We start from the raw sequence: 113,973 nt of genomic DNA on the forward strand, positions 1-113,973 counted from the left end.
GGGCGCGCGACCCCCCCCCCCCCCCCCGCCGCCCCCCCCCCCACCCCGGGGGCCCCCCGCCGCGCTGTCTACGGGCGGGCGGCCGGGGGCAGCTCGGCGGGCGAGGCGGGATGCCAGGCCAGCGGGTCGGCGCCGAGGTCGGCCAGCAGCGGCACCTGCTCCTGGCACCAGGGCGAGACGGCCAGCAGCCCGTTGCGCACCCCCTCCGCGAACTCCTTCCACGGCATCCACATCGTCTCCCCCACCTCGGCGGGGTTGGGGACGACGGGCGAGGTCACGGTGACGCGGTAGACCGGGCAGAGCTCGTGCTCGACGATCCCGTTGGCCATCTCGGCGCGGTAGGAGAAGGCCGGCAGCATGAGGTCGACGCGGTCCATCGTGAGCCCCAGCTCGTAGGAGAGCCGGCGCTCGACGGCCCGCTCCAGGGGCTCGCCCGGCAGCGGGTGGCCGCAGCAGCTGTTGGTCCAGATCCCCGGCCACGTGAGCTTGCTGTCCGCTCTCCTGGTGAGCAGCACCCGGCTCTCGTGATCGAAGACATAGCTGGAGAACGCCAGGTGAAGGGGTGTCTCGCGACCGTGCACCGCCAGCTTGGGCGCTGTCCCGAGTGCGTGGCCGTCGCGGTCGACCAGCACAACGTGTTCCTCAGTCGTCACGCTATGAAGCGTACGAGACACGGTGACCGTTCGGAACCCACGGCCCACCTGCCGCAGCACGACTCTCGCGCATCCTAGGCGATGGGTGGAGGGCTAGGCTGGCCGCGTGTCATTTGTGGCCGACCTACGCGTGGTCCTGCGAGGCGAAGATTTCCGGCGGTTGTTCGCCACCCGGCTGATCTCCCAGTTCTCCGACGGGATCTTCCAGTTCGGGGTGGCCGGGTTCGCCTTCTTCAGCCCTGAAACCAAGACGACGGCGCTCGCGGTGGCCGCCGGGCTGGCGGTGCTGCTGCTGCCGTACAGCGTGCTCGGGCCCTTCGTGGGCGTGTTCATCGACCGCTGGTCACGACGGCAGATCCTGGTGATCGCGCCGATCGTGCGCGGCGCGCTGCTGGTGGTCGCGGCGGCGCTGGTCGCCGCCGACGTGCCGGACACGGTCTTCTACGGGGCGGCGCTGGCCGTGCTGGGCGTCAACAGGTTCTTCCTGGCCGCGCTCGGCGCCTCGCTGCCGCACGTGGTGCCTGCCGACCGGCTGATGGCCGCCAACGCGGTCGTCCCCACGTCGGGCACCGTGGTCACGTTCGTGGGCGTGGGGCTCGGCTACCTGCTGCGCAAGGTGTTCGGCGCCGAAGACTACGGCGTGGCGCTGCTCCTGGTCGTCTCGGGCGTGGTGTTCGGCCTGAGCGCGCTGGTCGCGCGGACGATGGACCGCGGGCTGCTCGGCCCGGAGTCCGACCCGAGCCGGCCGCAGGCGCGCGACGCCCTGCGCAACGTGGTCGGCGGCCTCACGGACGGCGCCAGGCACCTGGTCAAGCACCGCGTCGCGGCCTCCACCATGGGCGCGATGGCCGCCCACCGCTTCTTCTACGGCATAGCCACCGCGCTCGGCATCATCCTCTACCGCTACTACTTCTACAACGGCGACGCCGACGCCGCGCTGAGCGGCGTCAGCCTGGTCGTGGCGACCTCCGGCGTCGGCTACGCCATCGCCGTCGTCATCACCCCGTACGCCACCGAGCGGTTCACGATCGAGCGCTGGGTGCCGATCGCGCTGACGACGGCCGGGCTGCTGACGGCGGCGCTGGTGCTGCCGTTCCAGGAGTGGGGGCTGCCGGTGGCGGGGTTCGTGCTGGGCGTGGCCGGGCAGAGCGTCAAGATCTGCGCCGACACCACGGTCCAGCGCGACGTCGAGGACATCTACCTGGGCCGGGCGTTCTCGATCTACGACATGCTCTTCAACGGCATGTACGTCCTCGCCGCGGCCCTGTCGGCGGCCATCCTGCCCGCCGACGGCAAGTCCTACACGGCCGTCGTGATCGCCGCCGTCGGCTATCCCGTGGCCGCGCTGGCGTACCGGATGATCACACGCCCGCGTCGTTCGACCTCGCCCACTCCAACAGCGCCTCGGTAGCCGCCTCCTTGCCGATCACGCCCTTGTCGAGCCTGATCTCCAGCAGGAACTTGTACGCCTGCCCCACCACCGGCCCCGGCCCGATGCCGAGGACCCGCTGGATCTCGTTGCCGTCGAGCTCGGGCCGCATCTTGGCCAGCTCCTCCTCGTCGGCGAGCCTGGCGATGCGCTCCTCGAGCTGGTCGTAGGTCCGCGACAGCGCCGTGGCCTTGCGCTTGTTGCGCGTGGTGCAGTCGGCCCTGGTCAGCTTGTGGAGCCGGTCCAGCAAGTGGCCGGCGTCGCGCACGTAGCGGCGTACGGCGCTGTCGGTCCACTCCCCCGTGCCGTAGCCGTGGAAGCGCAGGTGCAGCTCGACCAGCCGCGCCACATCCGCCACCACGTCCTTGGGGAACTTCAGCTCCGTCATGCGCTTCTTGGTCATCTGCGCGCCGACCACCTCGTGGTGGTGGAACGACACCCGCCCGCCCGTCTCGTGGCGGCGCGTCTTCGGCTTGCCGATGTCGTGCAGGAGCGCCGCCCAGCGCAGGATCCGGTCGGGCTTGCCGTCCTCCTCCTGCGCGATGGCCTGGTCGAGCACGGTCAGCGTGTGCTCGTAGACGTCCTTGTGCCGGTGGTGCTCGTCGATCTCCAGCCGCAGCTTGGGCAGCTCGGGCAGCACGTGCGCGGCCAGCCCGGTCTCGACCAGCAGCCGCAGGCCCTCGCGCGGGTTGGCGCCGCAGACGAGCTTGTCGAGCTCCTCGCGGATGCGCTCGGCCGAGACGATCTCGATGCGCCCGGCCATCTCGGTCATCGCCGCCACGGCGCCCTCGTCCACCCCGAACCCGAGCTGCGAGGCGAACCTGGCGGCCCGCAGCATGCGCAGCGGGTCGTCGCCGAAGGACCGCTCGGGGGTGCCCGGCGTGCGCAGCACCTTGGCCTTCAGGTCGTCGAGCCCGCCGTACGGGTCGACGAACTCGTGGCCCGGCAGCCGCACCGCCATCGCGTTGACCGCGAAGTCGCGCCGTTCGAGGTCCTCTTCGAGCGTCTCGCCGTACATGACCTCGGGCTTGCGCGACTTCGGGTCGTACGACTCGTTCCGGTACGTCGTGATCTCGATCAGCCAGCCGCCCTTGCGCAGGCCCACCGTGCCGAAGTCGATGCCGATGGTCCACACGGAGTCGGCCCAGTCCCTGACGAGCTCCAGGACCCGCTCGGGGCGGGCGTCGGTGGTCAGGTCGAGGTCGTTGCCGATGCGGCCGAGCAGCAGATCGCGTACGGGGCCGCCGACGAGGGCCAGCTCGTGGCCCTGCTCGGCGAACAGGCGGCCGAGCTCGTCGGCCACCGGAGCGATCTTGCGGAACAGGTCCGTCATGGCCCGCCGTTGGCTGTCAGTCAGAGTTGAGTCGGACAAGCGGGTAGGTCCTTCTGGGAGCATTCCGGAACATATCCCCCGAGCCACACCAGGTCCGGGTTACCGTCGGTCCAAGGACCGTCGGGGGCCAGGGAACGAGGCAAGGAGGACTATATGAAGGACGCCCTCGCGATCCACCGCTGGCTCCTCGCCCACCAGGTCCATCATGAGATCGTACGCCTTCCGCGTCCCATGACATGCGCGGAAGATCTGCCTGAGGCGGTCTCCGCTGCACCGAGCAGGTGCCTGATGGTCACAGTGCTCGAGGTCGCCACGAGGGTCGGCCGCGAGGTCGTCATCGCGGTCACCACCCCCGTGTCGGCGCCGCCACCGGTGGGAGCCGTCGGCGGAGTGCTGGGCGTGCGCCGGGTTCGACCGGCTCCGGTCCACGTGGTCAACGCGGCCACCGACTACGCGAGCGGGCTGGTGTGCCCGCTGCTCCTGCCCGAGCCGCTGCCCAAGTTCATCGACGACCGGCTGCCGGCCGACTTCCTGGCCGACGGCGGGCCGGTCTACACCGCGACCGGCGAACGGCATACCGCCCTGACCCTGCGCGCACTCGACCTGATCGCACTCCTGCCAGGCAAGATGGTCGACCTCAGGGCGAAAGGAACACGTGAGGCGGTCGCGCGGCGGCACTGAGCCCGTACCATTGCGGGCGTGTGTCGTCGTCCTCCAGCTTGGGCATTCGCGTGATCCGTAAGGCCACGCTGCTCGCCGCGCTGCTCGCCCTCACCGTGGTGGCGACCGCGCCCGGCGCGGCTGCCACCACGTCCGCGACGGCGAGCAGGCAGACCCTGGCCGTGTCGATCTCGTCGATCTCGCCTCAGGTGCCGACCGCGCAGACCGATGTGATCAAGTTCACCGGCACGCTCCGCAACGACAGCGGCGCGCCGCAGAGCGGCCTGCGCGTCCGCCTGCGCTACACGCCGCAGAAGCTCCCCGACCGCGTCACCATGGCCGCCTACCAGACCGACCAGAACCCCGCGACGCTGCCGTTCCGCGCCTCGCTGAGCTCGTTCATGGACATCCCGGCGCTGGCCGCCGGCGCCCAGGCGCGATGGGAGTTCACCGCGACGCCCGTGCAGCTCGGCTACGGCTCGTTCGGGGTCTACCCGGTGGCCGTGGAGGTGGTCCAGAACGGCCTGCAGGTCATGACGCAGCGCACGTACCTGACCTACGCGCCGCCCACGGTGCCGAAGCTGCCGCGCAACAAGCTGGCCATCGCCCTGCCCGTCATCGACCAGCCGCACCGCGGGACCGACGTCGACCCGAAGACCCGCACGCCGCTGTTCGTGAACGACAAGCTGAGCCAGTCGATCACCGGCAAGGGCCGCCTGGCCGACCTGGCGCGCATCGCGCAGGCCGCGCCCAAGGCCGTCACCTGGTTCATGGAGCCCTCGCTGCTCGACGACCTTGACGCCATGAAGAACAAGTACCTGGTCAAGGTCAAGGACGAGACGCAGGAGAAGCCCGCCAACCCCGAGGCCGCGAGCTGGCTGACGACCATGCGCACCGCGCTGGCCGACTCTCCCGTGGTCGCGGTCCCGTACGCCGATCCCGACGTGGCCGCGCTCGCGCACCAGGGGCTGGACACGCAGACCGGCCGGGCGATCGAGCTGGGCAGGCAGAAGGCCGCCGCGCTGCTCCAGCGCGAGGTCAAGACCAATATCAACTGGCCGCCCGGGGGCGTGCTCGACGCCGACGCGCTCGACCTGCTCTCGGTCAGCCTCCCGGCCGGCAAGGAACGGGTCGACACGGTCCTGCTCAACTCCACCAACCTGCCGCCGCAGCCGCCCGTGCCGTTCTCGCCCGACGCCGCCTCCACGCTCGACTCGGTGAACGGGCCCGTCACCGCGCTGGTCGCGGACGCCGAGCTGAGCAAGCTGTTCGAGCCCGCGGCGCCCACGTCCGTGCTGCTCAGCACGCAGCGGTTCGTCGCCGAGACCGCCATGATCGCCGCGGAGGCCGGCCAGACCTCGCCCAGGTCCCTCGTCATCGCCCCGTCGCGCCGGTGGGACCCCAACCCCACGCTCGTCAACGCGCTGATGAAGACCGCGGACAACCTGCCGTGGCTGCGGCTGACCCCGCTGGAGTCGATCAAGCCGACCAAGCTGTCGGTCCCGCGCGCCGGGCTGACCTACAGCGACCAGGACCGCAAGGAAGAGCTGACCGCGAAGTACCTCGACCCGGTCAAGGGCATCGCGTCGAATGCGCAGCTCACTTCCCTGATCACCGAAACGAGGACGCCGTCGAGCTTCGACGCGGCGGTCCTCCGGCTGACCTCCTCGGCCTGGCGCAACAGCACCCGCGCGGGCCGCGCGGTGACCAAGCTGGTCCGCGAGGCGGTGACGGACCAGACCGACAGGATCCAGATCACCGGAGCGGGCCCCAGCTGGACGCGCACGCTGGCGGGCAGCAACGGCGCGGTCCCGATCAGCGTCAAGAACGAGCTGGGCGTGCAGATCGCCCTCTACATCGACGTCACGTCCAACAACCCCGAGCTGTTGCAGGTCAACTTCGACCAGCGCGGGCCGATGAAGATCGGCCCGCGGCAGAGCGGCACGGTCCAGGTGCCGATGAACGCCGCGGCCGGCACGAGCGGCGACGCGACGGTGACCGTGCAGCTCAAGACCTCCGACAACCAGCCGTACGGCAAGCCGCAGCGGCTGACCATCCGCATCACCGGCTACACCGGGATCGCCTCGGTGATCGTGGGCGCCGCCCTGACCGTGATGCTCGCCGCCGTGGTGATGCGAGTGCTGCGGCGCAGGTCGGAGCGGAAGCTCGCGCACGCGGCCAAGACCCGGGAGAATAAGATCGTATGAGTCGCATGCTTCGGGCCAGCGCCATCATGGCCGCGGGCACGATGGTGTCCAGGGTCACGGGGTTCGTGCGGACCATGGTGCTGGCCTACGCCATCGGCACGAAGGCGCTGGGCGACTCCTACAACGCGGCGTACGCGATCCCGTACAGCATCCTCGACCTGCTGCTGCTCGGCGTGTTGAGCAGCGTCGTGGTGCCGATGATCGTCCGGGCCCAGCAGCACGACGCCGACGGCGGCCGGGCGTACGAGCAGCGGCTGCTGACGCTCTCCGGGGTGGCGCTGATCGTGGTCGCGGTGGTGGCGGTGTTCGGCGCGCCGCTGCTGATCGACCTCTACACCGACTGGGCGCCGGGCAGCCCCAAGTTCGAGGTCGCGGTCACGCTGGCCCGCTTCATCCTGCCGCAGCTCGCGTTCTTCGGCGTGGGCGCGGTGGCGGGCGCCATCCTCAACACCCGCGACCGTTACGGCGCGCCCATGTGGGCGCCGGTGGTCAACAACCTGGTCGTCATCTGCGTGTTCCTGGCGTACGCCATGGTCGGCGGCGAGCGCGACAACATCGAGCAGATCAGCACCGGCGACATGGCGCTGCTCGGGCTGGGCACCACGGCCGGCATCGTGGCCCAGGCGGTCATCCTGATCGTGGCGCTCAAGCGGGTCGGGTTCGTCTTCGTGCCCCGCTTCGACGTGCGCAACGCGCGGCTGGGCGAGATGGCCAGGGCAGGCGTCTGGACGATCGGCTACGTGATCGTCACCCAGCTCGGCTTCATGCTGACCACCAACCTGGCCAGCGCGGCCGGCGACGTGGTCGAGGGGCACGGCATCAGCCCCTACACGCTGGCGTTCCAGCTCTTCCAGCTCCCGTACGGCGTCATCGGCGTCTCGGTGATCACCGCGATGCTGCCCAGGATGAGCCGGGCCGTCGGCGAGGGGCGCTTCCACGACGTGCGGAGCGAGTTCGGGTCGAGCGTGCGGCTGATCTGCTCGCTGATGGTGCCGGTGTCGCTGCTGCTCATGGTGCTCGGGCCGGCGATCACCGTGCCCATCTACGGCCACGGCGCCAACAGCGTCGCGGACGCCGTCTACATCGGCAACGTGCTGCAGGTCTACGGGCTCGCGCTGGTGCCGTTCGCGCTGTTCCAGTTGTTGCTGCGGGTCTTCTACAGCTTCGGCGACACCCGTACGCCGGTGTTCATCGGCGCGGCCACCACGGCGGCCAACGCGGCGCTCATGCTGGTGTTCAACGCGTTGCTGCCGGCCCGGTACCTGGTGATGGGGCTGGCGCTCGCGTACGCCATCGCGTACGCGCTGGGCGCGGTCGGGGCTTGGTTGCTGGCCAGCCGCCGTGTCAGAGGGCTGGGTGGCTGGACCATCGGCATGGCGTTGACCAGGATGTATCTGGCGGCTCTGCCCACCGCTGTGGTGGCGCTCGCGGCGGTTTGGGTAGTCACGGGGGTGTTCGCCGGGCTAGGGTTCGTCAATTCGCTGATCGTTCTCGCGGTCGGCGGGGGCCTCGGGTTGCTGCTCTATCTAGGCGTCGCGCACAGAATGCGCATCCCCGAGGTCAATTCCATCGTTGGGATGGTCGCTGGGCGGGTAGGCCGGTAAAGAACGCGGGCCGAATCCACTCGGCACTAACATGGAGCCGACACGCGCGAATGGAAGCAGGAGGGGCGTGGGCGGATCCACCCGGCATAGCGTGCCTTCGTGGGACACCACCACGCAGGTGAGTCGAGTCATGAACACGCCCGATCGGCCAAGCGGAGTGAACCTGTGAGCACGTCGGCCGTCGAACCCGGCACCCGTCTGGCCGAGCGCTTCCGGCTCGAGGACCGCGTCAGCGAGTCCGACGGAGCCACGCTCTGGAAAGCAATCGATGAGATCCTCGCGCGTCCCGTGGCCGTCCACACCTTCGCGCCCGACTTCCCCCGCGTCCACGAGGTGGTCACGGCCGCCCGCGCCGCGAGCAGGCTGACCGACCCGCGCCTGACGCAGGTTTTCGACGCCGCGGAGGACGACAAGGCCGCCTACGTCGTCAGCGAGTGGGTCACCGGCGAGTCGCTGACCGACCTGCTCGCCTCCGGCCCGCTGGATCCCGAGCGCGCGGCGGGGCTGGTGGCCGAGGCCGCCGAAGCGCTCGCGCACGCCCACGAGGCCCAGCTCTACCACCTGTGCCTGCGCCCCTCCCACCTGGTGTGGACGACGGGCAACACGGTCAAGGTGCTCGGCGTGGCCGTCGATGCGACCCTGTACGGGCTCACCACCGACCAGCCGGCGCTCGACGACGCCGAAGGGCTGGGCCGGCTGCTGTACGCCGGGCTGACCGGTCACTGGCCGGGCGACGAGGAAGAGGGCGGCCTGCCCGCGGCCCCCATGACCGACGGCCACTTCTGCACGCCCCGGCAGGTCACCGCCGGCGTGCCGAGCTACCTCGACACGGTGACCGTGCGCGCGTGCCTGCCCGAGTCCCGCAGGGGCACGGGCGCGCTGGCCAGCCCGTCCGACGTGGCCGAGGCGCTGTCCGGCGTGGCCAGGCCCATGCCGATCCCGATCTCCTACCCCTCGACCCCCGCGGTGGCCTCCGCCTCCCACACCGAGGGCCTGGACCTCGTCCACCGGCAGCAGCTCACCGTCCCGCAGAGCCCGCCCCCGCCGCCGCGCCGTCCCGCGGGCGGCGGCAGCACGCTCAACCGCGTGCTGATGACGCTGGTCGTGCTGCTCGTCATCGCGGCCGTCGGCGTCGGCGCCTGGACGATCGGCCGCAGTCTGGGCAGCCCGACCAAGCCCGAGGCGTCGGGCTCCAGCCCCAGCACCTCCACGTCGGCCTCGGCCGAGGCCCAGACCGTCAAGCCGAAGAAGGCCCAGGGCTTCGACCCGCTCGGCGACAACAACGAGAAGCCCGAGATGGCCGACCTGGCCATCGACGGCAAGCCCGGCACGCTGTGGAAGACGGAGCGCTACACCAGCGCCGACCTGGGCAATCTCAAGAAGGGCGTCGGCCTGCTGCTCGACATGGGCAAGTCCATGCAGATCAGCGACGTGGTCGCTACGCTGTCCGATGCCTCGGGCGCGTCCGTCGAGCTCAAGGTGGGCGACTCACCCGATCTGTCTGCACTGAAGACGGTGGCGACCGCGAAGAACGCCGCAGGTAAAACCACTCTTACCCCTGATCAACCGGCAACTGGACAGTACGTTTTGATCTGGTTTACCCGGGTTCCGATGGATGGCGGCGAGTTTCATGGCACCATCTATGAAGTAGTGGTGCACTCTCCCGGATCGGCATAACCAGGAATCTCTCTTGTGAACTCCCCACCCGAGACACCCTCAGCAGCGGAGCGGCCGGCGATCACAGACGCCGAGCTGCTGACCGCGCACATCAACGGGGACCCTCACGCCTTCAGCGAAATCGTCAAACGGCACCGCGACCGCATGTGGGCGGTCGCCCTGCGTACGCTCGGTGACCCCGACGAGGCCGCCGACGCCGTGCAGGATGCCTTCGTCTCCGCATATCGCAAGGCCGCCACGTTTCGCGGCGAGGCAGCCGTCACGACCTGGCTCCACCGGATCGTGGTCAACGCCTGCCTCGACAGGATGCGCCGTAAATCGGTCAGGCCCGTCGCCGACGACGAGCTGATCGAGGCCGCTGAGCGCGAGACTCCCCTACCCGACCAGACCGTCGAACGCGAAGTCTCCATGGAGGTTTCGGCCGCATTGAAACTCCTGCCCAGCGACCAGCGGGCGGCTCTCGTCCTCGTCGACATGATGGGTTATTCGGTCGAAGACGCAGCTCAGGTGCTCCAAGTGCCGAGCGGCACGGTCAAGAGCCGGTGCGCTCGAGGGCGCGCGAAACTTGCCCCAATTCTTTCCCATCTGCGGAACCGATCGGACCTCAATCGCGTCTCATCCGCGAAGGGAGCAGAACTTCGTGACGGGTGATACGCACTACGATCTGGACATCCTGGCCGAGCTGGCCGAGGGTCTCCTAGACGTCGACACGGCGCGCCGGGTCCGCGAGCATCTCGCGGTCTGTGACCCATGCGGGGAGCTACTGGCAGACCTGGCGGCGGTTCGCGAGGTGCTCGCGGCGACCCCCACACCGGCCATGCCGATGGGTGTCGCACTGCGCATCGACAAGGCTTTGGCCGCCGAGGCGGAGTTCCGGCGGGGAGGTGTCGGCCTCGTTGAGGCGCCCGACTGGGACGAGCTCATGCGGGACGCCCCATGGGAACGACCGGTCGAGGTGGCCGCTGAGGCGGCTCCCGAGCCGGTGCGGCTGGGCGTCGTCTCCGACGACGGCACGATCGTCCCGGCCAAGCCCTCTCGCAGACGCAGATGGGCGATGCCCGCGATCGCGGCCGCGGCGGCGGTCGCCGTGGTGGGCACGGCGGTGGCCTCCACCGGCCTGCTCGCGAGCGGCGGCGGCGGGGGCGGCGGCCGCGACGTGATGGCCGGCGGCGTGACCGAGACCTCCGTGGTCCCCTCGACCCCGGCCAAGGTCCCCACGATGGCCAGGTCCTACGGGTTGACCGACAGCGGCCACAACTACAGCGACCAGGACCTGCGCCAGCCGCTCGAAGGCATGTTCGGCTTCCAGCGCATGGTGCAGGGCGGCTCCGACGACGACGGCAAGGTCGACAAGTGCGTGAAGCGGGTCTCGAGCCGCTCCAGGCTGCCGGCGTACGCGGTCGACCAGGGCCAGTACAACGGCCAGGAGGCCCTCGTCGTGGCCTCGTGGAAGGACAAGGCCAGCCAGAGGCTGCGCATCGACATCGTCGACCCGTTCAACTGCAAGAACCTGCGTAAGCCCACACTGGGCCGCTGGTAAAGGACATACACGTCAGAGCCCGCCTCGGCGGGCTCTTTCGCTTTGTGCGAGCGTTGTGTGTAGGGCAGGGAATCAGGGCGGCCTAGGATCTGTTGACGCCGGTGCAACAGCAGACGAGGAAGGCGTGGGAGCGTTGAGCGACGTTCGTAACGTGATCATTATTGGATCCGGCCCAGCTGGCTACACCGCGGCCGTCTACTCCGCGCGCGCCGAGCTCAAGCCGCTGGTCTTCGAGGGCTCCGTGACAGCCGGCGGCGCCCTCATGAACACCACCGATGTGGAGAACTTCCCGGGTTTCCCCGACGGCATCATGGGCCCCGACCTCATGGACAACCTGCGCAAGCAGGCCGAGCGGTTCGGCGCCGAGCTGGTCACCGACGACGTGGTCGAGGTGGACCTGGAGGCGAACCCCAAGGTCGTCAAGACCCACAGCGACACCTACTACGCCAAGTCGGTCATCCTGACGATGGGCTCCGGCTACCGCGAGCTCGGTCTGGTGAACGAGAAGCGCCTGTCCGGGCATGGCGTGTCCTGGTGTGCGACGTGTGACGGCTTCTTCTTCCGCAACAAGGACATCGTGGTCGTCGGCGGCGGCGACACGGCGATGGAGGAGGCCACGTTCCTCACCAGGTTCGGCCGCATGGTGACGGTGGTGCACCGCCGCGGCGAGCTGCGCGCCAGCAAGATCATGCAGGAGCGGGCGCTCGCGAACGACAAGATCCGTTTCGTCTGGGACTCCGAGGTCGTCGACGTGCTCGGCGACAGCCGCGTCGAGGCCGTGCGGCTGCGTAACGTCAAGACCGGCGAGGAATGCGAGCTGGCCACCGACGCGTTGTTCATCGCGATCGGGCACGACCCGCGCACCGATCTGGTCAAGGGGCAGATCGACCTCGACGAGGACGGCTACATCAAGGTGGCCTCGCCGTCCACGGCGACCAACATCGACGGTGTGTTCGCCGCGGGAGACGTTGTCGACCACACCTACCGTCAGGCCATCACCGCTGCCGGCACCGGCTGCTCGGCCTCGCTCGACTCCGAGCGCTGGCTGGCGAACAACGAGAAGTGAGTAAGGAGCGCACCGTGAAGGCTGTCACCGACGCCTCTTTCGAAGCCGACGTCCTCAAGAGCGACAAGGCCGTGCTGGTCGATTTCTGGGCCGAGTGGTGCGGGCCGTGCCGTCAGGTCGCCCCCATCCTGGAGGAGATCGCCAAGGAGCACGGCGACAAGCTGGAGATCGTCAAGCTCAACATCGACGAGAACCCCGACGTTCCGCGCCAGTACGGTGTGCTCCAGATCCCCACGATGAACGTCTACCAGAACGGCGAGGTCGTGAAGCAGATCATCGGCGCCAAGCCGAAGGCCATGCTGCTGCGCGAGCTCGACGGCATCATCTAGCCCGCCCTCCCGCGGCGCGCGCCCGGCCCCCCGCCTCTGGCGGGGGGCTTTCGCGTTCTCCCGGTCTTGTACGGCGGCCCCGCTTGTACGGCCCCGCTTGTACGGCCCCGCTTGTAGTACGGCACGGCCCTGTGCGGCCGCTTGCGCGGCCCTGTGCGGTCGTCAGACGGGACGAAGCGCCCGTTCTGGACTCATGGAGCCCAGGAGTCGCTCCAAAGCCACCTCGACGTCCTCACGCCACGAGACGGCGGTCTTGAGCTCCAGCCGGAGCCGCGGAAAACGCAAATGCGGACGAACCGTCTTAAAACCAACAGAAAGGAAGTATTCCGCCGGAACTACGCAACTAGGCTCTTCCCACTTGAGGTCGCCAAAAGCTTCAATGGCTTTCACGCCACGCCTGGTCAGGTCTTTGGCCACGCCCTGGATCAGCATCCGACCCAGCCCGCCACCCGAGAACTCCGGAATGATGTGCGCGGTCATCAGCAGCACGGCGTCGGCGCTGACCGGCGAGGTGGGGAAGGCCACGGACCGGGGACTGTAGAGCGGCGGGCTGTAGAGCACGAACCCGGCAGGCACCCCGTCGACATAGGCGATTTTCCCGCAACTGCCCCACTCGAGCAGCGTGCCGGAGAGCCACGCCTCCTTCTCCAGCCCAGGATCCCCCGACCGAACCGCCCGCTCCCCGCTCATGGGGTCAAGCTCCCAGAACACGCACCGCCTGCAGCGATGGGGCAGATCTTCAAGATTGTCCAGGGTTATGTTGACCAGCCGACGCGACAACTACGGCCCCCTGTCGTTGACCCGGAAAAGCGCGCGAAAACCGCGTCCACAGGTGGCATCGTAGCCCAGTGAAGATACCGCCAGCGGACACCACGACGGTCGAGCCCGTCACGGGCGACATGTCCGGTTAGCGTAATCTGGTATTTCAGTCCGATATGACACCTAGGAGGTGGGCCGTGACAGGAGAGCTGGATCACGGTCAGGCACCCGCGACCCAAGGGTCGCGCATCGACGCTTACGTCGATCGGTACGCCGCGCGAGCTACCGGGATGGTCGCCTCCGAGATCCGAGCTCTTTTCGCCGTCGCGTCGAGGCCCGAGGTGGTCTCGCTCGCGGGCGGCATGCCGTACGTCACGGCTCTTCCCCTCGACATGGTCGGCGAGCTGGTCTCCGACCTCGTCACCAAGCGCGGCCCCGTCGCGCTCCAGTACGGTTCCGGCCAGGGTGACCCGCACCTGCGCGAGCAGATCTGCGAGGTCATGCGGCTGGAGGGGATCAACGCCGGGGCGGACGACGTGGTCGTCACCGTCGGTTCGCAACAGGCCCTCGACCTGATCACCCGGATCTTCATCGACCCGGGCGACGTGGTGCTCGCCGAGGGGCCCTCGTACGTGGGGGCGCTGGGTACATTCGCCGCCTATCAGGCCAAGGTCGTTCATATCGCCATGGACGATCAGGGCATCGTGCCCGAATCCCTCGCCCAGACCATCTACGCGCTGGAGACGGCCGGGGCTCCCATCAAGTTCCTCTACACGATCCCGACCTTCCACAACCCGGGCGGCGTCACCCTGAACATCGCCCGGCGGCAGCAGGTGCTCGACATCTGCCAGCGGGCCGGGGTGCTGATCATCGAGGACAATCCGTACGGACTGCTCGGCTTCGACGGGGAGCCCATGCGCGCCCTGCGCGCCGACAACCCGGACGGCGTGGTCTACCTGGGGTCGTTCTCCAAGACGCTCGCCCCCGGCTTCCGCGTCGGCTGGGCGCTGGCCCCGCACGCCATCCGCGACAAGCTTGTGCTGGCCATGGAGTCGGCCGTGCTGTCGCACTCCTCGTTCACCCAGCTCGCCGTGGGCCAGTACCTCGCCACGCAGCCCTGGCGGGAGCAGATCAAAACGTTCAAGGAGCTCTACCGAGAGCGCCGCGACGCGCTCCTGGACGCGCTCGAATCCCTGATGCCGCCCGAGGTCACCTGGACGCGACCCGCGGGCGGCTTCTTCGTGTGGGCGACCCTTCCCGAAGGGCTCGACTCGAAGGCCATCCTGCCGCGGGCGGTGGCCGAGCGGGTGGCGTTCGTACCGGGGACCGGGTTCTTCTCGGACGGGAGCGGGGCGCGGCACATGCGGCTCTCGTACTGCTTCCCCGAGCCGGACCGGATCCGGGAGGGAGTGCGGCGGCTGGCCGGCGTGATCGACCAGGAGATGCAGCTGAGGGACACGTTCGGCACCAGCTCGGCCCGCGACCACCAGGGCGTCGACACCCCTGGCCCCGACCTGGCCTGACCACCGTCTCCAAGGGGGCCGGCGCCGCCTCACCGCTCCGCCGGCCCCACCAAGCCCGGTCCTCCGGACTCGGCCACCCCCTGCACTGATCACCCTCTTCAGGACCAGCCAGGCTTCACCCACCCCTCTTCAAACCTGGCCACCCCTGCTCCACCTACTCCCCCGGGCCAGCCACCCCCTGCCCGATCTCACACCCGCCTTGATAACCGCCACCCGCCTGGCCTCACGCCCGCTCGCGCACACCGCCACCTACGCGCCTCACGCCCGCTCGCGCACACCACCACCAGCGCGCCTCACGCCCGCTCGTGAACAGCCACCACCGTGGCCTCGCACCCTCACGGACACCGCCGCAGCCTGAGCACCGTTCCCTCCCTGACCACCGTCTCCCGCCCTCCCCCACGCGCGCCATCCCGAAGTCCACCCGCCACCACCCTGGCGCACCCTCGGCCCCGCCCCTTCCAGGCACTCACACCATCGCCGCCTGCCCCTTCCCGGCATCACCATCGCCCTGCCGCCCCATAAGCGGGCCCCCTGCCGCCCTATAGGCGGGCCCCCTGAGCGCTGTCCTTCCCCAAGCCCCGCCACCGCCCAGTTCACTGCAGCTTGGCGGTACGGTTGGACAGCGGCGCGTGCGATCAGCGGAGGAGATGTGATGAGCGATCTGGGCCACGTGCTCGTGCTGGCCGGAGGTCTCTCCTACGAGCGAGAGGTGTCCCTGCGCTCCGGTCGCCGAGTCAGCGAGGTGCTGCGTGCGGCCGGCGTCGACGTGGAGGCCCGCGACACCGACGCGTCCCTCGTGCCCTCCATCCTCGCGGACCCGCCGGACGCGGTCTTCGTGACCCTCCATGGTGGCGCGGGCGAGGACGGCGCGATCCGTTCCGTCCTCGAGCTTCTCAACGTCCCGTATGTAGGCGCCGACCCGGACGCCTGCCGAGTGGCCTTCGACAAGCCCACGGCCAAGGCTGTCGTACGCTCGGTCGGCCTGCGGACGCCGCAGTCCGTCACGCTGCCGAAGGAGACGTTCCACGACCTCGGCGCCACGGTGGTGCTGGGGCGCATCATCGAGCGCCTCGGCCTGCCCCTCTTCGTCAAGCCCGCCCGGGGCGGCTCGGCGCTGGGCGCCTCGATCGTCCGCACGGCAGAAGAACTCCCCGCCGCCATGGTCGGCTGCTTCGCGTATGGCGACACGGCGCTGATCGAACAGTACGTGGATGGCGTAGAGGTGGCGGTCTCCGTCGTGGACCTCGGCAACGGCCCGGAGGCCCTGCCGGCCGTGGAGATCGTCCCGGACGAGGGCGTCTACGACTACGCGGCGCGCTACACGGCCGGACACACCGAGTTCTTCGCCCCCGCCCGTCTCTCCGCCCAGGCGGCCGCGGCGTGCGCCGAAACGGCGGTGACCGCCCACACGGCGCTCGGCCTCCGCGACATCTCCCGTACGGACCTGATCGTCGACGCCAACGGCATCCCGCACTTCTTGGAAGTCAACGTGGCCCCGGGAATGACGGAGACCTCACTCCTCCCGATGGCCGCCGAAGCCGCCGGCCAGGACCTGGGCGACCTCTGCCGCACCCTCCTCCAAAACGCCGCCACCCGCGCCCACACCTGACCACCACTCCCTGCCGCCTCTTCTACGGCCGCCCAGTCAGCGCGCGCCTGCCCCTGACTCCCAGGCGCGCCCTCCCACCCGTGACTGCACCTCACAGGCAACCCGCTCTATTCACCCGAGCGCGGCCAGCTCAAAAATCAGCTCGAGTCCGCGCGCCCGCCAGCACACCCCTCCCGAAAGCCGACGTCGAAGACCGACCCGGAAGCAAGCGCCCAACGGCCAGCCAACCCGAGGCCGAGCAGCCGCCAGCACGACCACCCCAAAAGCGAACGACCGACACCACCGCCGACTCGGCGACGAACGCCCACTGCACGGCCAACCACCCGACGCACGCCGCCCCAGAGCGAACGGCCAACACCGCAGCCGACGCACAGGCGGACATCCAGCACGACGGCCAACCCGAACGAGGGCAACCGCCACCACGAGCATCCCGCAGCGAACACTCGGCACCACGGCCGACACACAGGTAGACGTCCGGCAGCAGGGCAACCACCACCGAGGCGAACGGTCAACACCACAGCGGACGCAAAGACAGACGTCCGCCAGCGCAGCCAATCCGGAGGCGAGCGACCGCCAACACCACCTCCCCCGGCATGAACGGTCAACACCACCGCTGACCCAAAGGTGGGCATCCGACAGCACGGCCAACCCAGAGGCGAGCGACCACCGACACCACGACCCCCGGCACGAACGGTCACACCACCGCCGACGCAAAGACAGACGTCCGACAGCACGGCCAACCCAGAGGCGAGCGACCATCAACACCACCACCCCGGAAGACGAACGACCGGCACCATCGCCGACCCAAAGGTGGGCATCCGAGAGCCCGGTCGGTTCGGGGCCGCTTCCGGCGGAGTGGCTGAGTCCTTGAGACAGCACACGACTCAGAGCGAGTTTCCTCCCGGCAGAGGTCGCAGCGGCACAACGCTTGCCGGAGCGGCGCGCCACGCACGCTTGGCCAGGGCAACCCCGCCCCCTGGCCGCCTCTACACGGGCGAGGCCCTGACCCCCATCGGCGGGGAGACCTGGCGCTTCTCCGCCGCCATCCTCGCCTTCCCACGTTGAGCCCACCACGGACGCCAGCCACCATGCAGAGGAAGAGCACACGCGTGCGTGCCAGCGCCGGCCGCATCTAGGTCGCACGCCTCCCGTTCATCACCAGCCCATCCACAGAACGCGGGGAAGAGTGACCCCCACCGGATCCACAGCCTCGTGGGACGGGGATCGATCGACGGATGCCCGGGCGCCGGGCTGAGGGCAGATAAGTAGCCTTACCGTGTGCCGATCGATTCGATGTACCCCAAGAGCTTCGCCAGCGACAACCACGCCGGCGTTCACCCGACCATCCTCGAAGCCATCGCCTCAGCCAACCACGGAGACGCGCCCGCCTACGGCGACGACAACTGGACCTCGGCGTTCGAGGACAAGGCCAAGGAAGTGTTCGGCGCGGGCGCCGAGGGCTTCGCGGTGCTCAACGGCGCGGGCGCCAACATGGTCGGGCTGGCCCTCATGCTCGGCCGCTACGACGCGATCCTCTGCGCCGACAGCGCCCACATCGCCACGCATGAAGCAGGAGCCTCAGAACGCCTGCTCGGCGTCAAGCTGATGACGATCCCCACCGAGGATGGCAAGCTCCGCCCGGAGGACATCAAGTCCCGCCTGGGCGGGATCGGCAACCCCCACGAGTCCCAACCCACGGTGGTCTCCATCTCCCAAGTCACAGAGCTCGGCACCTGCTACTCCCCCGCCGAGATCGCCGCCATGGCGGAGGCGGCACACGAGTCGGGTCTACGGCTCCACATGGACGGCGCCAGACTCGCGAACGCCGCCGCCTTCCTCGACTGCGATCTGAAGGCCATCACGACAGACGCCGGGGTGGACGTCTTCAGCTTCGGCGGCACCAAGAACGGCGCTCTGGCGGCCGAGGCGGTCGTCGTCCTCGACTCCTCGCTCGCGCCCGGTGTCCCGTTCCTCCGCCGCCAGTCACTGCAACTCGCCTCGAAGATGCGCTTCATCTCAGCTCAGCTTTCGGCGCTTCTGACGGACGATCTATGGCGCGAGAACGCTTCTCACGCCAACAAGATGGCGGCCCGCCTGGCGGACGGTCTGGCCGATGTGCCCGGCGTTTCCTTGGCGCACCCGGTCCAGTCCAACGCCGTCTTCGCCGTCCTCCCACCCGCCGTCGCGGAGACCCTCAGAGCACGCTATCTGTTCCACTACTGGGACGAGCGCGCTGGCATCGTCCGCTGGATGACCGCCTTCGACACGACGCCGGAGAACGTGGACGACTTCCTCGACGACCTCCACAAGGCCGCCGCCGCGTAGCCTCGCGCCAACGCCGCCCGCCGTTTCACGTGAAACACATCGCCCTCGCAGCAGCGCGCCACGGCTCCATGTTTCACGTGAAACGCCCCCCAAGAACCGCTCACCCCGAAGAACCGCCGCCCGTAAGGCGATCTGCCAACCCGGCCCCTCGACCAACCCAAGCACCTCGTTTCACGTGAAACATCGGCTACCCGAAGCGAGACTTGGCGTTGGTTTCACGTGAAACAGCCCCCCGACGAACTGTCCGCGGCGGTCTCACGTGAGATAGCAATCCAAACCGAGCACCCTCAACCGTTCGTCGGCCGTCACCGCCGCAGCGCCCGCACACGAGGATGGCAGCGGCCGGGAGCGATCGGCCGGCAATGACGGTTTCACGTGAAACAGCGAATCCGAACCGGGCACGTCAATCGCTCGTCCGCCAGCACCGTCGCGACGTCCATCGCGAGGCCGCTAGGGGTCGGGGGGCGATCGGTAGGCAGCGACGGTTTCACGTGAAACAGCGGCCCCGGCGAACCGTCCGCGGCGGTCTCACGTGAAACAGCAACCCGAACCGAGCACCCTCAACCGTTCGTCGGCGCGTCACCGCCGCAGCGCCCGCACACGAGGATGGCGGCGAGCAGGAGCCGATCGGCTAGCAATGGCGGTTTCACGTGAAACAGCGTCAGTCTTCGGACTCCCGCATCGCGCGGACAGCTTCCGGCGCCATCGTGCCGATGATCCGCTCAAGGTCGTCGATCGTGGCGAACTCAACGACGATGCGTCCCTTGCGGCGGCCCAGATCCACCTTCACCTTGGTCTCGAAGTGGTCCGAGAGGCGATCGGCGAGGTGAGTAAGACCGGGAGCGGTGGGCTTGGGCGCCTGGCGCTCACGCGCGGGCTTCGTGGCGGCCTTGGCGCTCCCCATCGCGACGATCTCCTCAACCGCCCGGACCGAGAGGAGCTCTGCCACGATTCGCTTGGCCAGATCGATCTGCTCGTCAGCGCTGCCGAGGCCGAGAAGGGCTCGAGCGTGACCGGCGCTGATAACGCCTGCGGCCACCTTCTGTTGAACCTCGGGCGGGAGGTTCAGGAGTCGGAGGGTGTTGGTGATGTGGGAGCGGGAGCGGCCGACCTTCTGCGCCAACTGATCGTGCGTCGCCTGGAAGTCGTCGAGGAGTTGCTGATAGGCCGCGGCCTCTTCAAGGGCGTTCAGCTGCTCACGCTGAAGGTTCTCGATGAGGGCGTCCCGAAGGAGATCATCGTCCTGAGTGTTGCGGACGATTGCCGGGACCGGGTCCAAGCCGACCTGCTGACACGCCCGCCAGCGCCGCTCCCCCATGATCAGCTCGTACTGGCCACCACCGACCGATCGGACCACGATCGGCTGCAGCAGACCGACCTCGCGGATGGACGCCGCCAACTCCTCGAGGCGTTCCCCGTCAAAGATCTCACGCGGCTGCCGCGGGTTGGGGACGATCGCGTCCAGCGCGACCTCCTTGAAGTACGCGCCAGCGATCGGCCTCGGGCCGGTCTCCGCCGTTGAACCGTTCGACGGGGTCGACACCGTTCCCGTTCCGTCAACGATGGGACCGGTCGGGATGAGCGCCCCGAGCCCCTTGCCCAATCCCCGCCGCTGCTGACTCACTGCGTCTCCTCATCCACCCGGCCGATTCCGGTCACTCCAGGAGAGGTTACCGTCGTGCGCGCAACGGGGCGCCCCCTCGCCACACACCACCCGGTTCTATTTACACCGACACGATCACAAACCAACCGAACGACTGACTTGAGCCCATCTCACGCTCGAGACAATCGCCACCACCACACGACCCGCCGCCGCGGTCAAGGGCCCCACACCGCGCCTGAACGCACTTCCCCCGCAGCGCTATCCCAACGCCCTCACCACCTTTCTCCTCCATCTCACTGCTCCGCATCCGTGCGATCGCATCATGTCGCCGGCCCGCCTCATCACTCCCCCGTCCCGCCGCCTCGCTGCCGCGCCCCCTCGCAACCTCTCGCCTCGCCACCCCACCGCTTCGCCGCCGCATCGTCCCGGTTCCCTGTTCCACTACCTCGCTGCCGCGCCACCCGACCGTTTTGCCGTCCCGCTGTCCCACCGCTTCACCGCCTCACCGTCCCACAGCTTCGCTGCCGCGCCGCTTCGTCACCCCGATATCCCGCTGTCCCACCGCTTCGCCGCCGTGCCGCCTCGCCGTCCCGCCTTCCTGTCCCACCGCCTCGCCACTCCCCCCGTCCTGGCTGCCTCGCCGTCCCACGCCTCACCGCCTTGGCGCAGCGCGGCGTAGGCCCAGGGGGCAGTTCCGCTCGGCGTAAGGGTTCTTCAGCATCCCCCCATCGCCATAACCCGGGATGCCGAGGCAGCCGCAGAACGGCGGGATCGCGAGTGCTTACGCCCATCGGACAGTGCGCTTAGACGTCACGCTCGACGCCAGCGGCGCCTGGGGAGCCATCGTCCAGCCGACGCTGCGCTTAGACGCCGCGGCTTGACAGCCGCGTTGCTCGGGGACACCTTTAGGCACCGCACGGCGCGCTTCAACGCCGAGGCGGTGCTGGCGAGTGAGACGCCACCGCGTGATCACGCCCGCGGTGGTTCCCGAGGCGACCCTGCGCTGGTGGTTGGCAGCACGAGCCTGCTGGGGAGGCGGAGCCGCGAGACGCCCATGTGGCAAGACGGGGATGCGGTTGTAAGACGTTCGAATGTCACTCCGCATGGCCAGCCCGCAACCGCACTCGCTGTGCCTCACTCGCATGCCACGATACCGACGCCTCACGATCCTGCCGAAGCGTCCGACCCGCAACGGCGGCGACTGTGCCCCCGGTCGCGAGCCGCGGTGGCTGGCTTCTCACGATCTTGCTGGCGTGTCGGTCCCTTCGCCCTGCCCGTCCGGCTACCCTGCTGCGGGGCTTACCTGATCGCTCTGCTGCCGCACTTACCTGGCTGCTTTACCCCGCTGGTCCGGCTTGCTTGGCTGCCCTGTCGGCCCCGTCGGCCCCGTCGGCTCTGTCGGCTCTGTCGGCTCTGTCGGCCCCGTCGGGCCCGGCTGGCCTGGCCGTCCTGTCGCCTCTATCGGCCCTACCGGCTCGGCCGGAGCGGCTGGCGTGGCTGACTAGGTTGCCTAGCTCGTCCGGCTGTCCAGCGGCGCTGGCGGCCCGGACGCCTCGATCGTGGTGCTCGATTCCGGGCCGCTTTGCAGAATCTCGCCAATCCTTCCTGCAGTCACCCAGCCTTCGTCACCCTTTGTCCCGGCAGGCCCGCCTTTACCGCCCGTCGCATCGCCGTCTCGCGGTCTCGCCATCTCGCTGTGCCGCTCGCACTCGGGGGTCGGTGTCCCCTGTCTCGTTGTGCCAACGGGACGTCGTGATGCTGGCCCGCGCTTGCCCCTATGGCGGCAGCTTGTCGTTTGCGCGTGCTGTCGTCCCCGTGCGCCTGGGGCAGGAGCTCGTGCCTCTACGGCGGTTGTGTGATCGGTGGGGAGGCATGCTCGTGGGCCCTGGCTCGCTGCTGCTCGTGTCGAAGCAGGAGGAGGTAGGGCGGGGGCCGGTGAGTCGAGGCCGCGGTGGGCGGGGTGGCTGCGTACGGCGGGGTTGTGGGTGCTGTGGCGGGAGGCTGGGTGTGGAGGGGCCCGGGTTTGGGCGTGGGTGGGTGAGGGCTTGGCGGCCGACCTGGTGGGCGGGGCGCGGGAGTTGTGGTGCTGGGGTGGGGTTAGGCGACGGGGGCGCGGTGGGCGATCTCGCGGGCGGCGTCCATGTAGGCCATCGCGCCGCTGGAGCCCGGGTCGTACGTCATCACCGACTGCCCATAGCTGGGCGCCTCCGACAGGCGGACGCTGCGGGGGATGACCGTGTTGAGCACCGTGTCGCCGAAATGCGACCGGACCTCGTCCGCCACCTGAGAGGCCAGCCGGGTCCGCCCGTCGTACATCGTCAGGACGATGGTCGAGAGCTTCAGCGTCGGGTTGAGGTGTGCGCGGATCAGGTCGACGTTCCTGAGGAGCTGTCCGAGGCCCTCCAGGGCGTAGTACTCGCACTGGATCGGGATCATGACCTCTTCGGCCGCCACCAATGCGTTCACCGTCAGCAGGCCCAGGGAGGGCGGGCAGTCGATCACGATGTAGTCGAGGTCGATCGCGTCGTACGCCGCCAGCGCGCGCCGCAGGCGGGCCTCACGGGCCACCAGCGAGACCAATTCGATCTCCGCGCCGGCCAGGTCGATGGTGGCCGGGGCGCAGTAGAGGTTCGGCATGTCGGGGACCTGCTTGACGATGTCCGCCATCGGGAGGTCGTCGACGAGGACCTGATAAACGTCCGGCACGTCGCCGCGGTGCTCGGTGGCCAAGGCTGTGGAGGCGTTGCCCTGAGGGTCGAGGTCCACCACGAGGACGCGCTGCCCATGCATGGAGAGGGCGGCGGCGATGTTCACCGATGTGGTGGTCTTGCCCACTCCGCCCTTCTGGTTGGCCACCGCGATCACCCTGGTCTTGGATGGACGCGGCCACGTGCCGTCCCCGCCGTCGGGAGTCTGAGCGGCCGTCGGGGTTGCGGATGTTTCACGTGAAACCACTGAGCTGAGCGCCTCTCGTACCAACGGCGAATCACCGGGATTCAGGGGGGTCTGGGTCACGATGTCCATCCTTTCAACCAGTGGTGTGCCGGTGCCAGGAGTTGACTGTCGCGACACGCCCATTTCGGGCCAGCCAACCCCGCTTGGACTCTCGGACGGACGGCTGTCCGGCCAACCAAGACCGCTTGACGCGACTGGCACGACCGTCACCTCCTTCGTCGACGCCTGGCTCGCTCCGGCGTGCGACCCGCTACCACCCGAACCAGTGTTGCAGGCGGCTCGACCTTACCGTGCCCGACGGTCACAAGCTCGGCCGTTCGTGCCCCGATGGCCCGCAATTGGGACTCTGCCTCGGCGAGCTCCTCGGCGGCGCGCTCCCCCTTCATGGCGATCAGCTCGCCACCCTCGTGGAGCAGCGGCATGGCCCATTTCAGCAGGCGATCGAGCGGCGCCACGGCACGAGCGCTGGCGACGTCGAACTCGCGCTTGCCCACCAGCTCCTCCGCCCGGCCGCGCAGCACCTCGACGTTGTCGAGCTTGAGCGCCTCGACGCACTCCTCCAAGAAGACGGTACGGCGAAGCAGCGGCTCCAGAAGCGTGACCGTGATGTCCTGCCGGACAATCGCCAGCACGAGCCCGGGCAGCCCGGCGCCGGAGCCGATGTCCACCAGGTGCACGTCCGGAGGCACGGCCTCAGCCACGACCGCGCAGTTGAGCAGATGGCGATCCCAGATCCTGGGCACCTCACGCGGACCCAGCAGCCCGCGGACCACGCCGGGCCCCGCCAGCAGCTGGGCGAACGCGTTCGCGCGTTCCCAAGCCTCCCCGGCGAAGACGTCCCGCGCTATGTCCGGCGGCGCCGGAAGCTCATCGCTCACTGGTCGGTGGCCCTTTCTGGGGCTGGTGGCCCTTGTTCGGTGGGAAGCCGGGTGGTCTCTACCCAAGGCTAAAGGTGAGATCACAGTGGAAGACTAGCGGGCCGGTCTGAAGGCGACCTTTCAGCACGCCGCCGTCCGTGTGACCCGGTCCGGATGGGGAACGTTAACAAGGGGCATGCGCGCATAAATGCGCGCTACGACATACGTACAGGGATAAAAGGAGCATAAATGCGAAACGGCCGTCCACCACGCGTACGTGCGGGCAGACGGCCGGATCGGATGGCGTAACACCCCTCAGGCGGGCAGGACCACCACGTAGCGGTGTGGCTCCTCGCCCTCGGACTCGCTGCGGAGCCCGGCGGCCGCCACCGCGTCGTGCACGATCTTGCGCTCGAAGGGCGTCATCGCGTGCAGCGACCTGGGCTCGCCGCCGTCCTTGACCTCGTTGGCGACCTCGGTGCCCAGCTTGGTCAGCTCGGCCCTGCGCCGCTCGCGGTAGCCCCCGACGTCGAGCATCAGGCGCGAGCGCTCACCGGTCTGCCGGTGCACGGCGAGGCGGGTCAGCTCCTGGAGCGCCTCCAGGACCTCTCCCCCGGGACCGACGAGCTCGTTGCCCTTGAGCCCCACGACGGAGACCATGGCGCGGTCGCCCTCGACGTCCATGTCGATGTCGCCGTCGATGTCGGCGATGTCGAGAAGGCCCTCGACGTAGTCGGCAGCGATCTCGCCTTCCTGCTCCAGCGCGTTGAGATCAGGAGCCTTCTCCTGCTCGGCCTCAGTCATGGCCGGCCTCTCCTTCATGTTCAAGACTTCTTGCTGCCGGTGCGCTTGCTGCGGGACTGGCGGCTTGGCTGCTGCCTGACGATCTTAGGCTCCGGCGGGGGCGGAGGCGCCTGCTCTTCGGGCGTGGTCTTGCGAAGCTTGGCGAACAGGCCGGGCTTGACCTCGATGGGGACCGCGTTGCCCTTGGCGTCGAACTGCGGCATCGGGTGCCGGCTGTAGAACCAGTGCTGCTGGCCCAGGGTCCAGAGGTTGGTGGTGACCCAGTAGAGGATCAGGCCCAGGGGGAAGTTCAGGCTGAAGAAGGCGAACAGCGGCGAGATGTACATCAGGATCTTCTGCTGCTGCGCCATGGGGTTGTCCGGCATCTGGGCCATCGAGCGGGTGACGCTCTGCCGGACGGTGAGGAAGGTGGTGAGCGAGCTGATCGCGACGAAGCAACCGATGATGATCTTCTCGCTGACCTGGGCGGCCTCGAAGAACGTGGCAGGAAGCGGGGCGCCCAGGATGAGGGCATGCTTGGCGCTGTCGACCAACTCCTGCGTCATCCCGAACTTCGGCTGGTCCGCCGCGATCGCCCGCAGCACGGTGAACATCGAGATGAAGATCGGGAATTGGGCCACGACAGGGAGACAGCCGCCGAGGGGGTTGGCGCCCGCACCTTGGTACAGCGCCATGACCTCCTGGTTCATGCGCTGCTTGTCGTTCTTGTAGCGCTTGCGGAGGTCCTGGACCTTCGGCGCCAGCTCCTGCATCTTTCGCGACGAGCGCATCTGCTTGAGGAAGAGCGGGAAGATCAGGATCCGCATGCAGATGGTCAGCGTGATGATGGTGAGCGCCCAGGTCAAGCCGCTGTTCGGGTCGAGCACCGTGCTGTATGCCTGGTGGATCCAGGTAATGACTTGGGCGACGGCTGTGTACAGCCAGTTGAGCCAGGACAGCTCCACCGAGCTATCTCCCTTGCGTTTCGTGGGACCGGACCGGGCGTGGGGGCACCGGGTCTATACCTCCGGGATGGAATGGGTGGCACCGCCCGATGCGCCGGACAGTCAGCCAAATGCCGCGCAACGCTCCGTGCGTGGCGATCGCCTCGAGTCCATACGCGCTGCAGGACGGGTAGAAACGGCAGCGTGGACCCAGCATCGGGCTGATGAACGCCCGGTAGAACCGGATCGGGATGATCAGCGCCCGAGCGGCGAGGCTCGGCGTCACCCCTTGCGGCTGCTCCGTCATTTTTGTCCACCCGTCGAGGACTCGCGCCGCCTGAGCAAACGTTCCAGTGCGGAGTCGAGCTCGGCGGCCAGAAGCTCGAATCGCGCGGACGCGGCCGGTGGATTGGCGCGTACCACCAGCAGGCTACCTCGCGGCAGCCGGTCGAGACGGTCCCGCATCAGGTGTCGGAGCCGTCGCTTGACCTTGTTCCGGGTCACGGCGCCGCCTACGGCCTTGCTCACCACGAAACCCACTCGAGGGGACTCTTCCCCCGAAGTGGCGAAATGCACCACCAGAGTCGGACGACCAGCGCGCCTACCGCGCCTGACCGCCGCCTCGAACTCTTCCCCGCGCCGCATGCGGGAGTGACGGGACAGCACCGTATACGCCTAACGCCCGCCGGCAGGACGCACCGACGGGCCATATACGCGCGGAACGATCAGGCCGACAGCTTCTCGCGGCCCTTGCGGCGGCGAGCGGCGAGGATGGCGCGACCGGCCCGGGTGCGCATCCGCAGCCGGAAGCCGTGGGTCTTCGCGCGGCGACGGTTGTTCGGCTGGAAAGTACGCTTGCTCACGGGTGGGCTCCAGGCTTGAAGGTGCGCCACAAGGACGCTGTACACACATGGATGGCCTGCCAGGGAAGCGAGGGCACGCGAAATAGCCGTCGCGTGACAAGCCGACCGTCGTACGTTACGGGGGAAGCACCCCTCAGGTCAAACTGGACGGGTTATCCACCTTTCCACAGGCGACTTTTCCACCGCCGCCCCGGCGTCCACAGTATGTGCACCCAGGTGCCACTAGGCTGTGGACAATGCCTTGAACACAGCTGTGCACATAGATACTGTCGGCCCTTTCGAACCTGCTAAAGGGCTGTGCACAACCTGTGGATCTCCTGTGGAGGGCCTGGGCACGAAGCCCGGCCGCCACGTTGTGGACGAACGGGCCGCCGATCACCGCGGGCGGCCGCGCATGTGGATAAACGATCGCGGGGGGCCGCGAGAGGAAGGAGGGGGAGCCGCACCATGAACGGTGTCGACCTCGGCACGGTATGGGCGAGGGCCCTGAGCAACTTCCTCAACGAGAACGTGCCGATCCAGCAGCGTACGTGGCTTGGGATGGTGCGCCCGATCGCGCTGGCGAACGACACGATCGTGCTCGGCGTCCCCAACGACTTCATCAAGGACCTCATCGAGGGCAACAAGCTGCGCCCGCTCGTGGCGCACGCGCTGTCACAGGAGCTCGGCCGGACCATGCGGGTGGCCGTGATGATCGACACCACGGCGCCGGAGCAGCTGTCGGTCGACCCTCATCAACAGCCTGTGACTCAGAGTTATCCCCAGAATGTGGAGAGCCAGCCGCTCTACGCACAGCCCGCGCCATCGCAGCACCAGCAGGCTTCGGAGCCTCCGCAGTTCTATTCTCCACAGCCTGAGCCGCCCCAGATATCCACCGAATATCCACAGCCGGGCTTCTCTTTTGAACAGGCGCAGCCGTACACACCGCCTGTGGAAAAGGAGCCGGAGCCGGCTCCGAACCGGTGGGAAGCGAAGAGCAACAAGCCCAGCGAACCGGCCAGGCTCAATCAGAAGTACACATTCGAGACATTCGTCATCGGGGCCAGCAACCGGTTCGCCCACGCGGCGGCCGTGGCGGTCGCCGAATCCCCCGCGAAGGCGTACAACCCGCTCTTCATCTACGGAGACTCGGGGCTGGGGAAGACGCACCTGCTGCACGCGATCGGGCACTATGCACAGAGCCTGTACGACGGCGCGCGGGTCAGGTACGTGAGCTCCGAGGAGTTCACCAACGACTTCATCAACAGCATCCGCGACCACAAGGCCGACGGCTTTCGCGGACGCTACCGGGCGATCGACATCCTGCTTGTGGACGACATCCAGTTCCTGGAGGGCAAGGAGCAGACCCAGGAGGAGTTCTTCCACACCTTCAACACCCTCCACAACGCCAACAAGCAGATCGTCATCTCCAGCGACCGGGCGCCGAAGCAGCTGACCACGCTGGAGGACCGGCTGCGCAACCGGTTCGAGTGGGGCCTGATCACCGACGTCCAGCCGCCGGAGCTGGAGACCCGGATCGCGATCCTCAGGAAGAAGGCCATCCAGGAGGGCCTGGCCGCGCCGCCCGAGGTGCTGGAGTACATCGCCAGCCGCATCTCCACCAACATCCGCGAACTCGAGGGCGCCCTGATCAGGGTCACCGCGTTCGCCAGCCTCAACCGGCAGGGTGTGGACCTGCAGCTCGCCGAGGTCGTGCTCAAGGATCTGATCACCTCGGAGTCCGACACCGAGATCACCATCGCGGCGATCATGACCGAGACCGCCAACTACTTCGGCATCAGCATCGACGACCTGTGCGGCACCTCACGCAGCCGGGCGCTCGTCAACGCCCGGCAGATCGCCATGTATCTGGCCCGCGAGCTGACCGAGCTGTCGCTGCCCAAAATCGGCCAGCAGTTCGGCCGCGACCACACCACGGTCATGCACGCCGAGCGGAAGATCCGCTCGCTCATCGCCGAGCGCCGGTCGATGTACAACCAGGTCAACGAGCTGACTTTGCGTATCAAGCGGACATCCCGCGGAGCCTGAACTTCATGCACAGCCTGTGGAAAACACTGTGGATCTGCGGAAACGCCGAAACCCGCCGGCTCTTCGCCACACAATGCCCGAAAAAATCCCCCACAGGGCCTGGGGACAAGGTTGGGGACACCCTGGGGAGAACCTGGGGACTACTCGTGGATAACGTGTGGACGTCCTGTGAACAGGCGATCTGGGACTCCAGCCGCGTCCCTTTTACCCCGTGGACAACTTGTGGAAACCTCGTGGATAACCCGTGGATGAAGGCACCAAGATCTGGGGACAGCCTGTGTGCACAGACTCGTCATCCCCAGGCGCGCGAGTTCTCCCCAGGCGTCACCCACACCCCCAGTGGATGAAAACAGGGCTGCTGAGCAGCTAGAACGCCGGTTGTCCACAGTTTCCACAGCCCCTAGTGTGATGACCTCTTATCTCTCTAACAAAGAAACTCAAGACCCATAGAGGGGTTCTCCCGGAGCTCAGGTGCGGGAGAGTGAACACTTGAATCAACGACGAACCCAGGAGGCCGATCACCGTGATGTTCCGAATCGAGCGAGACGTTCTCGCTGAGGCGGTGGCATGGACGGCACGCAGCCTCCCGGCGCGCCCGTCGGTGCCCGTGCTCGCAGGCATGCGTCTGGAGGTCACCGAGGGACAGCAGCTGAAGCTGTCCGGCTTCGACTACGAGGTCTCCGCCGAGGTGACGCTCGAACTCCAGACCGGTGAGGCCGGCGTCGTGCTGGTCTCGGGCAAGCTGCTCGCCGAGATCACCCGCGCACTTCCTGCACAGCCTGTGGACTTCGTGGTGGACGGCGCCAAGGCGGTCGTCACCTGCGGCAGCGCTCGATTCACACTGCTGACCATGCCTGTGGAGGACTACCCGTCCCTCCCTGCCATGCCGCCGGCCGCCGGCCGGGTGGGCAGCGACGTGTTCGCCTCCGCCGTCGGCCAGGTCGCCGTCGCCGCCGGCCGGGACGACACCCTGCCGATGCTCACCGGCGTGCGGATGGAGATCGAGGGCGACACGGTGACCCTGGCCGCGACCGACCGCTACCGGCTCGCCGTACGCGAGCTGAAGTGGCAGCCGGGCCAGCCCGACTTCGCCGCCATCGCCATGATCCCGGGCAAGACCCTCGCCGACACGGCCAAGGCGCTCGGCACGACCGGCGCGGAGGTGGAGATCGCGCTCAGCTCCGCCGGCGGCACCGGCGAAGGCATGATCGGCTTCTCCAGCGCCGGACGGCGGACCACCACGCGGCTGCTCGACCCCGAGTTCCCCAAGTACCGGTCGCTGCTGCCCACGGAGTTCTCCGCCCGCGCGGACTTGTCCACAGGGCCGTTCGTGGAGGCGGTCAAGCGCGTCGCCCTGGTCGCCGAGCGCAACACCCCGGTACGGCTGGCGTTCAAGAGCGGCGAGGTCGTGCTCGAGGCGGGCAGCGGCGACGAGGCGCAGGCCGTCGAGGCCCTGCCTGTGGATTACGAGGGCGAGGAGATGAACATCGCCTTCAACCACCAGTTCCTGCTCGAGGGACTGGGGGCCATCGACTCGGATGTTGCGCGACTTCAGATGACCACGTCGACGAAGCCAGCTATCCTCACCGGTGGCAAGCCTGTGGATGACGGAGCCGCTACGGACTACCGTTACCTGATCATGCCCATCCGCCTGTCAGGCTGATCCTGTCATCGGGGATGATGGAAGTCTGACAAGGGGGTAGGACAACATGCAGATCGGCATGGTCGGACTGGGCAAGATGGGCGGCAACATGGCCGAACGCCTGCGCCGCGGAGGTCACGACGTCGTCGGCTACGACCGCGATCCCGCGATCAGCGACGTGGGCAGCCTCAAGGAGCTGGTCGAACGCCTGCAGAAGCCGCGGGCGATCTGGGTCATGGTCCCCGCCGGCAAGCCCACCCAGGCGACGATCGACGATCTCGGCGAGCTGCTCGACCCCGGTGACATCGTCGTCGACGGCGGAAACTCCCACTATGTGGACGACCAGAAGCACGCCGCCGAGCTGGCCGAGAAGGGCATCGGCTTCGTCGACTGCGGCGTGAGCGGCGGCGTCTGGGGCCTCAAGAACGGCTACGCGCTCATGTGCGGCGGCGACCAGGCCAACGTCGACCGGCTCATGCCGATCTTCGAGACGCTCAAGCCCGAGGGCGAGGACGGCTTCGTGCACGCGGGCGAGGTCGGCGCCGGGCACTTCGCGAAGATGGTCCACAACGGCATCGAGTACGGCATGATGCAGGCGTTCGCGGAGGGCTGGGAGCTGCTCGAGGCCTCCGACGTCGTCAAGGACGTCAAGGGCTCGTTCAAGAGCTGGCGCACCGGCACCGTGATCCGCTCCTGGCTGCTCGACCTGATGGTCCGGGCGCTGGACGACGACGAGCACCTCGAGCAGCTCCGAGGTTATGCACAGGACTCCGGGGAGGGCCGGTGGACGGTGCAGGCGGCTGTGGACCACGCGGTGCCGCTGCCGGTCATCACCGCCTCGCTGTACGCCAGGTTCGCCTCGCGGCAGGACGACTCCCCCGCGATGAAGGTGGTCGCGGCGCTGCGCAACCAGTTCGGCGGCCACGCGACCACCTCCGCGGAGGGCAGCACCGAAAAGGGGGCCGACTCCCCCGGCGCCGATGTGATCCCGCCGCGCGAGACCGAGCGTCGGTGACCACAGGCATCCCCGAGGCGCACTAACCTCGTGGGGTGCATGTCGCCCACCTCTCGCTGACCGACTTCAGGTCGTACGCGTCCGTGGAGCTCGGCCTGGAGCCGGGCGTCACGGCGTTCGTGGGGCCCAACGGCCAGGGCAAGACCAACCTGGTCGAGGCCCTGGGCTACGTCGCGACGCACTCCAGTCACCGGGTGTCGAGCGACGCGCCGCTGGTGCGCAAGGGCGCCACGCGGGCGATCGTGCGCTGCGCTGTCCACAGGGATGACCGCCGGGCGCTGGTCGAGCTGGAGCTCAACCCGGGGCGGGCCAACCGCGCCAGGCTCAACCGCTCCCCCGTGTCCAGGGCCCGCGACGTCGTCGGCCTGCTGCGTACGGTGCTGTTCGCCCCCGAGGACCTGTCGCTGTCCAAGGGCGATCCGGCCGAGCGGCGCCGATTCCTCGACGACCTCCTGGTGGCCAGGACGCCCAGGTTCGCCGGCGTCCGGGCCGACTACGACCGGGTGCTCAAGCAGCGCGGCGCGCTCCTGCGTACGGCCGCGCAGGCCCGCAGGGGCAGCAGGAGCGCCAGACGGGCCGAGAGCGACAGCGGGTTCACCGCGGCCGGCGCGGGCGACGTGCTGAGCACCCTGGAGGTGTGGGACGCCCACCTCGCCAGGCACGGCGCGGAGCTCCTTCGGGCCCGGCTGGAGCTCGTCGAGGCGCTGCGCCCGCTGGTGGCCGGCGCCTACTCCGCGCTCGCTCCCGGGAGCGACCCCGCGACGCTGGCCTACCGCAGCACGTTGTCCACAGGTGGGGATACCGATGAGGGTGTCTCGGAGGACGAAGCCGCCGGTGAGCGGGGATCTTTCGATACACAGACGTTATCCACAGACTTGGGGAAAACCCTTGAAGAACGGCTGCGGGAGCGGCTATTGGAGGTCCGCTCAGCGGAGCTCGAGCGCGGCGTCACGCTCGTCGGCCCCCACCGCGACGACCTGATCCTCGGCCTGGGCGACCTGCCCGCCCGGGGCTACGCCAGCCATGGCGAGTCCTGGTCGTTCGCGCTGGCCCTGCGGCTGGCGGCGTACGACCTGCTGCGGGCCGACGGCGGCGATCCCGTGCTGATCCTCGACGACGTGTTCGCCGAGCTCGACAGCCAGCGCAGGCGGCGGCTGGCCGAGATCGTCGCGCCGGCCGAGCAGGTGCTCATCACCGCCGCTGTGCCGGACGACGTGCCCGCGGAGCTGGTGGGAGGCCGGTTCGACGTCGCAGAAGGGAGCGTGACCCGTGTCCGCTGACGACAACCCCGCGGCCAGGGGAGCCGCGATGGCCAGGGAGAAGCTCGCCCAGGCCAAGGCCGACGCGGCCAAGCGCGGCCAGCTCCCCCGGCGCGAACCCAGGCGCAAGGCGGCGGGGCCGCGCAGGGAGGGCGGCGATCCACAGCTTTTCGGACGTGCCATTGCCGACCTCCTGGCCGACCGCGGCTGGGAGCGCTCGGCGGCGGTCGGCGGGGTGTTCGGGCGCTGGATCGACATCGTGGGTCCTGACCTGGCCGCCCACACCAAGCCCGAGTCGTTCGAGGACGGCGAGGTGCTGATCGCGGCCGACTCCACGGCCTGGGCGACGCAGGTGCGGCTGCTCGCGCGCACCCTCGTCCGCCGGCTCAACGAGGAGCTCGGCGACGGCACCGTCACAAAGGTCAAGGTCAGAGGCCCGCAGAACGCTCCCCGGCCGTCCGGAGGGTTGCGGGTGACCGGAAGCCGGGGCCCTGGCGACACCTACGGATAGCCTCGATCAGCGGTTTTCCGCAGCAGGCACTTTTGCTGCTCCGGTTGGGCCCCAGGGGCGATCAGAAAGCCACAGACGCGATAAGCCCCCTTTCCGAAGGGGGGATGCTTACCGGGGGGCAAAACGAGCTAGGAGCCATCACAGGCGCGTTCCTTGCCACCTTCGGCCGCCGGACCCGGTAGACTGAAGACGGATTCCGGACACGTCCGCTTGCGTGTCACCCCGGCGCTAAGCCGACTTCCCTTGGGTGACCGCGCATCGGGGCACTCACGACGGTGACGGGCACGGTAGGGGCAGCTTTCGCAGGTTGATGGCCTCCCCCGCCGCGTGTCCGCGGCAGGAGGATTTCGCAGTTGTCCTACGACGCTAGCTCTATCACCGTACTCGAGGGGCTTGAGGCGGTTCGCAAGCGCCCGGGTATGTATATCGGCTCCACCGGGGAGCGCGGCCTGCACCACCTCGTCTACGAGATTGTGGACAACTCGGTGGACGAGGCCCTCGCCGGTTACTGCTCCCGGATCGACGTCACGCTCTTGGCCGACAACGGCGTACGCGTGGTCGACAACGGCCGTGGCATCCCCACAGGCTTCATGGAGAAGGAGAACCGCTCGGCGGTCGAGGTCGTGCTGACCACGCTCCACGCGGGCGGCAAGTTCGACAGCCAGTCCTACGCGGTCTCCGGCGGCCTCCACGGCGTCGGCTCGGCCGTCGTCAACGCGCTGTCCACCGCCATGGACGTCGAGGTCAAGCAGAACGGCCACTACTGGCGCCAGCGCTACGAGATGTCCAAGCCCCTCGCGCCGCTGGCCAAGGGCGAGGGCACCGACGAGACCGGCACCACGATCACGTTCTGGCCCGACCCCGAGATCTTCGAGACCACCGCCTGGAACTACGAGACGTTCTCGCGCCGTTTCCAGGAGACGGCCTTCCTCAACAAGGGCCTGACGATCACGCTCACCGACGAGCGTCCCGACCACATCAACGGCGAGGTTCACACCGTCACCTACTGCTACGAGGGCGGTCTGACCGACTTCGTCCAGCACCTCAACACCAAGAAGGAGGCGGCGCACGCGTCGATCATCTCCTTCGAGGAGGAGGGTGACGGCATCGCGGTCGAGATCGCCATGCAGTGGAACAACTCCTACTCCGAGTCGGTCTACACCTTCGCCAACATGATCAACACCGCGGAGGGCGGCACCCACGAGGAGGGCTTTCGCGCGGCGCTGACGACGATCGTCAACCGCTACGCCCGCGAGCAGAAGTTCCTCAAGGAGGGCAAGGACGACAACCTCTCCGGCGAGGACGTCCGCGAGGGCTTGACCGCGATCATCTCGGTCAAGCTGGCCGAGCCGCAGTTCGAGGGCCAGACCAAGGCCAAGCTGGGCAACACCGAGGCCAAGTCGTTCGTGCAGAAGGCCTGCAACGACCACCTGCGCGACTGGTTCGAGCGCAACCCCGGCGAGGCCAAGGACATCATCAACAAGTCGCTGCAGGCCTCGCGCGCCCGCATGGCCGCCCGCCAGGCCCGCGACCTGACTAGGCGCAAGTCACTGCTCGAATCGGGCAGCGGCCTGCCGGGCAAGCTGGCCGACTGCCAGTGGAACGACCCGGAGAAGTGCGAGCTGTTCATCGTCGAGGGAGACTCGGCCGGCGGCTCGGCCAAGGGCGGCCGCGACTCGCGCTTCCAGGCGATCCTGCCCATCCGCGGCAAGATCCTCAACGTCGAGAAGGCGCGGATCGACAAGGTCCTCAAGAACAACGAGGTCCAGGCGCTGATCACCGCCCTGGGCACCGGCGTACACGACGAGTTCGACATCGCCAAGCTGCGCTACCACAAGGTCATCCTCATGGCCGACGCCGACGTCGACGGCCAGCACATCAACACGCTGCTGCTGACGCTGCTGTTCCGGTTCATGAGGCCGCTGATCGAGGCCGGCCACGTCTACCTGTCGTGCCCGCCGCTCTACAAGATCAAGTGGGACCGCAAGGGTGAGGACGCCTCCTACGCGTACTCCGACACCGAGCGCGACGCGGTCATCGCCGAAGGGATCGCCAACGGCAAGGCCGACCCGCGGCCGCGGGACAACGTACAGCGCTTCAAGGGTCTCGGCGAGATGAACGCGGGCCAGCTCTGGGAGACCACGATGAACCCGGAGACCCGGCTGCTGCGCCTGGTCACGCTCGACGACGCGGCGCAGGCCGACGACCTGTTCAGCGTGCTCATGGGCGAGGACGTGGAAGCCCGGCGCGACTTCATCATCCGTAACGCGCGCGACGTCCGCTTCCTCGACGTTTAGTTAGAAAAGGGATCATCACCTGTGACGGACGTGAACACCACTCCCCCGGCTGAGCGCATCGAGCCTGTGGACATCCAGTCCGAGATGCAGCGCAGTTACATGGACTACGCGATGTCGGTCATCGTGTCCAGGGCGCTGCCGGACGTCCGCGACGGTCTCAAGCCCGTGCACCGGCGAGTGCTCTACGCGATGTACGACGGTGGCTACCGTCCCGACCGCGGCTACTTCAAGTGCGCCCGCGTCGTCGGTGACGTGATGGGCACCTACCATCCCCACGGCGACACCTCGATCTACGACGCGCTGGTACGACTGGCGCAGCCGTGGTCGCTGCGATACCCGCTGGTCGACGGGCAGGGCAACTTCGGCTCGCCGGGCAACGACCCGGCGGCGGCGATGCGCTACACCGAGTGCAAGCTCGCGCCCATCGCCATGGAGATGCTGCGCGACATCGACAAGGACACCGTCGACTTCCGCCCCAACTACGACGGCAAGTCGCAGGAGCCCGACGTCCTGCCGGCGCGCTTCCCGCAGCTGCTGGTCAACGGCTCGGGCGGCATCGCCGTCGGCATGGCCACCAACATCCCGCCGCACAACCTGCGCGAGGTCGCCTCGGCGGTCAAGTGGGCCCTGGAGAATCCCGAGGCCGGCGACGAGGAGCTGCTCGAAGCGTCGATCAGGCTGGTCAAGGGGCCCGACTTCCCCACCAAGGCGCTGATCGTCGGGCGGCGGGGCATCGAGGACGCCTACCGCACCGGGCGCGGCTCGATCACCATGCGGGCCGTGGTCGAGGTCGAGGAGGACAAGGGGCGGCAGGCGCTCGTCGTCACGGAGCTGCCGTACCAGGTCAACCCCGACAACCTCGCCCTCAAGATCGCCGAGCTGGTGCGCGAGGGCAAGCTGACCGGCATCGCCGACGTACGCGACGAGAGCTCTTCTCGGGTCGGGCAGCGCCTGGTGATCGTGCTCAAGCGCGACGCGGTCGCCAAGGTCGTGCTCAACAACCTGTACAAGCACACCCAGCTCCAGGACACCTTCGGCGCCAACATGCTGGCCCTGGTCGACGGGGTGCCGCGCACGCTGCGGCTCGACCAGTTCATCCGGCACTACGTCGCGCACCAGATCGAGGTCATCGTCCGCCGGACGCGCTACCTCCTGCGCAAGGCCGAGGAGCGCGCCCACATCCTGCGCGGCCTCCTGAAGGCCCTTGAGCGGCTCGACGACGTCATCGCCCTCATCCGGGCCTCGGAGTCCGCCTCGCACGCCCAGCAGGGCCTCATGGCGCTGCTGGAGATCGACGAGGTGCAGGCGCAGGCCATCCTCGACATGCAGCTGCGCAAGCTGGCCGCCCTGGAGCGGCAGGCCATCCAGGACGAGTACGACTCCCTGATGACGCAGATCGCCGAGTACAACGCGATCCTGGCCAGCGAGGCCCGTCAGCGGGAGATCATCAACGAGGAGCTCGCCGAGATCGTCGGCCGCTACGGCGACGACCGGCAGACCGAGATCATCGCCTACGACGGCGACATGTCGATCGAGGACCTCATCGCCGAGGACGAGATCGTCGTCACGATCACCCGGGGCGGCTACGCCAAGCGCACGCGTACCGACCTCTACCGGGCGCAGAAGCGCGGCGGCAAGGGCGTGCGCGGCGCCCAGCTGCGCCAGGACGACATCGTCGACCACTTCTTCGTCACCACGACGCATCACTGGTTGCTGTTCTTCACGAACAAGGGGCGGGTGTACCGGGTCAAGGCGTACGAGCTGCCCGACGCCGGACGTGACGCGCGTGGCATGCATCTCGCGAACCTTTTGGCGATGCAGCCCGACGAAACAGTTATGGAGGTTCTCGACCTACGCGACTACGACGTCGCCCCCTACCTCGTGCTCGCCACCCGCAGCGGGCTGGTCAAGAAGACCCGCCTGTCCGAGTACGACTCCCCCAGGTCCGGTGGCCTGATCGCGATCAACCTGCGGGATGACGACGAGGTCATCGGAGCCCGCCTGGTCTCCGAGGAGGACGACCTGCTGCTGGTCTCCAAGGGAGCCCAGTCGATCAGGTTCACGGCTTCCGACGAGGCGCTGCGGCCCATGGGCCGCGCGACCAGCGGTGTGATCGGCATGAGGTTCCTCGACGGTGACGAACTTCTCGCCATGAATCGACTCGCCGACGGTCAAGATGTGCTTATCGCCACGGAGGGTGGGTACGCAAAACGGACGCCAGTGGAGCAGTATCCAGTTCAAGGACGTGGCGGTAGGGGCGTGCTTACTGCGAAAATCGTGTCTTCCCGTGGCAAGCTGGTCGGTGCCGTCATGGTCAACCCAGAGGACGAGGTCTTCGCGATCACGTTCGCCGGCGGGGTGATCCGGACGAGTGCCGGTGAGATCAAGCAGTCCGGCCGCCAGACCATGGGAGTGCGATTGATGAATCTCGCCGAAGGAGACAGCGTGGTGGCCCTCGCCCGGAACGCGGAGTCGATGGAGACTTCGGTGGAAACTGAGGAAGACGGGGGAGGAGAGTAGTTCATGAGCGCCCAGGGTGGCTCCGCCAGGACAAAGGCGGCTTCGGGTAACGGACAACAGCCGAAGAAGCCCAACGAAACCGAGATCTTCGGCGCGGTCGACGACGGCAAGGACACGTCGCCCGCGCAGGGCAAGCCAGGTCCGCCCAAGGAGGAGTCGCGGTCGACGGCCCCCGCGCCGTCACCCATGCCCACCCCGTCCGCCCCCGGCCCCGGTCCCGGTCCCGGTCCCGGCGGTCCTGGCCCCGGTCCGGGTTCCGGTCCTGGTTCCGGCCCGCAGCCTCCGGAGGGCAACGACACGGTCCGCGTCCGTCCGTCGCTCGCCACCGAGGCCCCGCCCGCTCTCGAGCTGCCCAACAAGAAGAAGTCGTCGAACTCCTCGGGGTCCCGGCTCCCCCGCAAGGCCCACCTGGTCCTGCGCCGTGTCGAGCCGTGGTCCGCCATGAAGTTCAGCTTCGTGGTGTCCCTGGTCTGCTTCGTGGTGCTGTTCGTGGCGGTGGCCGTCCTGTACGGCGTGCTGTCGGCCCTGGGTGTGTTCGACTCGCTGGTCGACCTGGTCAACCAGCTCGGCCAGGGGGAGCAGGGGCAGAGCTCCATCCCCATCAACATCGCCTCCTGGTTCGAGCCGGTGCGCATCCTCGGCTACACGGCACTGATCGGCGCCGTGAACGTCGTACTGATCACCGCACTCTCCACGTTGGGGGCGGTCATCTACAACATCGCCTCTGACCTGGTCGGAGGCGTCGAGGTGACCTTCAGCGAGGCTGAGTAGTCGTGGCGCTCGCGCCGGCCCCGTGGGCGGGGACGGCGCGAGCAGCACGCTGGAGGCGGTAAGCTTTTCCTCGTCCGAACAACCGGTTCGCCTCCGTCCTGCGGATGCGATAACGTTCGATGTGCGCGGGGCTATAGCTCAGACGGTTAGAGCGCTTCCCTGATAAGGAAGAGGTCCCAGGTTCAAGTCCTGGTAGCCCCACAGAGTTTCACCAGCTCAGAGGCTAGATTCCAATATTGTGGATCTAGCCTCTTGATCATTTGCCATCAATTTGCCACCAAGATCGTCTGTCATCAGGTGACAGAGATCAGTCCACATCGACAGCAGGCAGACCTTCGAACGGTGCCGACTGAGATCGAGTTGAACGTCGAGATGCACCTTGCTCGTGCTGTGCACCCGGATTTGACCAGCCCGTGGGCCGGCGTACCGTTTCGCGTGCGTAGCCGAGTACGCCTCACGAATGCCGTCACTGATCTTGTGTGTCGTGGCAACCCAACATACGGGCCGCGTAGGAAGAAGGATGGTCCGAGGTACCCCAATAGCACCTCTTCGACTGAGGACCGCTCTGCGGACGGCTGATGAGGAGTGCTGTGGTCAGGGTGCTCGGACTGTGAGTAGGAAGACCTTGGTCGCGACTGCCGCCAAGCGGTGGGGCCTGCGGTGAGGCTGCGCGTTTCTCGGTGAGCCGCTGACGGTCTCAGGTCGAGAGTTCTCCTACCTGATCCTCATTAAGAGTCCGGCCCGCCCGGGATGTGCCGAGGCGGGCCGTACTCCGTTGTGCGGTTACCTATTCGGCAAGCTCAACCAACCCTCTGACGGACAGCTTTAGCGGCCTCGGAGGGGTAGATCGTCTCAAGCGGTGCGCTGGAGAACTCGCCTATGGAGTTCTCGCTGCTCGCAGAATCGCTGGACGTGCACCAGACGTCCTCGCTCCACTCGTCATAAAAGAGCCCGCAGATAGCACAGGCCGACGTGGCCGCAAGCTCAGGCGGCCAGTCGTGCTGGTTCCGGACCATGGTCATCCTGTTGGGGGAATTATCCGCGCCGGGACCTCAGGCAATAGCTGAGAACCTGGAGATAGGACCGGCTGGCGCCGCTGTCGGCGTCAGCCGGACAGGCGTCGCGAGACGGCGATCACAAGGGGCCCGTTCTGGGTGATGCGCACTCTCACGACGGATAATTTGATCAGGAACACCATCGGTGACGCGTCGACCGTCCTGGGCGTTGACAGCCCACAACAAGTCCATATCGACGTCTAGCTTGTCACCGATCCGCTGGACGAGTGGCTATGGCCCGCAGATATAGTTCACCCTGGATCCCTTCTCCGAGTCGCATCGAAACCGACCCCGCAGATATGCGGGCGTGGAGGGGGACATCGGCCTGGCTGGGTCCGAGAGGTTGCAGCTCTCGCGCGACCCGCTGGGCCGTCCCCCTTTTGGGGCACATCTCGCCTCATGACCAAAGTTCATCTCTTGGCCATTTGGTAGATCTCGGGCTAGCTTACACCGCTTGGCGACCCTCGGGTGCAGGCCAACTTCCGCGCACGCAACCAATGCTGGGTATCGAGTTGCGCCGAATAATCCTCTAGGTGGTATCCAGGCGCTCGCCCGTATGCACACATCCTCGCATGTAAACATGCATATCTAATGGTTCTCGTCAAGGACTTTGGTCGGTGTGTCGCCTCAGCAGTCGGAGGAGGGCCCCTGGTTCGGTGTCCACCTGCCGAACACCTGCGGAATGAGCCGTATGTTGATCAATTGCGTATGCACATGTGCGATGACTATGGTGCAGTTGCGTACGACGATAGAGATGTGGGAGTCGATCAGTGAGTTCCAGTAGCACTAGCGAAGAGACTTCCTTCTCCTCATGGCTAACGCAGATGGCACGAGCCATGGGCTATCCAACTGACGCGTCCCTGGCGGAAGCTCTTGAGATCAGTCCTTCCACGATCCTGAGGTGGAGGCGAGGCAGTCGGCCCTCGGTCGAACATCTTGCGAGGCTGAGCAATACCCTCGGTGTACGCCTGGAAGGGCTCTTGGCGTTGGCGGGACACGTTAGCCCCAGTGTGTTTGACGCCAAGGCGGACCTACCGGAACCACCGTCTCCCATCACTGAGACAGTCCGTCGCATCACAGACTCACCTCTGAGCGACGCGTCCAAAGATGCGCTCATCAAGTACTGGAATGAGCGCCTCACCGAAGAGCGGGCTCTGGTCTACGAGTTGATCCGGATCCTGGCTGGCGCCGAGCGAGGCGAAGTTGACGTGGTTGATGATCTAGCGGCGGTCCTCCGCCTGGCCGCCCAACCAGAGCTGTCCTCTCATCTGGTGGAGTTGCTCAGACGCGTTACAGGAGTCCTCCACAGGCCCAAGCCTAGGAGTCGTCCGCGCCGCGCAGCCGAGAACGAGGTGCGATTCGCCCTCCGGCCTACGTCGGCAGGCCGCGTTCGGTTTGAAGTCATCAACCCTGATGGGAGCGTCGCCGCATCCGGCGACGAGTTCGATACCTCAGAGGATGCCGCCCGACAACTTGAACGCCATCTCGGCGTCGAACTCGACGACATTCAGCTGCTCGGGGAGGCGTAGAGCACAGATGCTTCACGTGGGGCAGTGACCATGATGACCACGATCAGCTCCGATACGAACGCTTCAGCGACAAGAAGGCACAATCTACGCCTTGATGGGCTCTGGCGATCTGCAGGCCGCCAGGGCCCATCCGAGGTGATCAACGAGTGGGCGTCTCTTCGGAGGACGAACCCCTGAGCAACTGGAGTAGATCCCCTGTAGATACCCGGTAGAGGTCTCCGATCCGAATGACGTGAACCGGGAACTCGCCCCTCTTGGCGAGGCTATAGGCGGTTGTGCGGCCGATGCCGAGTACCTGGGCCGCAGTCATTAGGTCCAAGGTAGGTGGCAGGTCCGGTAGATCGCGGAGCGTGATCCTCTTCATGAGGCCCTATCTCCCTTGGCCCTTCCCCGCGTTCCTGCGCTGATCTCCCACATGATGCGCACAATGTCGTCGGCACCGGGGGAGGCCAGGGGGCGGCCGAGGGTGTTCCACCCCCTGCAGGCGGATGGGGCGACGCGGCGGAGGCCGGCCGCCTGCAAGCTGGTGCCGGGTTCCCCAGCGCGGGTGTAGATGATCAGACGGCGGTAACCCATCGCCTTGGCGGCTCTCCAGGCCGCGGCCAGGAGGGCTGAGCAGGCGTTGGGGGTACCGTCCGTCGCCAGACGAGTGATCTCGATCGTGAAACCGTCATTGAAGACATGTGCTGTTGGCCGTCCGGCGGTGACGACGCCCACAGGCGTGCCGTCTTCGGTGTTGACGCCGAGGACGAACTTGGCGCTTCTGGGGGGCAAGAGATAGCGGTGTGACCAGGCGATGAATGCGCGGGCAGTGCGCAGGGCTACCGGCACGATGATCAGGCGGCTTGGGGCGTCGGCGCTGCTGCTTGCAGCAGAGTGCGGCAGCCATGGTCCGCCGGCGCCGAGGTCCTTGTGCTGCGGGGCTTGTTTGGGAGCTGCGGGTGAATTCAGTTGCTTTGTCGGGCTGTCGCCATCGTTGAGCGCGGATCTTGCCGAGCTCGGAAAAGTCGCTGCGACAGCGGTGGGTGTGTCGGTGATGAACTTGGTCATCGCCAGTTGGGGCGGGCCTCAGATCCGCAGCGTTGCCCTGAAGGGGTAACGCTCCCCTCACTCCAACAACTGCCTCTGGCGACATGCCTGCGGAGCTCTGGCAGGCCTTCGTTCGGCAATGTGACCTTGGGCGTCATGCTCAGAGGCCGGGCCGCCAAGATCACTTCTACGGCGTGGCGTGCTCTGTGCCCTCGTACAGCCTTTGGCGGCTCTCTGGCGACTCATACCCGGAAGCTAACCCGTGCCTCGGCGGCCAACGTTCCGTAGTTGTGGCGTAAATCCCCCACCTCTGGCCGCCCGAGCCTGGCCAGAGGTGCCCCATACACCGGGTTGCGAGACCGAAATTCCTCTCGCAGTGGAGCAACCCGATGAGTACCGATCTTCGTGAGACGCCCCTCAAGGACCGCTCACCGCTCGATGTCGTCGAGCACGTCTTTCAACTTTTCGCAAGCGTTCCCGGCGGCCTGACGCTCGAAGGTGCGAAGCTCTCGCACGAGCTTCCTCGACGCCAGATCCCGCTGACGGAGCTTCGTGACCTTCTGGCCTCGCGCATGCTGTGCAACGCCACCCGCGACGTCGTCTGGCGAGAGCTCGTCATCCGGGCTCGCAGGGACGGCCCGAAGTGGCTGGCGGGTGCCGTGGGAACGGCTGTGCCCGCACTGCGGCGTATCTGCGGGCGGCTGTGCCTCTACCCCATCGCCGGCGGTCCCGCGAATATCGACACCGAGGTCCTAGCGGCTTTCATCGCCGCCGTGAGGGACATCGACCTCGATCAGCCCAACATCCTGCCTCGTATGTGCGCGGCTGCTCAGCGAGCCGGTGAGCGAGCCCGGCGAAACGCTGAAACTGAGGCCGCCCAACACATCTCAGAGCACGCACCCAAGGTGCCGGCCGCACCGTGGCAGCATCCGGATCTTGTCCTTGCCGATGCGGTCGGCAAGTGCGTGGTCCATGAGCTGGACGCCGAGCTGCTCGGGCTGACGCCCGAGGCGGTCGAGGAGCGGCGGCAGTGGCGTGAGCAGGTCCTCGCCGATGCCGTTCTGTCCGGAAACGTGGAGCCGACGCCGTCCCTATCGATCACTCCCACCGCTCCCAGAGGGGTGGAGGACACCCCCAAGACTCCCGCGCGGAGCCGGATCACCTCAGATCCGGAATCCATCACCAATGAGCAGAAGGGAGGCCGGGGCAGCCTCATCGGCTCCGCGCGGAACCCCCTTTCCACCCGGCAACGCCGCAGTCGGCGCCGTCTCATTCAGAGCGTGCTGGTCGTGGCAGCGGTTGCCGTCGTCCTTGCCGCTGCGGCATCGGTCGCGCTGGCCGACGCGCCGATAGCCCGACGGGCGGCCGCGGTACCGCAGGATCTCAACACGGTCTTCGACAACCTGCGGAACTGGCTCATCGGCCTACTTGCCGCGCTGGCAACGCTCATGCTCACCATTGGCGGGCTTCGCTACCTGGTGGCAGGCGGAGACCCAGGCGAGGTCCAGAAGGCCAAGGCGGCACTCAAGGCGGCCGCGTTCGGCTACGGGCTGGCCGTCCTGGCGCCGCTGTTCGTCAGCGTACTCAAGCGCATCGTGGGTGGCGGGTGAGCGCCATGACCTCACCCCGAGCAACCAGGACAACGGCTCGCGTCCTGCTCGTTGCCGCTATTGCCGCTATTGCGGCAGCGGCGCTAGCCAGTACCGCCAGCACCGCCTGGGCCACTCCGACGCCCTCGCCCAGCCCGGAGGTTCTGCCATCGCCTCCGCAGGTGAGCATCGGCTTCGGCGACTGGATCATCAAGCAGATCAACGGCTGGTTCGCCAATTTGGTCGCATCGGCTATCAAGCCGCTGCTCGACGCGCTGGCCGAAACCCTGCTGATCACGCCCGACGTCTCCGCCTCCGGCAGGGTCCTCGACCTGTGGAAGGTCACCGCGGCTATGGCGGACTCGGCGTTCGTCCTGCTCGCCACGATCGGCGCGATGACCGCGATGGGGCATCAGAGCGTCCAGACGCGGTACGCGGTCAAGGAGGTACTGCCGCGCCTGGCAATGGCCATCCTGGCGTCCAACACGAGCTTCCTGATCTGCGGAAAGATCATCGAAGTCGGCAATGCCCTGTCCAAGGCACTCCTCGGGCAGGACTTCGACGACAAGCGGGCGGCAGCGCAGATCCGGATGCTCATCTTGCCGCCGAGCGACTTCCAGATCTTCTACACCCTCCTCGCACTCGTCGCGATCATCTTGGTGATCCTGCTGCTGATCAGCTTCGTGATGCGATCCGCACTGGTGCTGCTCCTGGTGGTGGCCGCGCCATTGGCCCTTGCCTGCCACGCGCTGCCCCATACCGACGGGCTGGCCCGGTTCTGGTGGCGAGCCTTCATCGGCCTCCTGGTCATCCAGGTCGCTCAGTCGCTCACGCTGGTCCTCGCCGTCCGGATCTTCTTCAACCAGGACGGACGGTTCCTGCTCGGCCTCGCCCCCACCGGGCAATTGGTCAACCTCGTCCTGGCCCTCTGCCTGCTGATCATCCTGGTCCGGATCCCGTCCTGGATCTCACGACGGATCTTCATCCAGAACTCCAGCTCAACGATCACGCGGATCATCAAGTACGCCGTGCTGTCCAAGCTCACCATGCCGATCCGGAAAGCCATGCATCTCGGCAAGGGAGGCAGCGGCGGTAAGCGCCGGATCGGCAAGGCGGCAACGCGGGCACTGGCAGGGAAGGTCATTGCCGGTACGGTCGGCGGGCCCGCCGGCGCTGCCGCGGCAACCGCGCTCACTGCCGTTTCCGCCGCCCGCGGTTGGCCGGGGCCGGCCAAGCACGCCCCGACCTGGGCGCGGCGTCCCGTACGGGCCTCGAACTGGCAACCCGCACCGATCAAACATGCCCCGGCCGGGCCGGCCATCCAGGGCAGGTATCAGCCCACGCCGAGCCCTAAGCCACCAGTGCCCCCGAACACCCCTGTCTACGGATATCCGCGCACGACCTACTACGCCAACGGCCCGGCAGGACTCGGCCAGATGATGGCGCTGAGGAACCGGAACGTATCCAACCCCAACCAAGCGATCGAGCCGCCGAAGGGGCAGCGCCCCGTTCGGCCGATCGTCCCGCCCAACGCGCCGATGCCCGGCCAGGTGGAATGGCCGGAAAACCGCGGCCGCACCACTCCCACCCCGCCGCTCCGTCGCCCGCGCAAGCCGCGGGGAGGTGGCAGCCAATGAGCTGGGACGAGTCGATCGCCCGGATTCCCGCCGATGTGGAACAGCCGGACAAGATCCTCGGATCGTTCACCGCCCGGCAACTGGCCATCCTGCTCGGCGCCGGTGCCGCGCTCTACGGCGCCTACACGGCAGTCGGGGATCGCGTGCCACTCGTCGTCTGTGCCGCGGTGGCACTGCCCGTGGCAATTGCCGCGATCCTCCTTACCGTCGGGCACCGCGACGGCATCTCCCTCGACCGCTACGTGCTGGCTGCCATCCGGCACCAGCGCTCACCCAAGCACCTGGTCGCATCCCCCAAGGACATCCCCATGCCACCCAACTGGATAGCGGCCAGGCCGCAACGCCTGCCCGCTCCCCTCAAGCTCCCCGCCCGCGGCGTAGCCGGTGATGGCCTGGTCGATCTCGGGCCGGACGGCGTCGCCGCGGTGGCCGAGGTCTCCACCGTCAGCTTCGCCCTACGCACCCCTGATGAGCAGGATGCCCTGGTCGCGGTCTTCGGCCGCTGGCTCAACTCCCTTTCAGGACCCGCTCAGATCCTGGTCCGAGCCGAACGCGTCGACCTGACCGAGACCATCGCGACGCTCCAGGACAACGCCCAGCAACTGCCCCATCCTGCACTCGCCTCCGCCGCGCTCGAACACTCCGCCTTCCTCCATGAGTTGGCCGCTCGCCATGACTTGCTACGCCGCCAGGTCCTACTGATCATTCGCGAGCCCGCCGCCGGCACCAACGGCCGCGACGTAGCCGCCGCGCGAGCTCTACGCCGCTTGGACGAGGCATCCCGAGTGCTCGGCTCCTGCGGGCTCACCGCCAAGCTCCTGAACTCCCGCGCGGTCGCAGCGCTGCTGGCCTCCTGCTTCGACCCCTCAGCCCCTCCTCTGCCCGACGACGACATGGCCCTGCCCGGAGAGGTCATCACGACAGGAGGCACCTGGTGAAGAACCGACGCCCATCGAACGGCTTCGGTCCACAGGCTGTGGAAATCGAAGCGCGACACGTGATGATCGGCGAAGGCCTGTGCGCGACGCTGGCGATCACCGGCTATCCACGCGAGGTCTCCCCCGGCTGGCTGGAGCCGCTGCTCACCTACCCAGGCCGACTCGACGTCTCCCTGCACGTCGAACCCGTCCCATCCCTCGTCGCCGCCGATCGCCTCCGCAAGCAGCTGGCCCGGCTGGAGTCCGGCCTCCGCTCCGACCACGAGCATGGCCGGCTCCTGGACCCGAGCACCGAGGCCGCCGCCGAAGACGCCCAGGAGCTGGCTTCCCGCATCGCCCGCGGCCAGGCCAAGCTCTTCCGCGCCTCGATCTACCTCACCGTGCACGCCACCTCCGCCGACGAGCTGGACGACGCCTGCGCCCAGGTGCGCGCACTGGCCGCCTCCCTGCTTTTGGACGCCCGCCAAGTGACCTTCCGCCAACTGCAGGGCTGGGTCTCCTCACTCCCCCTCGCCTACGACAACCTCGCCATGCGCCGTACGTTCGACACCCCGGCTCTGGCGGCAGCGTTCCCCTTCACCAGCCCCGACCTCACCACAGAGCTCGGCTCTACAGCCGTGCTGTACGGCGCCAACACGGCAAGCGCCTCCCTGGTCGCCTGGGATCGGTTCGCCCAGGACAACCACAACTCCGTCACCCTGGCCCGTTCCGGCAGCGGCAAGAGCTACCTGACCAAGCTCGAGGCGCTCCGCTCGCTGTACGCGGGCATCGAGGTGGCCGTCATCGATCCCGAGGACGAGTACGCCCGCCTCGCCCACGCGGTGGGCGGCGCGTACGTCCACCTCGGCGCGCCCAAGGTTCGCCTCAACCCGTTCGACCTGCCGCCGAAGAACCAACGCGGCGAAGACCCCCTCACCCAGCGGGCGCTGTTCCTACACACACTGATCGCGATCATGCTCGGCGAGCCGCTCGGCAACGCCGGAAAAGCGGCATTGGACCGGGCAATCCTTGCCGCCTACCGGCAAGCAGGCATTACCACTTCCTCTCAGACCTGGAGTCGCCGGCCACCGCTCCTGCGTGACCTTGCCGCGAACCTCACAGAAGACCCAGATCCAAAGGCCAAGGAACTGGCCGCCGGGCTCGCGCCGTACGTCTCCGGCAGCCACCGCCAGCTCTTCGACGGCCCCACGACGACCCGTCCCGACTCCCACCTGATCGTCTTCTCCCTGCGTGACCTGCCCGAGGAGCTCAAAGCGGTCGGCACCCTGCTGACGTTGGACGCGATCTGGCGCCGCATCTCCGACCCCTACAACCGGCGCCCGCGGCTGGTCGTGGTCGACGAGGCCTGGCTGCTGATGAAGATCCCCGAGGGCGCGCAGTTCCTGCTCCGCATGGCCAAGTCCGCTCGCAAGCACTGGGCCGGCCTCTCGGTCGTGACCCAGGACGCCGCCGACCTGCTCGGCTCCGAGCTCGGCCAAGCCATCGTCGCCAACTCCACGACCCAGATCCTGCTCCGCCAGGCACCACAGGCGATCGACAAGGTCGCCGAGGCGTTCCGGCTGTCGGATGGCGAACGGCAGCTCCTCCTGTCTGCGGATAGGGGAACCGGCCTGCTCACAGCCGGGACGGGTGGTCAGCGCTGTCCGCTCCAAGTGATCTCCAGTCCACGAGAGCACGAGCTCGTCACCTCGTCGCCACAGGAGCTGGCCGAACTCGACGACGAGGAGGCCGACCTGTGATCTACGACCTCCTCAAGGACCCTGACGCCGTCCTGGACCAGGCGCTCGGCTGGCTAGCCACCTATGGCTGGCGAATCGTCGCCAGCCTGTTCGCCGTCGAGCTGGTCGCTGTCCTGCTACGCGCCTGTGGCGTCTACCTGCGCCATCACCGCCTCGTACGAGGCGCGCGGTGCATCGAGATCCTCGCACCGCCAGTGGCGAACATGCCAGGCGCCGAAGCGCTCTGGGGCAACCTCGTCGGCTTGCTCCGGCCCTCGTGGAAGCGGCTGCTGTTCGGCCAGCCGCATCTCGCCTTCGAATACACGTTCAGCACGGCGGGCGTGAAGATCGGCCTGTGGGTGCCCGGCTCGATTCCGCAGCACCTTGTCGAGCACGCGATCGAAGCTGCCTGGCCCTCCTCACGTACGGTCATCCACAAGACGGCCCCGCCCGTACCCACCGATGGGTACGCGACCGGCGGCCAGCTCGTCCTGGCCCGAGCCGAGCGACTACCGATCCGGTACGACCACAGCACTGATCCACTGCGCGCGCTCGTCGGCGCAGCGGTTGGGATGCCGGGCTGGCAGCACGCCTGCGTGCAGGTCCTCGCCCGCCCAGCCACCGGCCATCGGCTCGTCAGTGCCTGGGGCGGCGTCTCAGCCCGACTGCTGAGGGCCCTCCTCGACCTCGTCAACCCAGGACCGCGCCACCTGCCTCAGCCTGCCGGCGACCGGGCCAGCCGCCTGGAGGAGGCAGCCGAAGCCCGAGCCATCAGGGAAAAGGCTCACCACTCCCGCTACGAAGTCGCCATCCGCTACGCCGTCCAGGCAGACGAGCCGAAATCTACCGACCCGGCCTCGGCGAAAGTCACCCGTAAGAACGCCATTCACGGGCGCGCCCACGCACTCGCCTCAGCATTCGCCCTCTTCAGCGGACACAACAGGCTGGAACGCCGACGGCTGTTCCTACCCGCGAGCCGTCTCGCCTCGCGCCGGATGAGGCGCGGCTACCTCCTGTCAGTGCCTGAGCTGGCCGCGGTCGCCCACCTCCCCCTCGACGTCTCGGTGCCAGGACTCCAACGAGCAGGCGCGAACACCGTCCCGCCCTCCCCGAAGATCGCCCGCGGCGGAGCGTACGCCAAGATGCTCGGCTTCTCCGACGCCGGCCACGACCGCCCCGTCGCGTTGCGGGTCACCGACTCCTTCCACCACGTCCATGTGATGGGCCCGAACGGCACCGGCAAGTCCACCCTCCTCGCTCAGATGATCCTCTCCGACATCGAGGTAGGCCGCGGCGTAGCGGTCATCGAGGCCAAGGGAGACCTCGTACGGGACCTGCTCGGACTGATCCCGGAGGAGAAAGCCGACAAGGTCGTCCTGATCGACCCGGACGACCGGCACCCGCGACCCTCCCTGAACGTCCTGGGTGGCCCCGACCTGGCCATGGGCGTCGACAACCTGGTCGGCATCTTCCACCAGATCTACGCCGACTACTGGGGACCTCGTACTGACGACATCCTGCGCGGTTGCGCCCTCACCCTCGCCCGCAACAACGGCACCCTCGCCGACATCCCCACCCTGCTGTCGGACCCGGCCTTCCGCCGCCAGCAGACCGCCACGATCGGCGACCCTCTCCTGCGCGGCTTCTGGAGCTGGTACTCCGCCCTGTCAGAGCCAGCTCAGGCCAACGTCACTGCTCCCATCATGAACAAGCTACGGGCTTTCCTCCTACGGCCATTCGTCCGCGACGTGCTCGGCTCCGCCAGCTCAACGTTCGACCTGGGAGAAGTGCTCGATGGCGGGATCCTGCTTGTCCGGCTCCCCAAAGGCGTCCTCGGCGACGACTCCGCCCGTCTGCTCGGCTCGATGCTCCTCGCTCAGGTCTGGCAGGCCGCTTCTCATCGCGCCAAGGTCGGCCACCCACGCAACCCCGCCGCGCTCTACGTCGACGAGTGCCACAACTTCCTCACGCTGCCGCACGCGCTGGCCGACATGCTCGCCGAAGCACGCGCGTACCGGATATCCCTCACCCTCGCTCATCAGCACCTGGCCCAGCTCCCCCGCCAGCTCCGCCAGGCCATCTCATCCGACGCCCGTAACAAGATCTACTTTTCCCTCTCGCCCCAGGACGCCGGCGAGGTGGAGCACCACTTCACGCCTTACCTGAAGGCCCACGACCTGGCCAACCTCGACGCCTTCCAAGCCGCCGCCCGCCTGGTCGCCCAATCGGCCGAAGTGCCGCCGTTCACCCTGCGCACCAGACCCCTCCCCGAACCCTCCCACGACGTCGCCAAGCGCATCCGCGCCGCAGCGGCACAGGCACACGGCTGTACAGCAGCCACCGCCACTCCCAAGCCGGACGCCCGGCGCACCTTCTGAAAGGAGAACCACCCTGTCCACAATCCGCTACACCCCACGCATGCTCGGTGAGCTGGCAATCCGCCTCACCCAGCGCGACCGCACCCTGATCCGCCTGCTCCACGACTTCCGGGTCCTGACCTCGCCCCAGGTCAGTGAGATGTTCTTCGACACCGACGACGCCGCCCGCCGCCGGTTGCTGGCGCTGACCCGCATGGGCATCCTGGAACGCTTCCGCCCCAACCTCCCGCCGGCCATGGGCACAGCGCCCTACCACTACGTCATCGGCGAAACCGCGGCCGCGGTACTAGCCTCCGAGGACGGCGTCGAACTGTCCGACTTCGGCTACCGCCGCGACCGAGTCCTCAGCATCGTCTACAGCCAGAGGCTCGCCCACACTGTCGGCACCAACGGCATCGCCGCCGGCCTGTACGGCTTCGCCCGCCGCCACGCCGACACCAAGCTGAACACCTGGTGGCCAGAACGCCGCTGCGCAGCCGAATGGGGATCCATGGCGCGGCCGGACTCCTACGGCCGCTGGACCGAAGGACCCCACAACATCGAGTTCTTCCTCGAATACGACACCGGCACCGAACCACTGGACCGCGTGGCCCACAAGCTGGACGGCTACGCCAAGCTCACCGAGTCCAGCCGGATCGTCACCCCCGTCCTCTTCTGGGTCCAGGGCGAGCGCCGGGAAGCCAATCTCCGCAAGAAGCTCAAGCACCACCCCGGCAACATGTTCGTCCCCGTTGCCACGGGCCATGCCGCCACGGTCGACGGCTCGGTGGACGACGGGCCCGCGGGCGCTCGCTGGTTGCCCACCGACGTGGACGGTCCGCGCTGCAGGCTGGCGGAGCTCGCCGAACGCTGGCCGGGGATCGGAGCCCAGGCGTCTCTCGAGCCGTCCGAGGAGGCAGCCGAATGATCCTCGAAGCCGGGCTTGCCAAAGCCATCGCCGCAGGAGGCGGGCTGGTCTCCGGCGCCGCCATCATTGCCGGAATGACCGGCGGAGGCCAGTACGCAGCCACCCAAGCCGACCCCGCACAACTCGCCTCAGCTGTCTGCGCCTACACCGGCAAATCCCCAACTCGCAAGACCAGCGCCACCTCCAAGCGGCTCGACCTGACACCGCACCAGGCAGCCAACGCCCGCATCATCGTCAAGACCGCCAACGAACTCGGGCTACCGCGCCGCGCCGCCGTCATAGGCATCGCCACCGCCCTCCAGGAGTCCTCCCTCGACAACAGCACTGTGGGCGATCACGGCCGTGCCTTCGGGATCTTCCAGCAGCACCTGGAGCACGGCTGGGGCACTCGAGCTCAGGTCTCCACCCCTCGCCACGCCACACGGACCTTCTTCGACCGCCTGGCCAAGATCAAGAACTGGCCGGCCAAGCCCCTCACCGCCGTGGCCCAGGCGATCCAACGATCAGCTTTCCCGAACGCCTACGCCAAGCATGAAGCCCGAGCAGAACGCCTCGTCACCGGGCTGACAGGGTCCCCCACCGACCGGAAGACCCGTGCCACGCTGGAGCTGTCTCCCGCGGACACGAAGGCTGTACGCGACAGCATCGAACTGGCGACGTCACTCGGGGTCACCCGAGCCACCGTCGTGGCGGACGTAGAGATGGCCCTCCAAGCCGGTGCCCTCCGTAGTGCACGCAAGTACGTCAAGCCGGGCGCCAGCACTGCCCAACTGGCTGAGAAGATCGTTCGCACCGTTGCCGGCCGACGCTGCAAGGAACTGTCCCGGAAGATCAGTCAAGTCCTGGACCCCCCGACGCTCGCCGCGATCCGCACCTCTGATCGTGGCGCGGTAGCGCTCGCCGCGGCGCTCAAGATGATCGGCGTCCCGTACTCCTGGGGCGGCGGCGGTCCGACGGGACCCAGCTTCGGCATCGACCACGGAGCCGGAACCAAAGGCTTCGACTGCTCGGGGCTGGCCGAGTACGCCTGGGCCAAGGCCGGCGTGAGGATCGGCGGACACACCTCCGTGCAATGGCGCTCGGGCGTCCGAGTACCGCGCTCTGAACTCAAGCCGGGAGACCTGGTCTTTTTCGCCACCAACCCGAGGGACCCGTCCACAATCCACCACGTGGTCATGAACATCGACGGCAAGCGCTACGTGCACGCTCCCACCACTGGCAGCAAGGTTCAGGTGGGGCAATGGACGGCGAGCCGCGAAGCTGAGTTCGCCGGAGCCGTACGCCCGGGATGACCTCGGCGTACGCTAGAGGCGACCGCTCTCACCTTTTGACCAATCGGTATGAGTAGGTCAGCGGAAGGGCTCGCGCCAAGCGCGGGCCCTTCCGCCGTAGGAGTTGGTCCGTCTTCGGCATGGCGGCCATGTCTCGTCCTGCGCGTCCGCGTCGTCCTCCGCGACGGGTTGCTATGTCACCGACTGTCAGCGAGATCGTCAACCGCGGATAGCGACGTACTGACGTATGAGATCACGAGCAGCACTCCACGAAGGGCTTCGGCTTCCCTCATCTTTCAGTCGTCCTCAATCTCTTCCGTGATCCAGTCATGCGGCACAAGCGCCTGACCATTGCTGCGCCTCCATCGCGCTTCGACGGCACTTCGGAAGGGCTCATCGTCCAAGTCGGCATGTTCCATCACGATCACTTGGAGATCCCCTTCAAGCGAGTCGACCGTCCGCTGGATCGTCTTGTAGAGATTAAGCAGGGCGATTCGGTCAGGCCCGGCAAGCACACCGCCATCTGGCGCGTCTTCAGGAAAGTAGACCTGGGATGGCTGATCGAGGATGAGGAGACGGGGCACAGGACCGTTCTGTTCGGAGAACCATTCATGCATGCTGAGCAGAGTGGCGACGTGATATCCAAGCCAATTCTCACCGCCGCCCATATCGGACAGGCGGATCGGTCCCCGGGGTGTGTCTGCAACAACCGTCAGGCCTCGTGGGTCCAAGCGGATCGGAGATTCCTTGTGCTCCAGGTCCAGCGCTACTGCCTTATCTTTGATCTTGGCGTTGATCAGTGAGACGAAGCTGTTCAGTCGGTCGTCGCGCGCGCCGGTGCTGATCTGCTCCTCCAACTCGGCGATCCGCGCATTGATCTCGTCGCGCCGGTCGACGACCTGAGGGACCTGGACTTGGCGTGCGGCAGTCTCCAGGAAAAGGCTGATGCGACCTTGGACCATCGCGGCGCGGCTAAAGGGGTCCGATTGATCTCGAACTGCGCGTTGACCTGCTGTGAGTGTGTCTAGCTGCTCTTGGTTCCGCGCCAGAGCGGCACGCAGTTCCTGCAAGGTGCGCTCTTCAGCAGCGATCTGCTCATTGACGTCGGGAGTGTTGCCGCGAATGACGCTGATGTCAGCCTGAAGACGAGCAAGGTCTTGCGCGATCGCGTCCGCGACCCGTCCCGACTGTGGTGTCTCGCTGTCACAGATAGGGCAGCGTGACGTCTGCTCGTGAACACTTTGGTTCGTGAACATCCCTAAGGTCGCGAGGCGGGTGTGCTGTTCCGTAGCCTGTCCGAGAAAGTCGTTGCTCTCCCGGATCGCCTGCTTGAGATTTGCGATTCGCGCCCGAGTGCGTCCGTACCGCGCCCGGAGATCTCGTCGTTCCTCAACGAGAACGGAGACGGGATCATCTCCATCAGGCGAGACGTTAGTAGGAGGGGTATTCCTCTGAGCGCGGCGAAGGCGGTCAAGAGCTATTTCGTCCGTTATCTCTCCGCTTGCCAAAGGCTCCAATAGGCCAGCTTCCACCGCCTCAGTCAGAAGGGCACGAGCCTGGCCGGATGCAGGTGAGAGGCTGCGGGCTGCTGCCAGTGCAGCCTCCATCGCGGCGAGGTCCTGACGCATCAAGCGTAGGCGGCTCTCGAGCAGCATCTGTTGGGGATCTATGGCACCAAGGAAGTACGGAATCATCGCGCGAATAGTCGCTGGGCGGAACTCCTCGCCCTGTGAGTGGAACAGTAGGTCTTGATTCGCCACTTCATTCTGTTTCTGCAAGCAGAAGAACAGTGCATGTCGTATCGACGGCGGAATGGGCTTATTCACGCGTACAGCCGGAATCCGAACAGTCCGGTCAATGCCTGCGAACTCCGAGAGGACGTCCTTCGCAACATCTAGGGGGGTAGAGAACGTTATCTCGGTGCGCGACAGGGGCGCGGCGCCGACAGCTTGGGAAACGATGCACATCGTGGTCGCTGTGGCGGCTTTGCCCGTCGGCGCCGGACGGGCAACGAAGAGCTGCTGCTGACCTTTCACCAGAGTGATGGCGAAAACTCTCACAAAGTTGCGCAGCGCGGCACCTTTGATGACGTAGTCGTCACTAGCCAGGCAGTAGTCGACGATATTGAGAAGTGCGCTTTTCCCGCGTCTCGAGTCACCGGTTATGATATTGATCACGCCAGGCTTGAAGGGCACGGTACGAATACGACCGTCTCTGTTATATATCGAGATAGCGCTGATCTGGAAGGTCACGGCCGAACCCCTAGCAATGTCATGACGGTACTCAGACTGCCGATGCTGGGAAGCCAGCGTCCGAGCATGTACGACGCTTTCTGGATGGCAACGAACTCGTCGGTGCCTGGACTGATCGCCCTTGGGAGCGTTCCAGGTCTCACGCCAAGGTGCCCATCGTCGGTACAGTGGAGGACTGCTGTCTGCAGGGCCAGAAGAAGTCCAGGCCGGACCACAGCGGCCAAGGATGTGGCGTTTTGGGTCATGGAGATCTTAATATTTTTGTTTTCTTCAAGCCACCGCATCAGACCGCTAGCAATCGTTTTGGGCAGCGTCTGACGTATGGTCGGCTGCAAAGCCATGACAGCAGAGACCACGGCGACGCTGATCGGGCACGGCTGCTCGTACTGGATCTGATGACCTTGCACAGCACGGCCGACGACGAGTGCAGTGAATGCTGGGTTATAAAGCGCACGTTCCTCTCGGCTAAGTTCAATAAAGTCGATCATCAGGATAGGGCTCCCGCTGGGTCCAGGACGTTCATCAGCCGCGCAAGGAAGTCGATGTGCCAGCCGACACGCAGGTCATCAGCAAGGATGTGAAACGATCCCTTGGAGACGAAAGGCTCGTCACAGTCTGGACGAATACGACGTCGCGCCTCCATAGTTGCCCAACGATAGATTGCTTTTGCTGCCTTTACTTTCTCAGCTTCTGTCGCCTCATGGCCGACATCGTCTTGCATCTCAGCGAAGAGTTCCTGCCACTCTTCAATGAGCCTGCGTTCATATTGACCAATCTCTCCAGGGAGGAGAAGGTTATCGTCTGACCAACGGGAGCGCTGCGTGAAGGCACGCATATAGTCGCGAACCGCGATGCCAATGCGAGTGCCACCTAGGTCTATTAATTGCAACTGACGGACGAAAATCATATGCGCATAGTCAGATGGATCAGCTTCGAGTAGTGCAATATCCTCGTCGATCGGCAGGTTCTCTGGGCGAAACTGATTGCGCAAATCCGTAAACACTTGATCGAATTCTGCTCCGGTCACTGCGTCCATCTCGTCCGTGCGCAACTGTCGAATCGTGCGTTGCAAGAACCATCCCTCGAGGCGTTGCAGGAAGGGGCGCGCATACTGGTGTCCGACAGCGAGGACCGCATTCTGTAGTAGAAGGCTTTCCACGGCATCAACGTCGGGCGAGTTTCCAACGATCTGGATGCGGGCGAGCATGCGTCGGCGCTCGTCTTCCGAGAGCTTACCAAAAGCCTCATAGGCCTTTTGGTTGTCCTTGTTCTTGGATTTCGCCATCGCGGCTTCCAGGGCTGTGCGTGCACGCATTTCGTCGCGGACTCCAGAAGCGGCAGATTGAAGGAGAAAACCGGCCGAATCGGTCGGCAGGTCAGCCGTCGTCAAGAGGAAGAGATCCGTCTCTTCGAGGTTGATATGCTGGTTCGTTACAGCATGCGCCCAGATGCGCAGGGTCTTCCAGAGGTCAGTACTGGAGTCCGTCATCTTAACGGCGTCGGCACGGTGCTTGAGCTGATATAGAATTCTGCCGTCTTCGACGACCTTTTCTATGTCGTCCCCAGCCTCAATCGCGATAGACCAGTCAAGCCCTCGTCCATGGCTCTCAACGCATGAATGCAGCGCCTTCCGGAGTTGGTACACGTAGCCGATCGCAGATGCTGATGCTTCGAACAGATCTGCTGGCGCCATGTGTTCTCCAGTGCGACACCGCTCATCGGACTGGCATCGATCCTCGCACGATAGCCGTGTCCCTCATATACCATCTCGGGAACGATCGCGCCATGGGGCCAGACAGACGGCTCTTCAGGGCGGACGCAGCGGCGTCACGCTAACGCGGCCTGCGGGGAGACGTGGCAGGAAGCCCGAAAAGTCGCCCTCACCCCGCGAAGGTCGCGCTGCGACACATGCGGAACAAGCTCAGCCCTAGGCGTGCTGCGATCTGGCTTCGGCGGTGCCTGTCAGTTCACATATCTAGTTTTCGGGGGAAGAATCCCTGAAGGAGCGTGTAGCCCGGCATATGTTCGGCCGGACGCACGCCCACGGTGAACATCTCCGGTTCGTCGAACACTGGCTCTCCGTTCGGGCGGCGTGTGTACGGGACACGTCCGTAGTCGACGCCGTCGCTCTGATCGAAGCTCATCCAGGTGATTGCTTCCTGCTCTCCTTCGCGCAGAGGATGGTTCGAGACAGCTCGGCTGAAGACCGTGTCCGGTGTGATCACCCATACTTGAGGGACGGCGAAGATCCATCGCGTCGCGGCGATCTCTTGAGCTTTGGTGGCCGCGCGATTTTCGAAGTCCGTGGCCGATTGCTGGTCGCGGAGGTAGTCGTAGTCGCTGAGCACGAGTTGGCGTTCGCCCTGGAGCGCGACGATGGCGGGGCAGTCGCGTGCGAGGATGCTCTTCTCCAGCCGGCCGACCACGTCGAAGAGCAACTCAGCCGTCTCGTCGTTCATCGCGTCCTCCGAACCCCGCAGTCCCCCACAGATCCTGTCATGACGCGATGCAGTGCATGGCGCCGGTTGCGGCGCCATGCACTTTGGTGAGGTCAGGCCACGGTGCTCAGGACGGAGCGGTTGAGCACCTTCTCCAAGGTTTTCACGGTGGTCAGGTCAAGCTCGTCGACGTCGCCGGTAACCATACGGTGCATGTTGCGTTCGGCGCGTACGGCTCCGCGGACGATCTGGCCGTGGTGGGTGTAGGTGTTGACGGCCTGTAGGACGCCGAACGCGGTGCCGCTCCAGGGCGCGACGCGTTCGTCCTGCGTCCACAGACGGGACAGGGCGAGGCGCTTGGTTTCGGCCAGTGTGCGGCCTCTCCCACGCTCTTGCGGGAGCGGGACGTGCTGGTCCAGGAAGGCGCGCCAGTGGGCGTTGGACACTTCGACCCGGCAGAGCTGCTGTACTTCCGCGGCGAAGTTGTCGGCGGCCTGGTGGATGATCCCGAGGGCGTCGCGGACGTCGACGATGCGGTCCAGGCTCTTCCGGGAGTGCCGGATCTTCACGCGTTTGGCGTTGTTCGAGGCCAGAGCCGCGGACAGGGTGTTGTCACAGACGATCAGTTGAGCGCCGGTCTGGTAAGTGGAGGACAGCGAGCCGTCCAGGGAGGTGGCCGCGGACAGGAACGGGCGGAAGGCGACGCCCTCGGGGGTGGTGCAGGTGTCGGGCAGTTCGACCTGAACCCAAGCCAGGGCCCCACCGCGCAGCAGGCCGGCCGAGCCGATGGCCAGATCGGCGTCCAGGATCGTTTCGATGTGATCGACGAGCCAGCGGTTGTATTCGTGGATCTGGAAGCCCTGTTTGAAGATGCCCAGGATGTGTCCGGTGTCGGGGCGGATGATCGTCTTGCGGGTGGGGTCGGTCAGTCGCGTGACACCGTCGCCGGTCAGGTAGCTGGTCTCTACAGTGCCCTCAACGGGCTGCCAGTGAAATAGGCGGCGTTTGACGTCGGCGACGGGGATGGGTCCGGGGTAGTGGTTGGGCTCGTCGCCCTGGTGGCTGGCGCGGTAGTGCCAGGCGCTACCGCGTTTGGTGGTGAAGCCGATCAGTGTGTTCTGGTTCAGCCAGGTCAGGCTCTCGCGGGACATGAAGATCCTCCGATCGTGTTTCGGGCATGCCGAAGGCGCCCCGGGCACGCGGCCCGGGGCGCGCTGGGCGTGGTTAGGCGGGTTTGCCCTGCCAGAGGCGGAGGGCGTGCTGGGTGTCGTCGCGGGTGGGGCGGTGGGCGGCGCGCAGGTCGGCCAGGGTCCAGGCCAGGCGCAGCATCCGCGTCAGGGTGCAAGGGGTCAGTGCACCCGCGCGTAGCCGGCTTTTGAGCGGGTCGAGGGCGTCGGGGTCGAGGCGGTAACGGGTACGCAGTTCTGAGGCTGGAATCTGGGCGTTGGCCCGCCAGGGCGTGCCTGCCAACCGGTGGGCGGTGCGGGCGCGGGCGGCGGCCACCCGATCGGTGACTGCGCTGCTCGGCTCGCCGGGCCCGGCATTGCGGTCGATGGGATCGATGGGCGCGGTGACCTCGATCCCATCGCGCAGGCTGGAGAGGCGTTGGAGGTAACGGCGTCGCTCCACCGGACGGCATTGACATGCGTTGCCGCCGCTACAGGGACAGGGCGAAGTCGCCAGCAGCAGTTGGAAACGAGCAGGCAAGATAAACGTGCCCTGCCAGCTGGCCAGGACGATCTCGCCGGTCTCGAGCGGCATGCGGAGACCGTCCAACACGCTGCGGGCGTATTCCGGCGCCTGGTCCAGAAACAGCACCCCAGCGTGCGCGAGCGACACGGCGCCAGGACGGAACTGCCCGGCAGTATGGCGGCCGAAGATCGCGGCGGCGGTGTTGGTGTAGTGGGGCTCGCACAACGGAGGACGTCGGCCCCGCCATGGGGTTTCGGTCTGAGCGTAGATCTTGGTGACCTCAGCGAGGCTGGCGTCATCGAGCGCGGGCAGGATGCCGGGCAGGCGTTCGGTCAGCATCGTGGCGGGTCCGTCCCCGATCAGGAGGAGATGATGCCCGCCGGCCGCGCACACCTCCAGAGCATGACGCGCGGCGTGGTTGCCCGGCAGGTCAGTCAGGTCGAGCGGCGCCCCCTGCGCCGGGTCCAACGCGGTCGGCACGGTAGCGGGTGCGTCACTGTTGAGCTGCTCGACCAACTCGGTCAACGACGTGGCCCCGATGACAGCACAACGGATGTCCTGACCGACGTTGCCGAGCGGGATGGCGACTCTCCGGATACCGGAGGTGATCAGTGACCGGACGGCACAGGACAGGCCACGGACCTGCCGAATGGAACCGTCCAGGCCGAGTTCCCCGAGGAACGCGGTGTGCGTCAGCCGTTCGAGGGGGATCGCGCCGTGGGCAGCCAGGATGGCCACCGCGATCGCGACATCCAGAGTGGAGCCGTACACGGGCATGCCGGAGGGGAGCACGGTAACCGTGACCTCCTCCTGCGGCCAGTCATAGCCACTGTTGAGGATCGCGGCGCGGACCCGGTCTCGGACCCCCGCCGTCGTGGTGTCCGGCAGGCCGGTCAGATGCAAGCCGCGGAGGCTGGGGGACAGGCGAACTTCGACGCGAACGGGATGCCCGGACAAGCCGATCACGACGGCAGAGGAGACGGCGGCGAAGGTCATCGTCGCTCGCCGTCCTCAATCGGCTCCGGCAGGAGCGGCAGCACCGAATGCGGGTAGCGCTCGATCTGAGCCTCGATCTCCTCGCCCATGTCGGCGACGTTCATTTTGTGGATCAGTGACGGGGGAGCGCCATGGTTGAGCCCGCACTCCAGCAGGGCGGCCATGCTGTAGCGGGGGTCATCGGACAGGGCGCGGTCGAGGGCGACACGGGCCAAGGTACCCGCGCCGCTGCTGTAGGCGGCGAAGGCGAGCAGCGTGGCCGGAGCGGCGACGTAACCCGGTTCGGCCCGGCGGGTGATCTCGCCCCACAGTTTGATGTGGGCCGGTTCGGTGTAGATGCCCAGCAACGTCATCGCGGCGTCGCGGATCACCTTGGAGGTGAGCAGCACGCCCAGCCAGGCCACCTGCTCGGGGGTGATCGGCTGATCGGCGACGCTGTGCGCGAACGCTTCGTGCACTTGCCGGAGGCCTTCGTTGTACCAGTACCGGGGCGTGGCGGTGGGCAGCAGAGCGGCAGCACGCTCCCGGGCGGTGCGGGTGGCCTGTTGGACGGCCTCGCGGTCCGGTCCGTCCATCGGGGCCAAGGTGGCGCCGAAGGCGGCGCGATCCGGCAACGCGGACAGGCCTGCCATGACGGCGCCGGCAGCGGCAGTGCTGGTGGTGAGGTCGTACGGGGTGCCGTCCTCGGGTCCCATGTCCAGATGGGACCAGTAGCGCTCTTGCGTGCAGCTCAGCAGTTGCCTGATCTGGACGCCGGTGGGGGAGAGCACCTCTTGCAGGCTGTTCAGCAGAGGGGCGGTCTGGTCGGGCGGGCCGTAGCCGATCACGGCGATTTCGTCGGCTTGGTGGCGGGACAGGATGTTCAGGCTGGTCGCGATGACGTCGCGGGTCTCGTCCGGACCGTAGGGGAGGTCGTGGCGCATGGCATTGACCAGTGCCTGGTCGTGGAAGGCGAGGATGACCAGGCTGAGCGTCGGGTGGTAGCCGAGGAGGTAGGGGACGATGGCGAGGTAGTCGACGGGGTGCGACAGGCGCACGGTTACGGTCACGACAGGACACCTCCAGGGATCGGAGACAGCGGGTGGGAAAGGCAAAGCGCGCCGCACAGCCCGGGTACTGGGGCTGTACGGCGCGCTGACACGGCGGCGTGGTGGATCGATGGCTTATGGCATGCGAACCGAGAGGGCGGCGCTAGCGGGGCGCTATAGCCAGGTGCGGCAGAGCTGCTGGTGGCGTGTGGTGATCAAGGAGTAGCAGCACGCGGGAATGACGACCTCGCTGTGATCGCAGACCCAGGCGATCGGGGTGGCATACGACAGGACCACGTACACGATGCGCGTTTCGTCGGCCCGGTAGCGCTCCACCCATTCGGTCGGAAGCCGACCGGTCTCAAGTGGGGGCGTGCACACCGCGGACAGTCCGCCGCGGGTGGTGAAAGCGGCGTGCTGGGCTAGGCGCAGGCCAGGGAAGCGGGACCGACCGGAGGCAGGCGACATGGGGCTCACCTGATCCCGCAGCTGGGGGAGGGGTGATCGGCACCGCAGTAACCACACAGATCCTCCATCGCGTACAGCGACAGTTCCTCTGCGTAGCAGTCACGCCAGGCGAGCTGCTCAGGCGTGTAGGCGTCGAAGTAGTCGGCGGCGGTGTCTCCTGGGCACAGCGTCAGAAAGCTGAGTACGGTGGTGGCGGAGTTGATCAGTGCGCGAGTGGACAGCACGACGCCGACGGGTGAGCTGATGTCGGTGGCGGTGAAGATCGTCGTGTTGCGGCGCGAGAGCCGATATAGCCACCGGATCCGCCCATCGTTGGCGCGGCTGTGCGGCCACAGTTCGAGCAGGTGGCCGGCGTCGATCGACCATCCGGCCAGCAGGCGAGAAGTGATCTGCCAGCGTGCGGGCAGAGTGATGCCGTCAAGCACGGCCATAGGGGTGGCCTCCTCGCGATCGACGCTCGCCCTCGCTTGGAGGGACAGGTGGCGAAGGTGAGGGCGGCGGTTCCAGGCCTGCCGCGATGGCGTTGGCCTGACGGATGCCGTACTGCAGCGCGTCTCGCAGGCACGTGTGAAACAGCACGCCGGGGAAACGCACGCGAATCTGATCGAGGTCGGTAACGGTGCCACTCCAATCCCCCTCCTGGTCAGGTCTCGGCGGCAGAAACAGGTGCCGGAACGAACACCCCGACCCGTGCGCCATCGGCGCGAGCCGCGGGCACAGCACCACCACGAACAATTCCTCAGCAGGGATAAGTTCCATGTACGGACCTCCTCACGGCGCATGCGGAACTGTCCGGACGGGCCTGCCTTACCGTCCGGAACGTAGATCAACTGAGAGAAGACAAAAGCGCAACGAAAACGGGGGTCATCGGTCAGGCGTGAGCGAATAACCGACCCTCGGATTGGAGGGCACGGACGCCCGTCTTCTGGATGCGCTTATCGGCGATTACGCGCGAAATACCTGTCCGTCTGTCGGATATCCCAACTTGTGTCCAGGTGAGAACTATCCGCGCGCTAGAAATCGTCAACGCGAAGCATGTGGGTTTCTGATCCCCAGTCGGCGGCTTACATCGATCAATCCACGAGCAGCCGTTGCGATCGATGTCTCTCAGAGGCTCACTTAAATACGTTGACAGCATCGGCTCAACCGTCCGTACTCCAGCAACATTTTTGCTCGTCGAAGTAGGCGGGAAACTCCTTTCTGTAAGGGTTGAGCTCGACCTTCACTTAAATACGGTGCGGAGAGCGCCTCAAGCGTCCGCTCTCGGGACGTTAATTTGGCAAATGAAAAGGCTCCGGAGTAGAAACTCCGGAGCCCTTCTACACTGCTGCGTCAGTCCTCCACGGCTGGCCGGCTCCCCGTGTAGACCATGGCGTCTCGCGCATCGTCAAGCCGCTCTGAGAGCTCGCTGAGCTCCGCGCGTGCGGCGTCTCGGACGCGGATAACGGCACGGCGAGAGCCGTAAGCCCCACCCTCCCGCTCCTGGGCGACAGCGGCCAGGATGCCCGCTCGGCCGAGGTCCTCCGCCTGCTCTGCCTGGGCGATGATCTTCCGCAGTACAGGGAACTCTTGCCCGTCCCCGAATGCCTGCCGGAAGATCGCTGCACTGTGCTGGGCCGTGGAGAACGCGACCGCGGCACGCGTCACATTCTCGGCGTGCGGTAGCCCGCGCATGAGCTGAGCGCCCGGGGTCGCGTCTACCTCCGTTGGAGGTACGTCCACGCGATAGCCGTTGCGGGCGGCAGCGTCCCGGACAGCCCAACGTTGGAGCGTGGTCCGGGTGATGGTCATTTCCGTACCGTCGCGGCGTACGTAAATCCACGACTGAGTCTCGGTGGTCGTGCCGCTCTCGGGCGCCCTCCGGCACTTGGCGAGTACGTCGCGGAGCCGTTGCGCGAACAGCAGAACGGCGTCCTGATTGACGTCGTCGGAGACGTCATCCGTGCCGTAGGGAGCGTGGCCGCCCTTGACGATTGTGGCGCTTCCGTCCATACGCTTGCGGGACCGCGTGGCGTCGACCGTACGACAGTAGCCCCGTGCCAGCTTGCGGATTTCCGCCCAGTCTTCCGGCGTGACGCGCGCCATGTCCTCTGGTGCGAGGCTCCCGCCGGGAATGTTCTTTGGAACGCACTTTCCGATTGCGCTGCTCTGCATGACCGCTCTCCGATCGTTTCGCGCCCGGCCTGTCGTGGGCACCTCACCTTTTGACCACTTCTATTTAATCTCAAAATGGAGATCAAATCAATTAGTCTGTCTGATTATATTTGACAGCCATGAGATCGCGAATGCGAAATAAAATGGAGAGCCGTGGGGTTTGAAATTGCCGCTAAGATATTGACTTGTTTTGAAACATAAATATTTGTTGATTATGTGGACTTTCGAACTATTTGGCCCCTTGGTTGGCGCTTCTGTGGTGGCGCTACGCCTCCATGAGTCGGGGTGTGCTACGGGAGTTAGGCCCCTCATTGGGCCTCGAGTTCCCTCTGATTGCACCCCCCTAGTTAGTTCGTAGGGGTATTTGCATGGTTATCCGAACACCTAATGGGATGCCTAGCGGGCGCACCGGAATGGCCTATGGTGAGGCGGTGTGACGTGTGCGGGAGTCGTCATTGGAGTGGCCAGCGGTCCCATGCGGCGAACCCGTGATCGCTTACTTCGCAGCGAAGGCCGCGCGGCTGGCAACTGTCCGAAATAGGCGTAATTGCAAAAGCCTTTATTGGCTCGCACGCCGCGGCGGCCTGCATCCAGCGTGGCGGCGACGTGATCGGCGTGGCCGGCCAGCACGGCCAGCGCGTGCGCCGCGCCCCAGTTTTCGGCGGCCGGGTCATCTCTGGCGTGCAGGCACCAGGCCGCCGTCCACAACCGCTCCAGTCCCACGCGGAAGGCGCCACGAGCATCCCCTACCTCCTGGTCGCCGCCCGCCAGCAGGCGGATCGCTACATCTGAAAAGCGAAGGTCGGCAGTTCGACCCTGCCCCTGACCGCCGCACTTCATTCAGTAATGATGCCCCCGGACGGATCACCGTTCGGAGCGCGGGAGTCGGTGTTCGGAGTGATTGCCCGCTCTGTCGCGCTCGTGCCCACATCGGTGCGCTGGCCAGCGGGCGGCGTCCGCCCCGCCCAGCAGAACTTGCCTCCAAGTAACAGTTGTAATCCCAACGAAACTCTCAGTGACAAAGGCTCGTCACTCGTATACCGAGCACGATGCCCTGTGCCGCAGGAGGACACCCATGACGCGCAACGGCCTGCTACGCCTGCTGTTCGCACTTTTACTCATCCCCACCGGCATGGTTCTCCTGCTTCTGGCCGGGGAAGCGCCCAAGGGGTTTCTGACCCTGGTCAGCGGTCTGGGCGGCGCCTTCATTGTCGCCGGCACCGTGGCGGCCTTCCGTGAGATCGCTCTCGTGCGCTCGGAGAGCGCCGACACCGCCAAAGACATCGCCAATCTGCTGCAGGCCCAGCTCCAGCAGCCCATTGGTATCCAACTGAAGTCGCCCGTCAGGCGGGGTTACGACGGCTACTACCAGTGGGCCATCTCCACCGAGCCGGGGCAGCTCTTCTTCGCTGGGCGTTCGGTCCTGCACCGCATCGACGCCGACTTCAAGCAGCGCAGGCTCCCCTCCGTGGAGGAAGTGCTTCTCCGCAAGCTGCAGGAGGGGTCAGTGATCCGCATTCTGTTTCTCGACCCGCGCTCCGACCTGATCCCCCGACTGGCAAAGGAGGAAGGTCAGCAGGATCGCCAGATGCTCTCGGACATCGGGGTGTCGCTGGATGTCTGTGAGCGCCTGTTCCACTTGCTGCAGAGCAAGCCAGCACCGCCGAGGGCTCAGTTGCACATCAGGGTGTACGACGAGGTTCCGCACTTCGCCTATCACCGCGACAACGACCAGGTGATCGTAGGCTTCTACTTCGCCACGGCGCTTGGTTCTGCTTCAGCGGCATTCGAGGTCATCGACGCCCAGAGCCAGGGGTTCTTCGAAGGTCACTTCACATCGATCTTCGAGCGCGCCTCGCAGGGTCGCATACTCGAGGTATCACCTCACGGCCCGAATCCGCACTTCAACGCCGCTTTGGTGAACGATCTCCGCAAGGCGATCGGCCGTCCGTAGGGATCTGAGCACCGTCCGGGCGGGTGGCCTGGGATCGACGGCGGCACTGCCCAAGTGCGGTGGGTTTAGCTCTTTTGCAGGGAGCGACTGGCCTGGGATGTTGAGGGTCTGGTCGTGGTGGGCGGGTCGTCTTACCGTGCGTGGTGGAGGCGATCGCGATGGGCTCGTTGCAGGAGGAGTTGGCGCGGCGGGAAGCGGCTGCTCGGGAGCGGGTCGCGCGGTTACGTCAGGAGCTGGCGGCCGCGGAGGAGATGTTGTCGCGGTTGGTGATCACCCGGGAGACCGTGGAGGAGATCCTGGGTGAGTCTGCCGATCCGGTGGAGCCATAGCCGGTTGCGGACGAGTTCGGCGAGGCCGGCGGTCGTGAGCAGTTCGGTGGTGCGGACGAGGTGGCCTCGGGTTCGGCTGGGTCACCGATCGGGGTGATCACGGTGCCCCGGTGGCGGCCGGGCATGAAGGTTTTGGTGTTGCCTCGTGCCTACCAGGATGTGCTGGAAGTGCTGGCCGATGCCGGTGGTGCGATGCGGGCCGGGTGGCCGTGGTCGCCGGGGCCCCAGTTCAGACCGGGGCGGATGACCATGGAACGCACTCCGTCACCGGCGGCGGCCAGGGCGGTGTCCTCGGCGGCCTTGCGGAACTCGGCCAGCGGCTCCGGCGTGAAAGCGTCGTGCTCGGCGAAGACGTCCGGGCTCCAGCCTGCGGTGCGCTGCATCAGGACGCCGCTGCCGGACAGGAAGATGAGCGTCTTGCCTGTTCCGGCCAACGCGCCGGCCAGTTCCCGAGCGGTTGCACTCTCCTGGTCCGGGTCGGCCTGGGCGGCGTAGATAACCGCATCCGCGCGCAGGGCCGCCTCGATGGCGGCGGGGCGGCGCGTATCCGGGTCGGCGGCGACGGGAGCGATGCCTCGGGTTTCGAGGGCGGTGGCGGCAGCTTCGGTGCGGGCGAGGCCGGCGATCGTGTGGCCTTGGGCGGCCAGGTGACGGGCGAGGTTGCCGCCGACGAATCTCTTCTCGAGGGACACTACTGGACGCGAGCGCTCGGCCCACCTCTTCCTCGTTGAAGTACGCCTGGGCGGTGTCGATGGAGCGATAGCCCACTTCGAGTGCTTTGCGCACAGCGCGTTCGCAGTCGCCGCCTTGGACTTGGAAGACGCCGAAGCCGATGACTGGCATCTCGACGCCGTTGTTGAGCGTGACCGTCCTCATGGGAGGTCCCTTTCTCTGGTAGGGCAGCGGGGATGGCCGGTCAGCGTTCGATCATCTCCATCTGCGCTTCGTTGTGGTGCCCGCCGGCGGCCGGGGGCAGGCTGTCGAGCTTGGCGAGCTGCTCAGCGGTCAGGACGAGGCCGTCGGCGGCGGCGTTCTCCTCCAGGCGCGAGACCCGCTTGGTGCCCGGGATGGGAGCGATGTCGTCGCCCTTGCTGAGCAGCCAGGCGATCGCGACCTGTGCGGGCGTGGCGCCGGCCCCGGCGGCGATGGCCTGCACCTCGTCGGCGAGGGCGAGGTTACGCTGGAAGTTCTCGCCGGTGAAGCGGGGGTTGGTGGCTCGGAAGTCGTCGGGGCCGAAGTCGCTCTCCGAGCGGATCTTCCCGGTCAGAAAACCCTTGCCGAGCGGGGAGTAGGCGACGAGGCCGATGCCCAGCTCGCGCAGCAGCGGCAGCACCTGCTCCTGGTCGCGGGTCCACAGCGAGTACTCCGACTGCAGCGCGGTGATCGGGTGGACGGCGTGGGCGCGGCGGATGGTGTCCAGCCACGCCTCCGACAGGCCGATGTGGCGGACCTTGCCCTGCTGCACGAGTTCGGCCACCGCGCCGATGGTGTCCTCGATCGGCACCTGCGGGTCGACGCGGTGCTGGTAGTACAGGTCGATGTGGTCGGTGCCCAGGCGCTTGAGCGAGCCCTCCACCGCAGTGCGGATGTTGGCCGGGCTGCTGTCGAGGTTCCACGGCCCGTCGCCGGCGTGGGAGACCAGGCCGTATTTGGTGGCGAGCACCGCCTGGTCGCGGCGGCCCTTGAGCGCCTTGCCGAGGAGTTCCTCGTTGACGTACGGACCGTAGATCTCCGCTGTGTCCAGGAAGGTGACGCCCAGGTCGAGTGCGCGGTGGATGGTGCGGATGGACTCGGCGTCGTCGCTGCCGGCGCCGGTGAAGCCGTGGGACATGCCCATGCAGCCCAGCCCGATGCGGGAGACGTCCAGATCGCCCAGCTTGATGTGCTTCATGATGACCTTTCGGGGGTGAGTTCGATGGTGGTGGCGCGGGCGGCGGGGTTGGCGATGCCGCTGATCAGCCAGGTGTGCGTCATCACAGGGTCACTTCGTCGAGCACGCGCAGGCCGTTGAGCGTGCGTGGGTAGCCGATGAAGGGGATGAGCTGGGTCAGTACCCCGATCAGGCGGGCGCGGTCGTTGCCGACGTTGAGGTTGGCGGCGACGTGTCCCTTGACCTGGGCCTCGCAGCCGCCGAGCGAGACCAGCATGGCGAAGGTCAGCAGCTCGCGCGTCGGCACGTCCAGGCCGGTGCGGGTGAGGTGGTCGCCGAAGCAGTTGGCCGACAGGTAGCGCTGGATGTGCTGCTCGTCCTGCGGCGCGGAGGCGTGGAGCCCTTCCACCCTCTCGGCGCCGACGATCTGCTTCTGCACCGCCAGGCCCTGCTCCAAGCGAGTCTCGGGGGCGGTGGTGGACTGGCCGGGCAAGGGCAGCTCGACGCCCCGCTCCGTCAGTACGTCGTTGGTGGCGTGCAGGAAGTCGAAGACCTTCGCCATGCCCACGTACGGCACCGTCTGATAGACGATCTCCTTCGCCTCGACCGGGGTGACGCCTGCCGTCAGCGCCGCGCCCAGCATGACCCGGTACTCGCTCACCGCCTGGCAGGCGATCATGGAGGCGAGCTGGACCATGAGCCTGGTCCGGGTGTGGAGGTTCCCATGGCGCAGGACTTCGTCGAAGGCGAAGTTGTCGAAGATCTCGATGAGTTCGGGGTCGGTACGCGCGAGCATCGAGATGTGGCCGGGGAACAGCTCCTGGTGATTACGCCGCGCGACGTCGCTGATGGCCATGTGTGCTCCTCCGGGTGTGGCCAGGGTTTTCGTCTCGTATTCGTCGGACCTGCCTGCGGCCAGCTGATCGGTGCGCCTGGTCTCGCGCTGCTGTCGCAGGGCCTTGAGGTCTGCCCAGGGAAGGTGCCATGACCACCTCACAAACCGGCCACCGAGTCGGTGGCTGAGCCGGCTTTTCCCTGGTCATCCCCATCCAACCGGCAGGCCCGGACGCGCGGCAGGGTCTGCTGTTCCAGGTAACGGCAGTACCCCCCAGAGGGTTTTCCGGCCCGCTGCGCGGCTCCGTACCCCGGTGGCAGCAGGGGTATGGGCACGCTGTAGGCGCCTCCGTTGGGACGTCCTTCTAGGACGTTCTTTTGGAGGCGGAGTCAGGATGTCGGTGGAGCGGGCCTCGGCCAGGGCGGTGTTGGTAGCGCGGGTCAGCTCTGGTCCGGGGCCGTCTGCTGCGCCTCGGCGCGGTCTTGGGTGGCGGCCCAGCTGGCGAGCATCTTGAGTGCGTCGGCGGCGGGGGGTGCCGGGGCCGGCGGTGTAGACGTTGAGGGTCAGGCCGGGCTCCGAGGGCAGCTCCATCGATTCGAAGTTCAGGTCGAGCCGGCCGACAACCGGGTGGCGCAGCCGTTTCCGACCGCTGCGGTGGAACTGCACGTCGTGAGAGGCCCAGCGCTGCCGGAAGACCTCGCTTCGTGTCGAGAGCTCACCGACCAGCTCGATCAGCCTTCGGTCGTGCGGGTGGCGGCCCGCCTCCAGGCGGAGCATGGCGGCGGCGTCGCCTGCGACCCGGTCCCAGTCGACGAAGAACTCGCGCGCGGCCGGGTCGAGGTAAATGAACCGGGTGGTGTTGGCCGGGCGGCGCGGGTCGGCCAGGACGGGGGCGTACAGGGCGCGGGCGAGGCGGTTCATGGCGAGGATGTCGTGGCGGCCGTTGCGCACCCAGGCCGGTGCGTCGGTGATGGCATCCAGCACCTGCTGGATCGCCGGCTGCACACTGGTTGCCGGCGTGCGATGGCGGCGGGGGCCCGGGCCGGCGGCTCGGGCCAGAGCGAACAGGTGGTCGCGCTCGGCCTCGTCCAGCTGCAGGGCGCGGGCCAGGGCGTCCAGCACGCTGTCGGAGGCGCCGGACAGGTTCCCCCGCTCCATACGGACGTAGTAGTCGATGGAGACACCGGCGAGCATCGCGACCTCCTCCCGCCGCAGTCCCTTGACACGGCGGTTGCCGCCGTAGGCGGGTAGTCCTGCCTGCTGGGGAGTGATGCGCGCCCGCCGCGAGCTGAGGAACTCGCGGACTTCGGCGCGGTGGTCGATCTGGCCCATAACCCCAGGGTAAGCAACGTGTCAGGCGTTAAGGAGGTAACGCCAGTACCCCGAACAAGGGTCACTCCCTGGCCCGCCGGGATCATCGTTGACTGAGAGCCTCCGACCCACGAAGCGGGGGCAGCATGTTTCTCGTCGCCGCCTCAGCGCACACCGGGGCTCTCGACGCCGCGCACGTGAGCGCCACGCTCACCGGCTCCTCCATCCTGCTCACGACGGCGTTCCTCACCGTCGTGATCGTCATCGTCCCGGCCAGGCGGACCCCGCTCTGCGTGCCCGCCAACTCCACCACCGACACCGCCGTTTAGGAGGCGCTTGCGTGAGCATGACCGATCCACGCCACACTCTGGCCGGCCCGCGGTGACCGGCCCTCTACCTCGACGTGGGTTCCTGCGCACAACCGGCGCGACCGCTCTGGCGGTCATGGGAAGTACCTGGTTGATGGGCTGCAGCACCCAGACCACGAACAGCGCCCACGACGCAGCCCCGACTCCGGCGACGCCCGCCACGCCGACCGGAACCGGATCACGTGTCCTGCTGGCCTACTTCTCGCGCGCCGGGGAGAACTACCACTACGGGGGCCGCAAGTACCTGAAGGTCGGCAACACCGAAGTGCTGGCGGGCATGATCAGCGAGCGTATCGCCTGCGACGTCCACCGCATCGAGGCCGCCGACCCGTACTCCGACGACTACGACGACACCAGGACGCGCAATGTGCGTGAGCAGGAGGCCGACGCCCGGCCTGCCCTCGTCAGCCCGCCGCCGGCCATTGACGGCTACGACATCGTGCTGCTGGGCAGCGGAGTCTGGAACGTCCGCCCGCCCATGATCATGCGTACCTTCGCCGAAAGCCTCGATTTCACCGGAAAGACCGTCCTGCCCGTCGTCACCTACGCCGTGAGCGGGCTGGGCACCACATCCGAGGAGTACGCGGCAGCCTGCCCCGGCGCCACCGTCGGGGACGGGCTCGCTGTACGTGGCGAAGAGGTCCGCCAGGCGGGCGCCGCCGTCCTGTCTTGGCTGCGGCGGGTCGGCCTGCGCTGACCACACGACCGTCCGATGATCCCGCCACCGGCCACTCTGCGGTGGGCGGCCGTTACCGGGGCACTGAGGCGTCCTCCCTAACCTCCGCGGGACGGAAATAGCGTGACGCAGGACGCCACCACCATGAAGAAAGAGGGAAGCATGCAGTACACGAGGTTTGGACAGTCCGGGCTGCGCGTCTCGCGCATCGCCCTGGGATGCATGAGCTTCGGCCGGGACGAGTGGAACCCGTGGGCGATGACCGAAGAACAGGCCGGCTCGATCTTCCGGCAGGCCGTCGAGCTCGGCATCACGCTCTGGGACACCGCCAACGCCTACGGCGCCGGCCTGAGCGAGGAGATCGTCGGCCGTGCGATCACGAAATACGCGCGCCGCGAAGACATCGTCCTGGCCACCAAGGTGTTCTTCCCCATGCACGAGGGACCGGGCGGTTCAGGCCTGTCACGCAAGGCGATCATGGAACAGGTCGACGCCTCCCTCACCCGGCTCGGCACCGACTACATCGACCTGTACCAGATCCACCGCATCGACCCCGAGACGCCGGTTGAGGAGACGATGGAGGCGCTGCACGACGTCGTCAAGGCCGGCAAGGTCCGCTACATCGGCGCCTCGTCCATGTGGGCGTGGCAGCTGTCGAAGATGCAGTACACCGCCCAATTGCGCGACCAGACGACGTTCGTGTCGATGCAGCACCAGTACTCGCTCATGCAGCGCGAGGAAGAGCGGGAGATGTTCCCGCTGATCCAGGACCAGGGACTCGGCTCCCTGATCTGGAGCCCCCTGGCCCGCGGGCGCCTGACGCGCCCGTGGGGGCAGGTCACCGACCGGGCCCGCCAGGACCCGATCTCCGCGATGATGCTCGACCAGCCGGAGAACGAGCCGATCGCTCGCGCCGTCGAGCGCGTGGCCGACACGCGCGGGGTGCCGATGGCGCAGGTCGCGCTGGCATGGCTGCTGCGCAACCCCCTTGTGACCGCGCCGCTGATCGGCGCGACCAAGCCGCACCACCTCGCCGACGCCGTGGCCGCGCTCGAGATCGAGCTCACCGACGAGGAGACCGCCGAGCTCGAGTCTGGTTACACCGCCAGGAAGCCGACGGGCTACTGACAATGACGCTGAACACACTGGGCAACTCGGGTATGTTCGTCTCCAAGGCGTGCCTGGGGACGATGAACTTCGGGATTACCCACCCGATGGCCTCCGTCAGGCAGGAAGACGCGACCCGCATCATCGGCACGTTCCTGGACGCCGGGCACAACCTCATCGACTCCGCCGACATCTACTCCGCCGGCGAAGCCGAGGAAGTCGTCGGCCGCGCAATCGCCAGGCGCCGCGACGACGTCGTGATCTCCACGAAAGCCGCCGCTCCCTCCGGGCCCGGCCCGAACGACAAGGGCGCGTCCCGCCGCTACCTCACCCGCGCGCTGGAGGCCAGCCTCAGGCGGCTGGGCACCGACTACATCGACCTGTACCAGGTCCACCACTGGGACCCGCACACCCCCATCGAGGAGACCATCGCCACCCTCGACGGGTTCGTCCGCGTCGGCAAGGTCCGCTACATCGGCGTGTCCAACTTCACCGCTGCGCAGATCGTCAAAGCGCAGTGGGCCGCACAACGGCTGAACGCCGCCCCGATCATCAGCATCCAGCCGCAGTACTCGCTCGTCGCCCGCTACATCGAGGCCGAGGTACTACCGACCGCGCAGGAGCTCGGCATGGGCGCCCTCGTCTGGTCGCCCTTGGGCGGGGGCCTGCTCACCGGCCGCTACCAGCGGCAGAGCGCACCCGACGACGACAGCCGTATCGCGAGGCTGCGCCGGGCCGGCAGTCCCACCGGCGACGCGCTGGCAGACGACCTCATGCGCGAGGAGAACTTCACCGTCGCCGAGACCGTGGTCCGGATCGCCGGAGAACTCGGGCAGACCCCTGCGGCGGTCGCTCTCGCCTGGATCGCGCACCGTCCGGGCGTGACCTCGATCATCATCGGCCCGCGCACCGTCGAGCAGCTCACCGCGAACACCGCGGCGCTCGAGCTGCCCCTGCCCGAGGCGGCTGTCGCGGAGTTGGAGCAAGTCAGTCGGCACACCCTGCTGCTCCCGGTCAACGGTGCCCAGGACCCCCACGCCCCCGTACAGCTCCTGTAGATCTCGGAGCAGGGCATCGGCGGCAGGCCTGCTCATGCAGGTTCCGCCACCGACTGGCTACTTCGCCGGGGCCGCATGCAGGCCGATCGTGGACGCGAGGAGCCGGAGCCCGTCGTCGCTCGGCGAGCCGGCAGGCGCGGAGTGGGTGATCAAGGTCAGGCCCGGGTCAGCCGGCAGCGGGATCACCTCGGAATCCAGCGTCAGGTCGCCGACCTGGGAGTGGTGGAAGTGCTTGACGCCCGAGTAGCGATTGCCCACGTCGTGCCGGGCCCACAGGACACCGAAGGCATCGCTCCGCATGGACAGCTCACCGATGAGGGCGGCCAGGGTAACGTCGTGGGGGTCGCGGCCGGCGTGCGCGCGCAGGATCGCGACGATCCCCTCGGCGCTGGTATCCCATTCGGTGAACAGTTCGCGGGCGGCAGGCTCGAGAAACAGGAACCGGGCCTGGTTGGGGACCTGACCGGGCGCGGTGCGCCAGTTGCTGAACAGGGCCGCGCCGAGGGTGTTGTACGCGACGACGTCCATGCTCGCGTTGCACACGAACGCGGCCACGGTGCCATCCATCGCGTCCAGCAACCGCTGGATGCTCGGGCGGATCGCCGCGGCCTTGGGCCGCCGGCTTCGCGAGCGGGCCGGGCCGAGAGCGCGCACCAGGTCGCCCAGGTGCTCGCGCTCGACGTCGGTCAGCCGCAGCGCCCGGGCGACGGCGTCGAGGATGCTGTCGGAGACGCCGGGGACCTGCCCGCGTTCGAACCGCGCGTAATAGTCAACGCTGACGCCGGCGAGCCGGGCGACCTCGTCGCGGCGCAACCCGGGCACGCGCCGGGCGCGCTGACCATAGGACAAGACGTTCACGTCCTCGGGGGTCAGCTTCGCGCGGCGTGACATCAGGAAGTCCCGAAGGTCGTCGCGTCCGTTCATGCCCTTCATCATCCCCAGCCTGCTGCCGGTTATGGAGGCTCTGCGGAGTCCTGCCTAACCTCGCACTCCCTACCGGCCGGCGGATCGGGTTGCCTGAATCGTGACAGGCCACGCCGGGCGGCCACCCGGCGGTGACAACGAGAGGCGTCTGATGAACGCAGAACGCGAGATCGCGCTGGTGACCGGCGCGAACAAGGGCATCGGCTTCGCCACCGTGCGTAAACTCGCCGAGCTGGGGATGACCGTCTACCTCGGCGCCCGCGACGAGACCCGCGGCACCCACGCCGCCGAGCAACTACGCGCCGGCGGCCTGGACGTCACCTACATCCAGATCGACGTCACCGACGACAAGTCGATCGCCGCCGCGGCCGAGCGCGTGAAGACCGAGCGGGGCAAGCTAGACGTGCTGGTGAACAACGCCGGCATTGGCTCCCCGGACGCCATCCCGAGCGAGGTCACCCGAACCCAGTTGCGCAACATGTTCGAGATCAATGTGTTCGGCCCGGTTGTGGTGACCAACGCGTTCCTGCCGCTGCTGCGTCAAGCGCCCGCCGCGCGGATCGTGAACATCTCCAGCGAGGTCGGGTCACTGTCGGCGATGCTCGACGACCCCGAGTCGATGATGTACCAGTATCTGCGCGACCTGGTCTACCCGACCACGAAGGCGGCGGTGAACATGATCACCGGGCAGTACGCCAAGGAGCTGCGCGACACCCCGATCAAGGTCAGCGCGGCCATCCCCGGCTACGTCGCTACTGACTTCAACGGTCACACCGGGCACCGCACCCCCGAGCAGGCCGCCGAGATCGTGACCACCCTCGCCACCCTCCCGGCCGACGCGCCCACCGGTCAGTACTGGGGATCCCTCACCGGCGCCGAGGACGGCGTCCACCAGCACGGCCGCTGGTAAAAGCAGCCAGGGGCGTCACGCCCCAACCCCTGCGTGCCGGCCGCTCCACTCAGCCCCTCGGGCAGGAGCGCCCGGCCCTCGCTCACCATCGCGAGCCGGGCGTCACCGACCACGCGCCGCACCACAGCCCCTGGCTGAGGGGTAACAGCAGTCACTCCCTCCCACACACGCATCGACGTTGACTGGATGACATGGACTACACACGACTGGGAACCTCCGGACTGAAGATCAGCCGGATCGCGCTGGGCTGCATGAGCTTCGCCTCCGGCGGCCGCCAGGGCGCCTGGACCCTCGACGCCGAGGCCGCGGAGCCGATCTTCCGGCAGGCCGTCGAGCTCAGCATCACCTTCTGGGACACCGCGAACATCTACGGCAACGGCACCAGCGAGGAGATCACCGGCGAGGCGATCCGCAAATACACCAGGCGGGAAGACGTCGTGCTGGCGACCAAGCTGTTCTCGCCGATGGGCACCGGCCCCGGCGGGTCCGGTCTCTCCCGGCGGGCCGTTTTCGAGCAGGTCGACGCCTCCCTGAAGCGGCTGGGCACCGACTACATCGACCTCTACCAGATCCACCGCTTCGACCCGAACACCACGGTCGAGGAGACGATGGAAGCACTCCACGACGTCGTCAAGGCCGGCAAGGCCCGCTACATCGGCGCCTCGTCGATGTGGGCGTGGCAGTTTTCCAAAATGCAGTACACCGCCGAGCTGCACGGATGGACCCGCTTCGTCTCCATGCAGGACCAGTACAACCTCGTCGCCCGCGAGGAGGAGCGCGAGATGTACCCGCTGCTGGCCGACCATGGCGTCGGCGCGATCCCGTGGTCCCCGCTGGCCGCAGGCCTGGTGACCCGACCCTGGGGCCAGGCGTCCACGACGCGCGGGAAGGCCAACCCGTCGACCGATTCCTCGGGCACCCCGCTGTGGCTGAAGACCGACCAGGGCACCGTCGACGCCGTCCAGGCGATCGCGGAGGCCCGCGGTATCCCGATGGCGCAGGTCGCCCTCGCCTGGGTGCTGCGCAACCCGGTCGTCTCCGCCCCGATCGTCGGGGCGACCAAGCCCCACCATTTCACCGACGCTGTCGCCGCCCTGGACGTCACGCTCACCGATGACGAGGTGACCGCGCTGGAGGAGCACTACACGCCGCGTAAGCCGACCTACTTCGGCTCGAAGTCCGGCTACTGAGTATCAATCACCCGAACGCGATCCCCGGCCTGATCGGGCTGATCGCGGACGACGAGCGGCGTGCGCTGTCGAAGCCGCTGCGACCGCTTTTGTCGAAGTTGGAGGAGAACACGTGACCGCCACCGCCCCTACAACTCCGTCGCAGCGTCTTGACGGCCCAGTGATCGGTGCCACGGTCGCGGTGATCTTCGGTAGCTTCACGTAGATCCTCGACTCCACGATCTTCAACGTCGCCATCGACATCCTCAGCCGCCAGTTCGCCTCGCCGTCGTCGACCATCCAGTGGGTGACGACCGGCTACATGTTCGCGCTCGGAGCGGTGATCCCACTGACCGGAGGGCCGCCGACCGGTTCGGCACCGAGCGCCTTTGCCTGACCTCGATCGCCGTGTTCACCCTCACGTCCTCGCCGGGGCGGCGTGGTCGGTCGAGTTTCTGATGGCCTTCCGGGACGGCGGAACGACACCGCAGTGCTGCGCTTGAGCTGGTCAGTGGCGACGGTTGGGTAGGGCAAGGATGGCCGCAAAGTTGCTCTGGGACTGCTTGCAGACCCGGACGAGCAGGAGTAGTGGTGCTCTAGCACGAAGCCCTTGGCGGATCCCTCGTCCACCAGCTCCACCGCGTACCGGTGAGCATCGAAGCAGCCTTCGCTGAGGTGCCGCCAGGAATGCCCCACCGTTGGTACCACGCCGACGATGCCGGGATCTTCGCGAAGTTCTCGAACGGCAACGACTCCGGCATGCTGATCGCCAGGAGACCTCCGATCTAATACGTCCGGCGGCAACACGAGGGAACCGTCCGCAGAATCAGACTTGAGCCCCCTAAGCGGATTGAGCAGGGAGGGGGATGCTCGCCTTGGTGGTCCAGCGATAGAGACGCTCATCGCGGTCCAGGACGATGAGCTGGATGCGCCCAATGGTAATGGTCACGGGATCGGCGAGCACGCTGTCGATGGCCTTGGCGTACGGCTCAATAGGACCGTCGGAGTTGCTGTAGCTGATGCTCACGTGGGGCGTCCACTGTTCGGAGTCCGGCACTCGTTCGGGGCCCCAGACGTCGGCGATTGCCTGCCGTACGGTTCGTCGTATCAACCGGATCTGCTCAGCGGGCTGGACGTGGAACTGCAGGGCTTCAGGGTCGGTGACAGGCCGCGTGAAGGTGAGCTCGACTGGAGCTGTCGAGGCAAGCCGTGCAGTGGCAGCGTCGATGATGGCGCTGATGTCGGTATCGGTGACCTCGTCGGTGAATCCGACGCCCTGCATGGTCAGATGCAGCCATTGGTGCGGGATCAGGTCGAGTCCGTCCAGGGCGGACAGCGGGGTCTGGTATGCAGCAACCAGGCGGTGGAGAGCGGGTTGGTCCTGGAAGGTGGTGTGAAAGGTGTACATGCGGCGGCCGACTCGCCAGCCGGGTCGCCACCACCAGTGGTCACGCGTCCGGGACTCTGCCACGTATCTCGCCTTTCCGTGCCTGGGTCGTTGGGCGGTAATCGTCGATCTGCTCTCGCAGGCTTTGCGCGTACGGATCGTCTCGGTAACGACTTTGCGCGAGGAACTGTCCGATCTCAAGAACCCGGGTGACGACAGGGGCCAGATGGCGTTCGACGGGTTCCTTGAGGACCGGGACGAGGAAGCTCTGGGCCGCTTCGAGTTGCCGGGTGATGAGGTAGGCGTGAGCCAGGCCGATGTGAATCTGTGCCCAGGTACCGTACGCCTGCTCTTCTCCCTGCCGATAGGCGTTGAGGGCCAGTTCCGCGGATGTGATGGCCTTGCCGGGATCCGCGGCGCGCAGGTGGACCGTCATGGTGTAGTTGCATTGGCGCGCGATGCCGCAGGAGAACAAGCCGCCCAACTCGTCGGGGCGAGCGACATCTGCACGGGCAATCTCGGCGTCACGCAGCGCCTGCAGAGCACGTGGGATATTGCCTAGTTCCTGCCAGGCATCGGCTTCTTGCAGGGCGAGGAACACCTTCATGGAGTCGTTAAGCGAGCATTCGAACCCTTGCCGCGCCAGTACGGCGGCCTCACGGTGATGATGATCCCAGAAGGCGGTCTTCGACTGGGCGGACAATGCCAGCGCCCGGGCCGCCGGGATATCTGCCTGCTCCGCGAGGACGACGGCGGTGCGGGCGTAGGCCTCCGCATCGACAACCCGGCCGAGGTCGCCGGCCGCCCAAGCCATGAAGGCGCACAATTTGGCGGCCGTGGCATACAGTTCGCGGCGCTGATCCAGGCGCTGATGCCCGCTTTGGAGTACGGAGAACAGATCTTTGGCCAGTTCGGCTGCCATGCTCAGAAGCGGGGCGGGCGGCTGGTGGAGATAGTCGTGCGCGAGCCGCGTCACGGTGCTGGCGTAGTAGTCGAGGGTGGCGGGTCCCAGGTTTGTCGCCTCCACCCAAGCACCGAAGCGCGCGACCTCGCTGGCCGGCAGCGTGATCGTTTGGTTGAGGACCTGCGACGGCGGTGACGGTAGGGCGAAGAGGCGGTCGCGAGGAATACCCAGTGCTCGGACGTAGAGGAGCTGATAGCGCTCACCCGGAAGGTGCTGTCCCGCCTCCCACTTCCTGATCATCCTCGCTAGGGTGGTGATGTCTGGCAGATCCGGGGCGAGTTGCCGTAGCTCGCGAGCCATATCAGGCGCATCCCAGAGCCGGGCCTCTCGCTCGGTGCGCAGCCGCACGGCCCATAGCGGGATGTCGAGGGGTGACATCACGTTGTCTCTCCTTGGACATCCACGCGGACAAGCGCGTCCGCGTTTGCCTCTCATTGTCATCATGACGACACTCCGCTGCAGGTCATCTACTGAGGGTCATCGAACTTTCTGGTGTGCCCGCTAGGCCTGATCCGGCCTCGCCTTGGAAGGAAGCGCAGATGACGATGCCCCCGACGGTGTCTGTCGCTGAAGCGATAGAGATTCGTCCCAATGAGCCGCTGGTCGGCTCCGTGCGTGTCGACGGGTCGAAGAATGCCACGCTGCCGTTGGCGGCGGCGGCCGCGACGCTGGGTCGGCCGGTGCACCTGGGCAATGCGTCGCAGTGCGAGGACGTGCGGACCATGTTGAGCCTGCTCCAGCAGTGCGGATACGGCGTTGCGAGGGCCGTCACCAATCCGGAGGAGGTCGTGATTCAGCCGATCTCCGTGGCCGGACCGCTGCCCAAGCTCTCTCATGCGGGGAGTATCCGTGCCTCGTACTACCTAGTGCCAGCGCTACTGGCCTCCTTCGGGCAAGCTCGCCTGCCGTGGCCAGGGGGATGCCCTGTGGGCGAACGGGGCATGGACCTGCATTTCCGTATCTATGAATCGTTCGGGGATCAAGTACATCTGGACGGCACGGGATACCAGGTGCGCCGGGCAGCGAGCCGGATGAGTGCGGTGGAGATCGGGCTACCGTTCCGCTCGCGAGGTGCGACGGTGGTGGCAATGCTGCGCGCAGTGATCGACCGTTGTTCGCTGACTCTGTTCCAGCCGAACCTGTCCCCGGAGGTGACGGAGATCCTCGCGTTCTTGCGTGAAGCCGGCTGGGATACGTGCGGGGATGAGGACGTCGTCAACCTGGCGCCTCCGTACGACAGCGATAACGGGTCGCTCGCTTGGGAGGTGCCGGGAGACAAGGTCGAGGCCGTCACCCTGGCTTGTGCGGTGGCGATGACCCGGGGCTGCGCGCTGATCAAGGGTGTGCGGCCGGCGGACGTGCAGCCGGCGATGGAAGCGTTCGCCTGGCTCGGGATTCCCGCGCACACCACCGCCGACGCGTTGATGGTGCAGGCCATCGACACCCAGCTGACCGGGCAACCGTTGCGGGCGATCGCGTCGCTGACACCCGGCGGGTTGGACGCCGACTTCGAGCCACCACTGATGGCCCTGGCGCTCGGGACCCCCGGGACGCATCTGTTCGCCGATGCCATCAATCCGGGCCAGCACGGCAACCTGATCCCCCAGCTGGCCCGACTCGGAGCGGTCATCGAGCAGTTGTCCGCGACACACTGCCGGTTCTCGGGGCCGCAGCGACTCGTCGGGGCCAGCGTGACGGCCAACGACATCCGCAACGGCTCCACCCTCATCCTCGCCGGACTGACCGCCGACGGCGTCACCACCGTCAAAGGCATGGCCCAGCTGCGCCGCGGGCACGCGGATCTACCGCACAAGCTCCGGCAACTCGGCGCGAACATCACCGAGGGCGCGGCATGAGTACACAACGCGTGCTGGAACGCATCGTGGCCACCGCCAACGTCCACTCAAACTTCGACCGCCCTCTCCAATGCTCACGCACACCGCAGGCGTCCCTCTGCGGGCCAATCTCCGAGCCCTCGTCGAGGTATCGGTCCCATTCCTGCCTGTCGAGCGAGCGGCCCGCTGAGAAGATGGGGCACCGGCCCCTGATGAGATGGCGGCCGTTCAGGCGCGCATCACCGAGGAGTTGGCACGCTTGGTCGCTCCGGCTCGGTTGCCGGTCGGACCGCCTGCGGCCTATGTGCGGCGTCATCTCCTGGAGCACGCCGCTGCCGACAACGTGCTCGATGAGCGGGTGGTTACGCCGGAGTTCCTGCCGTTTGCCGATATCGGGCGACTGCGTGAGGTCTCGGGGCGAGCGTCCCTGCGCACCTCGCATGTCTCCGGCCTGCTCACCGCATGCCGCAGAGTCGGGTACGCCTGAGACTGCTTCCCCTTCTTCTGGGTGAGCCTTATCCCGCCCGTGGCATGCTTGTACCGCGCCCAGGCATGACGATTCCGCTCGTCGGCGGGCGCATACTGTCCTCGTCTGGGTGTCATCGGGTGTGATCGGCGCGGTTCCACCAGATCGCGGTCGTAACGGCGCCGGTCGCGCCGGTGACAGTCACCAGCAGCAGGCCGAGCGGGCCGGGCGGGTGCTGATCAGGGCCTGCGATGCCAGCGAACAGGCCGGGCACTGACCACGGAAAGTAGGCGCCGTAGCCGAGCGCAGCGATCACCTGGGCGCAGAACACGAGGCCGAACAGGGCGCCGACGGCGGCCAGGTAGCCGCGACCGATGCTGGCAGCCAAGGCCAGGGGCGTAGTGGTCAGGGCGGCCAGCCCGGCCGCGGCCAGGATGCGCCCGAGACCGGTGGCCGCAGCCGGAGCCGACCAGGTGGGTAGGCCGAGAAGGGCGCCGATGAGCAGGCCGAGCCCGGCCAGCAGAACGGCCAGCAGCAGCGCCCAGACGGCGGCGACGGCGAACTTGGCGGCCACGATGGCGGTGCGGGAGGTGGGCAGGGCGAGCAGGTCGGTAGCGGTGCGGTCGCTGAACTCGCGGCCGAACAGCCAGATGGCGATCAGCCCGTAGACGCCGCCGCCGCCCACCGCGCCGGCCTGGGCGAGCAGGGCGAGGTAGCCGGGCCAGTCGGCGCTGGCGCCCGACAGCTGGGCTTTGTCGCCGAGTAGCCCCAGCGCTCGGGCACGGGCGGGGTCGGCCAGGATGAACATGAACATGCCGCACACCAGCGCGGCGAGGGTGAAGGCCAGCGCGGTGATCCAGGGCAGGCGGCTACGCCGCACCTTGAGCAGTTCGGCCCACAGCGCCTCACGCATCCCGGGTCCCCTCCTCGGCGAACTGGCCGGGCTGTTCGGCGGATGCGTTCTGTCCGATCGTGCGCAGGAAGTAGGTCTCCAGGTCTTCTTCCTCCAGCCGCAGCTCCGTAGGCGGCACCCCGCCGTACACCAGCACGGCGGCGACCTGATCCGGGCGTGAGAGGACGCGCTCGTCGGTGAGCAGGAGCCCGCCCGAGCCGGCGGCCGCGGGGTGGTAGCCATGCGCGCGCAGCACCGCCTGGGCGGTGGCGTCGTCGCGGGTGGCCAGGCGCAGGTGGCGGTGCCGGTGCTGGTCCAGTTGGTCGGCGTCGTGTTCGCTGATGAGGCGGCCGTGGTGGAGGATCCCGATGCGGGTGGCCAGGCGGGCGACCTCGGCCAGCAGGTGACTGGACAGGAACACGGTGGTGCCGTGCTGGTGAGCCAGGTCGGCGAGCAGGGCCCGGATCTCGGCGACGCCGGCGGGGTCCAGGCCGTTGACGGGTTCGTCGAGGATGAGCAGGCCGGGGGCATGGAGGAGGGCCCTGGCCAGGGCCAGGCGCTGCAGGTTGCCGAGCGACAGGGTACGGGCGCGGCGCTCGGCGTAGGGGGCCAGCGCCAGGCGTTCGATGATGTCGTCGGCAGTGCTAGGCAGGCGGCGCAGCCGGCGGACCACCTCCAGGTTCTCGCGCACGGTCAACTCCGGATAGGCGGCGGCCGCCTCCACCAGGTAGCCCACCTTCGCCCAGGCTGTGCACTCGCCCGCGGAGACGTCGGTGCCCAGGACGCGCACGGTCCCGGCGGTGGGGGCGATCATGCCGAGCAGCATGCGGATGAGGGTCGTCTTGCCGGCGCCGTTGAGGCCGAGCAGGGCGTAGATCTGTCCCGCCTGCACGTGCAGGGTGACGTCGTCGACGGCCGTCACGTCGCGATAGCGCTTGCTCAGGTGGGCGATGTCGATGACCGGCGCGGCCGCGCGGGTCGTGGGCGGGGGTGCGGGCTCAGATGCGGCGCCATCAGATGGTGGGGTTCGGGGGCGCACGGGCACATCCTTGTCTCGATGCGGACTGGACATGCCGACCAGGCTTCCCGGCTCACCTGGCGCCCAGCCTATCCCCGTCGGCCTGTGCCAGATAGTGGCGCTCCGGTCTGTTTCGGGGTATCGCCGGCCTGGCGGGCTTGAGGGAGTGTGATCGATCCCGGGGGTGCCGGTGGGGTGCGCGGCATGCTCAGCGCGGTGCGTGTTTCTCTTCCCAGCGGCGCAGCAGGCCGGGCAGTTCACCCAGCAGGAACTCATAGAAGTCGCGCATCCGCGTCAGCCGTGCGTGGGCCAGGTCGCCGGAGGCGGTGGCGGCGATGCCGGTCTCGGCGGCCTGCAGCATGACATTGATGACGGTGTTCTGGGTGGAGAACAGGGTGGCCCAGGCGTCGTCACGCAGCCGGTAGTGCTCGCGGCGGCTGCCGGGCGCGGGCAGGCGTTCGATGAGACCGACCGACAGCAGGGCCTTGACCGCGCCGGACACTGATCCTGCGCTGACGCCGAGCCGGTCGGCGATGTCGCCCATGGTGACGGTCTCGGTGTCGGTGAACAGGAAGACCGCCAGGGCCCGCGCTGACATGCGTTGCAGGCCGCCCTCGGTCAGCACCAGTGCCAGCCGTTCGGCTGCCTGCCATCGTTCCTGCTCACTCACCTGGCCACCTCCATGGGCAGGATAGCTGATGTATTGAGGCTTCAGAAATTTCAGAACTTTGGCTATATTGCTGATATTCGACCCGTCGCAGGGTCGACGGTGTGCCGGGAAGCCTGGTCGGCGAGCGCAGCAATCCTCCGAACAGGGAGCGCCGATGAAGGTTCTCATCCTCACCCATGGCACCCGTGGTGACGTGCAGCCGTACGCCGCCCTCGCCTTGGCCCTGAAAAGTGCCGGTCACGAAGCCGCGCTGGCGGCCCCGGCGGCGATGGCGGGCCTGGTCGAGCCGCACGGCATCGCCTTCGCACCGGTGGACGACGGGCCGAACACGCTCATCGACGACCCGGACATCCGTCAGGCCATCGAGAGCAACTACCGCGGCCTGCGCGGCAAGCAGGTCGCCCTGCAGGTGATGCGCCGCAGCAAGCCGCTCATGGCCAAGGTCTTCGCCGACATGGCCGACGTAGCAGTAGACGGGGCGGGCCAGGGTGCCGACCTGGTCGTGCACGCGCCCGGCATCCCGGCCCAGCATGTGTCCGAACGGCTTGGCGTGCCCGCGGTGCCCGCCGCGCTGCAACCGGTGTGGGTGCCCACTGCCGCCTTCCGCAACCCGATGCTGCCGCTGCCGCTGCCCAAGGCGCTGAATCGGGCCTCCTACCTACCGATCAAACTGATGTTGCGCTCGTTCGGCGGCATTGCCGACGACCTGCGCAAACACCGGCTGGACCTGCCCCGCCGGCGCGGGCGGCACGACATCCTGCGCCGCCCCGACGGACGTCCGGCGACCGTTCTGCACGGCTTCAGCCGCCATCTGCTGCCGCACGATCCGGCAGGCGGCCTGGACTATCCGGCGTGGGTGCACACCACCGGCTTCTGGTTCCTGCCCACCCCACCTGGCTGGACGCCGTCGGCGGACCTGGCCGCCTTCCTCGACGCGGGTCCGGCGCCGGTGTACATCGGATTCGGCAGCATGGCGGGCACCGACCCCGAGCGTCTGGGCCGAATCATCACCGAAGCCATCCGATTGGCGGGGGTGCGGGCGGTGCTGGCCTCCGGCTGGGGCGGCATCCAGGCCACCGACCTGCCCGATACCGTGCACCTGCTCAATGAGGCCCCGCATGACTGGCTGCTGCCGCGGATGGCCGCGATCGTGCATCACGGCGGCAGCGGCACCACCGGTGCGGCGCTGGCCGCCGGACGGCCTCAGGTCATCTGCCCCTTCGCCGCCGATCAGCCGTTCTGGGCGGCCCGCGCGTACGCGGCCGGCGTGGCCGTGCCGCCCCAGCCCCAGCGGCGTCTCACCCCGGACACTCTCGCCGCCGCCATCCGCCTGGCCGCCACCGACGCCCGGATGGCGGCGACCGCCGCCGAGTTCGGGCAGCGCGTGCGGGCCGAAGACGGGACTACTCGCGCCGTCACCATTCTGGAGTCGCTGATATGACCATGAACCACCTCCGCGACCTGGCCAGCGCCACCGACCGGGACACTTTCTTGGCCAAGCTGGCGGCCGAGGGGCCGGTCAGCCGAGGCGTTTACCTGGACGGCACACCACTGTGGCTGGTCACCGGCCATGCCGAGAGCCTCATCGTGCTGACCGACCCGCGCTTCAGCAGCGACCCGACCAAACAGACCACCTTCGACCTGGCCGCAACCGCCGGTCTGCCCGACGACGTGGCCCCGTACCTGCTGCACACGCTCGGCGCCTACGACCCGCCGGACCACACCCGGCTGCGGCGGCTGGTGTCGCGGGCGTTCACCGCCCGCCGCATCGAGCGGCTGCGCCCGCGCATCCAGCAGATCGCCGAAGAACTGCTGGACGGCCTGCCGGAGCAATTCGACCTCATCGAGTGCTTCGCCTACCCACTGCCGATCCAGGTCATCTGCGAACTGCTCGGCGTGCCTGCGGAAGATCGCGACACCTGGCGGGCGTGGGCCGGCGACCTCACCGCCCCGGACCCGGCCCGGATCGCGGCCGGGGCACGCGGGCTTGTGGCGTACATGGCCCAGCTCATCGCCCACAAGGCCGGTCAGGGCGGCGATGACCTGCTGTCGGCGCTCATCACCGTGCGGGACGAGGACGGCGACCGGCTCAGCGAGCACGAGCTGATCGCGTTGTCCGTCAGCATCCTGATCGCCGGCCACGAGACCACGGTCGGCCTCATCAGCCAGAGCGTCCACCTGATCCTCACCCGGTCGCTGAAACTCGGCGACGATGACATCGCCCGCGCGGTGGAGGAGTTCCTGCGCTACAGCGGACCCGCCGAGATCGCCATCCTGCGCTACGCACTCGAACCGGTCGAACTCGGCGGCGCCACCATCGGCGCGGGTGAGGCCGTGCAGGTGGTGTACGCGGCAGCCAACCGCGACCCGGGCCGCTTCGACCGTCCGCACCAGCTCGACCCGCATCGCGCGGACAACGCCCATCTCGGTTTCGGCCACGGTATCCATTACTGTCTGGGCGCCGCACTGGCCCGCGCCGAAACCGAGATCGCCCTCAGCACCCTCCTGCGCCGCTTGCCGGGGCTGGAATTGGCCGTGCCCGCTGACCAGATCGGCTGGCGGCCCGGCCTGCAACGGGCGCTGGCCGCCCTGCCGGTGCGCGTCCGGCCGAGCTGAGCATCGTCGATCGACGGGCCGCAGGCCAGGAGTTACAGGTCGGCCTGGAGGTAGACGGCGGTGAGGTAGCGCAGCATCTCGGCGGATCCGGCCGCAGCACGGTAGGCCGACCCGACCGCTGGGATGCGACCGCCGACGCACTCGCCATGACGCAGTGCTCAGATGAGTAGTTCGGTCGGCGGAGTCCGGCGGTGGGCTTCGCGTGCCGCCTCATGGGAGCGGGTCCGGTGGAGCCGAATCCGTTATGTGGCAGTTTACGCTTCCTGATACGTTATTGACAGGTGTGTCGGGAAGTCTGGTCGGCAAGTGAGCGACCCGACCCCTGCTGAAGGAGCGGAGTTCCATGTCCGGCACCACCGCTACGCGCGTACCCCGCCTGTTCAACCGGAGCACCTGGCCCGAAGCGCGCCGCATCGCCGACATCCTGCGCAAGGAAACCATCGGCGGGGCGCTGCTGCTCGCCGCCGCGCTTGCCGCGCTGATCTGGGCCAACTCGCCGTGGGCGCAGACCTACCAGGACCTGCGGGCCATCGAGGCCGGCCCTGCCGCGCTGCACCTGAACCTCGACCTGGCCACCTGGGCCGCGGACGGGCTGCTGGCCGTCTTCTTCTTCGTGGCCGGTCTGGAGCTGAAACGGGAGTTCGTCGCCGGCGATCTGCGTGATCTGCGCCGGGCCGTGGTGCCGGTGGCCGCGGCGGTCGGCGGCGTGGTGGTGCCCGCACTGGTGTATCTGGCGGTCGTCGGCGGAACGGCGGCCAGGGGGTGGGCGATCCCGACGGCCACCGACATCGCCCAGGAACAGCAGTTATCGCTGAGATTGATCTTGTGCGGGGTCTAGTCGCTGGCAGGCGCACGAGAGGGCTCGCGTCGTCGTCGTCGCCGCTGGCTGGCCTTCGAGGAGGCTGAGTGCTGAAATTTAGCGTCAGGGAGTTGATCTTCGTACCGGTTCGGTGACGGCCCCCGTTTGGGCTGGTTGTGGGCCCTACGTTCCTGGGTCATGCCCTTCGAATTTCTCTCTGATGTGCAGATCGCCCGCTATGGCCGCTTCCCGAAGGAGTCCTCGGCTGCGGAGCTGCAGCAGTTCTTCCAGCCATAAGGCGGCCCGGACGATGGCATCGGCGATGAAGGTGCTGGCGGCCGTGCCGAAGCAGGAACGGCTGCACCGTGCGCTGGGTGATGTCGTGCCGTCCGTTAGCGCTTGTCAGGGCACCTGTAGATCTGTCCTCATGAGGAAACGGCGCTATCTGCGGCCCGAGAGCGGCTTCAAGGCTCCCCGCTTCCTCCCGGCAGGCCGCCGGCCCCGCACGTCCACCGCATGGCGTAGCAGGCGGACGGCCCCCGCGCCGAGGCGACGCGGGGACCCCGGTTTCGAAGACGTCTAGGCGACCTTGTTGATGTGCCAGCTCTGGTTCTCGCCGCCCCAGCAGCGGGCCTGGACTACCCTGGCGCCGTTGGCGGGGTCCACGTTGGCCACGTCCAGGCACATACCACTGTGCTTGGCGATGACGCGCCTGGTGCCGTCGGCGTTCTTCTTGAGCCGCCACCGCTGGTTGGCTTTGAAGCTGCAGGTCGCCTGGATCACGGCCGCCGCGTTCGCGGTGCTCGCGAAGGCGACGTCCAGGCACTTGCCGCTGTGCCTGGCGACGAACACGTACGACCCGTCGTCGAACTTGCGGGCCTCCCATTGCTGGCTGAGCACTCGGTCCAGGCACTGCCACTGGTGCGTCGGGGTGGCGTGCAGGGTGCTCCCGTGCAGTACGTCCAGGCACTTGCCGCTGTGCTCGGCGACGAACTTGTAGTAGGTGGTTTCGGCGTGGGCGACCCCGGTTCCGGTGAGGGCGAGGCCGGCGGCCGCGGTCAAGGCCACGGTGAGAGCACGGCGGACTGTTGCGAAAGACATGATCGTTCTTCCTTTCATGTGATCCAGAGTGGGTGTGACGAGCGGATTCCTCACGAGTAGGGCCTACTCGTTTCTGGACTGATTCCGGGATCCCGGGTTCTTGGCGAGCCACGCCAGGGCCAGGCCGCCGAGGAGAGCCGTGGGCTGGTGGGAGGGGAGCAGCACCGCGACCAGGGCGGCGAGGACGAGCAGGACGCACGCTCCGCGAGAGACGCTGCGGCGGCGCCAACCGGCCACGGCCAGCGTGACGAAACCCACCGCGCACAGCAGCATCTTGGGCACCACGCCGAGGAAGCCGGCCAGACCTGGGCCCTCCCACTGGGCGTCGGTGACCCTCCCTGCGAAGTCCACGCCCACGGTCGCCATGGCCCACGCGGTCGCGGCGAGAAAGGCACAGCCCAGGCCGGCGGTGACGGCGCCCCAGCGGGGCAGCCGAAGCGGGCCTCCGAGCGCGGGCAGGGCGAGAGCGATCGCGAGGAAGCCGAAGGCGATCAGCACGTTGGCGGTGACGCAGAGCGGGCTGCGCACGGCCTCGCGACCGCTGAGGTCGGACAGCAGGAAGAAGCTGGAGATGTACGCGGCCGCGCCGGTCGCGCCGACCAGGCCGCCGGCGACGACGGCGAACTGCGGAGTGAGGACCCGGCTCACCGGAGCCTGGGAACCGTACGAGGTCGTGGACATGGCGTTTCCTTTGCGAGCGATCGGCGGTGGTGGCCGTCGGCGGAGGAGCGGGCCGACGTCAGCAAGAGTGCGGCGCGGGCGGCGTCGTGGTCAGCGGCCGTGCGGCCGATTTCGCCGTTCCGCCCCCCGGGTGGAATCGCCCGATGGGTTCCCCCTCACGGGGGAATGAGCGTTCCGCCGGACGGCGGTATCGCGGCCCGGGCGCGGAGCCGTACGCTCCGATCATGGGTGTGACGGCGCCGCCGGACGGACGGCGGGAGCAACTGCTGGACCTACTGTTCGCGCTGGCCCTCGCCGCCGTGACCGTCGCCGACGTCCTCACCCACGATCCGGCCTCCGCGCTCCCGCAGCCCGAGCCGGACGCCGGGCTCGCGGCCTTGGCGCTGATCGCTGCGCTGTCGCTCGCCGTGCGCAGGCGGTGGCCGCTCGCCGCCCTCGGGGTCACGCTGGCCGCGAACACCGCGTTCGAGTGGCTGAGGTGGGATCCGGGGCTGGTCGGGGTCTGTGTGCTGTTCGCGCTGTACGCGGTGGCCGCCTGGCGGCCGGTCCCGCTCTCGCTGGCCTGCCTGGCGGGCACGTACGCGATCACGTTCGCTGTCCTGGTGCTGCGCTCACTGGACACCTTCTCGCTGGCCACTTTGCCCGAGTCGGGGTTCTTCGCTGTGGCCTGGGCGCTGGGGTTCTACGTCCGCCGGTGGCGGCTGGGCAGGGAGGAGGCGATGGCGCGGGCGCTGGAAGCCGAGCGGAGCCGGGCCGCCGTGGTGGAGCAGGCCGTGTTCGCCGAACGGCTGCGCATCGTCCGCGACCTGCACGACATCGTCTCTCACACGCTGTCGGTGATCACCGTGCAGTCAGGTGTCGCCCGGCACCTGGTCGACCAGCGACCCGAGCAGGCTGGGCCCGCACTGTCGGCCATCGAGGAGGCCGCCCGCGCCGCGCTGGAAGATCTGCGCCGCATGCTCGGCCTGCTGCGCGCACCGTCTCCACTGCCCGACGCTCCACCCCGCCATGACGATGAACTCGGCACGGTCGTCCCCGCTGGGCGGGAGCGGCTGCTCGACCTACTGACCGGCCTGGCGGTGACCGCAGTGGCGGTGAGCAGCGTGCTGATCACCGACCCGACCGACGCCTACACCTATCACAACCCCGACGCGTGGCTGGAGCTGCTCGCCCTCGGCGCGAGCCTGCCACTGACCCTCCGGCGCCGCTTCCCCATGAGCGTGCTGACCGCGGTCGCGGCCGCGACGTACACGATCGCCGGGCTCGGCCACAACGCCGGGCTGACCCCTCTGTGCATGGTGATCGCGCTCTACACGGTCGCAACGGAGCGTCCGCAACGGTTCGCGGTGGCGGGCCTCGCCCTCGTCTACGCCGGGATGAGCGGCCTCGCCCTGCTCGGCGCGCCGTACTTCGATCACCCACTCGCCCTGGTCACCGTGTCGGCGATCACCGTGGTCTGGGCGCTCGGCCGCTACGCCAGGCACCGGCGGCTGACCATGCACCGGGCGGTCGAGCAAGCACTGGACGCGGAATGGCGCCGCGCGCGGGAGGCCGAGCGGGCCATCGTCGAAGAACGCCTGCGCATCGCACGTGAGCTGCACGACGTGGTCTCACACACGCTGTCGGTCATCGCCGTCCAGTCGGGCGTAGCTGCTCACCTCATCGGCATCCAGCCGCACAAGGCCGCGCCCGCGCTCGCCGCAGTCGAGGAAGCCGGCCGCACCGCCATGGAAGATCTGCGCCGCATGCTCGAGCTGCTCCAACCGGAAACCGGATCGGCCGGTCTGGCGCCTGCGCCCGGTCTGGACGAGTTGCGCCTGCTGGCCTCCGTACACCGAGCCGCCCACGGCCCGATCGAGCTGGAGATCGACCCGGCGGTCGCCGACGCACCGGAAAGCCTGCGGCTGACCGTCTACCGGGTGGTGCAGGAAGCGCTGACGAACGCCCGCAAGCACGCCCCCGGCAGCCCGGTGCGAGTCGGCGTGCAGGCCGCCCACGAACACATCGACATCCGCATCGACGACGACGGCCCGGGCTCGCCCACCACCAGCGGCGGATTCGGCCTGGTCGGAATGGGCGAGCGCGTGGCACTCTTCGACGGGACGCTGGAGGCCGGCCCACGCCCGGACGGCGGCTTCCGCGTCCACGCCACACTGCCGGCCGCAACGGAACGGGTGAGCCCATGACAACACCCCTGCGCGTCGTGGTCGTCGACGACCAGGAGCTGGTCAGGGCCGGATTCGTCGCCCTGCTGTCGGCCACCCCCGACCTCGAGGTCGCCGGCGAGGCCGGGCAGGGCGAGGAGGCCGTACGGGTGGTCCGCGCCACCGGCCCGGACGTGGTGCTGATGGACGTCCGCATGCCGGTGCTCGACGGCATCGAGGCCACCCGCCGCATCACCGCCGACCCGGCGTGCGCGCAAACGAAGATCGTCGTACTGACCACGTTCGGCCTGGACGAGTACGTCTTCGGGGCGCTGCGCGCCGGCGCAGTGGGATTCCTGCTCAAGGACACCCCTCCGGCCGAGCTGCTACGCGCGGTGCGGGTGGCCGCCGACGGCGACGCGCTGTTGTCTCCGTCGATCGCGCGCCGCCTCATCGAGGCGTTCGCGGTCACCCCGCCGCCCGCCGTGGACACCAGTGATCTGCCCGAGCTGACCGAACGGGAGGCCGACGTGCTGCGTCTGGTCGCCCAGGGCCTGTCCAACGCCGACATCGCCGAACGGCTGTACATCGGCGCGGCGACGGTCAAGACGTACGTCAGCAGGCTCCTCACCAAGCTGGACGCCGCCACCCGGGTCCATCTGGTGATCCACGCCTACGAGAGCGGGCTGGTCACGCCGGGCGGCGAACGCCGGCCCGCGTGACCGTCCGGTCATCTGGTCGCCCGCCCGCTGTCATGAGCCCCCTCGAACCGCGGCACCGCTACCGTCACCTCGCCGAAGATCACGCCACTGCCATCCGCATCGCCATTGCCCCGCCCACGCTCAAGGCCATCTCGACCCCCGCGGCCTCCTCCTTCTGCCGGTGGGCCGTCCGCCAGGACCGCCTCGACACTCACCCCATGGGCAAGATCGACGCCATCAAGGTACCGAAGACCCTGCCCCGGCCCGCGGTGGCCGACGACGTTGCCAAGGTCCTGGGGATGATCTGCAGCAGAAGACCCCGCAAGGATGTCCCCCTGGACCGGCTCCGCGACCGGGTCCTGTTCGAGATGATCTATGTCTGCGGAGCACGCGCCGGCGAAGGCTGCGGCCTCGCCCTCGAAGACTCCGGCCTCCGCCAGGACGACGAACACGTCCGCATCCACGGCAAGGGCGGCACCGTTCGCACCGTCCGCCTCGACGACCGCGGTTACGTCGCCCTCCTCAAGCTCTACCTCGCCCGCGTCGGCTACCGGTTCGGCCCCGCCTTCCGCGCCACATCAACGGCAACGGAGGACCACTGTCCTACGACGCCGCGCACCACGGCTGGGAGCTGGGAGGGCGACTGCGAAGCGGCCGGAGTCGAGATCGACGTCCCCCAGCTCCGCCACGCCCATGCCACCGAACTCATCAACGCCGGCGCCTCCATCGAAGTCGTCCGCCGCCGCCTCGCCCACGCCTCCACCGAGGCCACCCAGCTCTACACCCTGCTTGCCGACGAGGTCGCCGACGCCGAGATCCGCGCCGCCGCGACCTCCGCTGACCTGCCCACAAACCCTCTGCACTTCACCAGACACGACCGAGATCAATCTCAGCGATAAGTGCTGTCGCAGGTTCCTCAACCCCGATGATGACCGAGGTTGCGTCCCCACGATGCCGGCCGGCTGTCGTGATCCCGGCGGTCGCTGTCATGGGTGCGTCTGCTAGGCGGGCGGATACAGGCCGGCCTGGCGGTAGACGGCGGTGAGGTAGCGCAGCATCTCGGCGGCGTCCGGCGGATCCGGCTGCAGCACGCGATAGGTCACGGCCCCGGCCATCATGTCGATCAGCACGTCCAGGTCGGCGTCAGGTGCCACCATGCCGTCCTGCTGGGCACGCCGAAGCATCGCGGCGGCCAGCTCGCGGCGGGGCAGGATGTAGTGCCTCCAGTAGACGGCCATCAGCGAAGGATGGCTCACGGCGGAGCCCATGATGCGGGCCACCAGCGCGCGGAAGTCGGGGCTCGCGGCCATCTCAGCCGCTGCGGGAAGGACGTGTTCGATGATGACCTGTGGCGGTAGGGCGGAGACGTCGGCGGCCGACGGCGTCACCTCGTCGCTGACCCACCGTTCGATGGCCTGGGCGAGCAGGTCCTCTTTGGTGCTCCAGCGGCGGTAGACGGTCAGCTTGCCCACCCCGGCGCGCTTGGCGATCTGCTCGATGCTGGTGCCCTCGACGCCGCGCTCGACGAACAGCTCCAGCGCGGCGTTCAGGATCGCGGTGTCGGTCTCGGGGTCGCGCGGGCGTCCGCGCCCTCGGGTGGCGGTCATCCGAGGGCTCCGTCCAGCCAGCGGGCGAGCTCAGTGGGGCCGCCCTTGCAGGCCAGGTGGGCGTCCGGGCGTACGAGCATGGCGAGCCCGCTCGCGGGCCCTGCGGCGCGGAGGCTGACCACCTGGTCGCCGAGCCGCTGCCGGGCTGCCTCGAAGGCGGCCTGATCGCCGAGCACGGCCCACTTCCCGCGCAGCTCGGCGTGCAATCGTGTGCGGCTGCCGTCGGGGCGTTCGCAGGCCAGGTCGCCGATGCGGTCGCCGGGGCGGGGCTTGCGACCGCGCCCACCGAGCGGGCCGCGACGGTAGCTCACCCAGAGCTGGGAGGTCGTGTACGTGGTCCAGCGCTGGATCCATGCCTGGTTGAACACCCGCATCAGCACCTGGTCGCGCAGGAGGCGGCCGAGCGGGCTGCCGGCGATGTTGACCTTGGTGGCGGCGGTGCTCCCGCGCAAGACCTGGGTGGCCAGCGGGCGGCGTTCGGCCTGGTAGGTGTCGAGCAGCCGCTCTGCGGCCAGCCCCTGCACGACGAGGGCCAGCTTCCAGGCGAGGTTCTCGGCGTCGCCGAGCCCGGTCAGCATGCCCTGCCCGCCGAACGGAGCATGCACGTGGGCGGCATCCCCGGCCAGCAGGATGCGCCCGTCGCGGTAGGTGTCGGCCAGCCGCCGGTGGACGCTGAACAACGACGCCCAGGTGACGTCGTGCAGACGCAGGCCGGTCAGGCCGGTGCGTTCGGGCAGGATGCGCTGCATGCGTTCGGCGATCTGTTCCTCGCCGGGTTTGTCGTCGCGGAAGGTGGCGTCGTAGGCGAGCAGCCGCCACTGATCGCCTGGCATCGGCATGGCGCCCAGCACGCCGTCGGGGTGCGCCCAGCCGCTGGTGCCCGACCGGTCAAGGCCAGTATCGGTGCCGACGTCGAGGCGTCCGTCGACCAGCAGGAACCGCTCGCTGACCTTCACGCCGGGAAAGCGAATCCCCGCCAGTTTTCGAACCGCGCTGGCGCTCCCGTCGCAGCCCACCAGCCAGCCCGCCCGGACGGTACTCCCATCGGCCAGCACCGCGGTGACCCCGGCCGTGTCCTGCCGCAAGCTGGTCAGTCTCTTGTCCCATTCCGGCCACCCGCCCAGCTCGGCAAACCGCTCACGCAGCCGCGCCTCGACCCTGGCCTGAGAGATCACCATCGGTGGAGCCGCGGTGCCCAGCCCTGGGTCGCCGAACCGGATCTTCATCATCGGGCGATCCCCCGCGTACGTGGTGATGGTCATCGCCCGCACCGACTCCTCCGGCAGGTCGCCGAGAGCATCCAGCCGGTCCAGCACCTCCGAGCCGCGAGCGTGCACGAAGTTCGCCCGGGACGTGGTGGCCGGGACCGCTGCCTTGTCGATCACGCGGACCGTGACGCCGTACTGCCGCAATGCGCACGCCAGCGCCAGGCCCACCGGCCCGGCGCCGACCACCAGAACATCGGTCTCCATGATCAGCCTTCAATTTATTAACGAAACGGGATCGTAAACATAATCGCGCAACTCCTCCGGTGTGTCCAGAGGAGGGCGCCTTGCTTCAGACGGCAACTCGTCGAGGGTGGGATATAAGAGGTCGCCTCTGTTGCCCTTGCGGGTGCGGCGCCTGATCCAGGCGTGCAGGGCCGGGCCGACGGCGACCGAGATGATGGCGGGCCACAGCAGCGTCGCGGACCCGCCCGTGGCCAGCCAGACGACGGTGAAGGCGACGAACACGGTTGCCCGGATGAGAATGCCGTGGCCCACCCTGTCCACCTGCCTGTATATCGGTTGTGGGTGCTGACGCTGGTCAGAGGAGGTAGCGCAGCCACAGGTACGGGGCGACCAGGGTGACGGTGACCGCCGTGACAATCAGGCCGTACTTGGTGAACTGCCAGAAGCTGATCGGCGTGCCGTTGCGGGCGGCGATGCCGAGCACGACGACGTTGGCCGCGGCACCGACCGCGGTGGCGTTGCCGCCGAGGTCGGCACCGAAGGCCAGCGCCCACCACAGCACGTCGTGCCCACCGTTGGCCTGGACGAGTTGCTCCACGATGGGGCTCATCGTGGCGACGTAGGGGATGTTGTCCACGATGGCCGACAGCGCGGCTGAGACGCCCAGCAGTCCCAGGGCGGTGGCCTCCGGTTGCCCGCTGGTGGCCGCGACGGCGGCCCGTGACAGTTCCTTGATGACGCCGGTCTCGACCAGGGCGCCGACCATGACGAACAGACCGGCGAAGAACACCAGCGTGGGCCACTCGACCTCGGCGATGGCCTCTTCGGTGGTCACCTTGGTCGCGGCCACCAGCACGCCCGCGCCCAGCAGCGCGACCACCGAGGGCTCGTAGTGCAGCACCGGGTGCAGCACGAACGCGGCCATCACCAGGGCGAGCACGGCCAGCGACTGCCGCAGCAGTCGCCGGTCGGCGATCGCCTCCCTCTCGTCCAGCGCCATGATGGACTCGGCGCGTTCGGGGTCGTAGCGGAACGACCGGCCGAACATCAGCCAGCACAACCCCACGAACACCGCCGTCAGAACGATGACCATCGGGGCCATGTGGGCAAGGAAGTCGTTGAAAGTCAGGCCCCCACGGCTGGCGATGATGATGTTCGGCGGGTCGCCGACCAGGGTGGCCGCGCCGCCAATGTTGGAGGCCATCGCCTCGGCGATCAGGAAGGGCGCCGGGTTGACGGCGAGCCGTTCGCATACCAGGAACGTCACCGGCGCGATCAGCAGCACGGTGGTCACGTTGTCCAGCAGCGCCGAGGCCACCGCGGTGATCAGCACCAGCAGCACCATCAGCCGGAACGGCCGGCCCCTGGCACGCTTGGCGGCCCAGATGGCGAGGTATTCGAAGACGCCGGTCTGCTTCAGGACACCGACGATGATCATCATGCCCAGCAGGAGGAAGATGACGTTCCAGTCGATCCCTGCGTGCCGGGAGAAGAACGCCGCCTCGCCCTTGGTGGCATGGATCAGCAGCATGATCCCCGCGCCGCCGAGCGCGGCCGCAACCCGGTGGACCTTTTCGGTAGCGATCAGTGCGTACGCGACCAGGAAGACCGCCACGCTCACCCACGCGAGCACGCTCATATCGGGAGCACCCGGTCCAGCAGTGCCTGCAGCGTCACCGCCCCGATCAGCCGCCGGTGCTTGTCGACGACGGCGACCAGCGGGCTGTGGGTGCGGGCCATCAGCGCGGCCAGTTCCAACACGGTCGCCTCAGGGTCGGTGACCGGGAGTTCGCGCGGCTGCCGTGGCAGGGCGTCGCGCACGGTGCGGCCGTGCAACTCGCGCAGGAAGGCGTCGGCGTGTGCCTCGTCCACCACCCGCGCCAGCGCCGGATCGTCTTGGCAGTAGCCCGGCACGGCCAGACGCAGCACCTGCGTGCCGGGCAGGATCGTGACTGGCGAGTCTCCGCCGTCGACCACGATGAGACCCGGCAGATCCTGCTCGGCCAGCAACCTGGCCGCGTCGATCACGGGAGAATCCAGTCGGACCGTAGGGAAGTCGGTAAGCAACTCTCGGGCGCGCACCGGCACATCCTTCGCTCAACGGGGACAGAACGTGCCGACCAGACTTCCCGGCTCACCTGTAGACAACGTATCAAGGCCTGTCAAGATCGCCGAGAGCGGGATCGGCAGCTCTCCGTCGGCTCTCGATGATGTGCGTGTTGGGGTCGGTGTCAAGAATCCGTCTATCCGGTTGACATCGTCGCTGCTAGGGTGAGCGGCGGTGCGCCGGGAAGTCTGGTCGGCAAGATCGTCTAGTGGATCCCGACCGGAGGCGTACGCACAGTGACTTCTTCTTCGCGGTGCCACTGATGGGCACTCTGTTGACCGCGTTCGCGGGCGTACTGCTGCTGGCCGTGCTGCTGTCCAGTCTGGCCCACCGCACCATCCTGTCCACGGCCGCGCTCTTCCTGGTCTCAGGGTTCGTGTTGGGCGATGGCGTCCTGGGCGTGGTCTCGCTCGAACCGGGTGACGAGCTGGTGGCCACGCTGGCCGAGCTGGCGCTGTTCACCGTGCTGTTCACCGACGGTATGCGGGTGGGCTGGCCGGAACTGCGCAGCGCCTGGAGGCTACCGGGCCGGGCACTGGGCTGGGGCCTGCCGCTCACCCTGGCCATCACCGCCGTGGGCGCGCACTACCTGATCGGGCTGGGCTGGGTTGAATCCCTGCTGATCGGCGCGATCCTGGCACCCACCGACCCCGTCTTCGCCGCCGCGCTGGTCGGCAACGAGAAGGTGCCACCCCGGCTGCGGCAGCTGCTCAACGTCGAGTCCGGCGTCAACGACGGCCTGGCGCTGCCGTTCGTCATTCTCTTTCTGGCCATCGCCTCCGGTTCTGACGACCTGCACCTGGGCGAACTCGCCCTGGAGCTTGGTCTGGGCGTGCTCATCGGGGTCGCCGTCCCCTGGGCGGCGATCAAGCTGGAGCAGACGCGCTGGTTCTCCGCCTCCACCCAGTATGAGCCGCTCAACGCCCTGGCCATCGGCTTGCTCGTGCTCGCCGTCGGCAAAGCCACTCACGGCAACCTGTTCCTGGCAGCCTTCTCTGCCGGCATCACCGTGGCCACCTTCGGACAGCGGCAGCGCGAGTCGTTCGAGCACTTCGGCGAGCTCATCGCCGAAGTTTTCAAGCTGGCCGCGCTGCTGGTGTTCGGCGCGCTCATCACCCCCGCGCTTCTCGGCTCGGTCGGCTGGCAGGGCTGGCTGTTCGCGATCGGTGCGCTGGTGCTGGCCCGCCCCATCGCCATCTGGCTGTCTTTTCTGCGCTCCGGGCTGTCGGTGCGCGAACAGGCGGCGGTGGCCTGGTTCGGGCCCAAGGGTTTCGCCTCCGTCGTTTACGGCCTGCTCGTACTCGCCTCCGGCATCACTGCCGCACAAGGCGTTTTCCAAATTGTGGCCGTCACCATCGTCCTGTCGATCCTGCTGCACTCCTCCACCGACATCGTGGTCGCCCGCACCTTTGACGATGAGCGCGAGGTCCCGGCCTGGTACGGCGGCGTCACTCGCCGCCTGCGCAGACCGGCAGGCGGCCCGGATTGAAGCACGCCTTCCTCGTGGGCGGGTTCCGCCCTCCAGCGCAGCTCATCGTGCTTACCTTCCCCATGATCATCCCGCTCCGCGGCGTTCATCCCCGTCGAGACGCCGACCGGCCAGGCAACCACCCCCTGCGGAAGAAGCACTCCGTCTGATGCATGGACGCACTTCCGCCTCTGCCGTCCGACGCCTGTGGACCCGGCGCCACGTCGTAGCGGCCATCTCCCTCGTAACCGGGTGTTCCGCCGGCGCGCTGGCCGCCGGAGCGTTAGTCACGGTCCTGAACGACTACCGGGCTACTCACCGGTACGTCGCCGCAGAAGTGATCGAGGAAGCATCCATCGTCGCCAACGTGACGTGGCAAGGTGAGAGCGGGGTACGGCACAGCGCGTGGGTGCGCCAACCGCTGGACCACATCTCCAGCGATCGCGCCCGAATCTGGGTCGACCGCGAAGGACGCCCGGCCCCGCGCCCGCCCGGCCCCACGGAGATCACTTTCGGGTTTCTGCTGTCTGGGCTTCTCGCGGGATGGTCGGCATGGCTGACGCTGTCGAGACTTCGCCTGCTGCGGCACTGGTGGGTGGCCAAGAAAGCGGTCAGGAAGTTGGACGAGCAATGGCGCGACCTGATCGATGAACATCGATCACCGCCCGATGCGCCTCTGTAAGTCCAGCCAGGAACCCGCCGCACTTGATCCAGTCCGGCCAGGACGCGCCCAGTTCACCGACCGAGCGCTGGAACGCCTTCGAGCAGGGCCGGTTAGCACATCGGTGCCGACGGTCGCTCGGGCATGGCCCAGACCAAGCGGGATGCCACCGGATAGGCGTCAGACACTCGGTCCGCCCGTAAGCCGCTCATGTGAGCAGCGGCAACGCCAGAAAATACGCCACCACCAGCAGGGCTGACGGGCCTCGGCTGAGCGGCATGCCACGGGCGAGCAGGGCCCAGATGAACCCGATGATGCCCACCATCGCCACGATGACGGTCGAGGCCACGGTGGGCGCGCCAGCGGTGACAAGCGCGACGATGGCGCCGCCCGCGAGACTGTTGCACAAGTTGCCGCCGAGCAAGGCGCCAACAAGGAGATCACCGTAACCGTGACGTTGAGCCCGGATCGCGGTGATCAAGATGGGAAGCGCAGCAGCGAACGCCACCAGCGTGAACCCGACCAGATCCGGCGAGGCGCCCGCCCGTGCGGTCACTTCGGAGGTGTTGATCACCAGGAGCTGCGCACCCACCAGCACCCCAGCCAGGCCGACAAGCGTCCGCGGCACCTCTGTTCTCAGGCGCGGCAGCTCGGCCGTCTTCAGGTAACCCGCGCTCTGCGCCGCCACCATGTCGTGCGGAGCCGCCCGGGCCAAGAGCACCAGCAGCACCACCGCGCTGATTAGCGCCACGGCCAGCGTGACGGCTGCCCCCCAGCTGAGCCCCTCCAGCAACGTGATCGCGAATATCGTGACCGCAGCCACCGACAGCAGCGCTTCACGCTGCAGCAGCAAGGACCGGATCATCAGCGGCGCCGTGAGCCCGCCGACGCCGAGGACCGCGGTCAGGTTGAGGATGTTCCAACCAACCAAACTGGCCGTCGCCAGCTCTTCATGTCCTCCGAGGCCGGCTGTAGCGGCCACGACAATCTCTGGGACGCTGGCGACCAACCCCATGACCACCACGCCCACCATGACCGGCTGCAGTCCGAGCCGACCGGCCAACCGGCCCAACCCCACCATCAGGTGATCCCCCGCGAAGGCGAGGATGACCAGCCCGAGCACGATAAGGGCGATAGGCAACAGCATCGACGTCCTCTCGGCAGGTCACCTCACTCCAATGGGCCACGCTGACCGGCGCGGCAACACCTCGACGCTATAACAGCAAGAGATCAATCGCACACTCAAAGTGACTGTCGTTTGCTGGATGAGAGCTTCCGCTCTGATGGGCTCATCGTGGGAGGATCACTCCATCGTTCTCTCAACGCCATCGGGTCGCAGGCACCAACGGTCGCTGCCACACGTTCCTCGCCACCAGGCCCGTACGGCGCCGGGCGAGAAGCGACCGCTGCGTGCCGGTCCAATCCGGCTCAGTGGCGCGTGGTCGGCGACGGCAGGCGTGGTGGTTGCCATCGCCAGGTGGCGTTGCCGTCGGCTGTGATGCCCTTGCGCCATAGCGATGCGGGCATCAGCCGGATCATCGTGACCATCGCCCGGTACGCGGTCGTGGAGGTCGTGCGGCCCCCGTCGGCGCGGGCGCCCCGGGCGGTGGCCTGGGTGCGCGGGCGGTGCTCGGCGTCGTAGCGGTGCAGCGCCGCCTCGATCGCGGGCTCGCCGGCGAGGGCGGCGGCGAGCACGACGGCGTCTTCGAGGGATTGCCCGGCGCCCTGGCCGCGATCTGGGCTCATCGCGTGCGCGGCGTCGCCGAGCAGCGCCGCCCGGCCATGGACGTAGGTAGGCAGCGGGTCCAAGTCGCAGATGTCGATATGGATCACTGCCTCGTCCGGGGTGGCCGCGATCAGCGCCGGGATCGGCTGATGCCAGGTGGCGACTCGGCGGGCCGCCTCGGTCTTCTCCGCCTCGTAGTGGATGCCCGGCTGATCGGCGGTGGTGACGTAGGCCCAGTAGACGCGGCCGCGGCTGAGCGGGTGGATCAGGAAGTAGCCACCGGGGCCCATGGTGACGCTGCCGGACAGCCCTTCAGCATCGGCATCGGCGTCCGCGACGCCCAGCCACGCGGTTCGGCCCAGGAAGCGCGGCGGTGGCGCGTCCGGCCACAGCAGCCGGCGTACCGTGCTGCGGATGCCGTCCGCGCCGATCGCCAGGTCAGCGGTGGCCTCGCCGCCGCTCCAGGCGACCGTCACCGTCTGTTGGTCGTGCCGGATGCCGGTGACCTCCGCACTGGTGCGCACCCATCCGGCGGGTACTGCCTCCAGCAGCACTCGGTGCAGGTCCGCGCGGTGGAAGGCGATTAATGGCGTCGGGTCGCCGGGGCGGGCGCGTTGCAGGTAGCGGCCGTCCGGCAGACGCAGGTTGCCTGCGGAATAGGTGGGCACGCCGGCCGCCCGGGCCTGCTCACCGACGCCGAGCTCATCGAGGGCGCGCATGGCGTTCGGCGCCTGGGACATGCCGGCGCCGATTTCGCGCAGTTCGGCCGCTCGTTCCAGCACGACGGCCTGCCAGCCGATCCGATGCAGGGCTACGGCGGTGGCCAGCCCGCCGATGCCGCCGCCGACCACGATCGCCCGTCTGGTCACGATGTCTCCTCCTCGAGGCCGGGGTTGCCGTCGGGGTGCAGGGGCGGCGCGTTGTCGAACACTTTGGCCATCCATTCGAAGGTGGTGTGCGCCTGGCGGATGCGTGTGGCCCGCTCATCGCTGGGGCCGACCAGGTCGAGGCCGTCTCGGGTGATGTCGAGGAAGGAAGTGATGCCGGCGATCTGCTGGCGGGCCACCACCATCCAGGCGTCGTCAGCCATCCGGTAGTAGACGGTCCGCTCGCCCGGCCGGGTGCGCCACGTCAAGAAGCCCATGCTGGTCAGCAGTCGCAGGTTGGAGGTCAGCGAGGCGCGGCTGGCGCTGATGGCCGCGCTGATCTGCCCGGCGGACTGCTCCGGCGGGTCGCAGACCATCAGCCAGCCCAGCACGCGTCCGGCGATAGGGGGTACCCCGTCGCGTGCCAGGTACATGGCCACCCGCTCCACCCACTCCAGCAACGGTTCCTGGTCGGTCACGCGGTGCGCCTCCTTCTCTTGCAGTTATTTCAGTATGCGCTAAACTCGCTGTATTGATCAAGGATACGCCCGCACGGGGGCGTACTGGTGGTGAGCCGGGAAGTCTGGTCGGCCTGCGACGTTCGCCGTCGCGGAAGAGGAGGAGGACTTTCCCGATGAACCGCGTTCTTTCCGCGCTGCTCGGCAGCGGCATCGCCGCGGGCGTCCTGATGCCGGTGCTGTTGTGGGCCGACGGCGCCACTCGTCCCGGCTACAGTCTCTGGCGCCACGGCGCCAGCCAACTCGGTACCGGCGAGCGCGCCTGGCTACAGACGATCAACTTCGTGCTCGGAGGGCTGCTGCTGGCCGCCTTCGCCATTGGAGTGCGCCGCGCTCTGCGCGGTGGGCGTGGTGCGACCTAGGGGCCGGTCCTGCTCGCGGCGGCTGCGGCGGGCCTGGTCGTGGCCGGGCTGGTACCCACCGATCCCGCGCTCGGCTACCCGCCCGGGCAGCCGGCCCAGACCGCTGGCGCGCTCAGCACCAGCGGCCTCATCCACCAGGCGGCCGGCTTCGCCTTGTTCGCCGGGCTGAGCGCGGCGGCGTTCGTGCTGGCCCGGCGCTTGGGGCAGCAGGGCCGCGCCTGGGCCGTCTGCTCGCGCCTGTCCGGCACCCTGATCATCGCCTTCGCCTTCGCCGCCGGTATCGCCTACCGCCTCGACGTCCTGGGCCTGTGGCGTCCGGCCCCCGCGGGCCTGCTTGAACACCTCTCGCTGCTGATCGGCTTTGGCTGGACCGTCGCCGTGGGTGTTCATCTCCTGCGCAGCCACGTCCCCGCAGGCCCGAGCACGCCTCCGGTAGGCGGCCGAGGGCCCGCCCAGGCTGGATGATGCGAGAGCGGGTCCCCGGGGGTCCGCCGGCGGCCTGCAGCCGCGGCGCGGGAGCCACCACCGGCAGGCTCCCGCTCCGCATGCTTTCCGACGGCGCGCAGCCGCAGCCGCTACCAGGGAGTGCCGGCGTGCTTGGCGGCATAGTGCTCGCGCCAGTTGTCGATGAGCGGGATCAACTGCTCGGTCATGTAGGCGTAGAAGTCCTTCATCTCGTGCAGGCGCCGGCCGGCGATGCTGTCCTCGCCCGCCGCGTCAATGCCTTCCTGGGCGGCAGCGCCCATGGTGGCCAGCATGGCGTTCTGCTGTGACATCAAGCTGGCCCAAGCGCCTGCGCGGAAACGATAGTGGTCACGGCGGCTGCCGGGGGCGGGGACCCGTTCGATGAGGCCGAGCGGGATCAATTGCTTGACCGCGGTGGACACCGCTCCAGAGCTGATGGACAGCTGCGCGCAGAGGTCGGCGGCGGTCATCGACTCCTGCCGGGTGTAGAGCAGCGCGGTCATCACCCGAGCGGTGGTCTTCTGCATACCGCCCTGCGCCAGGGTCAGCGCCAGCTTCTCGGCGGCCTCGCGCAGCCGCTGGTTGGTGTCCATGAGCCAAGCCTATCAAGTGCTTCGAATTCTCTGAGAATTTACAAATCTCTGAAAGTTCTATACGGTCCGAGATGTGGAGATCGCGCTCATGGCGGCCTCCCCGACGTCAAGGAGACCCAGAGTGAAGCCCAAGAACCTGGTAGCCGGCGTCCACGGCATGACCGGCCAGGCATGGAAGAAGCACGCCAACCCGTGGAGCGTCTGGACCCGCTTCGCCGCCATCCCCGCGTTCGAACTGGCCGTCTGGAGCCGCGAGTGGATCGGCTGGTGGTCACTGGCCGGCGTGGCCCTCGTCGCCGTCTGGCTCTGGCTGAACGTGCACCTGTTCAGCCCGGTCGAGCCGACCAGTTGGGCCGCGCGCGGCATCTACGGCGAGCAGCTCCACGTCGAGGGCAAGGCGCCGGCGGCGCACCGAATGGTGCTGCGGCAGCTCATCGTGGCTGGCCTGATCGGCTTCGCCTTCATCGCCTGGGGGCTGATCGCCCTGGAGATCTGGCCGCTCGTGCTCGGCACCACGCTGACCGTGCTCGCCCAGCTGTGGCGGATCGACCGCTACGGCCTGCTCTACGAACAGCACCAGAGCCAGACCCTGTGACGCTGGGACCGCCGCTGGTCCTCCGGCAGGAACGGCCGCCAGGCAGGGTGTGTCTTCCCGGGCTCAGCCGCAGAGGATTTCGGTCAGGCGCTTCTCAGCCTGATAATCGCCCGCTAGTCCAAGGCTCCGCTGGTGTTGACGAAGCAGCTCGGCAGTTCGGGAGGCCTCGTCGCGCCTGTTGAGCCGCAATTGCAGGCGAATGATCCGGAAGTATGTTTCCTCGGTATCCGGGTCGAGCTCGCGCGCACGCTCCAGTGCGGACAGCGCCTGTTCGTCGTCCTCTCCTGCCAGAAGCTCTGCCAGCTGAGCGAGAACGTCCGCCTGGGACCGGGTCAGCGGGTACCGCTGGTCCTCGATCCATTCCGCTGTCAGCCCTTCAGCAAGCCCGCCTGTGCATAGCCGAGCGGCATTCGAGAGAGTAGAGAGACGGTCTGCCGGCTCGGAAGCGGTTCTGATCTGATCGAGCGCTGCCTCGTAATCCCAAAGATCGACGCTGATCAGCTTGGGATCAAGGCGGTAGATTGCCGAATCCTTGGTGGTCGAAGCGCTGATGAACGGAGCACGCTTCGCCTCTGCGCTCCTGTAATCAGTGGCGGTGACCAGCGCGCTCCGGAGGTGGCGAAGGGCATTGTGGATGTCCTTGCCGAGATCGTCGGGCCAAAGCGCGGTGGCCAGCTGATCGCGTGTCACGCCGCTCGGGTGCAGTGCGAGATACGTGAGTGTGTTCAGCTGCAGCCAGCTCAGAGACAGCGGCTCTGATTTGTCGCGAACGTGGACGGTGGGATGCCCAAGGATTCTCAGGCGGATGAGGGCCGGCCCCGGCCAGTCGAGCCGGCTGCTGTCAGTCTCGGATTCTGCTTCACCGTCAACTTGCTCCGGGACTGCGGCGAGCTGCTGCACGTGAGCTGCAGCCTCCTCCGCCGTGACGTGGAACAGCTGCGCGCCCTCGAAAGGGGCAGACCCGCGACCTTCAGTGTTATCCACAACATGTGCACCGCTGACTTCACAGGTGATTCCACCTGGCCAGGGGCCCAAGAACATGGCTCCGACTCCTGCGCTCCGGGCCGATGTCAGGGGTGCCGTTACGTGTTCGTAGACCTCGTCGTCGAGTTCGGTGATGAGAAGCATGGCTGGCAGCGCTTCCCCCGGATCGTTCTCGCGCAGTTCCCCGACGCCGGAAGATTCGCGCTCGAGCACCATTCTCCTGCGCATGAAGAACGTCTCCTCGAAATGCCGCAGTGCATCCTCATGTGAGGTGGCGAACGATAGCCCCGGCAGTCCCGCGGCGATCCGGTAGAGATCGGCCTCGGGAAGCGAGAGGAGCTCTTCCGCCAAGGTTGTACAGATGATGATCTCGATCCGGTAGTTGCTCGACTGGCGAAGCAGATCGACGATCAGATACCGAATGACATCTCGTGCTCCCGGACCGGTGAGGCCTATGCCAGGACCTTCGAGGTCCAGGTGTATCGGCGAGCCGTCTGAGCCCTGTCCTATGTGGACCTGTTCGGGAACATCGATGGAGTACTCCTGCCGTAGCAGCTCACCATCAGACGGGATTGGCTCTTCCCGTTCGATGAAGGTCTGGCGGTGGGCACGGCGTAGCTCCCGGACGGCTGCTGGGGGTTCGGGCTCAGGAGTGATAGACACCGGTTCTGCGGATGTGGGTGGGATTCGACGGCGGCGTCGGTGAAGACGGCCGGCGATGAAGGCGGTGCTGATCCCGGCCACGTATGCCAAGGCCACCATCGAGCCCGATGGGAGCTGTATGGTCTCATCCGCTCTACGCTCCGGGGAGGACTGCGCGCTTGACGGCAGGGGAGCCCTGGATGAGGCAGGGCTCGGAGCAGCGGCGTGCGGTCTTTCGGCTGTTGAAGGCGTAGGGGAGACTTTGGGGTGCTTAACGGGGAGGCGAAGTTTCCAGCCAGGATGAACCAGCCCGGGACTCGTGAAGGTCTGTCCGTGCGGTTGTCGTGATTGGGCGTTGAGCTTCCAGATCTTCGGCCATCGTCGAGGCGTCCCGAGCTCTTTGTCGGCGATCTCCCAGAGAGAGTCGCCCTTCTTCACCTGATAGATCCGCTCCTCGTCCGGGGGATCGACGGCGGCCTGTCCGAGGGGATGCAGAGGTGCCATGGAAACCACCGGTGGCGGTGCTGCGGCGTTCCCCACGCCGGGGGCCAGGACAGCCAGCGAAGCAGAGGCCACCAGGTACGCGGCCAGCCGCTGCATCCCACGAAGGCCTGGGAGCCGAGGGACGATGCGTCGGCCCCGCACCCTGGCGATGATCTCGGTGATAACGGAGAAAGAGAACGTGGCCCAGGCGCCCCAGGCGACGACCTCCAGAGCCTCGACGAAAAGAGTGCCGTCGTCTGGCGCGGCCAGCATGTCGTTGATCTGTTGCAGGCTGGGCAGGTGGTCGGGCAGTGGGGGCCCGGCGACCTTGTAGAACAGGATGGGAAACCCGATCACCGCTGCGAGCAGAACGGCGGATGCCACCAGCGCGCGCACAATACGGAGCACCATCATCGGTTCGGCCCTTCGACTCCGGCTACGAGATCAGCGTCCGCGTGAGCGGTCACCGATACCGACGACACACCTACGAGAGATAGCAGCCACGTCTTTCTGGTCACGGTGACGGTGACGCGGACGGAGGTCGGACCAGAAATGGCGACACTGCCCCGGTGACCGCTGCTGGACAGGTGCGCTTGGGCAGCGCGCAGCGCGGCTCCTCGGTCGACGACGAGCTGGCCACCGCGATAGGCGGCGGCACGGTCGATCTGCCCCGCTCCAGCCCGGGCAGCCTCCTCGGCGATGCCGACCGCCTCCCATCCGGCGCGCAGCTTGTTGCCGACGTCGACGACCAGCCCGATGAAGAGCAGAAGCACAGTGATGAAGATGAGGGCGTACGGGGTGATCGAGCCCCGCTCGGGGTCTTGGGCGGCCACCCTTGGCATGCCTCACCTGCCTCTTCCGCGGTAGGGGTCCAATGGGCTTATGGAGGTGGCGTGCCGCTTGAGCTTTCCCGGTAGCCCGGGAAAGGCGAGATCCGCCAGAGGCACGGTGCACGAAACCGTCGCTGATACATCGGCCGGGATGCCGACAGGGCGGCTGAAGCCTTTCGTGTTCACCTTCACCGTGACCGCCGTGCAATTGACGCCTTGACTTATCAGGGATGCGCGGGCGCTGGCTGCGGCGTTGGTACTCGCCGCGGTGGCTGTACGAGCAATGGAAGCCTGGCGGGCGGCATCGCGAGCTGCGGCCTCGACGGCGGCTCCGGCCACCGTGATCCTGCCGACGGCAACACCGAACAGGATGAGCAGCACGATGGCCGTGATGGCGAGGATGGCTTCGACGGTAACGCTGCCCTGCTCGTTCATGTCGTCCGCCGAGGAGTGGTGAAGCGCTCGACGGGTCCGGCGGCTTCCTCGCTGATCTCGATCGAGGGCAGGAAGGGCACCAGGGACAGGGATCGCCCACGTACGGTGATCCGGACAGTGGTAGAGGTGCCGGTGCTGGCCGCGCTGATCGAGGTCAGGAAGCCGCTGGCGGTCCGCTCGGCGTACCGCTTGGCCACGCTGGCACCCGAGCTGTGGGAGGCGCCGTACGCCCGTGCCGCACGGACGCCTTGCTGCGCTGCGGAGAGTGCAACCGACTGGGCGAAGAACAGCAGGCACACCTGCATGCACGCGAGGATGGCGAGCATGACGACGGGCAGGGCGATCACTGCCTCGGCAGTGACGCTGCCACGATCGGCGCGAGAGATGTGCACCTAATCACCTGCACCTAGAGGTTGATCGTGTTCGCCTTATCGATGATCTTGGCGGTCACGATGCCCATGACGGTGATCGCGACCAGGACCAGCGCGGCGATGATGATCATGGCTTCGGCCGACATGGCACCCTTCTCAGGGTCCTTACGGGCACGGTCGAGGCGGTCCAAGAAGAGGGCTTTCCAGTAGGTGGCAGCCTCGTTCGGAAGGAACTTGAGCATGGTCGCTTCCTTTCAGCTCATGATGCGGTAGATGGCGGGGAAACAGACGAGCACCAGGAAGCCGAAGATCGACACACCGATCGCGATGGGCATTTCACCCGAACGGCTGTTGGCTTGGGCGCGGGCGTCGGCCAACGCGGCGGTACGCATGGACTGGGCCTTGGCGAGCAGCGTGCACATCACTCGGGTTCCTTCGGAGCCGGCGTCTTCAGCGATGTCGGCCAGCTCGGTCAGCTGGGATATGCCGACTCGTTCGCCGAGCGTGGCCAGGCCACGCCAGGGCTGTTCGCCGGAGCGCTTGGCCTGCTGAAGTACCTGGGCGATCTGGCCGAACACCCATCCGGTGCAGATATCCACAGGGGCTTGCAGAGCCTGGGGAGGACCTGCGCCCGCTGCACGTTCCAGCGCGACCATGTCGAGGTACGTTGCCAGAGCAGCACGGAACTCGCGGCGGCGTTCTTGAGCCTGGCGGCGGGCGCTGACGCCGGGGATCAGGGCGAACAGTACGGCGAGTACCACACTGGCACCTGCCGGGATGGCCCAAGGCAGAGGGAGTCCCGCAAGCGCGCACAGCAGGCTGAGCGGCACCGGGAACAGCAGCCCGATCAGCAGGAAGCTGACGCGTTGAATAGTGAAGCGGTCCGCGCTTATGCCCAGCAGCGCCAGGTCGTTGCGCGGGATCGGCAATTGAGCCAACCGTCGTCTGAGCCAGTCGCCGCGCGCCGGGTCAGGGCGTCCATCGAGGCGGGCGAGTGCGGCCCGTAGCCGAGGCGGGCCGGGCATCAGCTCGTGCATCACGATCAGCAGGCCGAGGGTGATCAGCGCTCCGGAGCCCATGGCCAGCACGCTCATGGCTTCCTTCCTGTGCCGTTGAGGAAGCGATGGCCGGAGGTGACGGTCCCGAGCCGGTGCAGCCAGGCCAGCGTGGCAGCGTAGAACAGCATCACGACGGCCAGGACGACCTGACCGAGCGGCGTGCCGTAAGGGGCGACGTACGACTTCTGGAAGATGGCCAGAGCGCTGAAGAGAGCGAGGATGGCGATGATCCACCGCACGGTGGTGCGGTGTTCGGCGCGGGCGGCCTCTACCTCCCTGCGGTCGGAGACGTCCTTGGCCACCAGTTCGGCGAGTTGCTGGAGTACTGAGCTGGCGCCCTTGCCACGGCGGCGGGCGACCAGAATGAGTGCGGCGGCAATACGGTCCCCGATGGGGTCGTCCAGTTCGTCGGCGAACAGACGTAGCGCTTCCTCGGTCGGCGTCCGACTGACACGGAGGCGGCGGGCCAGTGCCGCGACCGGAGCGCCGATGACCGGTGGCACGTTGCGGGCTGCACTGTGCTCGAGGGCTTGTTCCAAGGCCCGGCCGGCGACGAGCAGGTCCGCCAGCCGGCGGGTCCACAGCTCCAGGGCTTCCAGCCTGCGGATGCGCTCGGCAGCGGGACGGCCGGTCATCACCTTCGGCAGTGCGAACACCGCTGCCCCCGTCGCGACCGCAGCAACCGGCCAGCGGGTGAACACGTACACCGCGGCGGACACGCCGAGAGACAAGATGATCAGCCGGTAGTGGGCACGCGACGTCTCCCTCACGCCTGCCCAGCGCGAGGGAGGACGTACGGGTTGATCGTCAGAGGGGGCACGCAGAGCGACGATGATGCTCAGCGCGCCACCCAAGATCATGGTGGTGCTGACCCCGCCCAGCAGCGCAGCGGTGTTCATCGTGTCCCCCATCGCGCGGCGAGCGGATCGAGCAGAGCCGGATCGAAGCCGACAGCTCTGAGCTGGGGTAGGCACTGCGGGGTTATGTCGGGGACGGCGCGGCCGCCTGGGCCGGTGGGCCGGTAGACGTGGTTCCGGCTGGGCAGCTCGCTGTCGGCCGGAGGCAGGACCTCCAGGACCTCGGAGACGAATCGGGTGTTGGTCGTCGGATCCAGGCGCAGGTGGACGACGAGGTCGATGGTTTCTCCGGTGTTGAGGTGGATGACCGCCGGAGGGGTCTGAGCGCCGACGCCGCGCGTCCACAGCATGACGATCCGGTTGAAGATCTCCTCGGTGCCGTCGGCGTGGATGGTGCACATGGAGCCGGGATGGCCGGTGTTCATGGCCTCGAACATCGGCACGACCTCATCCGCGCGCACCTCACCCACGATGATCCGCTTGATGTTCTTGCGTAGCGAGTGCGGGATCAGGTCATTCAGCCCAATGGCTCCGGCGCCCTCGGAGTTGGCCTGGCGTGCCTGGAAGGCGATCACGTTCTGATGGCGATGGGGGAGCCGGTCGAGGAAGAGCTCGTAGTCCGACTCCAGCGTGGCCAGCCGCTCGGCCGGGTCGACGACTGAGGCCAACGCGCGCAGTAGCGTCGTCTTGCCCGCTGCGGTGCCGCCGGTGATGACGATGTTCAACCGGGCCAGGACGGCGGCGCGCAGGAACGCGTGCAGGCTCCGGTTGATGGTGCCGAGCCGCAGGAGGTCATCCAAAGTGACGTCGACGAGACGATGGCAGCGGATGCTGGCGCACGGGCGGCGGGTGACCGACATGGTGGCGCTGAGCCGTACCCCCACGCCGTCGTCGCCGTCGCCTGGCCGCAGCGCGGTGTTGAGCAGCGGGCTGGCGGCGGAGAACTCGCGTGGGCTGTAGCTCTTGTGCAGAGCCCACATCTGGATCATCTTGATCAAGTCGTCGTCGTTGCCGGCGACGGCGGGCCCGCGCTTGCAGGTTCCGTTGTGGTAGGTGATCCACACCTGGTCGCATCCGTTGAGGTCGATGCTCTCGACTCGAGGATCTTCCAGGTATGGCGTCAGAACCCCCAGCTCGAAGCGCTCATCGATCACGGCGTCGACGAGACGGCGTTGCATGGCGAAGCTGACCGGACTACCCGCGGCGACCTGGCCCTGCGCCCAGCGCTGGACCCTCGCCTGGATGACCTGCCGCGCCTCTTCCCGGTCCTCGGTGTCCTTGAGGTCGTCCGAGACCGCAGCCGTGATAGCAAGTACAGCGTCGCGAAACTCCCGGCCGTTGTCCTGCGGCTGCATCTGAGGGGCGACGGTTGCCGCGGTCGGCGGCCATGAGCTGGTCATAGGGCCACCACGTCCTTGGCCCTCATGACGGAGCCGAGTTGTCGAGTGCTGCGTATCAGCGCGGATCGGTGAAACGCCTTCTTGGCGCGGTTGCCATCAGAGAGCACGGCGGCAGACTTCGGGTCGTGGGGTATCCACGCCAGAACGGGCAGGTCGAACAGCGCTTTGCTGACCTCTTTGAATGTGTACGGGCCGCTGCCGACCACGCACAGTCCGACCGCTACATCGCTCCCGACCTGACGCCCCAGCGCATCCAGACGAGGGCGAGCCTGGGAGACGTGTCGCAGCGTCGGGTGCACCAGCATGACCACTCGATCACACGCCGCGATCAGGCTCATCGGGGTGTCGTATCGGCCGACCTGCCCCACGTCGACCACCACGTCCGCCGTACCCTGTGCTGCTTTGAGAACCTCTGCGATGGTGTCCCACGCGCCGTCGAGCTGCACCAGATGCCGAGGATCCCGGAGACCGGGAAGCAGCAGCCAGTTCCGCGCGTCCTGATCGAGCGCAATGACGTACCGCCACAAGATTGCCGGGTCGGGGTCATGCGCGGCCGCGAGCGCCAGCTCCAGCAAGCCACCCTCGTGGTTCTCCATGCTCCCCGCCAGGAATCCGCGCAGGACATCGCCACCCTGGGGATCGCACTCCGCCAGCAGCGCCCGCCCTTCCCACGCGTATGTGAGGGCCAGGGCGGTCGTGGTGACGCCGGGGGATCCGCCGGGGCTCATCAGCGCGTACATTGCCAATTCACGGCCTCCTCGGGTTGAGCGCCAAGGCGACCTGCCCGTCGGCGGCCAGCGCGGCCAGTCTGGGACCGTCGCTCCTGCTCACCAGGACGTCGATCACCATGAGCCCGTCGTTGTCCGGCCCCTTGGCCTGGTCCACCACGGCCTCGATGCCGGCGGACGTCTGCTTGACGGCAGGCACGGCCTGGCCCTCTGGCCGCAGTACGACGAGGAGCCGATCGCCCGGATGCAGCCCACGAGCCGGAAGGCGGCTCGGCTTGACCGCGATCGGAATGAGTTGCTGATCTCCTTGCGGCGTCACCTGGTCGGTGACCATGCGGGGCTGTACGAGCATGCCGCGCATCAAATCGGCGGCCGCTCGCATGCCGATCACCCGCCGCAGATCCTCACCTCGGACCGTCGCGACGGTCTGGTCCGCACCCACCGTGGCGGTGGTCACGTCATCGGCGGTTATCGGTTGTCCCAGTGCCACGTCGCGCGTCACCACCAAGACCGACTCACGATGGCTCATCTGGTTCACCGTGTGAAAAGCCAGCGCCGCCCCGCCGGCAACCACGAGCGCGCCCAACACCAATGCGCTGCGGCTACGTTGACGGGGCTGTCGCAGCAACTTGGGCACCTGAGCCGGCGGCACCTCACCGTTGACCTGGTGTGGTGCGTCGGGCTGAGCCTTGCGAGCCATTCACGAACCCTTTCCGACAAGCGCCGGGGCTTCCCCGACCCGCAGCGGGAACGTCGCAGAAGTGGTGATCGGCGCGAGAGTCCCCCCGGTGCCGCCCGATCCTGTCCATCTGGCCGCCCAGGCCATCGACACCGTCACCTGGTATCGCGATCCAGGAAGTCCCGCACTGGACTGCGTGAACACGTGGGTGCAGTCGATGTTCTGGTCATCCGGGGACTTCGCCTGGTTGTACGGCACGCCAGGTCCCGAGCAAGTGAAGGTCGCCTGGCCCGCCCCTGGCCGGATGGTCAGCTTGGCCGGTGTCGCGGTGACCTCGGCCCAAACGGGTCCAGCGGTGGCCTTCTTGCTGATCGCGTGCCATTGGCCGGGCTCGGCCCAGAAGAACTGCCGCAGGCCCACGTACCCGTTCCTGCTCCGGGGTGGAGCGGTGACGATCTTGGGAGCCGGTGGTGTGAGCAGTCGTAGTGCCTGCCGCATGAGCATCTCAGGGATAACCGCAGGAGCACCCGGATCTCCGGGCGTGACGGCGTTGAAGATGTTCTGCTGGCCGGCAGGCCCTTCGGTGCACTGAACATAGCTGATCTGCCCTGGCCCGGCGATGCTGTGGCAATCACTGAAGGTGCTGCCCCCGCCAGCGCTGGCACCTTTGGCGGAGCCTCCCGGTCCGGCTTCCCGATGGATGCCATAGGTGACCCAGTCCCCGCCCATACGGGTCGCCCCGTTGTCTCCTGTCGGCGGTCCGGCCAGCAGGATCAGCGTGACGGCGACTTGCATGTCGTCCCTTTCATGCTCAGCCCTGTCAGTCGCCACCGCCCGTCCTCGGAACGTTCCAAAGCCGCTGTGACAGTCGTCGTGGTCTTGGTATCCGCGGTCTCGGGGATCAGCTTGTGCGTACGGCGATCAGCCATGGCGGCCCCGGACATGTCCAAGCAATCGGTGACTTCGGCGTACTTGCCGCCAACGCGCACCTCCTTGATACGGGGGACGGCTTGGCCGTACGGCTCCCGCCCTTGCTTGACCATGTCCCGGACGCCGTCGACGAGGTGGTCCAGATAGCCGCCCTTCACATACGGCTTCAGCAGTTCCCGTGCCTTCTCGGGTGACGATCTGCCGGCCTCGGCAAGGACTGACCAGTAGGCCGAGTACGTCTCCACGATCACGTCATGCGGCCCGGTCGGGGACGGCTTGGGAGTCGGCGCAGCGGTCGTGGCGCGTGGCGGCAATATCGACGGAGTCGCCGCTTGGCACCCTGCAATCGCGATCGGCGCGAGCAGGAGCGCCACGGCGCGACCACGAATCACCACAACCATTCGCATCTTGACTCCAAGCAATTACTCGAACGCGAAGAGTAGCGTATGGTTGAGCAAAGCCGTGATCAAGGCTCCGGGCAGCACATTCTCTGGAACATGACCAACTTTCGCTCTACGGAGGAAGGACTGG

The 113,973-nt window shown here is 67.6% G+C and carries 104 protein-coding genes, 1 tRNA gene and 2 pseudogenes (1 of these 107 only partly in view); 50 read left to right on the forward strand and 57 right to left on the reverse strand.

Translation table 11 applies throughout. From position 1 onward, the window contains the following. Positions 1-68: 68 nt before the first annotated feature. Complete coding sequence (gene idi, locus ACWEPL_RS13190; RefSeq protein WP_452436209.1) at positions 69-653, reverse strand: isopentenyl-diphosphate Delta-isomerase; 585 nt, start codon at positions 651-653, stop codon at positions 69-71. A gap of 106 nt (positions 654-759) precedes the next feature. Between idi and ACWEPL_RS13195 the strand changes: the two genes are divergently transcribed. Continuing rightward, a complete protein-coding gene (locus tag ACWEPL_RS13195; RefSeq protein ID WP_363978827.1) occupies positions 760-2,064 on the forward strand; it encodes an MFS transporter in 1,305 nt (434 codons plus the stop codon). On the opposite strand, the gene ACWEPL_RS13200 is transcribed toward ACWEPL_RS13195, so the two are convergent. Continuing rightward, on the reverse strand, positions 2,015-3,415 hold the full coding sequence (locus ACWEPL_RS13200; protein ID WP_452436210.1) for a CCA tRNA nucleotidyltransferase: 1,401 nt from the start codon (positions 3,413-3,415) through the stop codon (positions 2,015-2,017). The two genes, ACWEPL_RS13195 and ACWEPL_RS13200, sit on opposite strands and share 50 nt — an antisense overlap. 231 nt (positions 3,416-3,646) lie before the next feature. Between ACWEPL_RS13200 and ACWEPL_RS13205 the strand changes: the two genes are divergently transcribed. The 8 genes from ACWEPL_RS13205 to trxA all read left to right on the forward strand — a co-directional run bounded on the left by ACWEPL_RS13205 (position 3,647) and on the right by trxA (position 12,498). Then, a complete protein-coding gene (locus tag ACWEPL_RS13205; protein ID WP_452436332.1) occupies positions 3,647-4,096 on the forward strand; it encodes a YbaK/EbsC family protein in 450 nt (149 codons plus the stop codon). A 50-nt stretch (positions 4,097-4,146) separates the two neighbouring features. Next, a complete protein-coding gene (locus ACWEPL_RS13210; RefSeq protein ID WP_363978819.1) occupies positions 4,147-6,282 on the forward strand; it encodes a DUF6049 family protein in 2,136 nt (711 codons plus the stop codon). Next, a complete protein-coding gene (gene murJ / locus ACWEPL_RS13215) occupies positions 6,279-7,886 on the forward strand; it encodes a murein biosynthesis integral membrane protein MurJ (protein WP_363978816.1) in 1,608 nt (535 codons plus the stop codon). Before ACWEPL_RS13210 ends, murJ begins: the two co-directional genes overlap by 4 nt. Positions 7,887-8,051: 165 nt before the next feature. After that, a complete protein-coding gene (locus ACWEPL_RS13220; protein WP_363978813.1) occupies positions 8,052-9,563 on the forward strand; it encodes a protein kinase family protein in 1,512 nt (503 codons plus the stop codon). A gap of 15 nt (positions 9,564-9,578) precedes the next feature. Continuing rightward, positions 9,579-10,214 (forward strand): RNA polymerase sigma factor SigM, encoded by a 636-nt coding sequence (gene sigM, locus ACWEPL_RS13225; protein ID WP_350724202.1) that lies wholly within the window; start codon positions 9,579-9,581, stop codon positions 10,212-10,214. Next, entirely contained in the window at positions 10,204-11,103 is a 900-nt protein-coding gene (locus tag ACWEPL_RS13230) for an anti-sigma factor family protein (RefSeq protein WP_452436211.1), read from the forward strand. Before sigM ends, ACWEPL_RS13230 begins: the two co-directional genes overlap by 11 nt. Positions 11,104-11,236: 133 nt before the next feature. Then, entirely contained in the window at positions 11,237-12,169 is a 933-nt protein-coding gene (trxB, locus tag ACWEPL_RS13235; protein WP_363978807.1) for a thioredoxin-disulfide reductase, read from the forward strand. A gap of 14 nt (positions 12,170-12,183) precedes the next feature. Then, positions 12,184-12,498 carry a thioredoxin gene (gene trxA, locus ACWEPL_RS13240; RefSeq protein WP_350724208.1) on the forward strand — a complete coding sequence of 105 codons (315 nt, stop codon included), beginning with the start codon at positions 12,184-12,186 and terminating at the stop codon, positions 12,496-12,498. Positions 12,499-12,660: 162 nt separating this feature from the next. On the opposite strand, the gene ACWEPL_RS13245 is transcribed toward trxA, so the two are convergent. Then, the gene (locus ACWEPL_RS13245; protein WP_452436212.1) at positions 12,661-13,188 is read right to left on the reverse strand and encodes a GNAT family N-acetyltransferase; all 528 of its coding nucleotides are present in this window, start codon (positions 13,186-13,188) and stop codon (positions 12,661-12,663) included. Positions 13,189-13,433: 245 nt separating this feature from the next. On the opposite strand from ACWEPL_RS13245, the gene ACWEPL_RS13250 reads away from it, so the two are divergent. From ACWEPL_RS13250 to ACWEPL_RS13260, 3 genes are all read left to right on the forward strand, one after another. After that, a complete protein-coding gene (locus tag ACWEPL_RS13250; protein WP_452436213.1) occupies positions 13,434-14,780 on the forward strand; it encodes an aminotransferase-like domain-containing protein in 1,347 nt (448 codons plus the stop codon). Positions 14,781-15,432: 652 nt separating this feature from the next. Further along, entirely contained in the window at positions 15,433-16,389 is a 957-nt protein-coding gene (locus ACWEPL_RS13255; protein WP_452436214.1) for a D-alanine--D-alanine ligase family protein, read from the forward strand. A 1,278-nt stretch (positions 16,390-17,667) separates the two neighbouring features. Further along, positions 17,668-18,714, forward strand: a complete 1,047-nt coding sequence (locus tag ACWEPL_RS13260; protein WP_452436215.1) for a threonine aldolase family protein — start codon at positions 17,668-17,670, stop codon at positions 18,712-18,714. A 661-nt stretch (positions 18,715-19,375) separates the two neighbouring features. Here the strand turns inward: ACWEPL_RS13260 and ACWEPL_RS13265 are convergent. The 8 genes from ACWEPL_RS13265 to rpmH form a co-directional block, all read right to left on the reverse strand. Continuing rightward, the gene (locus ACWEPL_RS13265) at positions 19,376-20,338 is read right to left on the reverse strand and encodes a ParB/RepB/Spo0J family partition protein (RefSeq protein WP_452436216.1); all 963 of its coding nucleotides are present in this window, start codon (positions 20,336-20,338) and stop codon (positions 19,376-19,378) included. 2,076 nt (positions 20,339-22,414) lie between these two features. After that, entirely contained in the window at positions 22,415-23,341 is a 927-nt protein-coding gene (locus tag ACWEPL_RS13270) for a ParA family protein (protein ID WP_363978797.1), read from the reverse strand. A 137-nt stretch (positions 23,342-23,478) separates the two neighbouring features. After that, the gene (rsmG, locus tag ACWEPL_RS13275; protein ID WP_363978794.1) at positions 23,479-24,150 is read right to left on the reverse strand and encodes a 16S rRNA (guanine(527)-N(7))-methyltransferase RsmG; all 672 of its coding nucleotides are present in this window, start codon (positions 24,148-24,150) and stop codon (positions 23,479-23,481) included. 294 nt (positions 24,151-24,444) lie between these two features. After that, a complete protein-coding gene (locus tag ACWEPL_RS13280) occupies positions 24,445-24,933 on the reverse strand; it encodes a Jag family protein (protein ID WP_192789032.1) in 489 nt (162 codons plus the stop codon). Between the two features lie 20 nt (positions 24,934-24,953). Further along, positions 24,954-25,877, reverse strand: a complete 924-nt coding sequence (yidC, locus tag ACWEPL_RS13285) for a membrane protein insertase YidC (protein ID WP_363978790.1) — start codon at positions 25,875-25,877, stop codon at positions 24,954-24,956. A 4-nt stretch (positions 25,878-25,881) separates the two neighbouring features. Continuing rightward, positions 25,882-26,163 carry a membrane protein insertion efficiency factor YidD gene (gene yidD / locus ACWEPL_RS13290; RefSeq protein WP_319718238.1) on the reverse strand — a complete coding sequence of 94 codons (282 nt, stop codon included), beginning with the start codon at positions 26,161-26,163 and terminating at the stop codon, positions 25,882-25,884. Further along, complete coding sequence (rnpA, locus tag ACWEPL_RS13295; protein ID WP_452436217.1) at positions 26,160-26,501, reverse strand: ribonuclease P protein component; 342 nt, start codon at positions 26,499-26,501, stop codon at positions 26,160-26,162. Before rnpA ends, yidD begins: the two co-directional genes overlap by 4 nt. 80 nt (positions 26,502-26,581) lie before the next feature. Beyond that, complete coding sequence (gene rpmH, locus ACWEPL_RS13300; RefSeq protein WP_043614899.1) at positions 26,582-26,719, reverse strand: 50S ribosomal protein L34; 138 nt, start codon at positions 26,717-26,719, stop codon at positions 26,582-26,584. A gap of 447 nt (positions 26,720-27,166) precedes the next feature. On the opposite strand from rpmH, the gene dnaA reads away from it, so the two are divergent. The 10 genes from dnaA to ACWEPL_RS13350 all read left to right on the forward strand — a co-directional run bounded on the left by dnaA (position 27,167) and on the right by ACWEPL_RS13350 (position 41,346). Further along, entirely contained in the window at positions 27,167-28,747 is a 1,581-nt protein-coding gene (dnaA, locus tag ACWEPL_RS13305; protein ID WP_350724228.1) for a chromosomal replication initiator protein DnaA, read from the forward strand. Between the two features lie 523 nt (positions 28,748-29,270). Beyond that, positions 29,271-30,410 carry a DNA polymerase III subunit beta gene (dnaN, locus tag ACWEPL_RS13310; protein WP_355192871.1) on the forward strand — a complete coding sequence of 380 codons (1,140 nt, stop codon included), beginning with the start codon at positions 29,271-29,273 and terminating at the stop codon, positions 30,408-30,410. Positions 30,411-30,456: 46 nt separating this feature from the next. Next, on the forward strand, positions 30,457-31,404 hold the full coding sequence (gene gnd, locus ACWEPL_RS13315; RefSeq protein ID WP_363978782.1) for a phosphogluconate dehydrogenase (NAD(+)-dependent, decarboxylating): 948 nt from the start codon (positions 30,457-30,459) through the stop codon (positions 31,402-31,404). A 35-nt stretch (positions 31,405-31,439) separates the two neighbouring features. Next, the gene (gene recF, locus ACWEPL_RS13320) at positions 31,440-32,684 is read left to right on the forward strand and encodes a DNA replication/repair protein RecF (protein WP_364252007.1); all 1,245 of its coding nucleotides are present in this window, start codon (positions 31,440-31,442) and stop codon (positions 32,682-32,684) included. Beyond that, entirely contained in the window at positions 32,674-33,174 is a 501-nt protein-coding gene (locus ACWEPL_RS13325) for a DUF721 domain-containing protein (RefSeq protein WP_363978777.1), read from the forward strand. Before recF ends, ACWEPL_RS13325 begins: the two co-directional genes overlap by 11 nt. A gap of 353 nt (positions 33,175-33,527) precedes the next feature. Next, positions 33,528-35,471, forward strand: coding sequence for a DNA topoisomerase (ATP-hydrolyzing) subunit B (gene gyrB, locus ACWEPL_RS13330; RefSeq protein ID WP_363978775.1), 1,944 nt, complete (start codon positions 33,528-33,530; stop codon positions 35,469-35,471). Between the two features lie 21 nt (positions 35,472-35,492). Further along, positions 35,493-37,991 carry a DNA gyrase subunit A gene (gyrA, locus tag ACWEPL_RS13335; RefSeq protein ID WP_363978772.1) on the forward strand — a complete coding sequence of 833 codons (2,499 nt, stop codon included), beginning with the start codon at positions 35,493-35,495 and terminating at the stop codon, positions 37,989-37,991. Positions 37,992-37,994: 3 nt separating this feature from the next. Continuing rightward, positions 37,995-38,762 (forward strand): DUF3566 domain-containing protein, encoded by a 768-nt coding sequence (locus ACWEPL_RS13340; protein WP_452436218.1) that lies wholly within the window; start codon positions 37,995-37,997, stop codon positions 38,760-38,762. A gap of 127 nt (positions 38,763-38,889) precedes the next feature. Then, a tRNA-Ile gene (locus ACWEPL_RS13345) sits at positions 38,890-38,963 on the forward strand. A gap of 1,678 nt (positions 38,964-40,641) precedes the next feature. Further along, positions 40,642-41,346 carry a helix-turn-helix domain-containing protein gene (locus ACWEPL_RS13350; RefSeq protein ID WP_452436219.1) on the forward strand — a complete coding sequence of 235 codons (705 nt, stop codon included), beginning with the start codon at positions 40,642-40,644 and terminating at the stop codon, positions 41,344-41,346. A 139-nt stretch (positions 41,347-41,485) separates the two neighbouring features. Here the strand turns inward: ACWEPL_RS13350 and ACWEPL_RS13355 are convergent, their stop codons facing one another. Together ACWEPL_RS13355 and ACWEPL_RS13360 are read right to left on the reverse strand one after the other, a co-directional pair. After that, complete coding sequence (locus tag ACWEPL_RS13355; RefSeq protein ID WP_452436220.1) at positions 41,486-41,710, reverse strand: helix-turn-helix domain-containing protein; 225 nt, start codon at positions 41,708-41,710, stop codon at positions 41,486-41,488. After that, positions 41,707-42,396, reverse strand: coding sequence for an XF1762 family protein (locus ACWEPL_RS13360; RefSeq protein ID WP_452436221.1), 690 nt, complete (start codon positions 42,394-42,396; stop codon positions 41,707-41,709). The genes ACWEPL_RS13355 and ACWEPL_RS13360 overlap by 4 nt, the downstream gene beginning before the upstream one ends. A gap of 368 nt (positions 42,397-42,764) precedes the next feature. On the opposite strand from ACWEPL_RS13360, the gene ACWEPL_RS13365 reads away from it, so the two are divergent. The 7 genes from ACWEPL_RS13365 (at position 42,765) to ACWEPL_RS13395 (ending at position 52,834) form a co-directional block, all read left to right on the forward strand. Then, positions 42,765-43,985 (forward strand): hypothetical protein, encoded by a 1,221-nt coding sequence (locus ACWEPL_RS13365; RefSeq protein WP_452436222.1) that lies wholly within the window; start codon positions 42,765-42,767, stop codon positions 43,983-43,985. Positions 43,986-44,146: 161 nt separating this feature from the next. Beyond that, a complete protein-coding gene (locus ACWEPL_RS13370) occupies positions 44,147-45,601 on the forward strand; it encodes a conjugal transfer protein TrbL family protein (RefSeq protein WP_452436223.1) in 1,455 nt (484 codons plus the stop codon). After that, complete coding sequence (locus tag ACWEPL_RS13375) at positions 45,598-46,539, forward strand: PrgI family protein (protein ID WP_452436224.1); 942 nt, start codon at positions 45,598-45,600, stop codon at positions 46,537-46,539. Before ACWEPL_RS13370 ends, ACWEPL_RS13375 begins: the two co-directional genes overlap by 4 nt. A 62-nt stretch (positions 46,540-46,601) precedes the next feature. Beyond that, positions 46,602-48,278 (forward strand): VirB4 family type IV secretion system protein, encoded by a 1,677-nt coding sequence (locus ACWEPL_RS13380; protein WP_452436333.1) that lies wholly within the window; start codon positions 46,602-46,604, stop codon positions 48,276-48,278. After that, complete coding sequence (locus tag ACWEPL_RS13385) at positions 48,275-50,635, forward strand: type IV secretory system conjugative DNA transfer family protein (RefSeq protein ID WP_452436225.1); 2,361 nt, start codon at positions 48,275-48,277, stop codon at positions 50,633-50,635. The genes ACWEPL_RS13380 and ACWEPL_RS13385 overlap by 4 nt, the downstream gene beginning before the upstream one ends. 40 nt (positions 50,636-50,675) lie before the next feature. Next, the gene (locus ACWEPL_RS13390) at positions 50,676-51,542 is read left to right on the forward strand and encodes a replication-relaxation family protein (protein ID WP_452436226.1); all 867 of its coding nucleotides are present in this window, start codon (positions 50,676-50,678) and stop codon (positions 51,540-51,542) included. Continuing rightward, complete coding sequence (locus tag ACWEPL_RS13395; RefSeq protein WP_452436227.1) at positions 51,539-52,834, forward strand: C40 family peptidase; 1,296 nt, start codon at positions 51,539-51,541, stop codon at positions 52,832-52,834. The genes ACWEPL_RS13390 and ACWEPL_RS13395 overlap by 4 nt, the downstream gene beginning before the upstream one ends. Before the next feature lie 275 nt (positions 52,835-53,109). Here ACWEPL_RS13395 and ACWEPL_RS13400 read toward each other — a convergent pair whose 3' ends face one another. From ACWEPL_RS13400 to ACWEPL_RS13445, 10 genes are all read right to left on the reverse strand, one after another. Then, positions 53,110-55,065 carry a DUF3732 domain-containing protein gene (locus tag ACWEPL_RS13400; protein WP_452436228.1) on the reverse strand — a complete coding sequence of 652 codons (1,956 nt, stop codon included), beginning with the start codon at positions 55,063-55,065 and terminating at the stop codon, positions 53,110-53,112. After that, positions 55,062-55,553 carry a three component ABC system middle component gene (locus ACWEPL_RS13405; protein WP_452436229.1) on the reverse strand — a complete coding sequence of 164 codons (492 nt, stop codon included), beginning with the start codon at positions 55,551-55,553 and terminating at the stop codon, positions 55,062-55,064. Before ACWEPL_RS13405 ends, ACWEPL_RS13400 begins: the two co-directional genes overlap by 4 nt. Beyond that, positions 55,553-56,758, reverse strand: a complete 1,206-nt coding sequence (locus tag ACWEPL_RS13410) for an ABC-three component system protein (RefSeq protein WP_452436230.1) — start codon at positions 56,756-56,758, stop codon at positions 55,553-55,555. The genes ACWEPL_RS13405 and ACWEPL_RS13410 overlap by 1 nt, the downstream gene beginning before the upstream one ends. Positions 56,759-57,032: 274 nt before the next feature. Then, positions 57,033-57,524 carry a hypothetical protein gene (locus tag ACWEPL_RS13415; RefSeq protein ID WP_452436231.1) on the reverse strand — a complete coding sequence of 164 codons (492 nt, stop codon included), beginning with the start codon at positions 57,522-57,524 and terminating at the stop codon, positions 57,033-57,035. Between the two features lie 92 nt (positions 57,525-57,616). Next, positions 57,617-58,654 carry a DUF932 domain-containing protein gene (locus tag ACWEPL_RS13420; RefSeq protein ID WP_452436232.1) on the reverse strand — a complete coding sequence of 346 codons (1,038 nt, stop codon included), beginning with the start codon at positions 58,652-58,654 and terminating at the stop codon, positions 57,617-57,619. A gap of 73 nt (positions 58,655-58,727) precedes the next feature. After that, complete coding sequence (locus tag ACWEPL_RS13425) at positions 58,728-60,191, reverse strand: ATP-binding protein (protein ID WP_452436233.1); 1,464 nt, start codon at positions 60,189-60,191, stop codon at positions 58,728-58,730. Next, entirely contained in the window at positions 60,188-61,240 is a 1,053-nt protein-coding gene (locus ACWEPL_RS13430; protein ID WP_452436234.1) for a DUF4192 domain-containing protein, read from the reverse strand. Before ACWEPL_RS13430 ends, ACWEPL_RS13425 begins: the two co-directional genes overlap by 4 nt. Positions 61,241-61,692: 452 nt before the next feature. Beyond that, positions 61,693-62,118, reverse strand: a complete 426-nt coding sequence (locus tag ACWEPL_RS13435) for a hypothetical protein (RefSeq protein ID WP_452436235.1) — start codon at positions 62,116-62,118, stop codon at positions 61,693-61,695. After that, positions 62,105-62,446 (reverse strand): hypothetical protein, encoded by a 342-nt coding sequence (locus ACWEPL_RS13440; RefSeq protein ID WP_452436236.1) that lies wholly within the window; start codon positions 62,444-62,446, stop codon positions 62,105-62,107. Before ACWEPL_RS13440 ends, ACWEPL_RS13435 begins: the two co-directional genes overlap by 14 nt. A gap of 573 nt (positions 62,447-63,019) precedes the next feature. Next, on the reverse strand, positions 63,020-63,772 hold the full coding sequence (locus tag ACWEPL_RS13445) for a hypothetical protein (RefSeq protein WP_452436237.1): 753 nt from the start codon (positions 63,770-63,772) through the stop codon (positions 63,020-63,022). A 1,144-nt stretch (positions 63,773-64,916) separates the two neighbouring features. On the opposite strand from ACWEPL_RS13445, the gene ACWEPL_RS13450 reads away from it, so the two are divergent. Together ACWEPL_RS13450 and ACWEPL_RS13455 are read left to right on the forward strand one after the other, a co-directional pair. Beyond that, entirely contained in the window at positions 64,917-65,795 is an 879-nt protein-coding gene (locus ACWEPL_RS13450) for a DUF5919 domain-containing protein (protein ID WP_452436238.1), read from the forward strand. Positions 65,796-65,935: 140 nt separating this feature from the next. Continuing rightward, positions 65,936-66,124 carry a hypothetical protein gene (locus tag ACWEPL_RS13455; RefSeq protein ID WP_452436239.1) on the forward strand — a complete coding sequence of 63 codons (189 nt, stop codon included), beginning with the start codon at positions 65,936-65,938 and terminating at the stop codon, positions 66,122-66,124. A 149-nt stretch (positions 66,125-66,273) separates the two neighbouring features. Here the strand turns inward: ACWEPL_RS13455 and ACWEPL_RS13460 are convergent, their stop codons facing one another. From ACWEPL_RS13460 to ACWEPL_RS13480, 5 genes and pseudogenes are all read right to left on the reverse strand, one after another. Next, positions 66,274-66,816 (reverse strand): NAD(P)H-binding protein, encoded by a 543-nt coding sequence (locus ACWEPL_RS13460; RefSeq protein WP_452436240.1) that lies wholly within the window; start codon positions 66,814-66,816, stop codon positions 66,274-66,276. Between the two features lie 40 nt (positions 66,817-66,856). Further along, positions 66,857-67,000: pseudogene (locus ACWEPL_RS13465) on the reverse strand (aldo/keto reductase); the annotation flags it as partial. Between the two features lie 40 nt (positions 67,001-67,040). Continuing rightward, the gene (locus ACWEPL_RS13470; protein ID WP_452436241.1) at positions 67,041-68,015 is read right to left on the reverse strand and encodes an aldo/keto reductase; all 975 of its coding nucleotides are present in this window, start codon (positions 68,013-68,015) and stop codon (positions 67,041-67,043) included. 82 nt (positions 68,016-68,097) lie between these two features. After that, a complete protein-coding gene (locus ACWEPL_RS13475; RefSeq protein WP_452436242.1) occupies positions 68,098-68,850 on the reverse strand; it encodes a carboxymuconolactone decarboxylase family protein in 753 nt (250 codons plus the stop codon). A gap of 183 nt (positions 68,851-69,033) precedes the next feature. After that, a complete protein-coding gene (locus ACWEPL_RS13480) occupies positions 69,034-70,161 on the reverse strand; it encodes a helix-turn-helix transcriptional regulator (RefSeq protein WP_452436243.1) in 1,128 nt (375 codons plus the stop codon). Positions 70,162-70,286: 125 nt separating this feature from the next. Here ACWEPL_RS13480 and ACWEPL_RS13485 point away from each other — a divergent pair, with 125 nt between their 5' ends. From ACWEPL_RS13485 to ACWEPL_RS13500, 4 genes are all read left to right on the forward strand, one after another. Further along, entirely contained in the window at positions 70,287-70,469 is a 183-nt protein-coding gene (locus ACWEPL_RS13485) for a hypothetical protein (RefSeq protein WP_397375461.1), read from the forward strand. Positions 70,470-70,584: 115 nt separating this feature from the next. Next, positions 70,585-71,205 carry a flavodoxin gene (locus tag ACWEPL_RS13490; RefSeq protein WP_452436244.1) on the forward strand — a complete coding sequence of 207 codons (621 nt, stop codon included), beginning with the start codon at positions 70,585-70,587 and terminating at the stop codon, positions 71,203-71,205. 141 nt (positions 71,206-71,346) lie between these two features. After that, positions 71,347-72,312: an aldo/keto reductase gene (locus tag ACWEPL_RS13495; RefSeq protein ID WP_452436245.1), complete on the forward strand. Its 966-nt coding sequence runs from the start codon at positions 71,347-71,349 to the stop codon at positions 72,310-72,312. A gap of 2 nt (positions 72,313-72,314) precedes the next feature. After that, positions 72,315-73,349 (forward strand): aldo/keto reductase, encoded by a 1,035-nt coding sequence (locus ACWEPL_RS13500; RefSeq protein WP_452436246.1) that lies wholly within the window; start codon positions 72,315-72,317, stop codon positions 73,347-73,349. A gap of 57 nt (positions 73,350-73,406) precedes the next feature. Here the strand turns inward: ACWEPL_RS13500 and ACWEPL_RS13505 are convergent, their stop codons facing one another. Then, entirely contained in the window at positions 73,407-74,285 is an 879-nt protein-coding gene (locus ACWEPL_RS13505; protein WP_452436247.1) for a helix-turn-helix transcriptional regulator, read from the reverse strand. A gap of 139 nt (positions 74,286-74,424) precedes the next feature. Here ACWEPL_RS13505 and ACWEPL_RS13510 point away from each other — a divergent pair, with 139 nt between their 5' ends. Together ACWEPL_RS13510 and ACWEPL_RS13515 are read left to right on the forward strand one after the other, a co-directional pair. Then, positions 74,425-75,183 (forward strand): SDR family oxidoreductase, encoded by a 759-nt coding sequence (locus tag ACWEPL_RS13510; protein ID WP_452436248.1) that lies wholly within the window; start codon positions 74,425-74,427, stop codon positions 75,181-75,183. Between the two features lie 191 nt (positions 75,184-75,374). Further along, a complete protein-coding gene (locus ACWEPL_RS13515; protein ID WP_452436249.1) occupies positions 75,375-76,373 on the forward strand; it encodes an aldo/keto reductase in 999 nt (332 codons plus the stop codon). A gap of 820 nt (positions 76,374-77,193) precedes the next feature. On the opposite strand, the gene ACWEPL_RS13520 is transcribed toward ACWEPL_RS13515, so the two are convergent. Further along, on the reverse strand, positions 77,194-77,760 hold the full coding sequence (locus ACWEPL_RS13520; RefSeq protein WP_452436250.1) for a 2'-5' RNA ligase family protein: 567 nt from the start codon (positions 77,758-77,760) through the stop codon (positions 77,194-77,196). 40 nt (positions 77,761-77,800) lie between these two features. Further along, a complete protein-coding gene (locus tag ACWEPL_RS13525) occupies positions 77,801-79,081 on the reverse strand; it encodes a hypothetical protein (protein ID WP_452436251.1) in 1,281 nt (426 codons plus the stop codon). 161 nt (positions 79,082-79,242) lie between these two features. On the opposite strand from ACWEPL_RS13525, the gene ACWEPL_RS13530 reads away from it, so the two are divergent. Both ACWEPL_RS13530 and ACWEPL_RS13535 read left to right on the forward strand, forming a co-directional pair. Beyond that, positions 79,243-80,559, forward strand: a complete 1,317-nt coding sequence (locus ACWEPL_RS13530; RefSeq protein ID WP_452436252.1) for a hypothetical protein — start codon at positions 79,243-79,245, stop codon at positions 80,557-80,559. 196 nt (positions 80,560-80,755) lie between these two features. Continuing rightward, positions 80,756-81,025: a hypothetical protein gene (locus ACWEPL_RS13535; RefSeq protein WP_397375470.1), complete on the forward strand. Its 270-nt coding sequence runs from the start codon at positions 80,756-80,758 to the stop codon at positions 81,023-81,025. A 112-nt stretch (positions 81,026-81,137) separates the two neighbouring features. On the opposite strand, the gene ACWEPL_RS13540 is transcribed toward ACWEPL_RS13535, so the two are convergent. The 3 genes from ACWEPL_RS13540 to ACWEPL_RS13550 form a co-directional block, all read right to left on the reverse strand. Then, positions 81,138-81,917, reverse strand: a complete 780-nt coding sequence (locus ACWEPL_RS13540) for an ABC transporter permease (protein WP_452436253.1) — start codon at positions 81,915-81,917, stop codon at positions 81,138-81,140. Continuing rightward, positions 81,910-82,935 (reverse strand): ABC transporter ATP-binding protein, encoded by a 1,026-nt coding sequence (locus ACWEPL_RS13545; protein ID WP_452436254.1) that lies wholly within the window; start codon positions 82,933-82,935, stop codon positions 81,910-81,912. Before ACWEPL_RS13545 ends, ACWEPL_RS13540 begins: the two co-directional genes overlap by 8 nt. 187 nt (positions 82,936-83,122) lie before the next feature. Continuing rightward, positions 83,123-83,584 carry a GbsR/MarR family transcriptional regulator gene (locus tag ACWEPL_RS13550; protein ID WP_452436255.1) on the reverse strand — a complete coding sequence of 154 codons (462 nt, stop codon included), beginning with the start codon at positions 83,582-83,584 and terminating at the stop codon, positions 83,123-83,125. A gap of 154 nt (positions 83,585-83,738) precedes the next feature. On the opposite strand from ACWEPL_RS13550, the gene ACWEPL_RS13555 reads away from it, so the two are divergent. The 3 genes from ACWEPL_RS13555 (at position 83,739) to ACWEPL_RS13565 (ending at position 87,038) form a co-directional block, all read left to right on the forward strand. Beyond that, positions 83,739-85,025, forward strand: coding sequence for a glycosyltransferase (locus ACWEPL_RS13555; RefSeq protein ID WP_452436256.1), 1,287 nt, complete (start codon positions 83,739-83,741; stop codon positions 85,023-85,025). After that, the gene (locus ACWEPL_RS13560; RefSeq protein ID WP_452436257.1) at positions 85,022-86,200 is read left to right on the forward strand and encodes a cytochrome P450 family protein; all 1,179 of its coding nucleotides are present in this window, start codon (positions 85,022-85,024) and stop codon (positions 86,198-86,200) included. The genes ACWEPL_RS13555 and ACWEPL_RS13560 overlap by 4 nt, the downstream gene beginning before the upstream one ends. A 343-nt stretch (positions 86,201-86,543) precedes the next feature. Beyond that, a complete protein-coding gene (locus tag ACWEPL_RS13565) occupies positions 86,544-87,038 on the forward strand; it encodes a Na+/H+ antiporter NhaA (protein WP_452436258.1) in 495 nt (164 codons plus the stop codon). 540 nt (positions 87,039-87,578) lie between these two features. Here the strand turns inward: ACWEPL_RS13565 and ACWEPL_RS13570 are convergent. Further along, positions 87,579-88,100, reverse strand: coding sequence for an RICIN domain-containing protein (locus ACWEPL_RS13570; RefSeq protein ID WP_397375444.1), 522 nt, complete (start codon positions 88,098-88,100; stop codon positions 87,579-87,581). A 63-nt stretch (positions 88,101-88,163) separates the two neighbouring features. Next, entirely contained in the window at positions 88,164-88,781 is a 618-nt protein-coding gene (locus tag ACWEPL_RS13575; RefSeq protein ID WP_397375443.1) for a hypothetical protein, read from the reverse strand. Positions 88,782-89,005: 224 nt separating this feature from the next. Between ACWEPL_RS13575 and ACWEPL_RS13580 the strand changes: the two genes are divergently transcribed. From ACWEPL_RS13580 to ACWEPL_RS13590, 3 genes are all read left to right on the forward strand, one after another. Next, complete coding sequence (locus tag ACWEPL_RS13580) at positions 89,006-90,967, forward strand: sensor histidine kinase (RefSeq protein ID WP_452436259.1); 1,962 nt, start codon at positions 89,006-89,008, stop codon at positions 90,965-90,967. After that, positions 90,964-91,647 (forward strand): response regulator, encoded by a 684-nt coding sequence (locus ACWEPL_RS13585; protein ID WP_452436260.1) that lies wholly within the window; start codon positions 90,964-90,966, stop codon positions 91,645-91,647. The genes ACWEPL_RS13580 and ACWEPL_RS13585 overlap by 4 nt, the downstream gene beginning before the upstream one ends. A gap of 197 nt (positions 91,648-91,844) precedes the next feature. Further along, positions 91,845-92,525: a tyrosine-type recombinase/integrase gene (locus tag ACWEPL_RS13590; protein ID WP_452436261.1), complete on the forward strand. Its 681-nt coding sequence runs from the start codon at positions 91,845-91,847 to the stop codon at positions 92,523-92,525. Between the two features lie 102 nt (positions 92,526-92,627). Here ACWEPL_RS13590 and ACWEPL_RS13595 read toward each other — a convergent pair whose 3' ends face one another. The 5 genes from ACWEPL_RS13595 to ACWEPL_RS13615 are packed head-to-tail and all read right to left on the reverse strand — an operon-like array spanning position 92,628 to position 96,772. Next, complete coding sequence (locus ACWEPL_RS13595; RefSeq protein WP_452436262.1) at positions 92,628-93,233, reverse strand: TetR/AcrR family transcriptional regulator; 606 nt, start codon at positions 93,231-93,233, stop codon at positions 92,628-92,630. After that, positions 93,230-94,705 carry an FAD-dependent oxidoreductase gene (locus ACWEPL_RS13600; protein WP_452436263.1) on the reverse strand — a complete coding sequence of 492 codons (1,476 nt, stop codon included), beginning with the start codon at positions 94,703-94,705 and terminating at the stop codon, positions 93,230-93,232. The genes ACWEPL_RS13595 and ACWEPL_RS13600 overlap by 4 nt, the downstream gene beginning before the upstream one ends. A gap of 9 nt (positions 94,706-94,714) precedes the next feature. Beyond that, positions 94,715-94,996 carry a hypothetical protein gene (locus ACWEPL_RS13605; RefSeq protein ID WP_452436264.1) on the reverse strand — a complete coding sequence of 94 codons (282 nt, stop codon included), beginning with the start codon at positions 94,994-94,996 and terminating at the stop codon, positions 94,715-94,717. Positions 94,997-95,039: 43 nt separating this feature from the next. Continuing rightward, complete coding sequence (locus ACWEPL_RS13610; protein ID WP_452436265.1) at positions 95,040-96,323, reverse strand: ArsB/NhaD family transporter; 1,284 nt, start codon at positions 96,321-96,323, stop codon at positions 95,040-95,042. Then, complete coding sequence (locus ACWEPL_RS13615; RefSeq protein ID WP_452436266.1) at positions 96,320-96,772, reverse strand: CBS domain-containing protein; 453 nt, start codon at positions 96,770-96,772, stop codon at positions 96,320-96,322. Before ACWEPL_RS13615 ends, ACWEPL_RS13610 begins: the two co-directional genes overlap by 4 nt. A gap of 281 nt (positions 96,773-97,053) precedes the next feature. Here ACWEPL_RS13615 and ACWEPL_RS13620 point away from each other — a divergent pair, with 281 nt between their 5' ends. Both ACWEPL_RS13620 and ACWEPL_RS13625 read left to right on the forward strand, forming a co-directional pair. Beyond that, a complete protein-coding gene (locus tag ACWEPL_RS13620; protein WP_452436267.1) occupies positions 97,054-98,280 on the forward strand; it encodes a cation:proton antiporter in 1,227 nt (408 codons plus the stop codon). A 148-nt stretch (positions 98,281-98,428) separates the two neighbouring features. Further along, positions 98,429-98,941 (forward strand): hypothetical protein, encoded by a 513-nt coding sequence (locus ACWEPL_RS13625; RefSeq protein WP_452436268.1) that lies wholly within the window; start codon positions 98,429-98,431, stop codon positions 98,939-98,941. A 187-nt stretch (positions 98,942-99,128) separates the two neighbouring features. Here ACWEPL_RS13625 and ACWEPL_RS13630 read toward each other — a convergent pair whose 3' ends face one another. The 3 genes from ACWEPL_RS13630 to ACWEPL_RS13640 form a co-directional block, all read right to left on the reverse strand. Then, positions 99,129-100,067 carry a sodium:calcium antiporter gene (locus tag ACWEPL_RS13630; protein ID WP_452436269.1) on the reverse strand — a complete coding sequence of 313 codons (939 nt, stop codon included), beginning with the start codon at positions 100,065-100,067 and terminating at the stop codon, positions 99,129-99,131. A gap of 281 nt (positions 100,068-100,348) precedes the next feature. Beyond that, a complete protein-coding gene (locus tag ACWEPL_RS13635; protein ID WP_452436270.1) occupies positions 100,349-101,515 on the reverse strand; it encodes an FAD-dependent monooxygenase in 1,167 nt (388 codons plus the stop codon). Next, a complete protein-coding gene (locus ACWEPL_RS13640; protein WP_452436271.1) occupies positions 101,512-101,991 on the reverse strand; it encodes a GbsR/MarR family transcriptional regulator in 480 nt (159 codons plus the stop codon). The genes ACWEPL_RS13635 and ACWEPL_RS13640 overlap by 4 nt, the downstream gene beginning before the upstream one ends. Before the next feature lie 155 nt (positions 101,992-102,146). Between ACWEPL_RS13640 and ACWEPL_RS13645 the strand changes: the two are divergent. Further along, positions 102,147-102,857: pseudogene (locus tag ACWEPL_RS13645) on the forward strand (DUF998 domain-containing protein). A gap of 110 nt (positions 102,858-102,967) precedes the next feature. Here ACWEPL_RS13645 and ACWEPL_RS13650 read toward each other — a convergent pair. Continuing rightward, complete coding sequence (locus ACWEPL_RS13650; RefSeq protein WP_452436272.1) at positions 102,968-103,450, reverse strand: GbsR/MarR family transcriptional regulator; 483 nt, start codon at positions 103,448-103,450, stop codon at positions 102,968-102,970. A gap of 121 nt (positions 103,451-103,571) precedes the next feature. Between ACWEPL_RS13650 and ACWEPL_RS13655 the strand changes: the two genes are divergently transcribed. Further along, entirely contained in the window at positions 103,572-104,045 is a 474-nt protein-coding gene (locus tag ACWEPL_RS13655; RefSeq protein WP_452436273.1) for a DUF6653 family protein, read from the forward strand. A gap of 63 nt (positions 104,046-104,108) precedes the next feature. On the opposite strand, the gene ACWEPL_RS13660 is transcribed toward ACWEPL_RS13655, so the two are convergent. The 12 genes from ACWEPL_RS13660 to ACWEPL_RS13715 are packed head-to-tail and all read right to left on the reverse strand — an operon-like array spanning position 104,109 to position 113,849. After that, complete coding sequence (locus ACWEPL_RS13660) at positions 104,109-106,568, reverse strand: hypothetical protein (protein WP_452436274.1); 2,460 nt, start codon at positions 106,566-106,568, stop codon at positions 104,109-104,111. Further along, positions 106,565-106,987, reverse strand: a complete 423-nt coding sequence (locus tag ACWEPL_RS13665; protein WP_452436275.1) for a pilus assembly protein TadG-related protein — start codon at positions 106,985-106,987, stop codon at positions 106,565-106,567. The genes ACWEPL_RS13660 and ACWEPL_RS13665 overlap by 4 nt, the downstream gene beginning before the upstream one ends. A gap of 12 nt (positions 106,988-106,999) precedes the next feature. Beyond that, positions 107,000-107,419 carry a TadE/TadG family type IV pilus assembly protein gene (locus ACWEPL_RS13670; protein ID WP_452436276.1) on the reverse strand — a complete coding sequence of 140 codons (420 nt, stop codon included), beginning with the start codon at positions 107,417-107,419 and terminating at the stop codon, positions 107,000-107,002. Continuing rightward, positions 107,416-107,811: a TadE family protein gene (locus ACWEPL_RS13675; RefSeq protein ID WP_452436277.1), complete on the reverse strand. Its 396-nt coding sequence runs from the start codon at positions 107,809-107,811 to the stop codon at positions 107,416-107,418. The genes ACWEPL_RS13670 and ACWEPL_RS13675 overlap by 4 nt, the downstream gene beginning before the upstream one ends. A 14-nt stretch (positions 107,812-107,825) precedes the next feature. After that, positions 107,826-108,032, reverse strand: a complete 207-nt coding sequence (locus ACWEPL_RS13680; protein ID WP_452436278.1) for a hypothetical protein — start codon at positions 108,030-108,032, stop codon at positions 107,826-107,828. 12 nt (positions 108,033-108,044) lie between these two features. Further along, positions 108,045-108,884 carry a hypothetical protein gene (locus tag ACWEPL_RS13685; RefSeq protein ID WP_452436279.1) on the reverse strand — a complete coding sequence of 280 codons (840 nt, stop codon included), beginning with the start codon at positions 108,882-108,884 and terminating at the stop codon, positions 108,045-108,047. After that, positions 108,881-109,747: a type II secretion system F family protein gene (locus tag ACWEPL_RS13690; protein ID WP_452436280.1), complete on the reverse strand. Its 867-nt coding sequence runs from the start codon at positions 109,745-109,747 to the stop codon at positions 108,881-108,883. The genes ACWEPL_RS13685 and ACWEPL_RS13690 overlap by 4 nt, the downstream gene beginning before the upstream one ends. Continuing rightward, positions 109,744-111,105, reverse strand: coding sequence for a CpaF family protein (locus tag ACWEPL_RS13695; RefSeq protein WP_452436282.1), 1,362 nt, complete (start codon positions 111,103-111,105; stop codon positions 109,744-109,746). The genes ACWEPL_RS13690 and ACWEPL_RS13695 overlap by 4 nt, the downstream gene beginning before the upstream one ends. Beyond that, positions 111,102-111,845 (reverse strand): hypothetical protein, encoded by a 744-nt coding sequence (locus ACWEPL_RS13700; RefSeq protein WP_452436283.1) that lies wholly within the window; start codon positions 111,843-111,845, stop codon positions 111,102-111,104. Before ACWEPL_RS13700 ends, ACWEPL_RS13695 begins: the two co-directional genes overlap by 4 nt. Before the next feature lie 7 nt (positions 111,846-111,852). After that, a complete protein-coding gene (locus ACWEPL_RS13705) occupies positions 111,853-112,533 on the reverse strand; it encodes an SAF domain-containing protein (RefSeq protein ID WP_452436284.1) in 681 nt (226 codons plus the stop codon). Then, positions 112,534-113,307, reverse strand: a complete 774-nt coding sequence (locus ACWEPL_RS13710) for a hypothetical protein (protein WP_452436285.1) — start codon at positions 113,305-113,307, stop codon at positions 112,534-112,536. Further along, a complete protein-coding gene (locus ACWEPL_RS13715; protein WP_452436286.1) occupies positions 113,286-113,849 on the reverse strand; it encodes a hypothetical protein in 564 nt (187 codons plus the stop codon). The genes ACWEPL_RS13710 and ACWEPL_RS13715 overlap by 22 nt, the downstream gene beginning before the upstream one ends. A gap of 90 nt (positions 113,850-113,939) precedes the next feature. Here ACWEPL_RS13715 and ACWEPL_RS13720 point away from each other — a divergent pair, with 90 nt between their 5' ends. Beyond that, on the forward strand, positions 113,940-113,973 hold the beginning of the coding sequence (locus ACWEPL_RS13720; protein WP_452436287.1) for a tetratricopeptide repeat protein. Its footprint extends 1,439 nt past the window's final position; the window shows 34 of its 1,473 coding nt (coding positions 1-34); it begins with the start codon at positions 113,940-113,942; its stop codon lies beyond the right edge, outside the window.

It is taken from the genome of Nonomuraea sp. NPDC004186 (assembly GCF_053603495.1).

Coding starts and splice junctions, on each gene's coding strand:
- ACWEPL_RS13200 (WP_452436210.1), bottom strand. CDS start 3,415: ATGACGGACCTGTTCCGCAAGATCGCTCCGGTGGCCGACGAGCTCGGC.
- ACWEPL_RS13205 (WP_452436332.1), top strand. CDS start 3,647: ATGACATGCGCGGAAGATCTGCCTGAGGCGGTCTCCGCTGCACCGAGC.
- murJ (WP_363978816.1), top strand. CDS start 6,279: ATGAGTCGCATGCTTCGGGCCAGCGCCATCATGGCCGCGGGCACGATG.
- ACWEPL_RS13245 (WP_452436212.1), bottom strand. CDS start 13,188: ATGAGCGGGGAGCGGGCGGTTCGGTCGGGGGATCCTGGGCTGGAGAAG.
- ACWEPL_RS13250 (WP_452436213.1), top strand. CDS start 13,434: ATGACACCTAGGAGGTGGGCCGTGACAGGAGAGCTGGATCACGGTCAG.
- ACWEPL_RS13255 (WP_452436214.1), top strand. CDS start 15,433: ATGAGCGATCTGGGCCACGTGCTCGTGCTGGCCGGAGGTCTCTCCTAC.
- ACWEPL_RS13270 (WP_363978797.1), bottom strand. CDS start 23,341: ATGGACATCGTGACCCAGACCCCCCTGAATCCCGGTGATTCGCCGTTG.
- ACWEPL_RS13280 (WP_192789032.1), bottom strand. CDS start 24,933: ATGACTGAGGCCGAGCAGGAGAAGGCTCCTGATCTCAACGCGCTGGAG.
- yidD (WP_319718238.1), bottom strand. CDS start 26,163: ATGACGGAGCAGCCGCAAGGGGTGACGCCGAGCCTCGCCGCTCGGGCG.
- rnpA (WP_452436217.1), bottom strand. CDS start 26,501: ATGCGGCGCGGGGAAGAGTTCGAGGCGGCGGTCAGGCGCGGTAGGCGC.
- dnaA (WP_350724228.1), top strand. CDS start 27,167: ATGAACGGTGTCGACCTCGGCACGGTATGGGCGAGGGCCCTGAGCAAC.
- gnd (WP_363978782.1), top strand. CDS start 30,457: ATGCAGATCGGCATGGTCGGACTGGGCAAGATGGGCGGCAACATGGCC.
- ACWEPL_RS13340 (WP_452436218.1), top strand. CDS start 37,995: ATGAGCGCCCAGGGTGGCTCCGCCAGGACAAAGGCGGCTTCGGGTAAC.
- ACWEPL_RS13350 (WP_452436219.1), top strand. CDS start 40,642: ATGGCACGAGCCATGGGCTATCCAACTGACGCGTCCCTGGCGGAAGCT.
- ACWEPL_RS13355 (WP_452436220.1), bottom strand. CDS start 41,710: ATGAAGAGGATCACGCTCCGCGATCTACCGGACCTGCCACCTACCTTG.
- ACWEPL_RS13360 (WP_452436221.1), bottom strand. CDS start 42,396: ATGACCAAGTTCATCACCGACACACCCACCGCTGTCGCAGCGACTTTT.
- ACWEPL_RS13365 (WP_452436222.1), top strand. CDS start 42,765: ATGAGTACCGATCTTCGTGAGACGCCCCTCAAGGACCGCTCACCGCTC.
- ACWEPL_RS13375 (WP_452436224.1), top strand. CDS start 45,598: ATGAGCTGGGACGAGTCGATCGCCCGGATTCCCGCCGATGTGGAACAG.
- ACWEPL_RS13380 (WP_452436333.1), top strand. CDS start 46,602: ATGATCGGCGAAGGCCTGTGCGCGACGCTGGCGATCACCGGCTATCCA.
- ACWEPL_RS13390 (WP_452436226.1), top strand. CDS start 50,676: ATGCTCGGTGAGCTGGCAATCCGCCTCACCCAGCGCGACCGCACCCTG.
- ACWEPL_RS13395 (WP_452436227.1), top strand. CDS start 51,539: ATGATCCTCGAAGCCGGGCTTGCCAAAGCCATCGCCGCAGGAGGCGGG.
- ACWEPL_RS13405 (WP_452436229.1), bottom strand. CDS start 55,553: ATGATCGACTTTATTGAACTTAGCCGAGAGGAACGTGCGCTTTATAAC.
- ACWEPL_RS13410 (WP_452436230.1), bottom strand. CDS start 56,758: ATGGCGCCAGCAGATCTGTTCGAAGCATCAGCATCTGCGATCGGCTAC.
- ACWEPL_RS13415 (WP_452436231.1), bottom strand. CDS start 57,524: ATGAACGACGAGACGGCTGAGTTGCTCTTCGACGTGGTCGGCCGGCTG.
- ACWEPL_RS13420 (WP_452436232.1), bottom strand. CDS start 58,654: ATGTCCCGCGAGAGCCTGACCTGGCTGAACCAGAACACACTGATCGGC.
- ACWEPL_RS13425 (WP_452436233.1), bottom strand. CDS start 60,191: ATGACCTTCGCCGCCGTCTCCTCTGCCGTCGTGATCGGCTTGTCCGGG.
- ACWEPL_RS13435 (WP_452436235.1), bottom strand. CDS start 62,118: ATGGCCGTGCTTGACGGCATCACTCTGCCCGCACGCTGGCAGATCACT.
- ACWEPL_RS13440 (WP_452436236.1), bottom strand. CDS start 62,446: ATGGAACTTATCCCTGCTGAGGAATTGTTCGTGGTGGTGCTGTGCCCG.
- ACWEPL_RS13445 (WP_452436237.1), bottom strand. CDS start 63,772: ATGGCGCGCGTCACGCCGGAAGACTGGGCGGAAATCCGCAAGCTGGCA.
- ACWEPL_RS13450 (WP_452436238.1), top strand. CDS start 64,917: ATGACGCGCAACGGCCTGCTACGCCTGCTGTTCGCACTTTTACTCATC.
- ACWEPL_RS13470 (WP_452436241.1), bottom strand. CDS start 68,015: ATGAAGCACATCAAGCTGGGCGATCTGGACGTCTCCCGCATCGGGCTG.
- ACWEPL_RS13475 (WP_452436242.1), bottom strand. CDS start 68,850: ATGGCCATCAGCGACGTCGCGCGGCGTAATCACCAGGAGCTGTTCCCC.
- ACWEPL_RS13480 (WP_452436243.1), bottom strand. CDS start 70,161: ATGGGCCAGATCGACCACCGCGCCGAAGTCCGCGAGTTCCTCAGCTCG.
- ACWEPL_RS13485 (WP_397375461.1), top strand. CDS start 70,287: ATGTTTCTCGTCGCCGCCTCAGCGCACACCGGGGCTCTCGACGCCGCG.
- ACWEPL_RS13490 (WP_452436244.1), top strand. CDS start 70,585: ATGGGAAGTACCTGGTTGATGGGCTGCAGCACCCAGACCACGAACAGC.
- ACWEPL_RS13495 (WP_452436245.1), top strand. CDS start 71,347: ATGCAGTACACGAGGTTTGGACAGTCCGGGCTGCGCGTCTCGCGCATC.
- ACWEPL_RS13500 (WP_452436246.1), top strand. CDS start 72,315: ATGACGCTGAACACACTGGGCAACTCGGGTATGTTCGTCTCCAAGGCG.
- ACWEPL_RS13505 (WP_452436247.1), bottom strand. CDS start 74,285: ATGATGAAGGGCATGAACGGACGCGACGACCTTCGGGACTTCCTGATG.
- ACWEPL_RS13510 (WP_452436248.1), top strand. CDS start 74,425: ATGAACGCAGAACGCGAGATCGCGCTGGTGACCGGCGCGAACAAGGGC.
- ACWEPL_RS13515 (WP_452436249.1), top strand. CDS start 75,375: ATGGACTACACACGACTGGGAACCTCCGGACTGAAGATCAGCCGGATC.
- ACWEPL_RS13520 (WP_452436250.1), bottom strand. CDS start 77,760: ATGTACACCTTTCACACCACCTTCCAGGACCAACCCGCTCTCCACCGC.
- ACWEPL_RS13525 (WP_452436251.1), bottom strand. CDS start 79,081: ATGTCACCCCTCGACATCCCGCTATGGGCCGTGCGGCTGCGCACCGAG.
- ACWEPL_RS13530 (WP_452436252.1), top strand. CDS start 79,243: ATGACGATGCCCCCGACGGTGTCTGTCGCTGAAGCGATAGAGATTCGT.
- ACWEPL_RS13535 (WP_397375470.1), top strand. CDS start 80,756: ATGGCGGCCGTTCAGGCGCGCATCACCGAGGAGTTGGCACGCTTGGTC.
- ACWEPL_RS13540 (WP_452436253.1), bottom strand. CDS start 81,917: ATGCGTGAGGCGCTGTGGGCCGAACTGCTCAAGGTGCGGCGTAGCCGC.
- ACWEPL_RS13555 (WP_452436256.1), top strand. CDS start 83,739: ATGAAGGTTCTCATCCTCACCCATGGCACCCGTGGTGACGTGCAGCCG.
- ACWEPL_RS13560 (WP_452436257.1), top strand. CDS start 85,022: ATGACCATGAACCACCTCCGCGACCTGGCCAGCGCCACCGACCGGGAC.
- ACWEPL_RS13565 (WP_452436258.1), top strand. CDS start 86,544: ATGTCCGGCACCACCGCTACGCGCGTACCCCGCCTGTTCAACCGGAGC.
- ACWEPL_RS13570 (WP_397375444.1), bottom strand. CDS start 88,100: ATGTCTTTCGCAACAGTCCGCCGTGCTCTCACCGTGGCCTTGACCGCG.
- ACWEPL_RS13575 (WP_397375443.1), bottom strand. CDS start 88,781: ATGTCCACGACCTCGTACGGTTCCCAGGCTCCGGTGAGCCGGGTCCTC.
- ACWEPL_RS13580 (WP_452436259.1), top strand. CDS start 89,006: ATGGGTGTGACGGCGCCGCCGGACGGACGGCGGGAGCAACTGCTGGAC.
- ACWEPL_RS13585 (WP_452436260.1), top strand. CDS start 90,964: ATGACAACACCCCTGCGCGTCGTGGTCGTCGACGACCAGGAGCTGGTC.
- ACWEPL_RS13590 (WP_452436261.1), top strand. CDS start 91,845: ATGGGCAAGATCGACGCCATCAAGGTACCGAAGACCCTGCCCCGGCCC.
- ACWEPL_RS13595 (WP_452436262.1), bottom strand. CDS start 93,233: ATGACCGCCACCCGAGGGCGCGGACGCCCGCGCGACCCCGAGACCGAC.
- ACWEPL_RS13600 (WP_452436263.1), bottom strand. CDS start 94,705: ATGGAGACCGATGTTCTGGTGGTCGGCGCCGGGCCGGTGGGCCTGGCG.
- ACWEPL_RS13610 (WP_452436265.1), bottom strand. CDS start 96,323: ATGAGCGTGCTCGCGTGGGTGAGCGTGGCGGTCTTCCTGGTCGCGTAC.
- ACWEPL_RS13620 (WP_452436267.1), top strand. CDS start 97,054: ATGGGCACTCTGTTGACCGCGTTCGCGGGCGTACTGCTGCTGGCCGTG.
- ACWEPL_RS13625 (WP_452436268.1), top strand. CDS start 98,429: ATGCATGGACGCACTTCCGCCTCTGCCGTCCGACGCCTGTGGACCCGG.
- ACWEPL_RS13630 (WP_452436269.1), bottom strand. CDS start 100,067: ATGCTGTTGCCTATCGCCCTTATCGTGCTCGGGCTGGTCATCCTCGCC.
- ACWEPL_RS13650 (WP_452436272.1), bottom strand. CDS start 103,450: ATGGACACCAACCAGCGGCTGCGCGAGGCCGCCGAGAAGCTGGCGCTG.
- ACWEPL_RS13660 (WP_452436274.1), bottom strand. CDS start 106,568: ATGATGGTGCTCCGTATTGTGCGCGCGCTGGTGGCATCCGCCGTTCTG.
- ACWEPL_RS13670 (WP_452436276.1), bottom strand. CDS start 107,419: ATGAACGAGCAGGGCAGCGTTACCGTCGAAGCCATCCTCGCCATCACG.
- ACWEPL_RS13680 (WP_452436278.1), bottom strand. CDS start 108,032: ATGCTCAAGTTCCTTCCGAACGAGGCTGCCACCTACTGGAAAGCCCTC.
- ACWEPL_RS13685 (WP_452436279.1), bottom strand. CDS start 108,884: ATGAGCGTGCTGGCCATGGGCTCCGGAGCGCTGATCACCCTCGGCCTG.
- ACWEPL_RS13690 (WP_452436280.1), bottom strand. CDS start 109,747: ATGAACACCGCTGCGCTGCTGGGCGGGGTCAGCACCACCATGATCTTG.
- ACWEPL_RS13695 (WP_452436282.1), bottom strand. CDS start 111,105: ATGACCAGCTCATGGCCGCCGACCGCGGCAACCGTCGCCCCTCAGATG.
- ACWEPL_RS13700 (WP_452436283.1), bottom strand. CDS start 111,845: ATGTACGCGCTGATGAGCCCCGGCGGATCCCCCGGCGTCACCACGACC.
- ACWEPL_RS13705 (WP_452436284.1), bottom strand. CDS start 112,533: ATGGCTCGCAAGGCTCAGCCCGACGCACCACACCAGGTCAACGGTGAG.
- ACWEPL_RS13710 (WP_452436285.1), bottom strand. CDS start 113,307: ATGCAAGTCGCCGTCACGCTGATCCTGCTGGCCGGACCGCCGACAGGA.
- ACWEPL_RS13715 (WP_452436286.1), bottom strand. CDS start 113,849: ATGCGAATGGTTGTGGTGATTCGTGGTCGCGCCGTGGCGCTCCTGCTC.